This window comes from Kitasatospora sp. NPDC101235 (assembly GCF_044767505.1).
In the GTDB taxonomy this organism is placed as follows: Bacteria; Actinomycetota; Actinomycetes; order Streptomycetales; family Streptomycetaceae; genus Kitasatospora.
Map to the genome: position 1 here is coordinate 1 of NZ_JBIWNZ010000019.1, position 115,343 is coordinate 115,343.

The window sequence follows — 115,343 nt, forward strand, 5'->3', positions numbered from 1 at the left end:
CCGGCCGGAGGACCGAGCCCCCCCCCACAAAAACAACCCCCCCCCGGCCCCCCCCCCCCCCCCCCGCCGCGCGCCCCCCCCCCCCCCCCCCCCCCCCCCCCCCCCCCCCCCCCCCCCCCCGCGGCTCGTCCTCGGTCCGGTCAGCCGTCGCCCCGGTCGCCGTAGCGCCGCTGCCACTCCCGGGCACGGGCGTTGTGCCACTCCACGCCATCCGCCGCCTGCCGCTCGGAGAGGCCGCTCAGCCGGGCGACGACGCTCAACGGCACGGGCTCGTCACACTCGGCGAGGGTCCGGCAGACCTTGGCGGCCCACTGCTCCTCGGGGACGAAGGGGCGGTGGCGGTAGTCCTCGATCAGGGTGGCCAGGTGGTCCACGGAACAGGCAAGGACGACCCGCTTGCCGTCCAGGTCGGGATTGGTGGAGTGAAGGGCGGAGGAGTCCGGCACCAGGGCGCCGAGCAGGTCGACACTGGCGACGGCCCGTCCGCACTGGTCGCACAGGTCGAGCGCTTGCGCGTCGTCGCCGGCAGGATCGCCCGCCGGGGGTTCGATGTCCTCCATGTTTTTTCGCCTACCCCGCGAGGCCGGTGCCAACCGGGGCACCACAGGCCGCTGCCCTGCACCGGGCCACGGCGGCCCCGGTGCGGGGCAGCCGGATTCGGCGGGTCAGCGGCCCGCCCGGCGACCGCGCCGCGGGCCGGCGGAGGCCCGGGACCAGTCCAGGTACTGCTGGCGGACGTACGCACGGGCGTCGTCGTCGGTCGCGGCGGCGACCCCGTCGTGCTCGGTCAGGCGGCCGGCCGAGATGCGCGCCCGCCCCGCATGCCCGGGGCCCGGGTCACCGCCGGCCAGCGCGATCCGGTCGCCGAGCGCGGCGCTGCGCAGCAGGTACTCACGCCGCCGGCGGGGCGGGCTCGTGGCGGTGCTCCTGCAGCCCTCCAGGTACCTCTCCTCCTCCTCGATGCCCGGGGCGTCCGTGTACGCCTGTTCCGCCGTGGGCACCGGGCCGGCCGGCACGCTGCGCACCAGCCGGCGCGGCATCCGCGGCAGCCCGTGGACATGGAGCACGGCGTTGGCGAACTCCGGCCGGTCGACGGGCAGGTCGTGTCGGCCGAACAGGGCGAACAGCTCGGCCAGGGCGCGGGGTTCGACGCCGCGCGGCAGGTCGTCGTCGGTGACGTCGAACTGGCCGAGCCGCGGGCCCCAGAACCGGCCCGGCGGGTCCGCGAGACGCAGCCGCAGGGTCACCCGGCGGACGCTGGTCTCGACCTCCTCGTCGAACTCCATGGCCAGGCCGCGGATCTCCGACCAGGCGTAGCGGCGCGGGACCAGCAGCCGCACCAGAGTGAGGCCGTCCTCCTCCTCCCGCAGCCAGAAGGTGTGCGGCATCCCGACGGCCACCGCGCCCGCGATCAGCGCGCCGATCAGGGTGGCCGTCCCCGGGCTGGTGGCACCGGATCCGCCCAGCGCGATCAACGTCACCACAGCCAGCGCGCAGCCGACCCCGATGTTGCTTCCCCACTGCCGCATGAACGACAGCCGTACCGTCCGCATCCCGCCCCCTGGTGTCCCCTGCGTGTGGCTCCACGCTCCCGGGGAGCGCTCGGCGCGGGCAAGCGCCGACGGGGAGCTGTGACGGCCCCGTGACCAACCTGCCGCACGGCGCCCCGGGAAAGCCCGGCGCTACCGTCCGCGCAGCCGCCGGACGAGGTCGCGGGCGGCCTCCGGCCAGCTCGGGTGGTCGAAGGCGAAGCCCGCGTCGAGCAGGCGGGTCGGGACGACGCGGCGGCTCTTCAGCAGGAGTTCGGTGTCGGAGCGCAGCGCGAAGGCGCCCAGCTCGGCCATCCAGCGGGTGGCGGGCAGGGCCAACGGCATTCCCCAGGCGGTCCGCAGCTCGCACATGAACTCACGCTGGGGCAGCGGGTTCGGGGCGGCGAGGTTGACCGGTCCGGTGAGGTCCTCCCGGGCGATCAGGAACTCGACGGCGCGGGCGAAGTCCCGCTCGTGGATCCAGGAGACGTACTGGGCGCCGCCCGCGACGGGGCCGCCGGCGCCGAGCCGGGCCAGCCAGGAGAGCGCGTCGAGGGAGCCGCCGCGCTCGGGGCCGAGGACGGCGGCGGTGCGCAGCGCGACCCGGCGGGTGTGCGGCGTGTCGGCCTCCGCCTGGGTGCGTTCCCAAGCCTGGGCGACGTCGATGCTGTGCCTCCAGGCGGGCGGGGCATCGGGCTCGCTGCCGCCGATCAGGCCGTCCCGTTCGTCGTTGGGGGCGTCGTGGCGGTGGGCGTAGACGGTGGCGGTGCTCATCTGGAGCCAGGACGCGGGCGGCCGGCGGGCGGCCGCGATGGCCTCGCCGACCACGCGGGTCGAGTGCACCCGCGAGTCCATCATCTCCTGCCGGTTCGCCTCGGTGTAGCGGCAGTTGATGCTGCGCCCGGCGAGGTTGAGCACGGCGTCGGCGCCGTCGACCTCCGCCGCCCAGGCGCCGAGGGTCCGTCCGTCCCAGCCGATCTGCCGGGGCCCGGAGGGCCGGCGGCTCAGGACGACGACCTGGTGTCCGGCGGCGGTCAGGCTCCGGTCGAGCAGCGTCCCGAGCGCACCCGTTCCGCCGGGAATGACGACCTTCATGGGTTCCCCCTCATGCCTCGGTTCCTCGGGCAGCAGCCTAGCCCAGAGTTCTGAACGCGTTCAATTCAGCTGCCCGATCCGCTGCGCCGACGCCCGCCCAGCGGCTCTGACTCCCGGCCGGCAGAAGTGGACCTTGTGCCTGCGCATGCCTGCACCTAAGGTCCCGATGTATCGGTTCGATACATCGGGCCGATAGCTCACGCCGTTCGGGTCAGGTCGACCCCGGTCGGCCACCCGCGTGCCGCGCCCCCTGGGACGGCCCGCCGATCAGAAGGAGCTGCGATGACGGGGACCGACCACAGCACGGAGCGCCACCAGGACCACAGGCGTGGGAGCGCGCCCACCGGGCAGGAGTCGACGCAGGCCGAACGGCGGCTGCACAGCTCGTCGTTCGGCCGGGCCGCGGTCGCCTACGCCGAGCACCGCCCGGACTACGCGCACGCCGCGGTGCGCTGGGCCCTGGAAACCGCGCCCGGCCCGCGGGTGCTCGACCTCGGCGCCGGGACGGGCAAGCTCACCGCCACGCTGATCGCCCTGGGCTACGAGGTCGTCGCGGTCGAGCCGGACCCGGCGATGCTGGCCGAGCTGCGCGGCTCGCTGCCGGCCGTCCGCGCGCTACCGGGCAGCGCCGAGGCGATTCCGCTGCCGGACGGGTCCGTCGACGCCGTGGTGTCCGGCAACGCCATGCACTGGTTCGACATGGACGTCGCGGGGCCGGAGATCGCCAGGGTCCTCGCACCCGGCGGCGTCCTGGCCGGCCTGTGGAACGTCTTCGACGACCGGGTCGACTGGGTGGCCGGGCTCGCCCGGGTCACCGGCCCCGCCGCCATCGGACCGCGCGACGTGCCCGCCGGCTGGCGCACCGAGACGGCACGGATGCACCTCCCCAAGTCGGGCGGGGAGGCCCGGTTCGACTCGGCGGAACAGGCGGAGTTCCCCCACGGGCAGCAGCGGACCGCCGACTCCCTGGTCGCGACCCTCGCGACGAAGGCGGGCATCCTGGTCATGCCGGAACGCCGGCGGGAGACCCTGCTGGACGAGACCCGCGCCTATCTCACCGGCCGACCGGAGACCGGCGGCGGCGAGTTCACCCTCCCGATGCTGACCAGCGTGCTGCGCGCCCGGCGGATCTGAGCGCGCACCCCGGAGCTCTGGATCTCCCGAACGACCTCCTCGGCGGCCTCCTTGCCGGCAACGTCGTTGACCACGACATCGGCGCCGAGCGTGTCAGTCGGTAGACCTCGCCGACAGCCATGGTTCGTGCCATCGCGGATATCCGGCGACGAGCTTGCTCACTCCCGCCGGTCCCCAGGTCCCCTGCCGGTAACGCTCGGGGTCGCCGGGCGTCTCCAGCAGCGGCTGGACGATTCGCCACGTCTCCTCCACCGAGTCCTCCCGGGTGAACAGGCTCGCGTTGCCTTGCATTGCATCACTGAGCAGGCGCTCGTACGGCTCGGGCGCCTCACCGAGCGCGGCCGCGAAGAGGAGGTCAAGGTCCACCAGCTGCGTGTCCTGCTTGCCCGGCTGCTTGACCTGGATGCGGAAGTTCACGCCAGGGGCCGGATCGATCCGCAGGATCCACTGGTCGGGCTCGGGCATGAACCGCTCCGCGAACGCAAGCCGCGGCGGGCGCTTGAACACGATCCGGATCTCGGTCACTCGCTCGGGGAGCGACTTGCCCGCGCGGATGAAGAACGGCACCCCGGACCAGCGCCAGTTCTCGACCTCCAGCCGCAACCCGACGAAGGTCTCGGTGCGCGAGCGTGGCCGCACGCCGGGTACCTGCAGGTACCCCTCGTACTGCCCGCGGACGTAGTGGGCCGGGTCGGCATCGGGGATCGCCCGGAACACATCGACCCGGCGATCCCGGAGCGCGTCCGCACCGCCGGCTGACGGCGGCTCGGACGCCACCAGGGCGAGCAGCTGCAGCAGATGGTTCTGCACGACGTCGCGGAGCGCGCCGACCGGGTCGTAGAAATGGCCGCGGTCCTCGACCCCGAAGTCCTCGGCCATGGTGATCTGTACGCAGGAGATGTGGTCACGGTTCCACACCGGCTCGAACACGGAGTTGGCGAACCGCAGGAACTGGATGTCCATCGCCGGCTCCTTGCCGAGGAAGTGGTCGATCCTCAGCAGCTGATCCTCATCGAGGAGCCGACGCAGCTCGGCGTTGAGGGCGCGCGCCGACGCGAGGTCATGCCCGAATGGTTTCTCCACGACAACCCGGGCATCCTTGGTCAGCCCGACGCCTGCCAGGCCCTCGGCCACCCGGGCGAACAGCGACGGTGGAATCTCCAGATAGAAGACCGGGTGCCGCTTGCCGTTGACCGCCCGGGCGAGGCGGTGGAACGTCTCCGGGTCGGCGTAATCACCCTGCACATAGCTGAGTCGGGCGGCAAACCGGGCCAGGACGCTTTCGTCCAGCGGCTCGCCCGCTGCCTCGATCGCCGCGCGGGCGTGGTCACGCAGCGCGTCGTCCGACCAGCCCTCGCGCGCCACTCCGACGATCGGGCAGGTCAGCAGCTTGCGCCGCTCAAGCCGATAGAGCGAGCGGAACGTCATCTTACGAGCGAGGTTGCCACTGATCCCGAAAATGACCAGCACGTCCGCGGGAACGTTCGACGAGTTCGAAGCCACCTCATCCTCCTTACGGAGCAGGCACGGCAATTGAGTCGGTCATCAGGGTGCTGCCGGCGGCTGGGCGCCGACGCGAGCAGGACCTCGTGTGCGAGCCGCACGAACATCGCCCAGGGCGTGTGCCCCCGCTGACGGCGAACGCGAATCGACCGTGGGCTTGCGCGCAGGCCCGGGCCGGCCGCGCCACGAAGGCCACCTCGGTGCCAGCGACCGCATCGAGGCCGGCGACGACCTCGAGTTCGTGATGCACAGCGGTCAGCCCTTCTTTTCGGCGTGCCCGCCGAACTCGGAGCGCATCGCCGAGAGGATCTTGTCGGTGAACTCCCCGGCCTGCCTGGACTCGAAGCGCTCGTAGAGCGAGGTGGTGATGACCGGTACCGGGACGCCTTCGTCCACCGCGGCGAGGACGGTCCAGCGGCCTTCCCCGGAGTCGGAGACCCGCCCGGCGAACGCGTCGAGGGAGGGCGACTTGGCGAAGGCGTCGGCTATCAGGTCGACCAGCCACGAACCGACGACCGAGCCGCGCCGCCAGACCTCGGCCACCTCGGCGACGTCGATGTCGTACTGGTAGGCCCACGGGTCGCGCAGCGGCGTCGTCTCCGCGTCGACCTCTTGCCGGCTCTTGCCTGCGTTCGCGCGCTTGATGATGGCGAGGCCCTCGGCGATCGCGGCCATCATTCCGTACTCGACCCCGTTGTGGACCATCTTCACGAAGTGCCCGGCGCCGTTCGGCCCGCAGTGCAGGTACCCGAGCGGAGCGGTGCCGTCGGTCCGGGTCCGACTCGGCGTCGGCTCGGCGTTGCCCTCGCCGGGAGCGATCGTCTTGAAGATCGGGTCGAGATGGGCCACGATCTCGTCCTCGCCGCCGATCATCAGGCAGTAGCCGCGCTCCAGCCCCCACACCCCACCACTGGTCCCGCAGTCGACATAGTGCAGCGACTTGTCGGCAAGACGCTTGGCGCGGGTGATGTCGTCGCGGTAGTAGGAATTGCCGCCGTCGATGAGGATGTCGCCGGGCTCCAGCAACGGCTCGAGCTGGTCGAGGATGGAGTCGACGATCGCAGCCGGAAGCATGAGCCATATGGCGCGCGGCTTGTCCAGTTTCGCAACCAGGTCCCGGAGTGACTCTGCGCCAGTCGCACCCTCGCCGGCCAGTTCGGCGACGGCGGCCGCCTTGACGTCGGACACCACGCAATGGTGGCCGTCTCGCATCAGCCGACGCACCAGGTTCGCCCCCATCCGGCCGAGCCCGATCATCCCGAGCTGCATGGGCTGGTCTGTCGTCATGGGGGTGCCTCCTGGTTCTTGAGCGTGCGGTAGTGCCGGATCAGCGCGTTCGTGGACGAGTCGTGGCCGAGCTCAGGCTCGGTCGCGCTCGCGAGCTCCGGGATGCCGACGCGCAGCGCGGTCGATGGCATGGCTCGCTCCTCTGCTGGGTTCGGTCCGGCCGCTCGGCGCCGAGGTCAGGCAACGGCCTTGCTCCGCACGTCGATTCGCTCGCCCGTGTCGAGCATCGAACGGGTGGTGTTGTCCAGCCGGATGCTCTGACCTTGCTCACGGAGCGCCTGGGTTGCGTTCACGTCGGCTCCCTACCGGCGGCCACGCACTCGCGGGCAACCTGGGTGACCTTCTCCGGAGTGAAGCCGAATTTGGTCAGCAGCATCTTGAGCGGCGCCGATGCCCCGAACGTGTGCATGCCGACGACCGCGCCGCCGTCGCCGACGTAGCGGTCCCAGCCGAGAGTCGCCGCCTGCTCGATGGCGACCCGGGCCCTGACCTCGGGCGGGATGACCGAGTCGCGGTATTCCTTGGGCTGGCGGTCGAACAGTTCCCAGCAGGGCATGCTGACCACGCGAGCCGCGAGGCCCTCGGCGGCGAGCTCGTCACGGGCCGCGAGCGCGAGCTGCACCTCCGACCCGGTGGCGAGCAGGATGACGTCGGGCTTGCGGTCCGCCGCGTCGACCAGAACGTAGGCTCCCCTGGCCACCCCGGATGCGGCCCCCATCTCGGAGCGGTCGAGGGTCGGCAGTGCCTGACGGGAAAGGACCAGCACCGCCGGCTCGTGCCTGAGCGCGGCGACGACCCGCCAGGTCTCGACGGCCTCGTTCGCGTCGGCCGGGCGGAACACCAGCAGCCCCGGCATCGCGCGCAGCGACGCGAGCTGCTCGACCGGCTGGTGGGTGGGACCGTCCTCGCCGACCCCGATCGAGTCGTGGGTGAAGATGTGCACGACCGGGATCTCCATCAGCGCTGAAAGCCGGATCGCACCGCGTGCGTAGTCCGAGAAGATCAGGAACCCCGACCAGTACGAGCGCAGCTTGGTCAGCGCCATCCCGTTCGTGATCGCGCCGGCGGCGTGCTCGCGGACCCCGAAGTGGAGGTTGCGCCCCGAGCGGTCATCGGCCTGGAAGTCGCCGGCGCCGGAGAACACGAGGTTGGTCTTGGTCGACGGCGAAAGGTCCGCCGACCCGCCGAGCACCCACGGCACGGCCTGGGCAAGCGCGTTGAGCACCTGGCCGCTGGAGTCACGGCTGGCGATGCCTTTGGGGTCGGCCGGGAAGGTCGGCAGCACCGACTCCCAGCCCTCCGGCAGATCACGTCGCTGGATGCGCCCCAGCTCGTCGGCGAGCTCGGGATAGGCGATTCGGTAGGCCTCGATTCGAGCCTCCCAGCTCGTCCGGGCTTCGCGACCGCGCGCGCCGATTCCTGCGGCGAAGTGCTCATGGACGCCGTCGGGAACGAAGAAGTCCTCGTCTTCCGGCATCCCGAGGAATCGCTTGGTTGACTTGACGCCCTCCACGCCGAACGGCGCGCCGTGCGCCCTCGGGGTGTCCTCGACCGGTGACCCGTAGCCGATGTGGCTGTGCACCACGATGAGCGTCGGGCGCTCGTTCTCGGACTTGAAGGTGTGCAGTGCGCGGGCCACCGCCTTGAGGTCGTTGGCGTCGGCCACGGTGGTGACGTTCCAGCCGTAGCCGACGAACCGGGCCGCCACATCCTCGGTGAACGCGATGTCAGTGTGGCCCTCGATCGTCACCCGGTTGGAGTCGTAGATCCAGCAGAGGTTCGACAGCCGCTGGTGGGCCGCGAGCGAGGCAGCCTCCGAAGAGATCCCCTCCATCATGCAGCCGTCGCCGGCCATCGCGTACACGTCGAAGTCGAAGACGGTGAAGTCCTCGCGGTTGTACCGGGCGGCGAGCCACCGGCCGGCGATCGCCATCCCGACCGAGGTCGCAACGCCCTGGCCGAGCGGGCCGGTCGTGGTCTCCACACCGCTGGTCCACCGGTACTCCGGGTGCCCGGGGCAGTGCGAGCCGAGCTGGCGGAACGTCCTGAGGTCGTCGAGGGTCACGGCGGGTCGGCCGAGGACCTCGTAGTCGGGGTCGACAGCCTGCACGCCGGTGAGGTGGAACAGCGACCAGAGCAACGCGGAGGCATGTCCTTCCGACAGCACGAAGCGGTCGCGGTTGGGCCAGATCGGGTCGGCCGGGTCGAAGCGCAGGAAGCGTTGCCAGAGCGTGTACGCAACCGGGGCGATTCCCATCGGTGTCCCCGGATGGCCGGAGTTGGCCGCCTGGATAGCGTCCATACACAGAGTGCGGATCGTGTTGACGGAAATCGTTTCCAGGTCGTTGTTGCTCAAGGCGAGCCTCCCTGAAGGTACTGCCCCTGCGCCCATATCGAGCGCGGCAGACTAGGGTTGAGCTTTCCCGGAGGCGGGGGCGAAGAGCGCCGCGCCGACAATGCCCGCATCGTTCAACAGTTGCGCCGGCACGATCTCGGTCCTGAGCTCGATGTACGGCAGGAACTTGTCGGCTTTCTTGCTGACGCCGCCGCCGATGACAATCAGGTCGGGCCACAGCAGCCGCTGGACGAGCTCGAGATACTTCTCCAGACGGTGTGCCCACTTCTTCCAGGACAGGTCGTCGTGCTCGCGCACCGACTCCGCGGCCCAGTCCTCGGCATCCTCGTGGTGCAGCGGCAGGTGCCCCAACTCACTGTTGGGCACCAGGAACCCGTCGGAGAAGACGGCGCTGCCGATACCGGTGCCGAGCGTGACCATCACGACGACGCCCTTGCGTCCCTTGCCGGCGCCGAAGCGCATCTCGGCGACCCCGGCCGCGTCGGCGTCGTTCACCACCCTCACGTCCCGGCCGGTCGCTCGTGCGAAGAGCTGGGCCGCGTCCGTCTCCATCCAGGCCGGGTCGATATTGGACGTCGTCTGGACTTTGCCGCCCCGGATGACAGCCGGGAGCGTCAGCCCGACCGGTCCTGGAACGCCGATCTGGGACAGCACCTGCACGACCACGGCTGCGACTGCTTCCGGGGTCGCCGGATGCGGGGTCGGGACCCGGACCCTCTCACCGATGAGGCTGCCGAGCTCGAGGTCGACCGGAGCTCCCTTGATACCGGTCCCACCGATGTCGACCCCCAGTACCTGGGCTGTCTTGTCCGTATTTTCCTGCACCACTGCCCGCTCCCCTCAGGGGCTGGCCCAAAATGTGTTGCGTGAATTCTGGACGTCGGACCCCGTAGGGCTTCGCCATATGATTCAGCCTAAGTGCGTTCAAGGGTGCTGTCGCGTTCGAAGTGGGACGAGATGCCGCTTAACGCCGACAGGAACCACGCCGGGTGAGCGGAAGTACTTCGGCGACCGCTTCAGTCCACAGTCACCAGATCTGCGGCTGTAGTACCAGGCTGTGTCGAAGACCGCGCCGACTCCAGGTCGTGCCGGGGCCGGTGACGGGTACAGAATGGGGCTCGGAACTGTTCGGCCTACCGTGCACGAGGTAGATCATGAACGGGGCGCGGCGTGCAGCTGCGCCTGAACACCATGGTCAAACAGGTCCGTCACGACTGCGTCATCCTGTCCGACGGTGAGGTGATCAAGACCCGACTGGTGGTCTGGGGCGGCGGTGAGAAGGCCGCCGACATCGCCGCCACCGGCTCCCTGCCGACCGGCCGCGGTGGCCGCGTCAACGTGCAAGCCGACCTGACCGTACCCGGCCTGCCACAGGTGTACGCCCATCGACTGGGACCGGAACGACTGACCACCGTGCGCAGCGAATTCGGCGGCCGCGCCGAGAAGAAGCCGGCTGGCTGCATATCGCAACCTCGGTGCCCGGCTTCGACGGCTTCGCGGTCGGCCGGACTCTATGGGAACAACCCCTCCGCGACGTGATCGCAGGCACCATCGGGCGCAGCGAGGCCGTGCACCAGATCGCTGACCGCTACCCGGAGACGGCCAACGGATTGGTCGCCTGATTCCTGAACTCAGCGAACAACCCGGAGGCACCATGGCTCCCCCGCCGATCAGATTGCTTCTCGCCGACGTCGACGGCACGCTGGTGACCCCGGACAAGACCCTTACCAGCCGGGCGATCGCCGCGGTCGCGAAGCTGAAACAGGCCGGGACACTCTTCGCTGTCACCAGCGGCCGTCCGCCGCGCGGCATGTCCATGCTCGTGGAGCCGCTGGAGATCATGACGCCGATCGCGGCGTTCAATGGCGGGCTCCTGGTCCACCCCGACATGTCGTCGGTGATCGAGCAACGGGTCGTACCCGACGATGTGACGCCGGTGGCGATCGACGTGCTCGGCGCTCACGGGATGAGCGTCTGGGTCTACCGAGGCGCGGACTGGTTCGCCTTGGAGCCCCAGGGACCTCACGTGGCCCGTGAATCACGGACGGTCAGGTTCGACCCGACACCAGTCGACAGCTTCGCCTCGGTGTCAGATGGCGTGGCCAAGATCGTGGGGGTCAGCGACGACCACGTCGCCGTCCAGGAGGCAGTGGACGCGATACGCGAACGCTTCGGCGACCACGTTTCGGCGGCCAGATCTCAGCCCTACTACGCCGATATCACCCACCCCGACGCCAACAAGGGTGAGGTGGTCCGCTACCTCTCCGAGACGTACCGGATCCCCACCGAGGAGATCGCGACGATCGGCGACATGCCCAACGACGTGCTCATGTTCGCCCACTCCGGGCTCAGCATCGCCATGGGTAACGCTGACCGCGAGGTCCAGCGGGCCGCTCGCCGGGTCACGACGACCAATCAGGACGAGGGCTTCGCCCACGCGGTGGAGCGGTTCATCCTGCCCTGACCTCGACACCGGACAGAACTCGACAAGGAAGTGTCATGGTGAACTGGTCAGCTGGTCGAGGGCAGCCAGGCCGCAGCCCGAGCTTGAGCAGGCAGGGACTGCCGCCGGCAGGGCTTGGCCGGGGCGACGGGCGGCTCACCACACGGAGGTGGACCAAGTCCGTCCGCACTCCGAAGACCAATGAGATCGGAGCGAAACCCGCACGCGGAGGTGACCCGTCCCGCGTGAAGCTGGGAGGTAGGCCGACAGGTCCGGTGTCAGAGGGTGCGGGACCGGGTGGGCGTCAGATCCGCGACCAGGAGCGTCAGTAGTTCCGCCGGCGCCTCGATGAAGCGGTAGTGGCCTCCCTCCAGGAGTTCGAAAGTCGCTTCGCCGCAGGCCGACCAGCCGGTCATCAGCGACGGCGCGATGCCCGTGTCCTCGGTCCAGCCGATGGCGGTGATCGGGCACGGCAGCCGGACCGGCTCGGCCACGTGATACCGCTTGTTCATGTCGACGTCGTTCCGCAGGACGCCGAGGTAGAGGGCGAGCAGGCTCGGTTCCAGGGTGCCGCCCAGTTCCGCGACGAGCTGGCGCAGTTCGGCGGCCAGCTCGTCGTCGCTCATGCCGAGGAAGCGGCCGTAGGGGCCGTCCTGCGGCGCGACCTCGGCGGAGACGAACACCCGGGTCGGGGCGGGGCAGCCCCTTTGGGCCAGCCGCGCGGCGGTCTCGTACGCCGCCAACGCGGAGCCGCAGTGCCCGAACAGTGCGTAGGGACGGTCCAGGTAGGGGCGCAGCGCTTCGCAGAGGTCGTCGGCCATCGCCTCGTAGGTGGTGTGGGCGGGCTCGCGCATCCGGTTCTCCCGGCCGGGCAGCTGCACGGGGCAGACCTCGACGCCGTCGACCGATGACGGCCACTGGCGGTACATGCTCGCTCCGCACCCGGAGTAGGGCAGGCAGAACAGCCGCGCCGGTGCCACCGGCGACGGCTCGCGGAGGAACCACTTGTTGCGGGTACGGGCCGTCGGAGCGTCCACTGATGACCTTCCGTGTGGGGGCTTCTTCTCGGGTTCGGCTGCGGTGACACCGGCGGCGGTGATAGCGGCCGTGGTGCCGGAGGGCGGCGGCGAGGCGCCGGCTCCTATCGGGTCCGCGCGGTGATCGGCAGGTGCGTGAAGCCCGCGATGATGTTCGAGCGCATGCGCCGCGGCGTCCCGGCGAGTTCGAAGCCGGTGAACCGGCCGAGCAGTTCGGCGAACAGAATCCGCAGGGCCACCCGTGCGACGGTGTGTCCGATGCAGTAGTGCGCGCCGACGCCGAACGCGATGTGCTTGTTGGGCCGCCGTCGGATGTCGAAGGTGTCCGGGTCGGCGAACACGGTCTCGTCGCGGTTGGCCGACCCCAACCACACGACGACCGCGTCCCCCGCGGGGATCGGCACACCCCGGATCTCGACGTCGCGGGTGGCATGGCGCATGAAGTGCTGGGTGGGCGAAGCCCATCGCAGGGCCTCCTCCACGCCACTGCCGAGCAGCTCCGGGTGTGCCGCCCAGTCGTCCAGGACCGCGGTCCCGGCCAGTTCGACCATCGCCGCGATCGGTGGCTGGGCGGTGGTGACGGTCGCACCGAGCAGCAGGCTGTAGCAGTTGGACACGATCTCGCCCGGCGACAGTCGGCGTCCGTCCAGTTCCATGGTGAGCAGCACGCTGATCAGGTCGTCACCCGGTGCGCGCCGACGCGCGGTGACGATGTCCTGGAAGTAGGCGAACAGTTCACGGTGGGCGGTCACGAGGGTGGCCCGCGGGCCGGCGGCGAGCTGGAACTCGGGGTCGTCCGCGGCGATGCAGGCGTGGGCGAGCCGGACCAGCCGCGGCCAGCCCTGTTCCGGTAGCGCCATCATGGTGCCGATCACCGCCATCGGCAGGGTGGCCATGGCGGCGGCGAAGTCGAACGGGCCGCCGTCGGCCAACGGCCGGAGCAGCTCGACGACGACCCGGCGGATGGCCTCCCGGTCGTTCTCCACCGTCTTGATCGACAGCGCCTGCTGCAGCGGGCCACGCAGGCGCGCGTGCCGGGGCGGGTCGGTTGCGGCCATCTGCCGGCCGCCGGCGGGGTCGCCCTTGCCGAGGAGGTTGAGCAGGGTGCCCCGTTCGGAGGTGAACGTGTCGTGGTCGCGGAGTACCCGGTTGGCCTCGGCGTGACCGACGATCGACCAGTAGCCGATGTCGCCGGCCGGCTGCCAGCTCACTGGGGCGTGCCGGCGCAGCCGTCGCCACGCCTCGTGTGCCCCGCCCGAGTGGTAGAGGTCGGGGTCGATCAGATCGACCCCCTGCGGGGCAAGGACCGGGCATCGCGTGGTCGGGGGAACCGCCGTCATCGGGGCTGCTCCTTGCGTGCCCCGTCGGCCGGGCCCCCCGTCGGGCCGTCCGGGCCCGCCGTCCGCATCCGGGCGGTGAGGGCCGTCGCCAGCTCGGCGACGGTCGGCGACAGGTACAGGGTCTGCGCGGGGAGGTCCACGTCGAACTCGCGCTGGGTGGCGACCAGGAGGTCGGTGGCCAGCAGGGAGTGTCCGCCGAGGTCGAAGAAGTCGTCGTCGACGCCGACCGGTTCGACGCCGAGGACGTCGCCCCACAACTCGGCCAGTCGCGTCTGCACCTCGGTGAGGGGCGGGACGAACTCGTTGGTCACGTTGCGCGGTACTCGGGTGGCGGTGGGCAGGGCCCGGCGGTCGATCTTGCCGTTGCGGTTCACCGGCAGCTCGGGACGGACGAGGATCGCCCAGGGAATCAGGTAGTCCGGCAGCCTGTCCCGCAGTTCGTGGCGCAGCCGCCGGCCGAGGTCGGCGGTACCCGCCGGATCGGGTTCCGCGGGCACGACGTAGGCCAGTAGCCGGGTGCCGCCCGCCGGATCGGCCTGCGGCAGCACGACCGCGTGCCGCACCTCGGCGAACCGTTCCAGCTCGACCTCGACGGCGCGCGGTTCGGCGCGGTAGCCCTGGACCTTGACCTGGTCGTCCGCGCGTCCGACGAACTCCAGCGTGCCGTCCGGCAGCCATCGCACGAGGTCGCCGGTCCGGTACATCCGGGCCCCCGGCTCGGTCCCGAACGGATCGGGCAGGAAGCGTTCGGCCGTTGCGGCCGGACGGCCCAGGTAGCCGCGGGCCAGGCCCGCCCCGGCCACGTACAGTTCCCCGCACTCGCCGACGGGCACCGGCCTGAGGTCGCCGTCGAGCACGGCGACCCTGGTGCCGCTGATCGGGCGGCCGATCGGCACGCTCCGCAGCTCCGGGAGGGTGCTGCTGGTCCAGCAGGTCGTGTAGGTGGTGTTCTCGGTCGGTCCGTAGCCGTTGGTGAAGAGCAGCTCCGGGTAGCGGGCCAGCAGGTGCTGGACATGGCCCGGCGAGGCCACGTCGCCCCCGGTGAGGACGTGCCGCACGTCGGCGAACGCCTCCAGGTGGGAGCTCACCATCTGGTGGAAGAGCCCGGTGGTCAGCAGCAGGACCGTCACGCGCTCGGCACGGACGATGCGCGCCACGTGTTCCAGCGTGATGGCGACCGGGGGGAAGAGGACCAGCCGGCAGCCGTTGACGAGGGGGGCCCAGATCTCGAACGTGGACGCGTCGAACGCGACCGGCGCGAGGTGGAAGAAGACGTCCTCGGCGCGGACGTCCATCCAGTCCGCACCCCGGACGAGCCGATCGATCGCCCGGTGGGGCACGCCGACACCCTTGGGCTCGCCGGTGGAGCCCGAGGTGTAGCTGACGTAGGCGAGCCGGTCCGGGTCGCCGGGGCGGGCCGGAACCGCCGGCCCGGTGGCCGGCTCCTGCGTCGGGCGGCCTTCCGTCACCGTGACGACGGTGCCGGGTACCTGCTCCCGCAGGGCCTCGTCGGCGATCACCATGCCCGCGCCGGCGTCCTCGAGCAGCAGCGCGTGGCGGCCGGCCGGGTCGTCCGGTTCGAGTCCGAGGTACGCCCCGCCCGCGATGAGGACGGCGAGCAGGGCCACGATCAGCTCCGGCGACCGCGGCACCAGCACGCCTACGACGTCCTCCTGCGCCAGTCCGGCCGCTCGCAGTCGCCCGGCGAGCCGGTTGGCGCGATCGTTGAGCTGCTGATAGGTCAGGGTCCGTCCGTCGCAGGTGACGGCGGGCGCGTGCGGGGCCCGCTCCGCCTGTTCGGCGACCAGCTCGTGGACGGCCCGTGCGTCGAACGGTGGCCGTCCGCTGCCGACGAACGCCGGGATGTCGGAGGTGAAGACCGTCTTGGTCAACTGCTTCCCGCTTTCCTGTGCTGAAGTGTCCCCGTCGGGGTTGAACGCGCGACCGCGTGGGCCGTCGCCGTCGGCGCCGCTGTAGCCGCGATCGGCGCTGTTCGGTGGGCGGTCGTCGCGGCGGCCGATGCGCAGCATGTGGTGCGCGGTGTCACCGGGTGCGTCCACCGCCTCAGACCGCCGGCACGTGGAAGAAGGTGTCCCGCGAGGCGATGCGGCCCTGCGGCGTCATCCGGAAGAAGTCCGCGAACCGCAGCTCGACCTCGCCGCCGTCGTGCAGCACGCCGCGGAACAGGCCGTGCACCGCCACCTCGTCGTCGGTCGTGACCACGGTGGCCAGGGTGTGCATGCCGGTGCGGATCACCCGCTGGTCGCGGTAGAAGCGTTCCAGTTCGGCATGCCCGACCATGGGTTCGTACCCGGGGCGGTGGTAGCGGGCGTCCGGGGTGAACAGGGCGACCAGCGCGGGCACGTCCCCGGCGTCGACGAGCTGGTAGTACCGGCGGATCTGGGACACCCCCAGCGCCGGGATCGCCGGGTCGGCCGGGGCCGTCAGGGTTGCCGCGGCCACCGGTGTTTCCGGTGGTGCCGGCGTTTCGTCGGGATGGGGGAGGGTGTGGACCATGCCGAGGCGCTTCCTGTGATCGCTGTCAGAGTCGTGTACGTGGTGAGAGATCCGGTACGGCCGCGGCGTCCGGGGCCTCCCTGAGCGCTTCGACCAGGCGCGCCGGCGTGGGTGCCTGGAACAGGGCGCCGAGGGTCAGTTCACGGCCGAACCTCACCCGCACCCGGTTGACCAGCCGGGTCGCGAGCAGGGAATTGCCGCCCAGCGCGAAGAAACCGTCGTCGACGCCCGCCGTGGGCAGGCCGAGTACCTCGGCGAACAGCGCGCACATCGTCTGCTCCGCCGGGGTTCGCGGCCCAGGCCCGGACGGTGCCGGGGCGAGGTCCGGGACGGGCAGCGCGGCCCGGTCGATCTTCCCTCTGGGCGTCAGGGGAAAGGCGTCGAGCGTGACGATCACCGAGGGCACCATGTAGTCCGGCAGCACCGCGGAGGCGTGCTCCCGCACCGACGCCGGGTCGAGCCCCGAGCCCGCGGCCGGGACGACGTAGCCGATCAGACGCCTGCCGGGCGAGGTGTCCGGGCCCGCGACCACGGTCGCCTGGGCGACGGCGGGATGCCCGGCCAGAACCGCCTCGATCTCGCCCAGCTCGATGCGGAAGCCGTGGAGCTTGACCTGCTCGTCCGCGCGGCCGAGGAACTCGAGTTCCCCCTCGGCGTTCCAGCGGACCACGTCGCCCGTGCGGTACATCCGCTCGCCCGGTTCGCCGAACGGGCACGGCACGAACTGACCGGCCGTCCGGCGGGGGTCGTTCAGGTACCCGCGCGCCACGCCCGCACCGGCGACGTACAGCACGCCGGCCACCCCCGGCGGCACCGGCGACAGCGCCTCGTCCAGGACGTACACCCGCCTGTTGTCCATCGGTCGGCCGAGGGGGACGACGTCGGGAACGGCCTCACCGGGGCGGAGCACCCTGCGCGTGGTGAACGTCGTGGCTTCGGTCGGGCCGTACCCGGCGACCACCACGGAGTTCGGACACCGTGCCAGGACGCGCCGTACCGCATCGGCCGGCACGATGTCACCGCCCGTCCACACCTGGCCGACCCGGGCCAGCGTGCCGGGGGACTCCTCGGCGAACACCCGGAACAGCCCGGCCGTCAGCCACAGCGCACCGACCCGGTGATCGACGATGAGCCGGTGGAGGTCCGAGAGCGCCAGCTCGCCGGGCGGGGCCACGACCACCCGGCCCCCGTTGAGCAGCGGCACCCACCACTCGTAGGTCGAGGCGTCGAAGGCGTGCGGAGAGTGTGCGAGTACTCGCGGGCCGTCCTCGCCGCGCCAACAGCGTTGCGCGGTCAGGCTGACGACGTTGCGGTGGCTCAGGGCCACCCCCTTCGGCGTGCCCGTGGACCCCGAGGTGTACAGGACGCACGCCAGGTGATCCGGTCGCAGCGGCACGACGGGGTCGGTGGTCGGCTCGTCGGCGAGGCCGGGGTCGGCGTCGACGACGACACCCGGTGTGCCGTGGGACAGCGCGTGGTCCCGGGTGGCCCGGTGGGTGAGCAGCACCGCCGCCCCGGTGTCGTCCAGGACGCGACGCAGTCGGGCCATCGGGGCCCGGGTGTCCAGCGGCACGTAGGCGCCGCCGGCCTTGCTGATCGCCAGGACCGACACCACCACGTCGGCGGAGCGTTCCATGAGCACGGCCACCGTGCTGTCGCAGCGGACACCCAGGGCGATGAGCCGGTGGGCCAGCCGGTTGGCCCGGGCGTTCAACTCCGCGTAGGACAGGGTGGTTTCCCCGCACACCACGGCGGGCGCATCGGGCGTGCGCCCGACCTCGGCCGCGAAGGCCAGCGGCACCGTCGGGTGCGGCAGCGGATGCGTGGTGCGGTTGCCGGCCACGACGGTCCGGTGCCGTTCCTCGGGGGTGAGGAGGTCAGGCCGCCCGATCGGCCGGTCCGGGTCGGCGGAGGCCACCGCGTTGAGGAACCGTAGGAACCGCTGCTGGTGGGCGGTGAGTTCGGCCTCGGAGTAGAGCGCGGGGTTCGCGTCGACGTCGAGCCGGGGCTCGGTGCCGTCGGAGCGGTCGTAGACGGAGAACGAGAGATCCTCGACCGGCCCGTTGGAGAGGTTGTGCACGGTGGCCCGGACGCCCGCGAAGTCCAGATGGTAGTAGAAGGACATGATGTTGACGACGGGCCCGAACAGGACCCGCTCCGACCGTGCCGGATCCAGCTCCCTGCGCAGGTCCTCGCTGCGGTGGCGCTGGTGCCGGCGCAGGGCGGCGACCTCCTCGGCCACGTGTCGCGCGAGTGCGGACAGACCCTGTTCCGGGTGCACGCGCAGCCGCAGCGGCACCACGTTCGCCACCATGCCGGGGACGGCCGGCACGGAGGAGCCGGTGCGCCCGGTCACCGGCATGCTGAGCACGATGTCCCGTTCGCCGCTGAGGCGGTGGAGGTACGCGGCGACCGATGCGGTGAAGGCGGTGGGCCAGCTCGCACCGGCGGGTCGTGCGGCCCGCCGCAGCGCGGCCAGGGTGGTCGTGTCGAGGGTGCTGGTACGGCGCAGGAAGCCGTCCGAGGCGGCCGCCGAGCGGCTGGCGAGGCTGACGGGATCAGGCCGGCCGGCCAGCCGGGCGGCCCAGAACGCCCGGTCCTGTTCGGGCTGTTCCGACGCGCGGTAGGCAGCGTCGTGCGCCAGCAGGAGGCTCAGCGGCCCGAAGGCCGGTCCTGCCCCGCCCCTGCCCTCGACCAGTCTCGTGTAGGTCTTGGCGACGCGGCGCGCGATGAGCGACATGCTGAAGCCGTCGACCACGATGTGGTGGACGCGCTGGTACCAGAGGAAGCGGTCCGGCGCGATGGTGAACAGGGCCTGGCGGAACAGTGGGTCTCGGGTGAGCCCGACCGGTGTGGACAGGTCGCTGCGCATCCAGTGCTCGGCGGCCCGCAGCGGATCCGGTGTCGACGTGAGGTCGACGTGGTGCATCGACCAGTCGGGCGACGGGGTGACGACCTGCCGGGGGCCCTCGGCACCGTCGGTGAGGCGAACGCGCAGCGACTCGGTCTCGTCCACCACACGCCGCACGGCCGTCTCGAACAGCTCCGCGTCGATCCGCCCGGGGATGTCCACGTACTCGCCGGTGTTGTAGGCGGGGCTGCCGGGGCGCAGGTGGTGGGCGAACCAGATGCCTGACTGCGCCGACGACAGCGGCAGCTCGTGTCCGTCGCTCATCCGAGCTCCTCCAGGATGGCCGACAGCGCGTCGGCGAAGGGCGCGACGTGGGGCGGCGACAGCATGTCGTGGTGGTTGCCGGGTACCTCGACCACGCTCAACGCCTCCCGGGTGCGTTCCCGCCACCGGGCGGGGACCACGACCGGGCCGGCGAGCGCGGGGTGGGCCTCGGCGCTCGTGAACAGGTGGATCGGTGTCCGCAGCCGTGCCGTTGACCGGTAGCGTCGGGCGGCGTCGCCGTTGGTGATGAAGACCCGCACCATGCGGCGCAGTTGTTCGGTGCGCACCCGCAGGGGAAGGCGCTCACGGGCGTGCGCGTCGTGGAGCAGCAGGGAGAGGGCGTCCTGTTCGTCGAGCTCGTGGAGGTCTCCGACGGCTCCGCCGGGCAGCCCGGAGGCGAGCGCGAACCGGGCTGCCCCGTGCGCGTCACGGTCGTCGGACGCACCGGTGGACCCGTGGTCGGACCCGTCCGTGGGTCGACCGGTGACCGCGGGCGCTCCGACGTCGATGATCCCGAGGAATCCCGGGGGGTTCCCCTGCTCCTCCAGCAGGCGGGCCATCTCGAAGGCGACCAGCCCGCCGAAGGACCAGCCGGCCAGCAGGTACGGGCCGTCGGGCAGTACGGACCGCAGCTCCCGCAGGTAACGCTGCGCCTGCTCCTCGACGGTGGCCAGTGGCGGCTCGTCGGTGTTGTAACCGACGGCCTCCAGGCCGTAGACGGGCCGGCCCCCGGCGAGTTCGGCGTGCCGTTCGGTGACCGGCTCGGTGAGGTGTCCGGCCAGGTGGAGGAAGGAGCACACGTCACCGCTCTGCGGATGCACCAGGATCAGCGGCGCCCTGCGGCGGTCTCCTTCGGCCAGCGGAACCACGAGCCGTCGCAGGGCCCGCGACGCGTTGGGCAGTTCCGCGCACAGACCCTCGACGGTGGGATGGCGGAACACCGTGTTCAGCGGCACGGTGACCCCCCACTCCCGCCGGATCGCCTCCACGAGCTCGACCGCCCTGAGGGAATGCCCGCCCAGCGCGAAGAAGTCGTCCCGGACGCCAACCCTCGGGGTGCCCAGCACGCGCTCCCAGATCCTGGTCATCAGGAGTTCCAGCAGGTCCCGCGGCGGTAGCGCACCCGCCTCGTGGCCGTGGCGGGCGGGCGCGGGCAGGGCCCTGCGATCCACCTTGCCGTTCGTGGTCAACGGGATCCGGTCGAGTGCGGTCAGCGTCGTGGGCACCATGAACTCGGGCAGGGTCTCGCGCAGGGAGCGCCGCAGGACCGCCAGGTCACCGGGCCGGTCCTGCCACACCAGGTAGCCGGCCAGTTCGGCGTCCGTCCCGCCGCCCCGCACCGTCACCGCGGCCCTGGCGACGCCGGGCTGCGCGCACAACGCGGCCTCGACCTCGCCCAGCTCGATGCGGTATCCCCGGATCTTCACCTGCTCGTCGGTGCGGCCGAGGAAGACGAGGCTGCCGTCCGGCAGGTACCGCGCCAGGTCGCCGGTCCGGTACAGTCGGCCGCCGTCGGCACCGAACGGATCGGGCACGAAGCGCTCGGCGGTCAGCCCCGGCCGGTTGGCGTACCCGCGGGTGACGCCGACCCCACCGATGTGGATCTCACCTGGTACGCCGACGGGTACCGGGGCGCCGGCCGGGTCGAGCAGGTAGATCCGGAGGTTGCCGATCGGCCGGCCGATCGGCACGGACCCTCCTGGCCGGGCCAGATCCCGTTCGGCGTCCACGCGCCGGGTGACACAGCCGACGGAGGCCTCGGTGGGACCGTAGCCGTTCCACAGCGTGGAGACCCTGTCGAGGAGCCGCCGGGCCAGGGCGGGCTGGAGCGGTTCGCCCACGCAGATCGCCTGGAACCGGCCACCCTGCCATCCGCCGTCCAGCAGCAGGAGCCAGGTGGCCGGTGTGGCCATGAGCGTGGTGACGCCGAACTCGCGCATCATCTCCGTCAGGCGCGGGCCGTCGACCGCGACCTCCGACGGGGCGATCACCACGCTCGCGCCCCAGGCCAGGGGCATGAGCACCTGGGGGACGATGACGTCGAAGGAGATCGAGGCCACCGAGGCGACGACATCGGCCTCGCCGAGGGCCAGCTGTCGGCCGCGGACCACCAGGTAGTTGACCACGCCCTCGTGCGGGACCAGCACGGCCTTGGGGCGGCCGGTCGAACCGGAGGTGTAGATCGAGTACGCCAGGTTGGCGGGCGTCGCGAGCGGTGGCAGCCGGTCCTCGGGCAGGGCCGCGATGAGCCGGGCCTCGGCGTCCATCCGCACCGTCGCGGCGTCGTGCTTCGGCAGCCGGTCGGCCAGGGAGCTCCGGGTGAGCAGCAGTGCCACTTCGGCGTCGGCGAGCATGAACGACATGCGCTGCGCCGGGAGGTCCGGGTCCAGTGGCAGGTAGGCGGCGCCCGACTTGAGGACGGCCAGCAGGGCCACGACCAGGTCCGCCGAGCGCGGCAGGCACACGCCGACCAGGCGTTCGGGACGTGCTCCCCTGGCCCGCAGGTGCCGGGCCAACCGGTTGGCGCGGCAGTCGAGTTCCCGGTAGGTCAGTCGCTCGGCGCCGCAGCGGACCGCCACCGCGTCGGGGGTCAGCCGGGCCCGCTCCTCGACCAGCTCGTGAACACAGAGGTCCCTGGGAAAGGCTTCGCCGGTGGCGTTGGCGGCCACCAGCAGCGCTTCGCGCTCGGCCTCGGTGAGCAGGCCCAGGCGCGAGACGGGACAGTCCGGATCGCCGGCCGCGGCGTCCAGCAGCCGGAGGTAGTGGCCGACCAGACGCTCCACGCTCGCGCGGTCGAACAGATCGGTGTCGAAGGCCACGGTCCCGGTCGTTCCGGTCGACCGGTCGGCTATCACCAGGCTGAGGTCGACCTTGGCCGTGCCGTTGTCGACGTCGATCCGTTCGACCTCCGTCCCCACCAGCCGGAGGGGGGCGGTCGGGTCGGTCAGGCCGGAGAACATCACCTGGAACAGCGGGTTGCGGTCGAGACCGCGGGCCGGCCGCAGTTCCTGCACCAGCCGTTCGAACGGCACGTCCTGGTGCGCGTAGGCGTCCACGGCGGTACGGCGGACCCGATCGAGCAGCTCGGCGAAGCTCGGGTCGCCCGAGAGGTCGGTGCGGATGACCACGGTGTTGATGAACGAGCCCACCAGCTGGTCGAGTTCCGGACGGGTCCGGCCCGCGACCGGCGTGCCGACCGCCACGTCGGACTGCCCGCTGTAGCGGGCGAGCAGGGCCTGGAACGCGGCGAGCAGCGTCATGAACATCGTCGCGCCGTGCCGCCGGCCCAGCAGCCGCAACCGCCCTGCCAGTTCCTCGGGCACCGTGAAGGCGATCCGCTCGCCCCGGCCCGCGCGGACCGGTCCGCGCGGACGGTCGGTGGGCAGGTCCAGCGGCGACAGCCCGGACAGCTGTGCGCTCCAGTAGTCCAGTTGGCGCTGCAGGCGTTCGCCGGAGAGCCAGGCCCGCTGCCAGTGGGCGAAGTCCGCGTACTGGATCCGCAAGGGGGGCAGCTCGTGCTCGCGACCTTCCAGCCGGCTCCGGTACATCGCCGACAGGTCGTCCCACAGCAGCGGCATCGACCAGCCGTCGACCGCGATGTGGTGGACGACCACCACCAGGACGTGTTCGTCCTCGTCGACCCGCAACAGTGATGCGCGCAGCAGCGGGGCGGTGGCCAGGTCGAACGGGCGCAGGATCTCGGAGTGAACGAGATCGAGGACCAGCTGCGTCCGGCGTTCCGCGGGCTCGGTCCGGAGGTCCGTGACGGGCAGGTCGAGCGGCCGGGCCGGCTCGACCGAGGGGGTGGGACGCCCGTCCTGCTCGGAGAAGGCGGTGCGCAGGACTTCGTGGCGCCGCACCAGCTCGGTGAGGCTGTGGCCGAGGGCGGCCACGTCCAGCGGGCCGTGCAGCCGGAAGACCTCGTGGACGTTGTACATCGCGGGGCCGTCGGACAGCCGCTCGATCAGCCACATGCGCTCCTGGGTGAACGACGCCACCTGCGCGCCCTCCGGGCGGGGTGGGACCGCGGCCCCGGGCTCGCCCTCAGCGGCCCTGCTCCGGGCCGCGCGGACGCGTTGATCGAGCAGGGCCCGTGTGGTGGCCGGCGTGGAACCGGTCGGCTGGCCGGGCTCGGGTCGGCTGTGCTCTGCCTTCACGGGTGACGGGCCTTTCCGGCGGGAAGCGATTCCGCTTCGGCGGCGGCGCCGAGGTCCGCCAGCAACGCCGCGTCGATGCCGCCGGCGAGTTCGGCGACGGTCGGGTGGTAGAACAGCAGGGTGACCGGCAGTTCGAGGTCGAGTGCCCGGCCGAGTCGGGACATGACCTTCGATGCGAGGAGCGAATGGCCGCCCAGCTCGAAGAAGTCGCTGTGCACGCCGTCCGGGGTGACACCGAGCACCTCGGCCCAGGTCTCCAGCACGAGCAGCTCCGTCTCGGTCTCGGCCCTGGAGACGGGAGCGCCGACCCGGCCGGCATCGGACTGCGGGGCCGCAGGCTGCCCGGTGGGAGTGGCGGGAGCGATGGGAGCGGGGCGGCTCACGCGGAGGCCGGGAGGGGTCTCCCACGCCGATACCGGCCGTTCGGGCCTGTCGACCAGATGATCGAGCAACGCCCTGAAACCCTCGGAGAGTTCCCGCACCGTGTCGCGGTCGAAGAGGTCGGTGGCGTAGCGGATGACGCCGGCGAAGCTGTCGCCGAGGTCAGTCATGGAGACCTCGATGTCGAACTTCGCCACGACGTTCGGAATCTGATGGTCACTCACCTCGATCCCCGGGAGGCCGGACGGAAGCGCGGGCGGATCCTCCAGCTGGAACATGACGGTGAACAGCGGGTGTTGGCCGAGATCGCGCTCGGGCCGAAGCTCCTGCACCAGCCGTTCGAAGGGGACGTCCTGGTGGGCGTAGGCCTCCACCGCGCACCGCCGTACCCGGGCGAGCACGTCGGTGAAGCCGGGGTCGCCCGACAGGTCGGTGCGCAGGACGAGCGTGTTGACGAAGAAGCCGACCAGCGGCTCCACCTCGATCCGGGTCCGCCCGGAGATCGGCGTCCCCACCGTCACGTCGGCCTGTCCCGTGCAGCGCGCGAGCAGAACCTGGAAGGCGGCCAGCAGCGTCATGAACGGCGTCAGCTCGTGGGCGCGCCCCAGTACGCGTATGCGGTCGGCGAGTTCTGCGGGGATCTCGATCTCGACCTGGTCGCCCCGGCCTGACCACACCGCGGGGCGCGTTCGGTCCGTCGGGAGCACCGACGGACTCAGGTCGGCCAAGCGCTTTCGCCAGTAGGCGAGTTGGTCCAGCAGTGCTGTTCCATCCTGATGGCTCCGTTGCCAGTCGGCGAAATCGGCGTACTGGACGGGCAGGTCCTCCAGGGCGATCGGCCGGCCGTGTACGGCGGCGCCGTACACGGCGGCGCCGTACACGGCGGAGAACTCCTGCCACAGCACCGGCAGCGACCATCCGTCACACGCGATGTGATGGATCACCAGGATCAGCAGATGGTCGTCGGAGGCGGTGCGGATCAGTCGGGCCCGCAGCATCGGAGCGGTCCCGAGGTCGAACGGGGTCGCCAGGTCGGCGGCCACCAGCTCCCGGGCCCGCTGCCAGGCCTGCTCCGCCGAGGTGTCCGTCAGGTCGGTGATCGTCGGCACGAAGGTCTCGACCGGCTCCGTGACGTGGCACGGGCCGTCCTCGGAGTCGACGATCCTGCCGCGCAACACCTCGTGGCGCCGCACGACTTCGGTCAGCGCCCGGACGAGCGCCCCCTCGTCCAGCCGGCCGCGCAGGCGAACCGCGGTCGGAACGTTGTGGTCCGGCCGACCCGGCCGCAGCCGATCGAGGAACCACAGCCGCTGCTGGGCGAAGGACAGCGGGGTCGGAGCGTGCGCGCACTGATCGGGACCAGGCATGACGGATCCACCTTTCACGGCGATCGGGAACGCTTCAGCGCCCCGGAAATCCCCTCGCCTATTCGCTACTTCGCGAACAGTACGGCGGATACTAGGCAGCTCCCGTCTCACTCCGCAAGACTGAGAAGAGGGCTGCAGGCATCAAGACAATATTGACGCCGGCCCACGGGAACCCTTATGTAGATCGAACACGCTCGATGGCTGGCATCGGCACGGCAAGCCGTGGCACCCCCTCTGACGTGCCGCCATGGCGCCGATCGAACACCCCACTTCCGTGGGCGGGCGCCACGTGATAATTCTTCTGTCGCCAGGTTGGCGGCCGGATGAGCCCCTTTCGTGCCGGGCCTTCATTGTTCCGAATGAGATCGGTGAACCCGTTGCATGAACTCATCCGTTGTATATGGACTCACCCCGTTGCGTGAACTCGGAGAAGTCGTGATGCAGCAGCAGAGCCTGGTGGGTTCATTCGTCTCGCACGCCACCAGCCACCCCGGTGATCCGGCGTTGGTATGGCGCGGAGAAGAGACGACCTACCGTGAACTCCACCGGCTGGCGGAGCGGGAGCGCGCACGGATCGCCCGGCTCGCCCCGGGCGAGGACGAGCCGATCGGCATCCTGGCCGCCAAGTCACCCTCGGCGATCGCCCTGGCGCTCGCCTGCCTGATGGAAGGGCGTCGCTTCCTGCTGCTGCCGGCACCCACGCCGGAGGGGAGAACGTCCCACGCGTTGGTCGAGCAGGCCGGAATCCGGCACGTCCTGTCGCCGGAGAGCCCCGAGGCGCCCACGCCCGGGCCGGGCGCCTCGGACCGGCCGGCGCAGCCGAAGGCGCCGCGCCGTACGGAACCCGCCGACGTCTCCTTCATGTTCACCACCTCCGGCTCCACCGGGCGGCCGAAGATCGTGCCACTGGGTACGGGGGCGGTGGACCGCTTCACCACCTGGGCCGGCGAGCGGTTCGGCATCCGTCGGGGAACGACGGTCCTCAACTACGCCCCGCTCACCTTCGATCTGTGCCTGCTGGACGTCTGGACCACGCTCAGGTACGGCGGCCGCGTCGTCCTGGTCGATCCGGCCCGGGCCACCCACCCGGGCCACCTGCTGGACCTCGTGTCCCGCCACGCGGTCCAACTCGTCCAGGCGGTACCGATGTTCTACCAGCTGCTGGTCGAAGCGACCGCGCGGAGCGGCCGGCGGCTCGACACGGTCGAGCACGTCGTCTTCACCGGCGACAGCATGCCCGCCCGCTGCCTGGCCGAACTCCCCCGCCTGTTCACCGGCGCGCGGCTCTACAACGTCTACGGCTGCACCGAGACCAACGACAGCTTCCTGCACGAGGTCGACGGCACCGAGCCGGCGGACGGCCCGGTGCCGATCGGACGCCCGCTGCCCGGAGTCCACGCCGTGATCGTCGGCGACGACGGCGGGCTCGTGACCGGACCGGGAACCGGCGAGCTCCATGTCGCGACGCCCTTCCAGACCGACGGCTACCTGGACCGGGAACAGGACGCGGACAAGTTCGCGACCCACCACCACGAAGGGCGGACGCGGCGCTACTTCCGCAGCGGCGACCTCGTGCGGCGTGACCGGGACGGCCGCATCACCCTGGAAGGCCGGAACGACCACCAGGTCAAGGTCCGCGGCGTGCGGGTCAACACCCATGAGGTCGAGCAGGTGTTGCTCGACCATCCTGACGTCGTCGAGGCGGCCGTGGTGGCCGTGCCCGACCCGGTGGCCGGCCGCCTGCTGCGGAGCGTGGTCCGCCGCGCCCCGGACAGCCGGCTGAACTCGCTGGCGCTGCGCCGGCACTGCGCACAACGGCTTCCGCTCACCGCGGTCCCCTCGACCCTGCTGATCGTGGACGACCCGCTGCCCAGGACGTCCACCGGAAAGATCGACCGCACGCCCATCGAGCGCGCCTGCTCCCCGTCCCAGCCAAACGAAGGAACGGCCACGTGAAACACGCCGCGGTAGTCACGCAGTTCATCATCGAGGAGTTCCTGCCGGACGTCGGCGCGAGCGAGCTGGACTCCGACTACGACCTCGTGGACGGCGGGGTCATCGACAGCCTCGGCCTGCTCAAGACGATCGCCTGGCTTGAGGACCGCTTCGACCTGCGCGTCGAGGAGTTCGACCTCGACCCGGACAGCTTCCGCTCCGTCGGCTCGATCAGCAGGTTCATCGAACGGGCCCAGCAGCACCGGACGGACTCCCACTAGTCATGCACGAGGTGCTGCGAGCGCTGATCGACCGGGACCGCACCGTCGATCAGGAGATGTGGGGGTCCTTCTGGGACCAGCTGCGTGACGGCGCTCTCCGGCCCGGCGAGACGGTGGCGCTGCTGTCCTCGCTGTCCACCCGGATGCCCGGCCGGGACACGCTGGTCGGGATGCTCCGCTCTCTGGACGAGCGACGGCCGGCCGTCGCCGCGCGGCTGGACGACACGACCAACACGGCCAACATCGTCGGCACCGGAGGCGGGCCGGCCACGTTCAACATCTCCACCGCGGCGGCGTTCGTCGCCGCGGCCCTGGGCGTCCGCATCGTCAAGACGGGATCCCGCGCCTATACGAGTACCTGTGGCTCCCACGATCTGCTCGACCGTCTCGGCATCGGGACGACCACCTCGTACGAGCAGACCGACGCCCTGCTGGAACGCTTCGGCATCGCCTTCCCGGGGAACTTCGTCTACCCGCGGGAGGTGGCGCTGCTGGCCCGGAGCATCGTGCCGATGGACCTGCGGATGATCGGCGGATTCATCAACTCCGTCGGCCCCTTCCTGGCCGCGGTGCCGGTCTCCGCTCAGCTCGTCGGCGTCTCGGACCGTTCGCTGTTGCCGACTCTGGGCCATGTCGCCGCCACCGTTGCCGACCGGAGGATCTGGCTGTGCTCCAACGAGCTGGGAATCGACGAGCTCGTCAGCTCCGTCGACAACGTCGTCCTCACCAATGACGGCACCGACGGGATCCGGCTGCGGGCCGAGGCTCCCGGTCCCGGGCCCGGCGCGATCGCCGAACTACGGCCGGCCGGAGGAGGAGCGGACGTGGTCGACCACTTCCTCGGCGTGCTCTCCGGAGACGGGACGGGTCTCGCAACGCGGACCGTCTGTCTGAACGCCGCCGCACTGGCTGTCGCGAGCGGGCTGATCGGCGAGTGGCCGGAGGCGGTCAGGGCGGCCGACGACGCCCTCCGCAGCGGCGCCGCACGCGACCTCGTCGACCGCTTGCGTGCGCAACCGGCGCGCCGCGTGGCGGCTACGGCGCGTGCGCGGTGAGCGGGTTCTTCGCACGCCGGCCACCGGACCAGCCCGGCCTGGCGATGTTCCTCAACGCCGGAGACCCCCCGCTGCCCGTACTGGCCGACGTCATGCGGATGCTCGACGACTGCCGTGTGGACTGCCTGGAGCTGGCGGTGCCCTTTCCCCACTCGGTCACCGACGGGCCTGTCATCCGCCGATCGGCGCAGCGTGCCCTGGCCGACGGCGGCGGACTCGACGAGGTGCTCGGCTTCCTCAGCGGGATCCTGCCCCGGCTGCGCCACCTGAGGGTGGCACTACTGGCCGACTGGAGCCACACGGTCAGAGACCTGACCGTGCCCGGCTTCGTCCGGCGGGTCGCCGACTCGGGCGTCGACGGGCTGCTGGTCCACGGCCTGCCACCGCGGCTGCGGGCCGACTGCCTCGAAGCGGTGCGGGAGGCGGGGCTGCCCATGGTCGCCACCTGCTACGCCGCGTCGGCGGTCGAGGTGAAGGCCGCGGCCGCCGAGTGCGCCACCGCGTACCTGTACCTGGTGGCCCACTACGGCCGCAGCGGCGGCAAGCTCACGGCCGACCACCAGGAGCTGGCCGCCGCGCTGGCCGCACTGCGGAAGACGACCGCCGTACCGATCGCCGTCGGATTCGGCGTCCGCTCCAGGGCGGACATCGACCTGTTGCACGGCCTCGGCGCCGACGCCGCGGTCGTGGGCAGCGCCGGGGTCGCCCGAATCGAGCAGGCCCTCGCCGAAGGGGCCGACGTGGTCGAGGAGTTCCACACCTTCGTGCACACCATTTCGCCGTATTCAGCAAGCCGCTAGGAGGCACACCCGATGATCGTCCGACGCCTTGACGAGGTGACGACCGTGGACTGGGGCAACGGGCTCAGCCGCAGGTTCCTTCTCGAATCCGACGGCCTGGGATACACGATGACGGACACCACCGTCCGTGCCGGCACCAAGTCGAGGCTGGAGTACCGCCGCCACCTGGAGGCCTGCTACTGCATCAAGGGAACGGGTGAGGTCGTGGACGCCACTGGCACGTCCCACCCGATCGAGCCGGGCACGCTGTACGCGCTCGACCGGCACGACGCCCACTTCCTGATCGCCGGCCAGGACGAGGACCTCCGCCTGGTGTGCGTGTTCTCGCCCGCGTTGCGCGGCGACGAACGCCACGACCTGGACTCAGCCGATTTCTCCCAGTACTGACAGGACTGACAGATGATCAGGTGGGACGCCGACCAGATCGCCCTGGGCGAAGGGATCGGCCGGTGGTGCGAGGAGCTCAGCTCGGGCCATCTCGAAGGGGACGCGGAAGGCGCCTTCCCGTGGGACAAGTGGAAACTGATCCGGAGGTCCGGGATCCTCGGCCTGCCGTTCGACGAGCAGTGGGGCGGGCTGGGCCAGGATCTGCTCACCACCATGCACGTGCTCGAACAACTCGGTACCGGGTGCCGTGACGGCGGACTGAACTTCTCGGTCGCCACCCACCTGGTCAGCGTCGGAGTCCCGCTGCAACGGTTCGGCTCGCCGGAGCTCAAGGCGCGCCACCTGCCGGGGATCTGCTCAGGAGAGACGATCGGGGCGCACGCGATCAGTGAGACCGAGAGCGGCTCCGACGCGCTGGCGATGAGGACCACGGCCACCCGCGACAACGACGGCTTCGTGCTGCGGGGCGGCAAGTCCTTCGTCACCAACGGCCCGGTGGCCGACGTGTTCGTGGTCTACGCGCGCACCCACCCGAACGGCGGCCCGCTCGGCATCACCGCCTTCGTCGTGGAGCGGGACACCCCGGGGCTCGTCGTCGGGGCACCCGTCGCCACCATGGGACTGCGGACCGCACCGGTGAGCGAACTGCACTTCGACGACTGCAGGATCCCCGCATCCGCCGTGATCGGCCGGGTCGGATCCGGGTTCCTGGTCCTGGACCACGTGATGAAGTGGGAGATCCTCTGCTCCTTCGTCATCAACACCGGGCAGATGCGGTACCGGCTCGACCGCTGCGTCGAGTACGCCAAGGAACGCGTCCAGTTCGGCAAGCCGATCGGCTCGTACCAGTCGGTCTCCCACAAGATCGTGGAGATGGGGATCGGCTTGGACACCGCGCGGAAATGGCTCTACGACACGGCGGTCCGGCTGGCGGAGGGCGAGAACGTCACGAAGGACATCGCCGTCAGCAAGCTCCTCGCCAGCGAGAGCAACCTCTCCTCCGCACTGGCCGCCGTGCAGATCTTCGGCGGCAGCGGTTACCTGGCCGAGTACGGACTGGAGAAGGACCTGCGCGACGCGGTCGCCGGCCCGATCTACTCGGGCACGTCGGAGATCCAACGCAACCGCATCGCCGTCATGTTGGGGTTGTGACACCTGATGCTGGTCAAGATCTGCGGAGCCGCCTCGGCCGAGGACGTGGCATCGCTCGACAGTGCCGGAGTCGACCTCGTCGGCCTGTGGCACGGTGTTCCAGGGGGTCGCACTAACCTGACACCTCATCAGATGGAGGTGCTCGCGGCCGCGGTACACCGAACGGCACGGCTGCATCCGGTTCTCGTGACCTTCCTCAACGACGCCGCGGTACTGCGCGCGGCGACGGCCGCGGCCCGGGTGCGGTGGGTCCAACTGCACGGCTACCAGCCGCCGGGACTGGTCCGCGCCCTGAAGAGCACCACGGACCTCAACGTGGTCAAGGTGCTGCACCTCGGTACGGACACCCGCGCGGAGCGGTCCCTGATCGCGGCGTACGAGCGGGCGGGAACGGACCTCTTCCTGCTGGACGCGGTGGCCGGGGACGGCCGGATCGGCAGTACCGGGCAGCCGGCGGACTGCGGGGCCGTCATCGAGATCGCGGATCGCCTCTCGCGACCGTTCCTGCTGGCCGGCGGCATTTCGGCCGACAACCGGGAGGACTACCGGGCGGTGGTGGACCACCCCCTGTTCCTGGGCATCGACGTGGACACGGCGGCCAGGGACCTCGACGGACGGCTGAGCACCGACCGGGTCACGGCCGTGCGGCGCGGCTGGCGAGTGACGGACGGCGCCGGGGCGGCCGGATGACGGCCGAGTTCATCGAGGCACTGCTGGACGCCCACCGACCGGTGATCATGGAGCTCAAGCGCCAGGACGCCGCGGGGCACGACCTGTTCGGTGACAGGTCGGCCGCCCGTCTGGTCGCCGACTACCAGGACGTCGGCGCACCCTGCCTGTCCGTGGTGACCGGGCGGTGGTTCGGCGGCACCCGGGACCTGCTGCACGAGGTCGTGGAAGCGACGGACCTGCCCGTGCTGCAGAAGGACTTCATCACCCGCCGGAGCCAACTGCACCAGGCCCGCGAGAGCGGCGCGTCCGCGATCCTGCTCACCGCCGCGCTGCTGCCGCGCGCCACCCTGGGCCATCTGGTCGACCTCGGCCTGCGCCTGGGCCTGACGCCGTTCGTCGAGGTCACCACCGAGGAGGAGATCAGCCGTGTGCCACGCGCCGAGGAGTGCGTGGTCGCGGTGAACAACAAGGACATCGCCACCCGCGAACGCGGCGCGGGCGACCTCGGGCGGAGCTCGTCACTCCTGCCCGCGGTGCTGAGCAGCGGCACCCGGTGCCCGGTGAGTGCCGGGGCCATCCGCTGCCCCGACGACGCCGCCCGCCTGCTCGGGGAGGGCTTCGCCGGTGTGCTCATCGGGACGGGCCTCCTGCGCGCCGCCGGCCTGCCGGAATGGCTGGACGGCCTCGACGCCCGTCTTGGCACCCGCCCCGACGCCGGCCGCTAACCGGCTCCACACGCCCGCCGCCCGGCGGACCCCCCAACCACCGACACCTGGAGGTAACGGCATGACCATCGAAGCACCCGAGCAGTGGAAGGTCGTCGTCAACGACGAGGAGCAGTACTCGATCTGGTCCGCCGACCGCGAGTCGCCGGCAGGCTGGCACGAGGTCGGCGTACGGGGTGCGAAGGACGAATGCCTCGCGCACATCGAACGCGTGTGGACCGACATGCGCCCCCGCAGCCTGCGCCTGCGGTCCGTCCCGGAGGACGGTGCGCGATGAACCGGACGCTCGCACCGCACGGTGCGCACCGGGTGACCGAGCCCATGCTCTCCACCACCCTGAACCTCGCGAGGTGCCAGGCCCGAGGCTGGGTCGTCGTCGACTCCATGGTCGACGGTCTGGCCATGGGCGGCACCAGAATGACCCGGACGGTGACCGAGCAGGAGCTGACCGGGCTCGCCAGGGCGATGACCCACAAGCTGGCGCTGGTCGGCCTGCCCATCGGCGGCGCCAAGGCCGGCATCGCACCCGATCCGGGCGCCACCGTCGAGCGGCAGGCGGTGATGCGGGGGTTCGGCCGCGCCGCGGCCCCGCTGCTGCACGGCGGGGTGTACCTGGGGTGCGACCAGGGCACCACCTACGCCGACCGGCAGCTGGCCTTCGAGGCCGCCGGGTACGACGTCACCCGCCGCCCCGGCACCACCCGCCTCACCGTCGGCTGGGCCGAACTGTGGGACCACATGGCCGACATCACGGGGTTCGGCGTGGCCGTCGCGGTGCTCGGCGCCCTACGCGCCTCCGGTGCGCGGACCCCGCAGCGCATCGCGATCCAGGGCTTCGGCACCGTCGGGCGCGCGGTGGCCGGTCACCTGGCCGCCCACGACCACCGGGTGGTGGCCGTGGCCGACGTCCGGGGCACCATCGAGGACCACCGCGGACTGCCCGTCGCCGAACTCGCCGCGCTCACCAGCAGCGACGGCACGATCGACCGGAGCCGGCTGCCTGCCCGGGTCACGGTCCACGGGCCCGGGCAGGCGTGGCTGCACGTCGACGCCGACGTGCTGGTGCTGGCGGCATCCGCCTCCGCGGTCGACGAGGAGGCGGTGCCGGCGGTCCGGGCCCGTCTGGTGGTCGAGGGCGGAAACCTGAGCTGCACCGCACCGGCCCGCCGGTTGCTGCGCGAGGCCGGCCACACCGTCTTGCCGGACGTGGTCGTCAACGTCGGCGGAGCGGCGGCAACCGGGTGCGTGCTCGCCGGGCTGGCCCCGTCCGACCTGCCGCTTCCGCACCTGTCCGAGTGGCTGCGCGAGTGGGTCGCCGGCAGGATCGCCAGGAACTGCGAGCTGGTGCAGGAGCTGAGCGCCTCGGGCAGTGCCGATCCGGTTGCACAGCTCTTCGGTTCGCGCGGAGCCCCGCCCGGCTCTTACCTCCGGCCGAATTAATCATCTTGACTATGCGTCCATGGTCACAGATCCACCGCGCTTCGGCGCCGCTGACCTCGACGGCGCCCTCATGCGCTGCCCCGGTTCACCTGCCCGCCAAGAGCCGCTGAGCGTGTGTCACCCCAGTTCCCCGCACCCGGTCGAAGCGATCTGACCGGGGCGCCGATCGAGGCGATCCGGTCCGCACCACAGGGGCCGTCGGCCGCTGCCATCACGCAACGCCACCGCGCCGTCGATCCCCGCAATGACCCTCCCCCAGGAGAAAGGTCTGGCTTTGTCGGAGACGCACCACCCCCACGGCACCACCACCGCCCGGGCCGATGCGCGTCCCGCGCGGAAGCCCGGTTCCCCGACGGCCGTCGGCGTCCAGCTCCCGGAGCTGGCGTCAGGACAGCAACGGCTCTGGGTGCTGTCACAGCTGGACGGAGCCAGCGAGGCGTACAACGAGACCATGGCCTTCACCCTGCGCGGCCCGCTGGACCGCACGGTGCTCACCCGTGCGCTCGACGAGCTGGTCTCCCGGCACGAGGTCCTGCGCACCCGGCTGGTCTCCATCGGGGGCGGGGTCCATCAGCTGATCGGTCCGCCCGACTCCGGCTACACCCTCGCGGTGGATGACCTGACCGGGCTCCCGGACGCCGGGGCGCGCGTCACCGCCCTGCAGTGCGCGGAGTCCGACACGCCCTTCGACCTGAGTCGCGGCCCGCTGGCACGTGGCCGTCTGATCGCCCTGGCCGAGCAGCACCACGTGCTGCTGCTGACACTGCATCACGCGGTCTTCGACGGCTGGTCCATGAACGTGATGCTGCGCGAGCTCGGAACGCTGTACACGGCTTTCCGGGACGGCGCGGACTCCCCACTGCCGCCGCTGTCCCTGCAGTACGCCGACTACACCCGCTGGCAGCGGGAGTGGGCGTCCGGGGACGAACCGGCGGCGCAGGCCGCCCACTGGAGGGAAGCCCTTGCCGACGCGCCGTCCCTGCTCGAACTGCCCACCGACCGACCCCGCCCACTGGGACGACCGCGCCGGCGAGGCCGAAACGCCCACCGCTGCCGCCCCGACCGGGTTGGTCGAGCGCTTCCAGGCCCAGGTCCGAGCCCGCCCTGCCAGTCCGGCCCTGGTCTGCGAGGCGGAGCGGCTCGACTACGCCGCGCTCGAACACCGGGTCAACCGGCTGGCGCACGCGCTGATCGCCCGCGGCGTCGGCCCGGACCAGGTGGTCGGTCTGCACTCCGGGCGCTCGACCGAGCTGGTGGTGGGTGTCCTCGGCATCCTCACGGCGGGCGCCGCCTATCTGCCGCTCGACCCGGGGCAGCCGGTCCAGCGGCTGGCCGCGATGGTCGAGGACGCGGTACCGACCGTGGTGCTCAGCGACGCTGACGTCCCGCCCGAGGGCTGGCAGTCCCTGAGGGCGGTCGAGGCCGAGGCGGAGCGCGACGACGCGCCCGGGAACACCGTCGGACCGTCGCAGCTGGCCTATGTCATCTACACCTCGGGCTCCACCGGCCGCCCCAAGGGCGTGGCGGTGACCCACGGCAGCGTCACCAACCTCTTCGACACTTGGCTGGCGCGGTTCGGGGACACCCCCGGCGCGGCGTCCGCCTGGTCGAGCATCGGATTCGACGCCTCGGTGCACGAGTTGCTGATGCCGCTCACCACCGGCGCCGTGCTGCACCTGGTCCCCGACGAACTGCGCGGCGACCCCGCGGAACTGCTGGACTGGATGCGCGAGCACCGCATCGTGCAGGCGTTCCTCCCGCCGTCCTACGTCAAGTGGATCGACGGGGACCCCGAGGCGCGCCTGGACGGACTGACGCTGCGCCAGCTGCTGACCGGGGTGGAGTCCCTCCCGGAGAAGGCGCTACACCGCATCCAGCAGGCGCTGCCCGGCCTGCGCAGCTGCTACGGCTACGGGCCCACCGAGGCCGCCCTCTACAGCACCGCCTACACCGACCCGCAGCCGCTGGACCGGCAGTGCCCGATCGGGCGCCCCCTGGACAACACCCGCCTCTACCTGCTCGACCGACGGCTCCGGCCGGTGCCGACCGGGGTGGCCGGCGAGGTCTACCTCGGCGGGGCGAGCCTGGCCCGGGGCTATCTGCACCGTCCGGACCTGACCGCCGAGCGGTTCGTCGACGACCCCTTCGTGCCCGGCGAACGCCTGTACCGCACCGGCGACCTGGCCCGCTGGCTACCGGACGGCAACGCCCAGTACGTCGGCCGCAGCGACGACCAGGTCAAACTGCGCGGCTTCCGGATCGAGCCGGGGGAGGTCGAGGCAGCGCTGCTGGCCCTCCCCGACGTGCAGGAGGCGGCGGTGTTGGCCGACCGCGACGCCACGGGCGAGCTGCGCCTGGTGGCGGGCCTGGGCCGGGGCGACGCGGAGCCGCGCCGACCGCACGAGTGGCGTGCCGCGCTGGCGCGGCGGCTGCCGGACTACATGATCCCCGCGCTCTTCGTGGAACTGCCGCAGCTGCCGCTCAACCACAGCGGCAAGCTGGACCGCGCCGCGCTGCTGTGCGCGGCCCGCGCCGCGACCCGCGCCCAGGTCAACACAGCGAGCCCTCGGGATCACGTGGAGATGGCACTGCACACCATCTGGCGGCGGGTGCTGATCCATCCCGGCATCGGGATATCCGACAACTTCTTCGATCTGGGCGGTACCTCCATATCCGCCATCAAGGTGGCCCTGGCCGTCCGCGAGGAGTTCGGCGAGACCCTGCCGATCCGCGACATCGTGCAGAACCCGACCATCGAGGCCCTGGCCGAACGCCTTCGGGCGGGGGCGTCGGGAACTCCGGACGGGAACCTGGTCGAGTTCCGCGAGGGGGACGGACAGCAGCGGGTGGTCTGCATCCACCCGGCCGGCGGCACCGCCTTCTGCTACCTGCCACTGGCCGCGGCGCTGCCCGACCACGTCGGCGTCCTCGGCGTGCAGTCGCCCGGGATCAACCCCGGGGAGACGCCGCTGCCCACGGTCGAGGCCATGGCGGAGCAGTACCTGTCCCTGATCGACCCCCGGCCGGACGAGTCGCTGGTGCTGTGCGGGCTCTCCTACGGCGGCCTGGTCGCCCACGAGATGGGGCGCCGGCTGGCCCTGGCCGGGCACACCCGGTTCAGCGTGGTACTGCTCGACACCCACGGAACCGAGGACCTGCTGGAGAGCGAGGAGGTGCCCCGGATGGCCGAGCTGATCGCAGCCGAACTGGCCCGGTTCCCCCTGGACGACGGTGACCGAGGGCTTCGCCCTACAGGTCGCGCGCACACCCGACGCACCGGCCCTAATGTCCGAAGGCCGGTCGGTGAGCTACGCCGTCCTCGACGCCCACGCGGCGGCGCTCGCCGCCGAGCTGCGGGCCGACCACCCGCTGCCGGAAGGGGACGACCGTCCGTGCTGCGTCGCGCTGCACCTGCGGCCGTCGGTCGAGCACGTGGTGGCGCTGCTGGCGCTGGCCCGGCTCAACGTGACCATCGTGCCGCTGGACCCGTCCTATCCGCCGGCCCTGCGCCGGCAGGTGCTGGACCAGGTGGAGCCGCTGTGCGTGCTGCTCCCACCGGGCGGTGACCCGGAGTTCGACGCCGTCGACCCGGGCCGCATCGCGCGCCACCCGGTGGTGCTGTCACCTGCCACCCCTGCGGCCGCACCCACCGCCGCCGGCCCGGCGCACAGCGGCGCCCGGCCGCTCTACACCCTGTTCACCTCGGGCTCCACCGGTGTCCCGAAGGGTGTGCAGGTGTCCGACCGCACCCTGTGCAACCTGCTGCAGTGGCAGGCGGAGTCGGGAGGGCTGGCGGCCACAGCCGCCACCCAGCAGTTCTCCATGCTCTCCTTCGACGTGTCCTTCCAGGAGGTCTTCGGGACGCTGTGCGGCGGCGGCTGCCTGCACCTGGTGCAGCCCGGCTGGCGGCAGGACGCCCCCGCGCTGCTGGAGCAGCTGGAGACGGCCGGCGTGGAGCGCGTCTTCATGCCCTACGTGGCGCTCCAGCTCCTCGCCGAGCACGGAGTCCACCTGGGCCGCTACCCCTCGCGGCTACGGGAGGTGGTCACCGCCGGCGAGCAGCTGGTGTGCACCGAGGCGATCCGCCGCTGGTTCGCGGGCCTGCCGGGCGCACGGCTGTTCAACCACTACGGCCCGACCGAGACGCACGTGGTGAGCAGCCTGTGCCTGGACGGCGATCCGGCCCTGTGGCCGGAGCGTCCTGCCGTCGGCCGACCGGTGGCCAACGCGGTCCTCACGGTGGTGGACGAGGCCGACGAGCCCGTTCCCCCCGGCCGCGCCGGCGCCCTGCTGATCGGCGGCACCATGGCGGCGCGCTGCTACCTGGGAAACACGGCGCTCAACGACGCGCGCTTCGTCGAGCTGCCCGGCGTCGGCCTGTGCTACCGCAGCGGCGACCGGGCCCGTTTCGACCGGCAGGGTCTGCTGCACTTCCTGGGCCGGGACGACGACCAGATCAAGCTGAGCGGACACCGGCTCGAACTGGGACAGGTCGAGGCGGCCCTGCTGCGCCACCCGGACGTCGTCAACGCCGTGGTGGTCCGCGACGGTGAGGAACTGGTGGCCTGCCTGCAGTGCCGTGGGCAGGCGCCCACGGCCCAGGACCTCACCGCGCACCTGGCGCCGATGCTGCCCGGCCACGTCCGGATCGCCCGCTTCCGGCTGGTTGAGGAGCTGCCCAGGACCCCCAGCGGCAAGCTGGACCGCCGGGGCGCTCTGCGCTCTGCCGGGCGGGAACTGCGCCCGCCGACGGCCCGCAGCACAGGCCTGTCGGCGCGCGAAGCCCTGCTGACCGATGCGTTCGAGGCGGTCACCGGTGCGGCCATCGACCCGGGTCGGACCTTCTTCGACGCCGGAGCCTCAAGCCTGGGACTGATGCGCTTCCAGCTCCGCTGCACCGCCGAACTGGGCCTGCGTTTCACCGTCGCCGACCTGTTCGAACACGTCACCGTACGTGCGCTGGCCGACTTCCTGGACCGGTCGGTACCGGCCACGGACGACGACACCCCACGCGCCGCAACCGCCGCCCCCGCCGCTGCGCCGGCCGGTGCGCTGGCCGGTGCGGCCGGGCAGATCGCCGTGGACGAGCCGATCGCGATCGTCGGCATGACGGTACGGCTTCCGGGCGCGTCCGATCTCTCCGCGTTCTGGCAGATGGTCACCACGGGCGGCATCGGCATCGAGCACTTCGACGCCGCCGACGGCCTGGTCGGGGCACGCAGCCAGCTGGACGGCCCACTGACCTTCGACCCGGACCACTTCGGCATCAGCCGGCAGGAGGCCCGGCTCATGGACCCCAGCAACGGCACCTGCTGATGAGCTGTGTCGAGGCACTGGCGCACGCCGGGATCGCCGACCCGTCGGGTCTGCGCGTCGGCCTGGTCGCCGGAGCCGGCGAGAACACCTACTTCCAGTCCATGCTGCGCGAGGCCGATCCCGGACGCCTGCCCGACAGCTTCCAACTGGCCCTGCACCACGACAAGGACTTCCTCGCCACCAAGGCGGCCTACCACCTGGGGCTGACGGGTCCCGCCTTCACCACCCAGGCGGCCTGCGCCAGTTCGCTGGTGGCCGTCCATGTCGCCGCCGGCCTGCTGCGCCAGGGCGATGCCGAGGTGATGCTGGCGGGCGGAGTCCTGGTCGACCCGACCCTGACCGACGGATACCACTACCAGCCGCAGCACATCTTCTCCGTGGACGGTCTCTCTGCCGGCCCTTCAGCGACGACGCGAGCGGCACCATCGGCGCGAGCGGCGTCGGCATGGTGGTGCTGAAGCCGCTACGCCTGGCCCGACGCGACGGCGACACCGTCTATGCCGTGATCACCGGCTCGGCGTTGAACAACGACGGCTCCGACAAGCTCAGTTACAACGCCCCCTCGCTCGCCGGGCAACGCGAGGTCATTCGCGCCGCACTGCGCCGCAGCGGTCGCCGCGGCGCCGACCTCGGCTATGTCGAGGCCCACGGCACCGCCACCCGGCTCGGCGACCCGGTCGAGGTCGGTGCCCTGCGCCAGGCCTTCGACCTGGACCGGTCCGGCCACTGCGCGCTGACCTCGGTCAAGAGCCAGACAGGACACCTGGGCGCGGCGGCCGGAGTCGTCGGGCTGGTGCGGGCCGCACTCGCGGTCCACCACGGCGTCATCCCGCCCAACGTCGGCTTCCACGCCCTCAACCCGCAGCTCGGGGACGACCCTACGCCGTTCTACATACCCACCGATGCCCGGCCCTGGCCCACGGGCCGGGACAGGATCGCGGCGGTGAGCAGCTTCGGGATCGGCGGCACCAACGCCCATGTGGTGCTGGAGGCCGACGGACCGGACCCGGAGACGGCGGGCGAGGCGGGCACGAAGGCGGGCCGAGCGGCACCGGACACCCCCCTGCTTCCCTGCCTGGTGCTCTCCAGCAGCAGCGAAGCGGGCCTGCGCACCGACGCCGCCCGGATCGCCGACTACCTGGAGGCCCGGCCCTCCGCCTATCCGCAGGTGCTGCGCCACCTCCAGGCGGGCCGTCCCGCGCGTCGCCGACGGCTCGCAGCGGTCTGCCCCGACGCGTCCGCCGCCGTGGCCTGGCTGCGCACTGCGGGCCGGATCGCGGAAGCGGTGGAGACCCGTGCCGGGGCGCCGGTTCCGAGCGAAGGTCTCACTGCGGAGGAGTCGGCCGCCGCCTGGCTGTCCGGTGAGCGGATCGGCTGGCCCGCCGGTCCCGCCCAGGCGCCGTGGGACTTCCCGCCGCCCGCCTTCGAGCTGGCGGAGTTCGACTTCCCCCGCGCCGCGGCGGCCGGACCGGACCGGCCCGGCCCGGCCGCCGCCGACGTTCCGCAGCGCCTTCCGGAGGCCGCCTGGCTGCACCAGCCGCACTGGGCACGGCTGCGCCGCGCGGGCACGGCGATCGGCTCGCGCACCTCCCGGCTGCTGGTGCTGCTCACGGACGGACCGGCGCACCCGGACGTGGTCCGCGCCTTCGAAGCCGCCTACGCACGGGTGGTGCGCGTCAGCGCCGCCGAAACGTTCGCCCGGCGGGGCGACGACGTCTACGAGGTCGACCCGGCCGACCCCGCCTCTCTCGGTCGGCTCCTCGACGCACTGGCGGGCACGGGTGCGGGCGACGACGGCATCGACTGGCTGCACGCGCTGCCGCTGGGGATCGGCGGCCCGGTCGGCCGGGACAGCCTGGCCCGGGCCCGCTGGGCCTGTCTGGACACTCCGGCCGCACTGGTGCGGGCCGTGGCCGACGCGGCCGGGTCGCTTCGGCTGAGGCCGTGGTGGCTGTCGTACCGGGCGAGGCCGGTGGACGGCCCGGTGCAGCGGCCGGAGGCGGGCCTGCTGGCCGGTGCCGCCGAGGTGGCACCCCAGGAGGGAGCCGCGGAGGGGTACTGGCTCGACCTCCCCGACGCGCACCCCGCCCACTGGGCCGCACCGCTGGCGGCGCTGCTGGCCGAAGCCGCCACTACGGCGGATGCGGCCGGGCTTCCGCGCCGGCTTGCTCTCCGCAGGGGCCACTGGTGGGCACAGGTCACACTGCCGGTGTCCGCGACCGGCCCCGGCCCCGTCGGGCTGCCCGCCGGAGGCGTGCACCTGATCCTGGGCGGCACCGGCGGGATCGGCCGCAGCGTCGCCGCTTGGCTGCTGGAGAACGGCGGCGCCCGTGTCCTGCTGCTGGCCAGACGTCCTCGGCTGCCGGAGGAGCGGATCCCCTGGGCCGACCGGGTCGAGCTGCTCGAAGCCGATCTCGCCGAGTCGACGCCCGAGGAGATCACGGCCCTGATCGACCGTCGCACCGACCGTCTCGGCGGCGTGGTCCACGCCGTCGGAGCGGCGAGCGGCGGCATGATCGCCCGGCGCGACGCCGAGGCGATGCGGCGTGGATCTGCCGCCAAGCTGCAGGGCGCCCTGCTGGTCGAGCAGGTGATCGAGCGCTACCGGCCCTCGGTGGCGGTCTACTGCTCGTCGATGTCCGCGGAGCTGGGCGGCGTCGGCCAGCTCGACTACGCGGCCGCCAACAGCCTGCTCGACGGCTTCGCCCAGTACCGGTCCGGCGACGCCGAGACCACCGTCCGGCTCGGCGTGAACTGGGACGTGTGGAGCGATACCGGCATGGCGCTGCGCGCGCCGCTGACCGACGCCCGCCACCGGGCCCACCTGTCGGTCGGGCTGACAGTAGCCGAGGGCAAGCGGGTGTTCGCGCGGGCCATGGGACTGCAACTGCCGCAGTTGCTGGTCTCCACCACCGATATCCACGAGTCCCGCGCGTTCTACTCGGCGCCCGGCGCCCAGGCCCTCGTGCCGCCCGTGCCCACCGGGACCGCCGGGACCACCCGGGCCACCGGGGCCGCGCCGGTGTCCGCCGAAGGCACCACGGCGGCCGACGCGGCACGCGGAACCGCGGCCGTCCTGCTCGCCGGCTGGCTGTGCGCCTGGCTGGATCTCGACCACATCGACCCCGACGCCCCGCTCTACGACCTGGGCGTCGACTCGCTGACCCTGCTCGACCTGATCGGCGTGGTGAAACGTCACTTCGACGTCGAGCTGGAACTGTCACGGCTCAGCCACCGGGTCTCGCTCACCGAGATCCTGACCCGGCTGGACGAGGCGGCATCCGCCGGGGCGGTCGGCGCGGAGGACGTGGTCCCGGAGGTCTGGCAACAGGGCACCGGCGGCGACGTGCTCTGCCTGGTGCACCCGGTCGGCGGCGACATCCAGGCCTACCGGTCCCTGGTGTCGGCGCTGGGCCCCCGGCTGACCGTCTGCCTGATCGCCGATCCCGCACTGGGACGGCCCGGGACCGCGGACTGGACCCTGGCCGAGCGGGCACGCCGCTACACCGCCGCCCTGCGGGCGCGCTTCGCGGACGACACCGGGCGGCTGCACCTGGCCGGCTGGTCCTTCGGCGCCTGGGTGGCGATGGGAATGGCCGCGGAGGCGGAGGCGATCGGTCGGCCGGTCCACGGCGTCCACCTGATCGATCCGCCGCCGCCCGGGGCCGGCGCGCTCTTCCAGGGCTACGACGAGGCACAGCTCCAGGCAGTGTTCGCGCATGAGCTGAGCCAGGGCGGGTCCGCGTCGGCCGGTTCCGAGGCGCACGGCTACGCAGAACGTCTGGTCCGGCTCCGGCCACCCGTCCCGGGCGGCGCCGCGGTCACCGGCCTCCGGCCCGCACCAGTCCTCCAGCCGTCCCGCACCAACGCCCCGTCCGACCTCCGCCACCGTTCGACCATCGGAGACCATCCCTCGTGAACCCCTACCAGTCACTACCGGCGCGCTCGTTCTGGCGCTCCGCCGTGGCCGAGCCGGACCCGCTCGCCATCGACGACCTGTGGACGCCCGCGTTCGCGATCGGGCAGGACGACCCGGTCCTCACCGCGGGGTCCTGCTTCGCCGCACACATCGGCCGCGCCCTGCTGGAGCGGGGCATGAACTGGTACGACGCGGAGCCGGCCCCGCCGGGGCTGACCGAGGAGGAGCGCAGGGCGCGCCACTACGGGGTGTTCTCGTTCCGCACCGGAACCGTCTACACCGCCGCCGTGCTACGGCAGTGGCTCTCCTGGGCCTTCGGCCGCACGACCCCGCCCACCGAGGCGTGGCTGGAGGACGGCAGGTACCACGACCCCTGCCGCCCGTCCGTCGAACCCGGCGGCTACGCCTCGGCCGAGGAGATGCTGGCAGCCCGTGGGACGACCCTCGCCGCCATCCGCGACGCCGTCACCGAGGCCGGCTGCCTGGTCTTCACCATGGGTCTGACCGAAGCGTGGCGGGACCGCGCCGACGGCACCGTCTTCCCGTCCTGCCCCGGCACCGCGCGCGGCACCTTCGACCCGGACCGCCACGTCTTCCACCAGTTCACCTTCGAAGAGGTCTACCGCGACCTGGCGGACGCCGTCGCGCTGGCCCGCGAGGCCAATCCGCGGCTGCGGGTCCTGCTGACCGTCTCACCGCATCCGCTGACCGCGACCGCGACCGGCGGCCATGTGCTCACCGCCAACACCTACTCCAAGTCGCTGCTGCGGACGGTGGCCGGGCAGTTGACCCGGGACCTCGACGACGTCGACTACTTCCCCTCGTACGAACTCATCACCGGTCTCCCGTTCTGGAGCAGGTTCTACGCGCCGAACCTGCGTGAAGTGACGCCGGAGGGCGTCGGCTTCGTCATGCGCCACTTCATGACCGCGCTGTCGCGGCCCACGGCCGACCCGCGACCGGTCCGAACCGGCAGGCCGTCGGCGGAGCTGGAGGGAGGGGACATCTGTGACGACGCCGTCCTCGACTACTACCGCCCCCGCTAGGTTCCTGTTGCTGGGCGACTCGCACGCAGGTCCGATCGGACGGGCCGCGAAGGCGGCCCGGATCCCGTTCCAGGGCGGCCCGATCGGTGCCGGGCGCGAGTTCACCGACGACTTCTTCGAGCCGCGCGAGCACGACGTGGTGTTCCGCAAGGCCGAGGCCGACGAGTACTACCGGGGCTTCCTGGCCGAAATGGACGTCGACGGCCTCGGGCGTCTCGCGGTCCCGCTGGTGTCCACCTTCGGCCTCAGCGCGCACTTCGTCGCCACCAGGGAGAACTGGCGCATCTACCGCCAGCGCGACGGCGGTTTCGCCCCGGGCTTCCTGTCCGGTCCGCTGTTCGACGCCATCGTCCGCGCCACCGTCCGCGACGCCCTGGCCTTCTACCGCCACGCACTCGGTCTGGGCCTGCGGGTGCTGGCCGTGATGCCGCCGCAGCGGGTACCGGAGCAGTCCGACGCGGTGGTGTTCATGGCCGCGCAGGAGGTGGTCCGAAGCGCGCTCGACGCGCTCGGCGTCGAGATCGTCGACCTCCGCACCCGCACCACCGGACCGGACGGCTTCCAGCGCCCCGAGTTCTGCGAGGCCGACGACTCCATCCACGGCAACCTGGCCTTCGGTCGGCTGATCCTTGCGGATCTGCTGGCCCGCGGGCTGTGACGACACCGGATCCCCACACCGCAGGAGCACGTCATGGAGCAGTACGAACTGGACGCCGTCAAGGCCGTCACCACCAGGCCCGCCGAGGAGTACCGGACCATCACGGTCGACCCGGTCACCCCGGTGATCGGTGCCGAGATCTCCGGCGTCAACCTCGCGCAGGAACTGTCGGCCGATCAACTGGCCGAGCTGAGGCGGGCGTTCCTCCACCACCACGTCCTCGTCTTCCGCGACCAGGACTTGACGGACGAGGACCACAAGCGCTTCGCCGGGCACTTCGGCGAACTGCGCCCGGTCAACCCGCCCCCGGTCGACGCGGATCCGTACATCCTGGAGATCAGCACCAGCGCCGAGGCGGAGAACGTCGCCGGCAACGGCTGGCACGCCGACGGCACCGCCGACGCCGAACCCTCGCTCGGGTCGATGCTCTACATCACCCGCGTGCCGGAACCGGGCAGCGGAGGCGACACCCTGTTCGCCAACATGCACCTGGCGTACGAGATGCTGTCTCCGACGATGCGCGACCTGCTCGACGGCCTGACCGCGATACACGACGGCCTCGTCGCCTTCCAGGGCTACACCCCGCCCAAGGGGTACGTGATACCCAGGAGCGAGCACCCGCTGGTGGTGCGTCACCCCGAGACCGACCGCAAGATCCTCTACGTCAACAAGGCCTACACCGCGCGCATCCCCCAGCTGTCGGCCGACGAGAGCCGGGCGCTGCTCGACATGCTCTTCGCCCTGCCGGCCCAGCGGCCCATGCTGACCTGCCGCATCCGTTGGAGCCCCGGCACGTTGGTGTTCTGGGACAACCGCTGCGTTCAGCACCACGCCACGTACGACTACTACCCGCACACCCGCTACGGGCGCCGGGTCGCCATCAACGGCGGGCCGCTCAAGGGCTGAGCCGGCTCGGGCTCGGACCCGGGCCCGGGAACCGACTGCGCCGTCGGGCTCGACCGGGTGCCGGGTCGGTCCGGTTCAGGCCGCGCCTGCGCGGGCCAGGCCGGCGGCGAGACCGTCGGCCAGCCGCGCCCAGGTGGCGCGCTCGCCGCGCTCGTCCTGCCGGCCGGCATGGACCCGCACCACCGCGCGGACCCGGGCGGACGGATAGGTCTCGGCATAGGCGGCCGGGTCCGCCGCCGCGTACGCGGCCGCCACGGAGGCCGAGTTGGCCAGGGCGTTCGCGTCGGCATGGGAACGCACGTTGGCTGCGGTGTTGAGCTCCGCATAGGTCTCGCCGTACTGGGCGGCCTCGGCCTCGCCGTAGCCGTTCGCCAGCGCATAGGAGCCGGCGGCGGCAGCGGCCGTGGCGTAGGCCTCGGCGTAGGGGTACGCGTGGCGGAAGAGCTCCCGCATCTCCGGTTCGAGCGCCGTGCGCCACGTGCCCTCGTCGATCCGACCGCCGCTCAGGGCCCGTGCACGCAAGGCCAGTGCGGCCTCGTGCGGCGCGTCGGACCCGCCGCGCCGTGCACTCGCCTCGGTCAGTATCGGGCCGACGGCGGAGCAGTACCAGTCGTGAACCACGCTGAAGGGCACCCTGCCGTTCAATCGCTCCAACTCCTGGTGCACACGGCGCGCCCAGGTCCTCGCCACGTCGGCGTCCATGCCGTCGAACAGCACCTCCGACACCTGCGCCAGCCAGGACGGCATGGCCGGCCCCTCATCTGGTGCCGCCGCCCCGCCGGGGGCCCGTGCAACGGTGCCGAGTGAAGAGTAGAAGGCCGAGAAGGTCTCGGATAAGGTCATCTGTTCTGCTCCTGAGTGGGCTGCCTGCTTGCTTCGGGCCGTGCCGTTTCGAGTCGTACGGCTGCGGTTCACCTCAGCCCTGGGGGCGGGCTGTTCGGCCCCCCCGCCTACCAATGCCGACGATTCGCTGACGGGGGATGGTTCACCAGGCCTCTGGTTCCCTCTCGGAGCGATGGTTCGAACCGCGCGTTCGAAGTGGCAGTCACCCTGTCCGGCGCCTGACACTCCAGCTGTAGATCTTGATCACGCGGCGGGAGGGACTTCAGGTGACCTGCTGCACGAACCACATCCCAGAAGCATCACATCTGTTCCGCACCCCCGCGGCTGTGCCCCCGCCCCCTCCCCCGCCCCCGGACCGGGCACCGATGGGTTGGCGTCCTGGGGGCACGTGGCGGGAGCAACCTTGAGGAACGCCCGCGGCCCGGGCAGGGGGGTGGGCCGGGACGGCCGGGCTCAGCCTCAGACGGAGTGGGTGAGGGTGTGCCAGGCGCCATAGCCGCCAAGGAGGTCGGAGACATCGGTGCGACCGTGGTGGCGCAGCAGGCTGGCGGCGATGGAGGAGCGGTGGCCGCTGGCGCAGTGGACGACCAGGGGGCGGTCGGTGGGGATCTCGTTCAGGCGGCGGGGGAGCTCGGCCAGGGGGATGTGCAGGGATCCCTCGATGAATCCTGTTTCGCGTTCGCCGCAGGTGCGCACGTCCAGGACGGTGGGGGGCTGCTCGCCGGCGAGTGCGGTCCGCAGCTGGTCGGCGGTGAGGCGGCTGGCGGGGGTGACCTCGTCGGCCAGGGCGGGCAAGGCGCTGCTGGGGCTACGCAGGTAGCCGGCGATGCGATCGAAGCCGATGCGGGCGAGGCGGGTGATGACCTCGTCCTCACGGTCCTGCGGCGCGATGATCGCGATGGTGCTGTCAGGGGTGAGGACGGTGCCGGCCTGTTCGGCGAAGCGGCCGTCGATGGGGACGTTGATGGCGCCGCGGATGTGTCCCGCGCCGAAGTCCTGGGGGCTGCGGGCGTCGAGGACGACGGCGCCTGCGGTGCGGACTTCCTTGAAGCCTTCGGGGCACAGGGGGCGGTCGGCATTCGCGCGGTCGAGCAGCGGGTGGTCCTGCCGGTTGAGGGCGGCGTCGTGGCCGAAGTAGGCGGGGGCGGCGGGCTGACCGGCGGCGACGATGCGGACGAAGGCGTCCTCGTCCATGGGCTGGCAGGCGTAGTTGGTCAGGCGCTGTGCGCCGATGGTGGACTGCTTCTCGGTGGAGAGATTCTTGCCGCAGGCGGAGCCGGCGCCGTGAGCAGGGAAGACGCGGACCTCGTCGGGCAGGGCCATGAGCTTGCGGTGGATGCTGTCGTAGAGCATGGCGCCGAGGTCCTCGGCGGTGACGCCGGCGGAGGCGAGCAGGTCAGGGCGGCCGACGTCGCCGATGAACAGGGCGTCGCCGGTGAGCACGCCGTACGGGACTTCGTCGGCCGCGTGCTCGTAGACGAGGATGCTGATCGACTCGGGGGTGTGTCCGGGGGTCTCCATGATCCGGAGGGTGACGTCGCCGAGGGAGATGCGTTCGCCGTCGGTGAGGTGGCGGATGGGGTACTCGGTCTCGGCGCGGTGGCCGTAGCCGATCCAGGCGCCGGTGCGGGCTGCGAGTTCGAGGTGGCCGGCGAGGAAATCGGCGTGGAAGTGGGTGTTGATGACGCCGACGACGGTCAGGCCACGCGCCGTGGCGTCGGCGAGGTACTCGTCGACGTCCCGGCGGGGGTCGACGATCACGGCCTGGCGGGTGGTCTCGTCGGCGATCAGGTAGGACGCCTGGGAGAGGCAGTCAAGGTAGTACTGACTGAAGATCACGGGGTGTCTCCTTTCGTTGGGGTCTGACCAGCTGGCCACGCATTCAAGCATACCCCCGGGGGTATTTATTCCGACGGACGCAACCGCTCGGCGCGTCTCTGTCGAGATACGGCTCCCTGCGATCGGCCACGTGGCCGCCGGCGCCGATGCACGAACCTGCTGGAGACGCTCCTCTCTTGCCCTATCACGCGGCGGCGGTGCGACCGAACTGCCCTCCCCCTCGATATTCGGGCTCCGCGAACTGGGCGAAGTGCACGGGAACCCTCCTGGGCTGCGTCGGGCGCCACAGCGCCACCTTGATACCCCCCTCGGTATATTTGCCAGCATACGGCCTCACCGACCGATACGGGCGGGGGTATGGACGAACGATTTCGATAATACCCCCGGGGGTACTATGGTGGACATCGAGGGGGACGGCCACCGCCACCGAGCCAGGTACGGGCGGAGCCGAGGATGCGCGGTCACGCCACCGCGCCGGGCCACTGGGCCCGTACGGACGCCCGCGGAACCCGCGACACCCCCGTCACTCCGGACCACTGCGGTCCGGCCTGCACCACTGGAGACATCACATGCCTTTGCCGCCGCACGCCCACGGGCCCAACGCCCACGGACACAGCGCCCCCGGGCAGGCCAACCCCGCCGAGGCCCACGAGCTCGCCCGCACCGGCGCCGCCGTCCTGCTCGACGTCCGGGAGGCCGCCGAGTTCACCGCCGGGCACGCCCCCGGCTCGCTGCACCAGCCCCTGATCGGGCTGGCCGCCGGCGTCCCGCTGCCGCCCGAAGCGGCCGGGCGGACCGTGCTGGCGATCTGTCGCTCCGGCAACCGCTCCCAGCGCGCGGCGGAGCTGCTCGCGCAGCGCGGCGTCGAGGTGCTGAACGTGGCCGGGGGCATGAACGCCTGGGCTCTGGCCGGGCTGCCGGTCACCACGCCTGGCGGCGGCGCCGGCCACGTGATATGACCACGCTGCTTCTGGCGCTCGCCGCCGGTGCGGTGGTCGGGCTCGCACTGGGCGGGCTGGGCGGCGGCGGCAGCATGCTCGCCGTCCCCGCGCTGGTCTACCTGCTGGGCTTCAGCCCGGCGCTGGCCACCACCGCCAGCCTGGTGATCGTCGCCGCGACCTCGCTGACCGGGTTGCTCGCCCACGCCCGGGCCGGCCGGGTCCGCTGGCGTACCGGCGCGCTCTTCGCCGCCGCCGGACTGCCCGCCGCCATGGCCGCCGGGGCACTGTCCGCCCATCTGCCGGGCGCGCTGCTGACCGGCGCCTTCGCCGTGCTGGCGGCGCTCGCGGCCTGGCGGATGCTGATGCCACCCAAGGCGCAGGCGCAGGAACGTTCCGCCGCAGGACTCGGCCGCTCCACGGCGGCGGGCGCCGGACTCGGCGCCGTCACCGGGCTGCTCGGCGTCGGCGGCGGCTTCCTCGCCGTACCGGCCCTGGTGTCGGTGCTCGCCTTCACCATGGCCGAGGCGGTCGGCACCAGCCTGCTGGTCATCACCGCCAACTCGCTCGCCGCCCTGCTCCCCCGCCTCGGCGCGACCGGAGCGATCGACTGGGCCGTGGCCGCGCCCTTCACCGGGGCCGCGATCCTCGGCGCCTGGGACGGCAAGCGGCTGGCCGACAAGCTCAGCGGGCGCACCCTCCAGAAGGCCTTCGCCATCGCCCTGCTCGCCGTCGCCGCGCTGATGCTGATCACCACGCTGAGCTGATCACAGCGGCGGGCCGACGCCCCCGATCCCACCCCCACCACCGGTACCACCCTTCCCGAGAGGACCCCACTCCGATGACCACGCCACTGACCGTCGAGCAGCTCCAGCCCCGCCTCGAACAGCTCACCCTCATCGACGTCCGCTCCCCCGGCGAGTACGCCGCGGGCCACATCCCCGGCGCCCTGAACGTCCCGCTGGACCAGCTCGACCGCGCCCTGCCCGCGCTGCGCGAAGCCGCCGGGCACGGCGAGATCGCCGTGGTCTGCGCCGCCGGGCCGCGTGCCGACAACGCCTGCCACCGGCTGGCCGACGCCGGCATCCCGACCCTCACCCTCACCGGCGGCACCAACGCCTGGGCGAACGCCGGCCGACCCCTGGACCAGGTGGCCGGCGCCCGCCGGGTGTGGGCACTGGACCGCCAGGTCCGCCTGGTGGCCGGCTCGCTGGTCCTGGCCGGCGTGCTCCTCGACCTCGCCCTGCCGGGCGCCCGCTGGGTCTCCGCGGCCGTCGGCGGCGGGCTGGCCTTCTCCGCGCTGAGCAACACCTGCGCGATGGGCTCACTGCTCTCCAAGCTCCCGTACAACCGGCCCCGCCCCGGCACGCCGAGCCTGGACCAGACGCTCGCCGCCCTCGGCCGCTGAGCCCCGTCCGGGGCCCCGACCGTCACGGGACCCCGGACCACACCCCCACCGACGTGAAGGCCCTGCCCACCCCCGCCAGGCAGGGCCTTCACCGCTTCTGACGGTCACCTTCCGGAAGTCGTCACGGTACAGCCCGTTGACGCGATCGAGCCAGGGATGTGAAATGTCACCCATCACATGCGATGCGTCACACCGCTGTTGCCGAATTTGAACGTTCAAAACCCATCGGCCACCATCGCCCACCCACCCGACCGGAGGTAGCTCAGCCATGCCGCCCCACCCCCGCGCCTTACCGACCGGTCTCGCCCTCCTGACCGTCCTCGCCGCCCAGGCCCTCGGCGCCGCCCCGGCCCCGGCGGCCGCCGGGACACCGCTCGTCGACGGCGGCAGCTACGTGCTCGGCTCCGCCCTGGACGGCAGCTGCCTCGGCCCCCAGTACGCCCAGCCCGCCCCCGGCACCCCGGTGGTCGGCGCGGCCTGCGGCCGGCTGCTCAGCCAGCGCTGGCAGCTGCGCCGCAGCGGCGGCGACTACCTCCTGGTCAACGCCGCCAGCAACCGCTGCCTCACCCTCGGCGGCCCGGACCACCGACCCGCCACCGCCGACTGCGGCAGCTCCCCCGAGGCCGAGCGCTTCACCCTCTCCCGCGCACCGCAGGGCACCTACACCCTCACCGCGCGCGGCACCGGCGCCTGTCTGACCGCCGACCCGACCCCGGTGAACCACCACTGCGACGCCCGCCCCTCCCACCGCTGGACGCTCACCCGCACCGAGCCGCTGGTCCTCGCCGACCCCGGCTTCGAGCAGGGCTCCGGCAGCTGGACCTTCACCGGCCACACCGGCACCGCCACCAACAACCCGCACGGCGGCAGCCGCCTCGCCTACCTCGACGCCGGCCCCGGCTACGCGGTCAGCCAGCAGGTGACCGCCGTCTCCGCGGGCACCTACGACCTGTCCGCCTGGATCGCGACGGGCGGCGCGGGCGGCACCTTCTCGGTGAGCGTCAACGGCACCGTCGTGCGCTCCCTCCCGCTGCCCGAGCAGCCCGTCTACGCGAAGTACACCCTCCCCCGGGTGCCGGTCGCCCCCGGCGACCGGCTGACCCTCACCATCGGCTCCTCCCCGACGGGCTGGGTCAACGTGGACGACGCCGCCGTCGCCCCGGCCGCCCCCAACGACCCGGTGATCAGCTCCTCCGACCCCGAGGCCGTCGCCCTCTTCGACTGGGCGAAGACCAAGGCCAACAGCTGGGTGCAGCAGGCCGGCGCCACCGGCGTGCTCGACCAGGACGAGAACCACCCCGGCGGCACCGGCACCGGCACCTACGACGCCAGCTACTGGGCCGGTTACCCGTTCCGCTCCGCCTTCTACAGCCGTGACTTCGCCCACCAGCTGGTCGGCGCCCACCTGCTCGGCCTGGACGCCGAGAACAAGACCATGCTGCGCGGCTTCGCCGCCTCCGCCACGGACGTCAACAAGCTCTACCCGGTCTGGGCGCTCAACTTCGACGCCCGCAGCCACCTCGCCATCGACTACCGGAGCCCCGACCGCTTCGTCCGCGAGCTGCCAGCGCCGTTCGAACTCGTCCAGCAGGCCGGCGAGGCCTTCCGCTGGACCGGCGACCGCGACTACGCCGAGGATCCGGGCCTCGGCCGGTACGTCCGCAACACCCTCGGCCCGTTCATCGCCGCCCGCCCCGGCCCGGTCGACAACGGCGGGGTGCCGATCCCGCAGGCCACCAGCCGCAGCATCTTCGCCGGTACCGCCAGCTACGCCGAGAACGCCACCCGCACCTACGCCGAGGCCGGCGACGCGGTCGGCGCCCAGTACCAGGCCTACCTCGCCGCGGCCGCGCTGGCCGAGGCCCGGGGTGACGCCTCGTCCGCCGCCGGCTACCGGAAGGCCGCCGACCGGCTGCGCACGTACGTCAACTCCACCTGGAGCGTGGACGGTTCGCAGCCCGGCGAGGTGGTGCACGGCTACGACACCGCCGGCAAGCCGATCACCGGCTGGGGCTACGAGGCGAGCGTGCTGATGCCCGTCAAGCGGCTGCTCGACCCGGGCCCGCGCCGGGACGGGTACCTGGCCGCCATCGACGCCGCCGACTCCGGCCCGGAACGCTCGGCCAACCTGGAGGCCTACACCTACCTGCCGGACGCGTTCTTCGCCAACCACGACGGCACCACCGCCTGGAAGTGGATGCGGCACATCTACGAGAGCACCGGCGAGCCGCACGTGAGCGGCGCGATGCTGAACGGCGACTACCCCGAGGTCCCGTTCACCCTGCTCGCCCAGACCGTCCAGGGCCTGCTCGGCGTCACCCCGGACGCCGCCGGTCACGCACTCACCACCGTCCCGCAGCTGCCCGCCTCGATGGGCTGGCTCCAGGTCGCGGGCATCCCGGTCGGCGCCGGCACGGTGACCGTCCGCCACGACGGCGCGCAGCGCAGCACCGTCACCAACACCGGTGCCGAGCCGCTGACCTGGGAGGCCCGCTTCCCCGGGCAGCACGCCCGCATCACCGTCGACGGCGAGCAGCGCGAGGCCCGCACCACGACCGTCGACGGCGCGGCCTTCACCACCACCACCGTGACCCTCGCCCCCGGCCGCTCCGCGACCGTGACCGTCACCGACTGACCCCCACACCGCACCACCGCGGCCGGCCGGCCCCACCCGGCCGGCCGCGCTCTCCCCTGGGACTCCCTGACGGACCGCCATTCCCCCCCCACACCCTCAGGAGGGCGCACATGCGCCGAACCCGCCGCCGTGTCGCGGCATCCCTGCTCTCCCTCGCCCTCGCCACCGCCGGCCTCGGAGCCGTCGGCCTCGGCACGGCCGCCCCCGCCGCCGCGCTCGGCAACGGCAACGCCCTGACCCCGCCCATGGGCTGGAACTCCTGGAACTCCCTCGGCACCGAGGTCACCCAGGAGCAGGTCGTCCAGACCATCGACTTCATGGCCGCCAACGGCCTGGTGGCGGCCGGCTACGACACCGTCACCATCGACGACGGCTGGTCACTCTGGCACCGCGACGGCCAGAACACCGACCTCGTCCGCAACGCCGACGGCGGCATGCAGTTGTACGACAACGCCGGGAACCCGGTCAGCGGCACCGACGGGAACGGCGGCGACCCCACCTCCGGCCACCTGATCCCCCGCCCCGACCACTTCCCCGCGCAGACCGTGGACGGGCGCAGCGTCAACGGCATCGAGTACCTGGCCCGCTACGCGCACAGCAAGGGCATGAAGTTCGGTCTGTACGCCACCGACACCTACCTCACCTGCCAGATGCACCCCGGCAGCCTCGGCCACGAGTCCACCGACGCGGCCGACTTCGTCTCCTGGGGCGTCGACTTCGTCAAGTACGACGACTGCCCGTACGGCCCTCAGATCGTCGGCCCGGACGGGCACAACTACTACACCCAGGGCGAGGGCAAGGAGCTGACCCGCTCCATATACGCCCGGGTGCAGACCTTCCAGCACGCCCTGGACGCCGCCTCCGCCGCCCAGGGCAAGCCCAAGGTCACCCTCAGCGTCTCCGCTCAGCCCGCCCACACCGGCGTCCCGTACCTGCTCGCCGCCGACGACCCGGCCCGCACCGACCCGGTGGTCCAGGCCGCCGGGACCGCCCCCTTCAACGCCCCCGGCTACGCGCCCACCGGCGTCTGGTGCGGCCAGGTCGCCAATCTCTGCCGGATCGGCGGCGACCGGGACAGCGAGCTCGACGGGGTGCTCTGGAACGGGCAGTTGCGCACCGCGCTGCAGTACCCGGGCAACGTCCGCCCGGGCAGCTGGAACGACCTCGACATGATGTTCACCGGCTGGCAGGACGTCTACGGCCTGTGGGGCACCACGGACACCTGCGTCTGCCACAAGCCCTTCACCGACGACGAGTCCCGCACCGAGACCTCGATCCTCGCCATGCTCGCCGCGCCGCTGATCTCCGGTGCCGACCTGCGCACCGCCGCGCAGTCCCAGCACAGCGACCGCGGCTACACCTGGTCCACCGGGATCAACGAGGCGAGCCTGGCGGTCCTGAAGAACCGCGAGGTGATCGCCGTCGACCAGGACAGCCTGGCCAAGCCCGCCACCCTGGTCGGCGCCAAGCCTGCCGACGGGCACGCGCCGGTGGTCCTCAAGCGGCAGCTCGCCAACGGCGACACCGCCGTGCTGCTGGTCAACCAGGACCCGTCGGCCGGCCGCACCGTCGCCACCAGCCTCACCGAACTCGGCCTCGGCGGCTCCGGCTACCAGGCCAAGGAGCTGTGGACGGGCGCGAGTTCGACCGTCACCGGACCGCTCGGCGCCTCGCTCCCGGCGCACGGCGCGGCCCTCTACCGGCTCACCCCGAAGTCGACGGGCGGGCCGTCGGGCGTCGTCGACGACGGCAAGTACCACGCGCTGACCAGCGGCGGCCTCGCACTGTCGCTGCTCGGCTCCTGCACCGCGCCGATCGGCTCGATCACCGACCTGGAGGCGCAGCGCCCCGGTGACGCCGCCCAGCAGTGGACCTTCACCACCAACTCCGACGGCACCGTCCGGATCACCGACAACTGCGACACCGACACCCACCGGCACACCGTGCTCTCCGCCGGAAGCTCGGCCGGCTACAGCGCCTACCTGCTCGACCTGTCGCCCGGCAACCCCTGGCAGGAGTGGAAGCTGACGCAGGACCCGGCCGGCGCCGTCACCGTCACCAACGTCGCCACCGGCCTCGTCCTCGACGCGGGCGCCGGCACCGCCGGAACCCCCGTCACCACCCGCCCGGCCGCCGGCCAGAGCTGGACCCTCGGCTCCTGAGGGTCCCTCACTCCCGGGTACCGGCCGTCCGCTGCGCAGAGCGGGCGGCCGGCATCCGGACCAGCACCGCCACGCTCAGGCCGAAGATGAGCACGCCCAGCGGGACGTGGACGGACGGCACGTGCGCGATGCCGAGGACGACCTGCGCCGAGGCCAGCACCAGGAAGCCGGACGCGTACAGGATCGGGCGGGGCGATCCGCCGCCCGGCCGCCAGGCCAGGACGGCGGCGAGCACGTACAGCATCGAGGCCCCGTACATCACCCGCGCACCGACGCCGTGCAGAGTTTCGCCGTAGGAGGTGGAGAGCAGCAGGCCGGCCGAGACCGCCTGCAGGAAGACGGTCGCGGTCTGGAGCGCGACGGAGACGCGCAGGAAGGTACGGGTGCGCTGTTCCACCACCGTTCCCGACGCCGTTCGCGCCGTTGCACCCGCCGTGCTGTGGATGGCCATGTTGCGTACCCCTCTTCTGCCTCGCGGCGGTTGATCGATAGTGTCCCGGTGATCCGACGACACAGGCCGGCGAAGTGTGAGGCGGGGTTGCGTCCCGGGCCGGGGATCGCACTCCGGTGCACTGTCGAGTCGGAGCGGCGAGAGCGGAAGCGGACGAGACGCAGCAGGGAGTGGCCCCGACCATGAGCACCACAGCCGAGCCCGGGCGGGAGCGGTCCGTACCTGACCTGAGCGTGATCGTCGGCGAGCGGCGGCAGCTCGTCAACCTCGCCTACCGGCTGCTCGGTTCGCTGGCCGAGGCCGAGGACGCGGTGCAGGAGGCGTACGCGCGCTGGTACGCACTGTCGCGACCGCAGCAGGAGGCCATCGCCTCGCCCGGCGCCTGGCTGACCACGGTGGTCACCCGGGTCTGCCTGGACCTGCTCGGATCGGCCCGGGCCCGGCGGGAGCGCTACGTGGGCGAGTGGCTCCCCGAGCCGCTGCCCGACCGCAGCGAGTGGATCGGCGGGTCGGCCGGCGGCGGACCCGCCGATCCCGCGGACTGGGTCACGCTGGACGAGTCGGTGGACATGGCCTTCCTGCTCGTCCTGGAGACGATGACCCCGGCCGAACGGGTGGCGTTCGTCCTGCACGACGTCTTCCGCTACCCCTTCCCCGAGGTCGCCGGGATCGTCGGCCGGACCCCGGCTGCCTGCCGGCAGCTGGCCACCTCCGCCCGCCGCCGGGTCAGGGCCGTACAGGCCCCGGCGACGCCGACGGGCGCGCAGGCCGGTCTGGTGCGGCACTTCAAGCAGGCCTGGGAGGCCCGGGACATCGCTGCCCTGGTCGGTCTGCTCGCCCCCGACGCCACGATGACCGCCGACGGCGGCGGCCTGGCCGGCGCCGCCCTGCGCCCGGTGGTGGGCGGCGAGCGGATCGCCCAGTACCTGATCCACCTCGCCGACAGGGCCCCCGGGCTCACGCTCCTCGAACGGACCGTCAACGGCCGCCCCGGCCTGGTCGCCCGGCACGCCGGCGTCAACGCAACGGTGGCGGCGTTCGGCCTGGCGGACGGCCGGGTCACCCACATCTGGGCGGTCCGCAACCCGGAGAAGCTGCGCCCGTGGAGCACGAGTCACCTGGCCGCCGACGCCCCCTAGAGGTCCTCCACCACCTCCACCCCGGGGCACTCGCGCGCCAGGTCGCGGAAGAACCGCTCGCCGTCGATCACTGCCTCCGGCGCGTGCACCCCCGCCGGCCCCACCGTTGCGTCCAAGAGCTGCGCCAGCCCCAACCCCGCCGGGACCCCCGTCGCCTCCGCCATGTCCGCCAGCAGCGCCTCCGCCCCGGTCAGACGGGCGAGGGCCGCGGCGGGGCGGCCGTCGCGCGTGCCGGTGGCGGCGGCGAAGAACGGCGGGAGGGTGCCCGGGCCCCGGAGACGAGGGGCGCGGGCGGCGGCGCGCAGGGTGCGGCGCACGGTGGGGTGGTCGAGGTCGGCGGCGGCGCTCTCGTTGGTCAGCCGTCCGGCGTCGAGCTCGTCGCGCAGCACGTCCAGGTAGGCGGCGGTGGCGACGGACACCACCATGAGGTTGGCCGCGTCGCCGGCGGGCCGCAGGTTGCGGTGCAGGGTGACCGGCTCCGGGTGGCCGACGGTGTAGGCGGTGCCGCGGTGGCCGCCGGGCAGGTCGAGGGTGACCGGGCGCAGCGGGGGCCGCCGGACGAGCCGGCCGCCCTCCACCGCCGCGACCGTCCCGCTGATCTGCTGCATCCAGTGCACGGCGGCAGCCGACACCGCGCCGCTCGGGTCGCGCAGCGAGGTGTCCGCCTCGTGACCGGGCGCAGCGGGGGCCGCCGGACGAGCCGGCCGCCCTCCACCGCCGCGACCGTCCCGCTGATCTGCTGCATCCAGTGCACGGCGGCAGCCGACACCGCGCCGCTCGGGTCGCGCAGCGAGGTGTCCGCCTCCGGGCCGACGTCGACCGGCCAGGCGGTGTGGACGTCGGTCAGGGTGTCGAGGCGGGCGGCGGCCCGGGCGGCGAGCAGGTTGCTGACGCCCGGGCCGGCGCCCATGCCGAGCATCGCGCGCACCCCGGCGGCGCGGGCCTCGTCGTCCAGTTCCAACATCGCGACGGTGGGTTCCCAGTCGTCGCAGATGTCCAGGTAGTGGGTGCCGGTGCGGATCGCGGCGCGCAGCACGTCGAGGCCGTAGCGGTAGTACGGGCCGACGGTGTTGACCACGGCGTCGGCGTCCGCGAGGGCCGCGTGCAGCTCCCGCTCGTCGGTGACGTCGACCCGGGTCGCGCGTACGGGCACCGGTGAGCCGGCGGCCAGTGCGGCGGCGGCGCGGCGGGCGGCGTCGACGTCACGGTCGGCGAGGTCCGTCGCCGTGGACGAAGACCACGAGTCCGTACGGTCCGTGGCCGCCGGTGGGGCGGGCCAGCACGCCCTGGAGCGGCTGCTTGCCGCCGGTGACGGTGACCCGCTCCTCCGTGAGGTCGTACTCGTTCTGGTACACGACCCAGCCGCCCACGCCGGCCATCAGCACGGCCACGGCCAGCAGCGATCCCCAGAGCCGCGGGCGCTTGCCGAACATCTTCATATCGTTCACTCACCAATCGATCGTTCTAAAAACGATCGTAACAAATATGAACACACTAGAGTGATCGTCATGCAGGAGATCCCGACCCGCGTGCTGGTGGACGCGATGGTCCGCACCCGGCTGTTCGACGCCTACGCGGAGGTGGTCACGACGGTCACCGGCTGACCGGTGTCGTCCCGGCACCCGCGGGCTCGGAGCCGGCGGACGGCACCACCGGCTCCGGCAGCGTCCGAAACAGTGCCCAGCTCAGCAGCGGCATCAGCACCAGCGGCAGCAGCGCCGTGCGCAGCGAGGTCGCGTCCGCGAGGCTGCCGATCACCGGGCTCGCCAGGCCGCCGATGCTCACCGTCAGCCCGAGGGTGATCCCACTCGCCGTGCCGATCCGCGACGGCAGGTAGTCCTGCCCCAGCGTCACCTGCAGGGAGAACGGCACGTACAGCCCCGCCGAGGTCAGCGCCACGAACAGGTACAGCACCGGGCCCGGCACCAGCAGCATCCCGGCCACCGCGACCGCCGCCACCAGGTACGACCAGCGGGCCACCGCGACCCGCCCCCAGCGGTCCGCCAGCGCGCCGCCCAGCACCGAGCCCACCGCACCGCCCGCGTACAGCACCACCAGCGCCGCGGTGCCCGCCGCCGGACCGCCACCGAGACGCTGGGTGGCGAACAGCGAGAGGAAGGTGCTCAGGCCGACGAAGGCGATCGAGCGGCAGACCACCGCCAGCGACAGCCGCAGGAACGCGGCCCGGTCGTCGGCGGCGGGCACCGGTGCCTGCGCCGCCCCGGCCGCCCGCCGCTCCAGCTCGCGCAGCACCGGCAGGCAGAGCGCGGCGCCCGCCAGCGCGGGCAGGGCGAGCAACGGGGTCAGCCGCAGTCCGCCCGTCCCGACCACGGCGGCGACCAGCAGCGGGGCGGCCGCGAAGCCCAGGTTGCCGCCCAGCGAGAACCAGGCCATCCCCCGATGCGTGCCCGGCCCGCCCTGCGACCCCGCTGCCCCCTGGACCCGCTGGGCCGCCAGCCGGGCCACCCGGGCCGACTCCGGATGGTAGGCCGCCACCCCGACCCCGGACAGCGCCACGAAGGCCAGCGTCAGCCCGTACGAGCCGCTCACCCCGCTGAGCGCGATGCCCGCACCGCCCAGCAGGGTGCTGACCGGCAGCAGCCAGGGCAGCGGCCGACGGTCGGTGAGCGCCCCGAACAGCGGCTGCGCCACCGAGGAGAGCAGCGAGGCCGCGAGCACCACCCCGGACACGGCGGCGTAGCCGTAGTGGCGCTCGGCCGCGAAGAACGGCACCAGGGCCGCCACCGCACCCTGGTAGACGTCCACACAGGAGTGCCCGACGGAGAGCAGCAGGATCGACCGGCGGTCGGAGTTCTTCGGCATGCCGCCAGCCTCGGGCCTGCACGTGCTGTCGAACTTCCGATAACCTGCCATCCGATGCCGAGAATCCGCCATGATCCCGTCGCCTCGACCGAGGCCCGGCTCCTGCCCTCCGGCGGCGCCATCGACGCGCACCGGCACGACGACCACCAGATCGCCTACGCGGCCCGCGGTGTACTGAGCATCACCACCGACGCCGGCTCCTGGGTCGCCCCCGGCAACCGCGCCCTGTGGATCCCGGCCGGTACCGTCCACGCCCACCAGGCCCACGGCGAACTCGAACTCCACCTGGTCGGCCTGCCCGCCGCCGACAACCCGCTCGGCCTCGGCCGCCCGACCGTCCTCGCCGTCGGCCCGCTGCTGCGCGAACTGATCATCGCCTACACCCGAACCGCGGAGCGGGACAGCCCCGAACGCACCCGGCTGCGCGCCGTCCTGCTCGACCAGCTGCGCGCCTCCCCCCAGCAGCCCCTCCACCTGCCCACCCCCGCCACGCCCCTGCTGCGGTCACTGTGCGCGCTGCTGGAGGCCGACCCGGCCGACGGCCGCACGCTCGCCGAACTCGGCCGCACCGTCGGCGCCAGCGACCGCACCCTCTCCCGGCTGTTCCGCGCCGACCTCGGCATGACCTTCCGCCAGTGGCGCACCCAGCTGCGACTGCACCACGCCCTGGTGCTGCTCGCCGAGGGCCTGCCGGTCACCACCGTGGCGCACCGCTGCGGCTGGGCCTCGGCCAGCGCCTTCATCGACGTGTTCCGCCGCACCTTCGGGCACACCCCGGGCGGGCACACGCCGCGCTGAACGCCGTTGTCCGTGCACCGTGGGAGGCTGGGGGCATGTGCGGCCGCTTCGTCTCCACCACCACGCCCCAGGACCTCGTCTCGCTGCTCGGAGAGCTCCGCTGGGACCCGGCCGAGACCTTCGCGCCGAGCTGGAACGTCGCCCCGACCGACCCGGTCCCGGCCGTCCTGGAGCGCGTCGACCGGGAGACCGGCGAACTGCTGCGCCAACTGCGCCCGCTGCGCTGGGGCCTGGTCCCGTCCTGGTCCAAGGACCCGTCCGGCGGCGCCCGCATGATCAACGCCCGCTCGGAGACCGTCGACACCAAGCCCGCCTTCCGCAAGGCCTTCACCGCCCGCCGCTGCGTGATCCCCGCCGACGGCTACTTCGAGTGGCGCGAGGTCCCCGCCGGCGCCGACCACAAGAAGTACAAGCAGCCGTACTTCCTCAGCACCGGCGGCGTCATGCTGATGGCCGGACTCTACGAGTTCTGGCGCGACCGCACCCGCCCCGAGGACGACCCGCTCGCCTGGCTGGCCACCGCCACCGTCATCACCACGGACGCCACCGACTCCGCCGGCCGCGTCCACGACCGGATGCCCCTCGCCATCGCCCCCGACGACCTCTCCACCTGGCTCTCCCCCGCTCACACCGACCCCGCCGAACTCCACCACCTGCTGCGCCGCCCCGCCGACGGCGCCCTGCGCGTCCGCGCCGTCCCCACTGCCGTCAACAGCGTCCGCAACAACGGCCCCGAACTGCTGGCCACCGCCCCGGACCCACTGGGGCTCGCAGACTGATTCCGAACCATGGAGATCGCATGAACGGCACCCCCGCCGGCATCGTCGAGGCGGCGTTCCGCTGCTACCGGTCGCAGGACCGGGAGGCGGCCCTGCCGCTGTACGCCGAGGACTTCACCTTCACCAGCCCCCAGGACGACCGCATCGGCAAGGCCGCGTTCTTCGAGCGCTGCTTCCCCACCGCCGACCGGTTCACGGAGCAACGGCTGCTGCGGGTGACGCCCGCCGACGAGGAACTCGTCCTCGCCTACTACGAGTACGAGCTGACCACCGGCGACCGTTACCGCAACGTCGAGGCGATCACCGTCCGGGACGGGCTGATCCGGGAGGTGCAGGTCTTCTTCGGCGGTCGGGTGCAGGCGGCTCCGTGATGCCGTCTCCCCACCGGCGGTTCGGCACCCGGCCTCACACCGCCCCCGGCCGGCCCAGTGGGAGCAGGTACTGAACGGGCTCGCCGAGGTCGTCCAGGCCGAGGAGTTCGTGGGCCAGGTCGTCCTGGAGGCCGCCGAGGGGGGTGGTGCCGAGACCGAAGGCCGCGGAGGTCAGCAGGAGGTTCTGGGTGAGGTGGCCTGCTTCCAGGAGGCCGAGGCGCAGGGCGCGCAGGCCGTAGCGGCGGCGCAGGTGGGCCAGGTCGAGGTGGACGGCGAGGACGGCGGGCGCCTGGTCGATGCCGATGGCGTCCGGGTCGTCGGCCGGGCGGGAGAGGTAGGAGGAGAGCGCCTTGAGGTCGTCGAGGGCGGGGGCCGGGCCGATCGGTCGCAGGCTGCGGTGTTCGGGAAGGCACTGGTAGGTGCCGGCGGGCAGGCCGTCCACGGCGAGGGCGAGCACCCGCAGTCGGACGGTGTGCAGGGCGCCCGCGCTGGGGTACGGGCGGTGGCCCGTGCCGGGGTTCGGGGCGTAGGCGGACCAGAGCAGTCCGCCGAGGGCGCCGGCGGTGAGCGGGCCGGTCAGCGGGCCCCGGGTGGAGTGGCGGGTGCGCAGGGCGTCGGCGAGGGTGACGGGCGGCAGCGGGTCGGCGGGCAGCGGGAGGTCGCCGGGGCGGGGGCGCGACACCGGGCGGTGCGGCAGATCGCGCAGGGCGGTGTCCTCGCTGCGGCCGATCTGGAACTTGCTGCGCTCCAGGTACTGGTGGTCCGGGGCGTGGTGGTCGGCGGGGAAGAAGGTGAACGGCTGCCCGGTCTCCAGCAGGGTACGGGCGGCGAGGCGGCAGACCGCCCGCTCCTCGTCGGGGCCGACGCCGAGCCGGTTGAACAGCATGTGCAGCTGGGAGGCCCAGATCCAGGAGAGGCGCTCCGCGGATTCCGGGGCCGCCACGGCCCGCATCCGGGCCGCGGTCTCCGCGACCCGCGCCGCCCACTCCCCCAGCCAGGGCTCGGCCGTACCGGCGTCCAGCGCCGCGCGCAGCGCCCGGGCCCGGTGGGCCAGTGCCTCCCGCTGCCGGGCGAACACCGTGTTGACCCGGACGTGGACGGCGGCCCCGGGCAGCGGCCGGAACTCGGTGACCCACCGCCAGGAGGCGGCGTGGCGGCGCAGCCAGCGGGAGGCGGCGAGTTCGTCGAGGCCGAGGGCGTGTGCGGTGGTGTGGGCGAGGTCGAGCGCGAGCGGCAGCCGGTGCTCGGAGGCCGCGCCGAGGGCGCGCAGGGCGCGGACGGCGGTGCGGGTGGAGTGGGTGAACACCTCCTCGGCGACCGGCAGCAGGGCCGCGCCGCCGTAGCGCTCGGTCTCGGGCTCGTACGGGACCGCCGTGACTTCACCGTGCCCGCCCGCGAACGGGCCGTCGATCGGGGTGCGGCGGGCGGCGAGGCGGGTGAGCCCGGCGGCGAGGGAGTCGGGCGCCGGGCCCGGGCCGCGGTAGCGGATGCGCAGGTGGGGGCCGCCCTCGCCGTAGCGGATGAAGAACCACTCGGTGTCGGCGAGCCCGTCCATCAGCGGGGCGAGGTCCTCGGTGAGGAAGGCGTCGGCCTCGCGGGCGGGCAGCGGCAGCGCGAGGTGCAGGCTGTGCCAGGTGGCGACTGGCAGCGCGTGGGTGGTCATCGCGTGCTCTCCGGAAGGCTAGGGGAACGGGTGCGGGTGGAGCGGGAGTTCGTCGTGGCGCAGCGGCGCCGGGGTGCGGCCGAGGCGGAACGGGACCTCCAGCAGGCGGGGCAGGCCCCGGGTGCGACGGTTGGCGTGGCCGAAGGTCATGGGCAGCGTGCCGGGGACGACGACCTTGGCGCAGTGCAGGCCCAGCCGGTCGCGGATGCCGGGCTCGTCCTGGGTGACCGCCAGGACCTCCAGGCCCTCCCCCGCCAGCCGGGCGATCGTCCGCTCCAGCAGTCCGGTGAGGTCGGTGACCGGTTCGGGGGCGCCGGGCCAGCGCTCGGTCCAGGGCACCGGGGGCGGGCCCGCGAAAAGGAAGTCGAGTCGGGGCTGGGCCTCGGGCAGGGCGTTGAGGCCGACGTGGTCGTCCAGGCTGACGACCAGTTCGGGGCGGTCCAGCATCGGGCGCAGCCGCTGCGGGTCGCGCGGACCGCCCGGGGCGGTGGCGCGGTACGGCGCCTCCTGGACGTTGGTGACCACCTCGGCGACGGCGGAGCGGATCGCCGTCCGGGGGTCGTGGTGGGCTCCGGCGGCCAGGAAGGTACGCGGGGCGTCGGGGCTACCGCCGCGGTGGCGGCAGAGGGCGATCACGGCGGGCACGCCGAGGTCGTTGGTGGCGTCGAGCAGGGTGAGCCGGTAGCCGAGCAGCCGGGCGCGGTCGGCGAGTTCGGCGATCTGCGGGTCCTCGGTGGGGAGGGTGACGCCGGGCAGCGGGGTGCGGGCGTACCAGGCCATCAGGAAGGCGTCGCGCTCGGCGACCTCGAACAGGCCGTAGAGCGCGGCCTCCTGGGGGCTGTTGCCGAGTCCGCAGCCGTTCGAGGACTCGTAGACCACCCGGGGACGGTCGCGTCCGGGCACGTCCCAGTAGGCGACGTGCTCCGGGACGGCGACCGGGCGGCGGTGGGTGAGCGACCAGCCGTGCACCCAGTCGAGTACCAGCTCCGGGGTGTACGGGACGGTGGCCACGGCGGGGTGTCCCGGGTCGGCGTCGTCGGGCAGGCCGAGCCGGACCGGGTCGAGGACGGCCCCCGGGCCCACCTCGCCCGCCAGCTCGGCGTAGGAGGCCCGCAGCACGGTTCGGCGCCCGAGCGGTCGCATGCCCGCGTACCGCTCCACCGCCTCGAACAGCGCGACCCGTTCGCTGGAGCGGAAGTCCGCGGCCCGCCCGTACCCGCCGTCGTCGAGCGCCCGGCCGTCGGTCACCCAGGCGGTGGTGAGGGCGAACGCCGAGTCCTCGGTGCGGAACAGCCGGCGGACCGGGCCGAACCGCTCGTCGTACAGCTCGGCCCGCAACTGCCCTGGTTCCGTACGGCCGTTGGACCCGCGCAGGACGGCCGGGTCGGGCAGCGGGCGAGGGGCGGCGGGGAGCCGGGCGGCCTCGGGCGTGTCGGCGGGCAGCGGGCGGCAGACCTCGCAGCCGCCGACCGGGCGGACCCGGTGGGTGGACCAGGTGGCCCGGCCGCCGTGCACCACGTGGACGGTGGCCGCCTCGGCCGCCGGGGGGACGGCGGGCTCCGCGGCCGGCGGGGCGGCGGCCAGGTCGGCGGCGAGCTCGGTCACCGCCTCGGCGAAGGCCGGGGTGCCGGTGCCCCCGAGTGCCAGGTCCGGGCTCTGCCAGGGCACCCGGCCGCCGGCGGTGGCGAGCCGCTGGTACTCGACGCAGGCGAGGCAGGCCGGTGCGCCGGGGGCGAGCACCGGTCCGACCACGGTCAGCGCGCCGTCCTCGCGCACCGGTACCAGGCGTACGGGGTGTGCCAGGGCGTGCCGGCTGAGCCGGGCGGCCAGGCCGAGGGTCCACTCGGTGAGGTGGACGACGGCGGTGCCGCTGGTGGCGGCCAGCGCCTGGGCCGGGGTGAGGACTGGCAGCTCGCTCATGGACGGCCTTCCTCGGCGACGAAAACGGTGAAGCCGCAGCCGTCCAGGGCGTCGGCGTACAGGCGGGCCTCGGGGGTGGCGGGCTGCCAGCGGGTGGTGCGCAGGCCGGTGAGCCGGACCAGCACGGCGTGCAGGTCCGCTTCCCGGGCGGCGACTTCAGTAAGCCAGCGGTCAGTCCAGCCCGGGTCCGCCCAGGCCGCCGGGGTGCGCCCCGCGGCGGCGAGCGGGGCGGCCGCACCGGAGGGGGCTGCGTGGTGGGCGGCGGCGAGGCCGCCGTCCCGGGCCAGCAGGCGGGTGAGGGCGGCCAGGGCTGCGTGGGCCACCGCGTCGGCGGGGGTGGCCTCGACCGCCCGGACCCCCTCGACCCGCGCCAGGTACACCTGCGCGGAGGACAGTTGACGGACCACCGGATCCGGGGTGCGGCCGAGCCGACGGGCCAGGGCGCCACACCAGTGCCCGGCCTGCGGGTGGTCCCGCCAAGCGGACTCCGGCACCACGCGCTCGCCCCGGACCGGCGTGCCGAGGACGGCCCGGCGCAGGGCCCGGCCGAGGGCGTGGCCCGGGTCGGCCCCGACCACCGGCACGGCTCCCCCGCCCAGCGCCGCCAGATGCAGCTCGGCGGACCGGCACGCGGCGGCCAGCCGGGCGAGGTCCGTCCGCGCCGCCCCGGCCGCCAGCAGACCGGACGGGCTGCCGCAGGAGACCAGGGCCACGGGCACCTGTGGGAGGTCGCCCGGGGAGGGTACGTCCAGCACGCCCAGCCGGGGGTCGCCGAGGGCGTTCACCCGGCGCAGCGCCTCGGCCAGGTCCCCGGGCGGCGCGGCCACGGCCCCGGGGGCCGCCGCCCACGGATGGTGCTGGGCGCGCGGCGGGCGGGCCTCGGCGATCAGGACGGCGGGGCGCCCGGCGAGCAGCCGCGGGTCGTCGGCCGGCTCGCCCGGGTCGGGCAGGCCCGCGACGGCGCAGAGCAGCCGCTGGGCGCCGGCGGCGGCGAGCAGTGCGAGGAGAGCGGCGGGCGGTTCCGTGCCCGGGTCGTGGCCCAACCGGGTGGCGACTGCCGTGGCGTCCGTCCGGGCCCGGGCCGGGTCGGCCGGCTCGGTGACGAAGCCGCCGTCCGCGCCGGACTGCACCGCGACCGCCACCGTGCGGGCCGCCGGGTCGTCCGCCGTGGCCACCACCCGACCGGCCGGCAGTCCGAGCTCGGCGACCACCGCCGGAGCCCTTGTCCCGCCCCGGGCGAGGGCGCGCACCACCGCACGGGCGAGCGGGCCGTCCGGGTCCGCGGCGGCCACCACCGGGTGAGCCGCCGCCAGGGCCGCCGCCGCGCCGCCGGGATCGTCCGCCACCGAGCCCGGCCAGGGCGGCAGGCGGGCCCCGTCCGGGTGGTCCACGAGGAGGCCGTGCTCGCGCAGCCGGGCAGTGACGGTGGCCAGCGCCGCCGCCAGTTTCGGCCCGACGGCGGCGTCGGCGTCCGGCCCGGCGTCCGGTTCCCGCCCGGCGTCGGCGTCCGGCCCGGCGTCCGGTTCCCGCCCGGCGTCGGCGTCCGGCCCGAGCCGGGCGGCGAGCACCTGCCACAGCGCCGGGAGCGACCGGCTGCCCTCCAGGGTGAGGCTGGTGTCGCGGCCGCGCAGGTGCAGCCCCTCGCGCAGCGGTGTCACCGCCACGCCGGGGCGCAGCCGGGGCCGGACGGCTTCCGGGTCGGCCGTCATGCCGCCGCCCCCTCCGTGCGCGTCTTCTCCATGCCCGCCCCCTCCGCGCCAGGCTCCTTTGTGCCCGCCTCCGCCTCGGCGCCGAGGACCGCCTGCCACCGGTGGCCGGTCAGCTCGGGCACGCTGCGCACCAGCAGGTGGGCGGCGAGGTAGCGCTCCACCGGGCGGACGTCGCAGATCGCGAGCAGCCGGTACAGGCCGTTGGTGCCGGCCCGGTTGATCAGGTAGTCCGGGCGCTGCCACATCGTTCCCTCGGGGTCGGCGCGGTGCAGCAGGCGGTGGAACTCGCTGTAGCGGGTGCGCAGTTCGGCGTTCCAGCGCTCGGCGGTGGCCCGGTCTCCGAGGGCCTCCGCGCGCTGCCGGTACTCGGCGTGGCGGCCGCCGAGATCGGCCCCGGCTGCCAGCCGCCGCTCGGCCAGGCTCCAGGCGGTCGCCGACCAGTGCGCCCAGTCCCGCTCCCAGCCGCGCGCGCCGCCGTCGGTGATCCGGCCCACCAGCGCGGTGACCGCCCGGCCGTTGCGCTCCCAGCGGCGCTCGAAGCCGGCCCGCAGGCTGCCGTCCGGGTCCTCGTGGACCAGGAAGTCCTCCAGGTGCGAGAGCACCGAGTAGTGCGCGCCGACCAGGCCGTCCGGGTGCGCGGTGGCGTGCGCCGCCAGCGCCGTCAGCACCAGCTGCACCCGCGCCTGCGGCGTGTCGCCGCGTGCGCCGAGGAAGTGGCAGGCCGAGTCGAGGGCGGGCAGGCCGATCCGCAGCAACTCTTCGCGCAGCTCGGCGGATCCGGCGCCGATCAGTGCCCGCAGGGAGCGTTCGGCGGACCGGTCGACGGGCGCCGCCACGACGGTGTTGTCCGGCGCCAGCGGCTCGTACGGCGGCGCGACCAGCTCCGCCCGTCCGGCGATGGCGGCCTCGGCGAGCAGCTGGTCGTCCGACCGGTCGGCGACGGACGGGTGCGCGGCCGCCCACTCCCGCAGCGCCTCGGCGGCCCGCTGCGCCGCCCCGGCCACCCGCACCTCCGGGCCGCGCAGCCGCAGCCGCAGGTGCGGCCCGTACCGCCAGTGCCGCTCGACGTGGGCGGCCAGCCCCTCGGCGGCCGACTGCCGGGCCAGTGGCAGGACGGCTTCGCGCAGCGCGCGGGCCTTGTCGGACTGGTAGTGGTAGAGGACCACGTCCCAGGCGGTCACGGCCTCCTGGCCGTCGGCCGGGTCACTCATCGGGCGCCTCCTCGGCGATGGCGGTACGGACGGAATCGAAGGCACCGGTGCCCGACGCGCTGCCCCGGCCCGGCCGGTACGTCTCCACCACGAGTTCGACGGCCCGCGTCGGCTCCGTCTGTCCCGCGATGGCCGGGAGGGCCTCCTCCAGCACCACGCCGCGCTGGTGCCGGGTGAGCCACTTGGCCAGGTGGCGCAGGTGCAGCGGGTTGCCGAGGTCGACGGGCTGCGGTTTGGGGGCGCGCAGGCGGGCCACGAAGGCATCGGCGGGCGTGCCCGCGGGGTCGGCGGCGGCCGGTACGGGGTGGAGGAAGAGCTGCTCGGGCAGGCCGAGCCGGGCCCGCCAGCCGGCGACGGCCGCGGCCGGGACCCCGTCGGGGCCCTGGTCCGTGGCGAGTTCGGCCCGCAGGGCGTCGAGCACCCCGGCCGGCAGGTGCCAGCGGCGGCGGGCGAGGACGACGTGCCGGTGGCGCAGGCGCGGGGTGCGCAGCACCTTGCCGCCGGGCGCGACGAGGGTGGTGCGCGGCAGCAGCGGCCGGAAGTCGACGACCCCGTTGGGGTGGTCGGCGAGCAGCGGGCCGAGCCGCCGGGGCAGCATGACCGGCGCGAGGAAGCCCAGGTAGAGGACGTCGAGCAGCTCGCCGCTGCTCCTCAGCCGCAGCCGGAGCTGGTCGCCGACCGGGTCGTGCACGAGGTCGAGGTCGGCCTCGGCGAGGCTGGTCCACCGCCGGTCGGGGCCGATCTCGTCGGCGAGCAGCCGCGGGTGCAGGTTGGCGTTGAAGCCGCCGACCGGCCGGACCTGGGCGGCGCGGGCACCGTCCCCGAGGCCGGACCGGAGCTCCCGGGCGACCTCGGCGGCGGCCTGCGGGTCCAGGCCGTCGAGGAATCGGCTGGTGAAGCGCCCCCAGCCGCCGTAGACGTGGTTGACGCACAACAGGCCGTCCACGGGCTCGCGCTGGACGAACCAGGAGTAGCTGAGCGGCCGGGCCGCGGCCCAGTGGGGCAGCCGGGCGGCCAGGGCGCGGACCTGATCGGCGGGGAGCACGACTTCGCCGTCCATCTCCGGCAGGTGGGCGAACTCCTCGCGCAGTACGGCCAGTTCGTCCGGCAGCGCCGGCTGCGCCCAGGCATCCGCCGCCTCGGCGCCGAAGTCCCAGAGCGCGTCGCACACCCCGCCGACGCCGTAGCGGGCGACGAAGCGGTCCCGGGCCGCCCGGCGCATCAGATGGCCGTGGTCGAACAGCTCGGCCAGAGCGGTCAGTTCGGCGAGCGCCGCACGGTCGGCCGCGCCCGGTGGCAGGTGCGGCGGCACCGGCGCGTGGACGTCCTCGCTGAGGACGCTGAGCGGTGCGGCCTCGTCCGGCACCGGCCGTCCGGCGTCGGCCAGCAGCCGCCGCCAGTCCTCGCCGAGGGCGGCCAGCAGCGCGGGGCGGCGTTCGCCCGGAGTCCTGCCCAACTCACCTGTTGACAAGCGGAGTTGATCGATCCGACGGGCCAGCTCGGCGTCCTCCGGCCACTGTCGCAGCCAGTCGGCCAGGCTCCGGAGCGGCTGCGGGTCCTGCGGGTCGACCGGCTCGGCGGGCACCAGCAGCCGGGCCGTCAGGAGCCGGCCCACGAAGCGGTGCGCGGCCGGGTCGTCGCCCGGGCGTCCGAGGGCCTCGGCGAGCCGGGCGGCGAGCTGCTCCGGCGGGTCCGGGACGGCCGCGAGCGAGGCGAGCAGGGCCAGGTCGGGCCGGGCGGCGAGCTCGACCTCCTCCTCCCGGGTGACCAGGTAGCGCCCGCCCGCGAACAGCACCTCGGCGCGGGCGTAGCGGGCCCGCCCGTCGGCGACCCGGGCGGAGCTGGCCATCCGGTGCGGCAGCGTCCGGCTGCGGCGGGGGTCGTCGAGCAGGGCCTGGACGAGCGCGGCGACCAGCGCCCGGTTCTCCCGGACGACCGCACGCGGCTCGCCCGCCGGCTCGCCCGCCCACCCTTCGCAGGCCCAGCCGACGGCGGTGAACCAGGACAGCGGGCTGGTCTTGGCGGTGGCCCGCAGGGCGTGTCGCAGGACGGCCGCCTCCTCCTTGCGGGCCCGGCCGCGCGGCTCCCCGGTCGCGCCCGCCGTGTTGGCCACCGCGCGCAGCAGGTCGGCGCTGGTGAGCGCGACGGCCCGGGTGAAGGCCGGCTCGCGGCAGATGCCGGCCAGGGCGGCCCGTTCGGCGGTCAGGGCGGGCGGGACGGCGTCGGCGAGCGCGGCCAGCAGCCGCGCCCGCAGCCGTCGCAGCTCCAGCCACTCGGCGAGTCGTGGGACGCGGCGCGGCAGGTCGGTGAGCCGGTCGAGCAGGGCCGCCCGCGGCGGGCGCCCGTTGTGCAGGTCGCGGCGGAGCGGCAGCACGACCCGGCGGTGGAAATCCTCGTCGTGTCCGGCCCGGCTGGCGTAGAGGTCGTCGCAGAGGGCCGGCCGCAGGGCCTCGGCCGCGGCCTCGGCGGCGGCGAGTCCGCCCAGCAGCGCCCGGGCGCCCGCCGAGGCGGCTGACTGGGCGGGCCGGGCGAGAACGGTGGAGCGCACCAGGGCGTGGCGCGCGGTGTACGCGGCCGGGGCCGGCACGGGCGCGGGCGCCAGGACGTCCCGGGGCGGGGCGGCGCGGTCGGGCATGGCGGTTTCCTCCGACGGGGGCCTGGGCGTGCCTTGCGGGACCGGGGCGTGTCTTGCCCCGCGTATGCGGGGAACCCGGCGCGTGCGGGTGGACGCGCCGGGTTCCGTGCTGATCGACAGGGCGGCCCCCGGCCGAGGGTCCGGCGTGCGGCCGGACCCCGGTGGCGGGACGTCAGCCGATCGGCACGTCCGTGACCTGCGGCTGCGCGCAGGAGGACGAGCCCTGGCAGGAGCACGAGCCCCAGGACGCGCCGTTCTCCGGCAGGGCGACGGTGTCGCGCAGCGCGGTGACGGTCAGCTCGCTGAGGTCGAGGTCCTGAAGGTCGAGGCCCTCGGTGGCAGCGGTGCGGGACGTGGTGGTGTCGGACATGGCGAACTCCCTCGGATGGGCAGGCGTTTCCGGTCGGACCGGAAGGGTGTGCCTGCGAAGCGGGTGCTGCGGAATGTGCCGGGTCCCCCGTGGGTGCGCCGCACGCGGGTCGCTCGGACCCGGGCTTCGCGCCGCCCGAGGACGACTCTAGGCAGCGGGCGAGGGCCGGCGGTACGGGCGACCGGCACCTTGGCCGGGAGCCCGTACCCCGTCGGCTCAAGACCCATCGGGCTTGAGTGGCACTCCAGCGGCCCCCCACGGGCCCCGATCCGGCCGCGACCGACACCGGTGCCTCACGCCCTCCGGGCCTTCCGGCCAGCGGCCCGGCGGAGGCGCCGAGCAGGTGCGGGCAGGTGTCGGGGGCGTGCCGGAACGCAACCCGGCCCGTGCGGTCCTCCAGGGCTTCTCGACCGGGGCCGGACCCCGCACCGACCGGCGGAGGCGCCGAGCAGGTGCGGGCAGGTGTCGGGAGCGTGCCGGAACGCAACCCGGCCCGTGCGGTCCTCCAGGGCTTCTCGACCGGGGCCGGACCCCGCACCGACCGGCGGAGGCGCCGCGCCCGGGGTGGCCTCGGCTCAGTGACGGTGGGCGCGAGGTGTCACCGCGCGCCCGGTACGCGAAGCTCACGGCGGAACCGGCGCCGGCGCCGGTTCAGGGCAGCGGCAGCAGCCCCGGGACGGGCCCGCCGCGCCGGGCGAGGCGGCGCAGGAAAGTGGCGACGCCGGGGGTGCCGACCGCCCAGGCCCGGGCCTCCGCGTCCGGCCGGCGGCCGGGCAGCAGCGGCCGGGCCGGCGGGCCGCCGGCCCGGGTGAGGATCAGCGCCGCCTGCTCCTCGGCGGCCGCCCAGTGCCGGGCCTCGCCGGTGGCCACCGCGAGGTCGACCAGAAGGTCCCCGACGCCCGCGAGGCCGCAGCAGCGGAAGACCTGCGCGGTCCTCGGGGCGAGCGTCCGGCAGGTGTCGGCCGCCTCGACGGCCATGGCGAGCAGCGCGTCGTCGCCGTACTGCCGGCCGGCCTGGACCAGCAGGGTGCCGATCCCGGCCAGCCCCCGGCACCAGGAGAGGTAGCGGCGGGTCGCCCCGGGCGCGCAGGCGGCGGCCATGATGCCCGGGAGGTCGGACGCGAGGCCGTCCACGATCCGGCGGGCGGCGAGCCGGGACGCCTCGTCGGGCATCGCGAGCAGGAAGTGGGCGACGCCCGCGCGGCCGTGCGCGAAGCCCTCGGCCAGGGCCGCGGTGCCGGCGTTGGGTTCCTCACCGAGGTCGTCCAGCGGCCGGCCGGCCAGCCGGGCGGCGCAGTCGGCCGCCGCTGCGCGGTGCGCTCCGGCCGCCGGGCCGAGGGCGGCCAGCAACAGGTGCCCGGTGCCGATCCCGGCCGTGCCGGCGATCTGGTCCACGCCGGTCCCTTCGTACCGGCGGTGCTCCGGGGGCTCGGTGCCCAGCGCGGCGGCCGCCTCGGCGAGGAACAGGTCGACGCCCGTACGGCCCTGGTACAGCGAGCCGTCCAGGTGGCCGAGGGCCGGGTGGACGGCCGTCCAGGCGGCGAGTTCGGCGGCGGCGGCCCGGGCGTCCGGGCGGTCCGGGTGCTGGAGCAGTTCCAGGCCGAGGCCGGCCGCGCCGTCGTACAGCGAGAGCAGGGTGCGGGGCCGCTCCGCGCCCGGGCCGGCGGCGACCAGCTCGCGGGCCATCCGGACGCAGGTGGTGACGGTGTGGTCGAGCGCCTGGGCCGGCCGGCCCGTGCCCCTTCGGGCGGGGGCGCCCCGTCGGCCCGGCACGGCCCCCTCCCGCAGCCTCGCCGCGGCGGCGGCGCGCCGGGCGGGGTCGAAGCTCAGCAGGCCCGCGACCAGCTCCGCCGCCGGGTGCCCGGGCTCCGGGAGGGCGGCGCGCAGGCAGGCCAGGGTGCGGTCGCGGTTGGTCGCCGGGTCCGGGTCGATCACCACCGGGTCGAGGCCGGTGAGGGCGTGGTGCAGGGTGGCGCCCAGCGCGTAGTGGTCCTCGGTGGGGTCCTCCCCGGTGGCGCCCGGCAGGCCGTACCCGGCGGTGGCGCCCGGCGGGCGGTCGCCGGCCAGGGCGCTCACGCCGAAGTCGACCAGGGTGGGCAGGCCGTCCCGGTCGAGCACCACGTTCGCGGGCTTGAGGTCGCAGAGCACCACGTCGCGCGCGTGCACCGCGTCCAGCACCCGCAGCAGTCGGCGTGCCAGCGTCCACCAGTCCCGCCCGCCCTCGGCACCGGCGTCGGCACCGTACGGGCCGGAGGTGAGGACCTCGCGGCGCAGGTCGATCCGCCCGCAGCCGGTGCTGACCAGGTACTCGTCGGTGCCGTGCCGGAAGTAGTCGACCAGCGCGGGCACGCCGGGCACCCCGGCCAGCGCGTCGAGCACCCGGTGCTCGTGCCGCAGCCGGCCGCGCGCGTCGGTTCCCGCACCGTCCTCGGCGACGAAGGCCCGGGCCTGCTTGACCACCACCTCGCGTCCGGTGGCGAGTTCAACCGCGCGGTAGACGTGGCCGCTCGGCGCGCGGGTGATGCCGGCGGTGATCCGGTAGCGGCCGGCACCGACCCGGGTGGTCGCCGGGGCGGCGGGGGCGCCGGGTGCCTCGAACGGGTCGCCCGCCCAGGGCGGCCGGCGGTAGCGGGCCTCGGCCAGGCCGGGGAACAGCGAGCCGTCCGGACCGGTCATGCCGGCCTGCGCCTCGTCGTCGGTGACCCGGAACGGCCCGTAGCGGTAGTGCACCGGGGCGTCCGGCCGAACGGGCCGGTCGCTCACCACGGTGGGGCCTTCCCAGCCGGCCAGTGCCTGCGCCAACTCCAGCCCCAGGGCGCGGACTTCCTCCGGCCGGGGGTAGACCGTGACGGCCTTGCCCACGGCGGCCGCGCCGTGCCGGCCGCTGTTGAGCTCCCACAGCGCAACCGCGCTCACCGCGAACTTCACGTCGCAGACCCGGCCGAGCAGGATCGGGAGCGCCGTGTCCAGCAGCGCTTCGAAGCCCTCCGGGCGGGCGGACAGGTGCAGCTTCCAGCCGTGGGCGAGCTCCGGCATCCGGGGGTCCCGGAGGTACCACCACTGGCCGTCGGTGCGCAGCGGGCGGTGCGGGCCGGGTGCCCGGGCCGCCAGTTCCTCGACCCGGCAGCGGAGTTGTTCTCGCAGCGCCTCCGGTCGGAGGGCCTCGGCGGAGCCGGGGTCGGGCGGTGCGCTCATGGTTCCGTCCTTCCCCGGTCCGCCGTGGTCCGCCGTCCGTTCGGATCCGGATGGATCAGGAGTTGAACTCACAGGGGAAGCGGGTCGGGACGTACGTCACCCACGGGTCGGCGAGGCAGGCGGCGGGCGCGAGGTCCGCGTCGAACTCGTCCTCGAAGACGATGGCGTCCTCGTCGATCTCCAGCGGGCCGGCGTCGCGGATGTCGGTCACCAGTGCACTCATGTGGTCCTCCCAGTGATTCGGGTCCTTGGGTCCTACGCGCTGAGCGGGCTCATGCTAGCCAGACCGCCCGACCCGGGACAGGGAGCTGACAGAGCTGCCGGATCGGCTACGACAAAGGGAGGTTCCGTTTGTGGACGCCGGCTCCGCCCACCCTCACCTGGGCGGCACACACCGGATCGACACACCTCGGGCGGGTCAGCCGCGCAGGCGGCGGGCCCGGAGGTACTCGCGGGCCAGCAGGCGCAGCGCGGCGGGCTTGGCCGGGCTCGCCGAGCGGCGCAGCAGGGCGCCGAGGTCGGCACGGGCGGCGGCGCTGGTGAGCTCCTCCACGCCGACGATGCCGCGGACCATCGGCCGGTGGGCGGGCGGCACCCGGTCGATGACGGCCCTGCCCTCGGCGAGGCTGCGGTCGGCCCGGTCGAGCAGGGCGCCGAGCAGGGCCCGGACGGCGAGCAGGTCGCGGGCCTGCTCCAGGTCGGTGCGGGTGACGCCGTGCTCCTTGAGGGCCTGCTCGGGGATGGTCAGCCGACCGTCCGCGAGGTCCTCGGCGAGGTCGTTGACGAAGTCGAGCCGCTGGCTGCCGTCGATGAAGGTGCGGCAGGCAGCGCGGTAGTCGCTCTGGTCGCCGTCCGGGCCGAGCAGGGCGGCGACCACCATGAAGCCGGGCAGCGAGTACCCGTCGACGTAGGCCTGGTGGTCCTCCTCGGTGGCGAACCCGGTGAAGTCCAGGTCGGTTCCGGCCGCGGCGAGGAATTCCAGCACCCGGTCCCGCAGGACGGGGTGGGCGTCGACGCTGTGCAGCAGGGGACGCAGCTCGGGGTCGTCGGTACGGCCGGCGGCGAGGCTGTCGGCGACCTGCTGCTGCCAGCGGGCGGACGCCGCCCGGCGTTCGGCGAGCGGGCCGCTGTCGAGCAGGGTGTCGGTGCGGTGCATGAAGGCGGCGGCCGCGATCACGTGCGGGACCATCCGGGCGGGCAGCAGCAGTTCGGTGGCGAGCGCGGCCTCCCGCCGGTACCGGGCCATCTGCTGCCGCTGCCGGCCGTAGTCGGCCCGCAGGCCGGCCTCCCGCACGCCGGCCGCGTCCAGCGCCCGCTCCCACCTGCCCACTCGGTCCACCCCATCGTTCGTTCGACCGGGACCGAGCGTAGCCGGTGGGAGCGGGAGGTCCTATTTCTGGCCCGGGCCGCCGCGCCGCGCCTCAGCGCTGGCGGATGGCGGAGAAGCCGCAGGCCGGGGTGCAGAGGGTGACGATGCCGCTGTAGCGGTAGGTGGTGCGGCCCCGGGTGACGCTGTGCATGGTGTACTTCTCCCGCAGGTTGAGCTCCCGGCAGCGCGGGCAGGCGGCACTGACCGGCTTGCCCCAGGGGCGGTTCGGGTTGAGCTTGGCGATCGAGACGACCATCAGGACGGCGGCCACGCCCGCGCCGCCGAAGCCGACCGCCCGCCACACCCCGTTCGAGGACTCCCGACGGTCGATCATCTCGTCGTAGGAGTAGGTGCCCCCGCCGCCGCGGCTGGACCAGATCCGGCACTCGCTGTGCCGGGTCATGGTCTTGCCGTCGCAGGTCGGCGGGGTGTCCGGGTCCGACTTGCCGACCACGAGCGCGAGGAAGAAGCCGAGCGCGATCAACAGGCCGAACACGACCACGGCGACGGTCCGGCTTCGGCCGGTGTGCAGCCGCTTGCGCTCGTTGTACGCCGTGTCGATCACAGCCTGGGCCATGTTGCCCCCGTCGACCGCCACTGCTCTTCTCCCGTTCGTCCGCGCCGTTCGCCCGGCCCGCGCTCGGGCCCGGCGTCCCCCTCATCCGGGGGCGAGAAGAACCCACCATCAACGATGCGCGCTTGTACGGGACTTGGGAAGAGCTTGACCGTTCAGTTGTCCGCCGTGACCGAAGCGAGGTAGGCGGCCGCCTTGGCCGGGTCGAAGTACCACTCCTCCAGGTCCGCCGGATCGTCGAAGGCGTTGGCGAACCGGTGGGCCACGGCGGGCAGTGCACCCCCGGCGGCGAGGAGTTCGAGGACGTGCGGGGGCGGTGGGCCGAGCAGTGCGTTGCTCCAGGCGGTGGCGGGGGTGGCGGTCCGCCAGAACCCGTCGAAGGCCGCCTGCTGGAAGTCGCGGTCGAAGGGCTTGTCACCGTGGGCGAGGATCGCTTCCAGGTAGCCGGCGGCGCACTTGGCGGCGTTGTTGGAGCCCTGACCGGCGATCGGGTCGTTGAGGACGACCACGTCCGCGACGCCCAGCACCGTGCCACCGCCGGGCAGTTCGCCGATCGGGCGGCGCACCCCCGGGGTGAAGCGCCCGGCCAGTGTCGCACCGGCGTCGGTGAGTTCGATGCCGGACCGGGTGCGTTCGTACTCCCAGGGAGTGAATGTCTTCATCAACTCCAGTGTCACCCGCAGGTGTTCGGCCGGATCGCGGATCCCGTCGAAGGCGTCCGCCGGACCGCCGGGCCGGGCCTCCCAGACCAGGGCGTCGCAGGGCCCGGCCTCGGTCAGCGCCGGCACCAGGAAGAGCTCGCCGACGCCCGGCACCAGGTTGCAGCGGACCGCCGGGAAGTCGTGCTCGGGGCGCGGCCCGAGCCCGTGCACATAGCTGGCGGCCAGTGCGCGCTGCGGCCGCTCGTACGGGGAGCGCTCGTGGTCGCGCTCGAACAGCGAGGCCAGCGCGCCCTTTCCGGAGGCGACCAGCACCAGGTCGTACGAGCCGGCCAGGTTCTGCAGGTCGGTCGCGGTCACCTGGCGCAGCTCGACCCGGCCGCCGCGCTCCGCGAACAGCTCCAGCCACGTGGACATCTTCAGCCGCTGGTCGACGGACTGCGCGTAGGCGCCCAGCCGCCCGACCCAGTCGATCGCCCGCTCCGACTCCGGCCCGGCGACCGACACTCCGAGGCCCTCGATCCGGGGCGCCCGGTCGGCCCACAGGTCCAGGCCGAGGGCGCGCTCGGTGCGCAGCGCGGAGTCGAACATGCACTGGCTGGACAGCACCCGCCCGCCGCGCACCTCCTCCGGGCCGCGGTCGGTCAGCACCGTCACGTCGTATCCGTGGGCCTGCAGTCCCAGGGCCAGTTGGAGTCCGGCCTGCCCGGCGCCGACGATCAGAATTCTGCGCATCGCCCCTGCTCTCCTGGTGATACGTCCCGGACGGCGACCAGGACGGCCCGGCCGCCACCGGTCTGCTTACCAGTCATCGGGGCGCCCGTCCACGGGCCGTGCCGGTGCCCGCCGCCCCGGTTACGGCCCCCAGACCCGCCCGCCGGTCGCCCGACGCACTGCGGCGGTAGGGCACCTGTCGGCCCTGCTCGCCGCGCACGCTCCGGCCCGTCACCCTCCGGCGGTGCGCAGGACCCGGGCGCGGCGCAGGGACGGGTGCCTCACCCCGCGACCAGCCGCCGGCCGTTGACCTCCTCCGGACGGATCCGCACCCAGCGCTGCCGCGCCCCGCCCGCCCAGGGGGTCGCACCGGGCAGGCCCGCCAGGCGGTCGAGCTCGGCCGGGTCGTCCACGTAGTGGGCCGGGCCGAGGGCGAGCACGCTCCAGCCGCGCCCGAGGTACTCGTCGATGTGGTCGACCTGGAAGGAGACCGCGGCCCCCTCCTCCGGGGCGGCGGCGTCGTGCTCGCCGGTGCGGTAGGCGAAGGAGCCCTGGTCCACCACGTAGTTGACCGGCAGCACCACCGGCCCCGGCTCGACCGGCAGGCCGATCCGTCCGATGCCGTGGCTGCCGACCAGCTGCCAGCACTCCGGCTCGGTGAGGTCGAGCAGCCGGGGGCGCGGGCCGGCGCCGCCCTGGCCGGGCGGGGCGTCGGCGCGGCCGGACAGCAGCTCGGCGCGGGTGGTGTCGAGGGCGGCGGCGATCCGGACGAACCCCGCCGGGTCGAAGGCGGGCCCGGCGTCCAGCAGGCACCGCAGGTAGCGGGGGGCCATCGCGGCCCGCGTGGCCAGCGCCTCCTCGCTGAGGCCCAGCTGCTCGCGCCGCTCGGCGATCCGGCGGGCCACGACGGCGGGGTCGGGGGTGTCGTCCACGGTGGTGACTCCTCGGCTTGCCGGGGGCCGTCGGGCCGCGTCCGGGCGTTGACCAGGCCGGATCCATACAAGCGCCCGGCCTGCGGCAAGTCGAGCAACAGCACGGTCCCGTGCGTGTCGGTCCGCGACGGCAACCACCCGGATTTCCGACTCCGTACGCACCGTCCGCGGACCCGGACCCCGACCTTGATCGCCCGGTACCCGGCTGCGATCATCGGCCTGACGTGGAATCAGGTCTGCGTCCGCAACGGGGAGGAGTGCCATCCGTGATCGTCGTGACGGGTGCCACCGGTACGGTCGGGTCCAAGGTGGTCGTGGGGCTGCGGGAGCGCGGCGAAACAGTGCGCGCGCTGGTGCGCGACACCGGTGCGCCGGCGCCGGCGGAGTGGGACACCGGGGTCGAGCGGGTGGCCGCCGACTTCACCGACCCGGGCTCGCTGGAGGCGGCCCTCGCCGGGGCCGACACCGTCTACCTGCTGGTCGCCGTGCACCCCGAGATGGCCACGCACGAGCGGAACGTGATCGACGCCGCCGTCCGCACCGGCCGCCGCCCGCGGATCGTGCTGCACGCGGCCGCCGGCATCGAGCAGCGCCCGGAGGGCGTGCGCTTCATCGGCGCGCACATCAGCGGCCTGGACCACCTGAAGGCCTCCGGCCTGCCGTGGACGGTGATCGCGCCGAACGGCTTCCATCAGAACTTCCTCGGCACCGCCCCGACCGTCAAGGCCGGCTCGCTGGCCCTGCCGGGCGGCGACGGCGCAGTGTCGTACGTCGACGCCCGGGATGTCGCCGCGGCCGCCGTGGCGGTGCTGGCCACCGACGGCCACGAGGGCGCGGTCTACACCCTGACCGGCCCGGCCGCGCTCACCCACGCGGAACTGGCCGAGCAGCTGGCCTCCGTCGCGGGCCGCCCGGTCGTCCACACCGCGCTCACGCCGGAGCAGGCCCTGGACGGCCTGCTCGCCATGGGCTGGGAGGCCTGGCGGGCCGAGGGCATGGTCGAACTGTACGGGCTGTACGCGGCCGGGCTCGCCTCCGCGGTGACCTCGGACGTGGAGAAGCTGACCGGCCGCCGCCCGCGCCCCTTCGCCGAGTTCGCCGCCGAGCACGCGGACGCCTTCCGCGCCTGACGGCGGCCCAGCGCCCGCTCAGGCGGATCTCGCCCCCCGGTCCCGGCGGCGGCCCGCGCGTACATCAGCGCCGGCGTCGCGTTCTGCGCGACGCCGAAGCCCGCGCCGAACACCGCGGCCCCGGCCACCACCGCGACCGCACAACGCTGTCCGTCCCGCGCCCCGGGCGCACACCGGCCTGCGCGGCTGCGCCGCGACGGGGAAGGTCGGAATCGCGGTCGTCGCCGTGGTGCTCCTGCTCTGGCGGCCCCGGACCCATAGATCATCCCTATGACCTCATAGATCATCACCGCCTACCTCCCAGGTCATTCGTAGGGTTTGGTACAAAGATTCAGACCATCTTTGGCCGCGCCCGACCGGAGGACTCCAACCGTCATGCCCCGCCCGATCCGAGTCGCGATCGTCGGAGCCGGCCCTGCCGGCATCTACGCCGCCGATGCCCTGCTGAAGTCCGACGCCGCCCAGACGCCCGGTGTATCGATCGACCTGTTCGAACGGATGCCCGCCCCGTTCGGCCTGATCCGCTACGGGGTCGCGCCGGACCACCCTCGCATCAAGGGCATCGTCACGGCCCTGCACCAGGTGCTCGACAAGCCCCAGGTCCGACTGTTCGGCAACGTCGACTACCCGACCGACCTCGCCCTGGACGACCTGCACCGCTTCTACGACGCCGTGGTCTTCTCCACCGGCGCGATGGCCGACCGCGCCCTGGACATACCCGGCATCCACCTCGACGGTTCCTACGGCGCGGCCGACTTCGTCTCCTGGTACGACGGCCACCCGGACGTGCCCCGGACCTGGCCGCTGGAGGCCGAGAAGGTCGCCGTGCTCGGCGTCGGCAACGTCGCCCTGGACGTCGCCCGGGTCCTCGCCAAGACCGCCGACGAGCTGCTGCCCACCGAGATCCCGCCGAACGTGTACGAGGGCCTCAAGCGCAACCGGGCCGTCGAGGTGCACGTCTTCGGCCGTCGCGGCCCCGCCCAGGCCAAGTTCAGCCCGATGGAACTGCGCGAGCTGGACCACTCCCCCACCATCGAGGTGATCGTCGCCCCCGAGGACATCGAGTACGACGAGGGCTCGATCGCCGAGCGCCGCGCGGTGAAGCACGTCGACCTGGTCGCCTCGACGCTGGAGAACTGGGCGATCCGCGACGTCGGCGACCGCCCGCACCGGGTGTACCTGCACTTCTTCGAGTCCCCGGTGGAGGTGCTCGGCGAGGACGGCCGGGTGGTCGGCCTGCGCACCGAGCGCACCGAGCTGGACGGCACCGGCAACGTGCGCGGCACCGGCAGCTTCACCGACTGGGACGTGCAGTCGGTCTACCGCGCGGTCGGCTACTACTCCGACGAGCTGTCGAAGCTCCCCTTCGACCCGACCTCGGGCACCGTCCCGCACCAGGCCGGGCGGGTGCTGGACGGCGACGGCTCGCACCGCACCGCCACGTACGTCACCGGCTGGATCAAGCGCGGCCCGGTCGGTCTGATCGGCCACACCAAGGGCGACGCCAACGAGACCGTCGCCTGCCTGCTGGACGACCACGCGGCCGACCGCCTGCCCGGCGCCGTCGAGCCGGACCCGGCGGCCATCGAGGAGCACCTGCGCGCGCAGGGCGTCCGCTTCACCACCTGGGCGGGCTGGCAACTGCTGGACGCCCACGAGCGCGCGCTCGGCGAGGCCGAGCAGCGTGAGCGGGTCAAGGTCGTCGAGCGCGAGGACATGCTCCGCCACAGCGGGGCCTGAGACGCGCAGGGCCTGAGACGCAGCAGGGCCCGAGTCACAACAGGCCCCGAGCGCGGGGCGCCGCCGCCGAATCCCGCGGGAATTCCCTCCGGAACACACCCGCGGGATTCCGGCTGGTCACCACCGGGAAATCCGCGGGCCGCTGCCGGACGCCCTGCCGCTCCCCCGGGGTTGCCCCGTCAGGGGCGGACGATCGGCAGCAGTACCTCGTCCACGATCTCCGCCGGATCGAGGTGCACCACGTCCCCGCCGCACATCTTGATCCGGTACAGCATCAGCGCCGGCACCAGGTCGGTGACCAACGGGGTGACCGCCCCGGGGCGGACCTCGCCGCGCATGATGCCGCGGTCCAGCACCTCGGCGATCAGCGCCGTCGTCGGCTCGACCACCCGTTCCAGCACGATCTCCACGAAGGCGTGCGCCCGCTGGTGGTCGAGCTCGCTCATGATGGCCCGCACGGCGGCGCCCAGCTCGCTGAACATCGCGGCACGCAGCCTGGTGACCACCTCCAGCAGGTCCCCGCGCAGACTGCCGGTGTCGGGGGCCGGGCCGGACGGCGGCAGGCTGGCCCGCAGCGCGTCCTTGACCAGTTCCTCCTTGGAGGACCAGCGGCGGTAGAGCGCGGCCTTGCCGGTCTGCGCGGCGGCGGCGACCCCCTCCATGGTCAGCCGGGCGTAGCCGTCGGTGGTGAGCTGCTGGAGGACCGCCTCGTAGATGGCGCTCTCCAGCGCCTCGCCGCGCCGCCGCAGCGGGGCGCCCGTCACCGGCCCGTGCCCGGCATCCGTCTCAGCGGTCATGGTTGCGCACCTTCTTCGTCGCCTTTCCTCGATCCCCTCGTTCCACGCATTCGCCCGGGGTTCTCCGGGAAAGCCCGGGCCGGCCGCGCGAATGGTGAAGCGTTTCCTCTGTCACGGAAATCAGCTGGGTCCCACTGACGATGTTAGTGAACGAACCCGTTCCCGACGCCATCCCGAGCCACGGCAGCGTCGGGCCGGCGGCCGGGGGCGTCAGACCGGCGGGTTGGGGCGGGTCAGGCCGCGGTCGTAGGCGAAGATCACGGCCTGGACGCGATCCCGGGCACCGATCTTCCCCAGCACCCGGCTGACGTGCGTCTTGACGGTCGACTCCGCCAGCACCAGGCGCTGGGCGATCTCGCTGTTGGTCCAGCCGTGGGCGATGGCGACCAGGATCTCCCGCTCACGGTCGGTCAGGGCGTCCAGCCGCGGGTCGGCGGCGGGCGCGCTGCCGGGCGGGCGCACCGGAAGGCGGTGGGCGTAGGCGTCGAGCAGCCGCCGGGTGATGGCGGGGGCGACCACGGCATCGCCCACGGAGACCGCGCGGATGCCGGCCAGCAGCTCCTCCGGACGGGCGTCCTTGAGCAGGAAGCCGCTGGCGCCGGCGCGCAGCGCGGCGTGCGCGTACTCGTCGAGGTCGAAGGTGGTCAGCACCAGGATGCGGGAGCGTCCGCCCGTGGCGACGATCCGGCGGGTGGCCTCGATGCCGTCCATGCCGGGCATCCGGATGTCCATCAGGACGACGTCGGGCCGCAGGTCGGCGGCCAGCCGGACGGCCTCGCCGCCGTGGGCTGCCTCGCCGACGACCTCGGTGTCGGGCTGGCTCTCCAGCAGCATGCGGAAGCCGTAGCGCTGCAAGGGCTGGTCGTCCACGATGAGGACGGTGGTCACGTCGGGCCGCCTGTCGGGTCGAGGGTGAGGTCCGGGCCGGGGGTGAGGTCGAGGCCTGGAGTGAGGTCCGGGTCTGGGGTGAGGTGCAGCACGGCCTCCACGGTCCATCCCGCACCGGGGCCGGGGCCCGCCGTGACCGTCCCCCCGTACAGGGCCGCGCGTTCGCGTATCCCGGCGAGTCCGTGGCCGTGGCCGTGGCCCTGGGTGCGCCCGTGCCAGCGGGAGCCGCCGGGTAGGCCGGTGTCCTCGACGCGCACCCGCAGCCGGTCGGGGCCGACGGTCACGGTCACGTGGGCGCGGGTCTCGGGGCCGGCGTGCTTGAGGGCGTTGGTGAGCGCCTCCTGGACGATGCGGTAGGCCATCAGCTGGACGCCGCGGTCCGGCCGGTCCAGGGCGCCGGCGGCCGTGTAGACGACCTGTGGACCGGCGGCGCGGATCCGGGCGCACAGCCCGTCGAGGTCGGCGATACCGGGCTGCGGGGTGAACTCGGCGGACTGGTCGCCCTGGTCGCGCAGCACGCCGAGCATCCGCCGCAGTTCACCGAGCGCCTGCCGACTGGTGTCGCCGATCAGCAGCAGTGCCTCCCGGCCGCGCTCGGGGGCGGCCTGCGCCGCGTACGCGCCGCCGTCGGCCAGGGTGACGATGACGGACAGGTTGTGGCCGATGATGTCGTGCATCTCCCGGGCCACCCGGGTACGTTCGGTGGCGGCCGCGAGCCTGCTGCGCTGGTCGCGCTCGATCTCCAGCCGGGCGGCGCGTTCGCGCAGCCCGGCGAGCTGGGCGCGCCGGACGCGCACGGCGATGCCCAGTGCCACGGCCGCCGTCGCGGCGCTGAACAGGAAGAACAGCGCGTCCCCGACCGGCAGCCCACCACCGGAGACGGCCACGGCGACCACGGCGACGGCCACCGCCATGGCCGCGCAGGACCACGCCAGGTGTCGCAGCCGGCCGTGCAACGCGAGGCTGTAGAGGGCGACCAGCAGCGCGGCATCGGCGCGCAGACCGACGTCCAGCGACCACTGCAGGACGAACACCGCCATGATCGCGGCGAAGGCCGCCGTGGGCCGACGGCGGCGCCACAGCAGCGGCAGCACCAGGCCGGCCTGCAGGGCCACCGTCTGCGGCAGCGGCAGGCGGGCGAGCACGAACCGGTGCTCGCGCGGGCCGCCCTCGACGTGGCCGGGGACCAGGTCGGGCAGGCAGAACACCAGGAAGACGGCGGCCACCACCGCGGCGTCGAGCACCCAGGGGTGGTCGCGGTCCGCCTGGCGCAGCCGCTGGCCGAGCCGGGCCAGGCGGGCGAACAGGGGGTGGCCGGACAGGGTCTCGGCGGGCGGCGTGCCGACGGAGGGTGTACCGGCGCGGGGTGCGCCGGCGGCCGCGAACGGGCTCGTCGCGGTGGTGTGCTCGCTCACCGGTGGCGCCTCCCTGTCGGCCGGGCTGTCGTGGTCGCGCGTTGCGGCGCCGGTTGTTCCCGGCGCCGCGACGGATGTCCTCCCCATCGAGTCTCTCAGGCGTCGGTGCGCACCAGCCGCACGGCCGCCGCGCCGAGGGCGAGGACCGTCCAGCCGAGGAAGACCGCCAGGCCGACCGTCGGCGAGAGCGTGGTCGAGTCGTGGTGCAGGGCGAACATCGCCTCCCCCGCGTGGCTGGGCAGATAGGGGCTGAGGTGGCTCTGCCAGGAGCTGGGAAGCAGCGCGGTCAGCCCGGGGATCAGCATCAGCGTGGCCACCAGGACCGCGATGCCGCCGGCCACCGAGCGCAGCAGCGCGCCGAGCGCCACGCCGATCACGCCGACCATGGCCAGGTAGAGCCCGGCGCCCAGCAGGCCGCGCACCACCCCGGCGTCGGACAGGGTCATCGCCACGCGGGTGCCGGAGAGGACCCCGCTGTCGGCCACGAAGACCGCGAACACTCCGACGGTGCCGAGGACCAGCGCGATCAGCCAGTACACGGCGGCCTTGGACCAGAGCACCGGCAGCCGGCGCGGCACGGCGGCCAGGGTGGAGCGGATCATGCCCGTCGAGTACTCCCCGGCGGCGACCAGCACACCGAGGACGCCGAGCGCCAGCTGGGCGAAGTTGGTGCCGAACAGGGACAGGCTCAGTGTGCTCGCGCCCGCGAAGTCCCGGTCCATCGGGCGGCCCGAGGTCATCCGCGACTTGAACTGGTAGGCGGCGATCAGGCCGAAGGCGACCAGGAAGAACAGGGCCAGGCCGAGGGTGATCCAGCTGGAGCGCAGCGACCAGAACTTCGCCCACTCGGAGCGCAGCACCCGGGCCGCGGTCACCTTGTACACGGGACGCGCGGGCCGCGGATCGGCGGAAGCGGACGTCGGGCTCGGTGCGATGGCGCTCATGCCGCGCTCCTCGAGGTCTCGGTGCCGACGGTGCCGGCGGGCGCCGTGGCGGTGGTGCCGTGGTACTCGACGGCGTCGCGGGTCAGCTCCATGAACGCCTCCTCCAGGGAGACCGTCCGGGGGGTGAGCTCGAAGAGGGCGATGCCCTGCTCGGCGGCGGTCAGGCCGATCTCACGGGCCGTGCGCCCGGTGACCAGCAGTTCCTCCGAGCCCGCCCGGCCGGTGATCTCGACACCGGGGCCGGCCAGCGCGGTGCGCAGCCGGGGCGGGTCGGCACTGACCACCTTGACCACGTCGCCGCCGGCCCGGTGGACCAGCTCCTGCACGGTGGTGTCGGCCAGCAGCCGGCCCCGCCCGACGATGATCAGGTGGTCGGCGACCAGGGCCATCTCGCTCATCAGGTGCGAGGACACGAAGACCGTGCGGCCCTCGGCGGCGAGCGAGGTGAGCAGGTTGCGGATCCACCGGACGCCCTCGGGGTCGAGGCCGTTCACCGGCTCGTCCAGCATCACCGTGGCCGGGTCTCCCAGCAGGGCCGAGGCGATGCCGAGCCGCTGGCCCATGCCGAGCGAGAACGCCCCGGCCCGCTTGCGGGCCACCGAGGACAGCCCGGTCAGCTCGATGACCTCCTCGACCCGGCGGCGCGGGATGCCGTGGGTGTGGGCCTGGGCCATCAGGTGGTTGAAGGCCGAGCGGCCCGGGTGGATCGACTTCGCCTCCAGCAGCGCGCCGACCTCCTGGAGCGGCGCCGCGTGCTCGGCGTACCGGCGGCCGTTCACCCGCACCGAACCGCTGGTGGGCGCGTCCAGCCCGACGATCATCCGCATCGTGGTGGACTTGCCCGCGCCGTTCGGCCCGAGGAAGCCCGTCACCGTCCCCGGCCGGACCGTGAAGTCCAGCCCGTCCACGGCGGTCTTCTCCCCGTACCGCTTCGTCAGCCGGTGCGCCTCGATCATCGCTCACCTCTGTGCTCCGGGGCCGGTCCGTCCCGGCCACCCTCGCCCTCCACGCTACGTGCGGGATCGGCTCCGATCCGTGGTACCGGGGGCCGATCATCGGCGCGCCCGTAGTACCCCGGTACCACCCCGGCACCCACCACGGCTGGTCGACCCGCCGGCCGACACCACGCCGCCGGCACCATGCCGCGGTCCGCTCCGGGAGGCGGCGGGCACGGCGCCCGTCGATACTGGGGCCGCCCGGACTCTTACGGAGGAACCATGGACTACGGTCTCGGTGTACGGCTCGACCGGCCGTTCGCGCAGGCGGTGGAGGCGGTCACCGCCGCACTCAGGGAACAGGGCTTCGGTGTCCTGACCACCATCGACGTCCGGGCGACCCTGCGCGAGAAGATCGGTGTGGAGGTCGAGGACTACCTGATCCTCGGCGCCTGCAGCCCCGCCCTCGCCCACCGCGCGCTCCAGGCCGACCGCCGTATCGGGCTGCTGCTGCCCTGCAACGTGGTGGTCCGGGCGGACGGCGACGCCACGGTGGTGGAGGCCGTCGACCCGCAGACGATGGTCACCCTGGCAGGGCCCGGCGGCGGGCTGGGCGAGGTCGCGGACGAGGCCGCGCAGCGGCTGAACGCCGCTCTGGACGCGCTGCGCGCATGAGGAGCAGACCATGACCGGACCCGTCGTCGTCGGATTCGACGGCTCGCCCGAGAGCCTCGCCGCCACCGAGTGGGCCGCCCGCGAGGCGCGGCGCCGTGCCTGCCCGCTCGACCTCCTGCAGGCCTGGCCGTGGCCGCACCGGGACGTGGTCGGCAGCGAGGAGACCTACCGGAACGCGATGGACCGACTGGCGCGCCGGGCGGAGGAGTTGCGCGCGCTGGCCGGTGACGGGCCGGTCACCTCGGCGATCGTCCCGACCGATCCGGCCGAGGCGCTGCACGCGGCCGCGAACTCGGCCTCGCTGCTCGTCCTGGGCTCACGCGGCCTGGGCGCGGTGCGCGGCTTCCTGGTCGGCTCGGTGAGCCAGGAGGTGCTGCGCCGGGCCGGCTGCCCGGTGGTGCTGGTCCGGGCGGAGCCGGTCGAGTCCGAGGGCCCGGTGCTGGTGGGCCTCGATCTGGCCCATCCGACGGACGACGTGCTGGCCTTCGCCTTCGACGCGGCCTCCCGGCGCCGGACGCCGCTTCGGGTGGTGCACGTCTGGTCGCCACCGGTCACCAACGAGTACATGGCGCTCCAGGCCACCGGCGGGCTGAAGGGCGAGCTCTCCGTGGTCGAGCGGACCCTCTTCGCCGAACGGCTGGACCCCTGGCGGGAGCGCCACCCCGAGGTGCCGGTGACCGCCGACCTGGTCCAGGGCAGCCCCTCCGCCGCCCTGGTGGACGCGGCATCCGAGGCCCGGCTGCTCGTGGTCGGCCGCCGCATCCGCCGCACCCTGCTCGGCGTCCACCTCGGCCCGGTCGCGCACGCCGCGATCCACCACGTGCGCTGCCCGGTCGCCCTCGTCCCGCACGCCTGACCGGGGCGGAGCCCCAGCGCGCTCGCCGCCGGCCGCTACCCGGGGCCGTCGGCGGGCACGTGCGCGGCGTAGAGCCGTCGGAGCAGGCCGTTGAGGTGCTCGCGTTCGGCCGCGGTCAGGGCGTCGAGGAACCGGTCCTGTTCGGCGGCGGCCGCGGCGGCGATCGTCCCGACCAGGGTGCTCCCCCGGTCGGTCAGGTTGACGACGCGGCGGCGGCGGTCGGTGTCGTGCGGACGGCGTTCGAGCAGTTGCCGGTCCGCCAACTGGTCGAGGACCGGGACGAGGTTGCGGGCGTCCACGGCGACGAGTTCGGCCAGCCGCCGCTGGACCACCGGGCCGTGCCGGTCGAGGGCGACGAGCACGGCGTACTGGCTCTGGGTCAGCCGGTGCTCGCCGAGGAAGCCCGCCCAGGAGCGCGCCGTGAGGGAGCCCAGCCGCGCCAGCAGGAAGCCGGTGCCGCGTTCGAAGGCCGGTCGGTCCGGTGCGCCCGGTCGGTCGTTGTCGCCGCTCATGGGGCCAGCCTAGTCAATAGACATGTCACATGTCGTTTGATAGACATGAATCATGTCTATTGAGCTGCGCCACTCGACCGTGGCGATCGGTGACCTCTCGCTCCACGTGGTGGAGTCCGGCCCCACCGGGGGCCGCCCCTACCTGTTCCTGCACGGCTGGCCGGAGTCCTGGCGGACCTGGCTGGGCGTGATGGCGGCCGCCGGCGACGAGGCACGGACCATCGCCGTCGACCTGCCCGGGACCGGCGGTTCCACCGGGGCGGTCGAGGGCGGGTCGAAGCGCCGACTGGCCGAGGTGGTCCACGCGCTGGTCCGGGAGCTCGGCCTCACCGGCACCACCCTGGTCGGCCACGACGCCGGCGGGATGGCTGCCTACGCCTACCTGCGCCGGTTCACCGGCGTCGACCGCGTCGCCGTGCTGAACACCGTGATCCCCGGCGTCGACCCGTGGAACGAGGTCCTGCACAACCCGTACATCTGGCACTTCGGCCTGCACGCGGTCCCCGACCTGCCCGAGACCCTCGTCCAGGGCCGGCAGGCGGCGTACTTCGACTACTTCTACGACGTCCTGTCCGCCGACCCCCGCCGGATCACCGCCGAGTCCCGCGCGGCCCACGCCGCCGCCTACGAGAGCCCCGCCGCGCTCACCGCGGGATTCGACCTGTACCGCGCCTTCCCCCAGGACGCCCGGGACAACGCCGAGGCCGCCGGCGACCCCGTCGACACACCGCTGCTGTACGTCCGGGGCGACCGCGAGGGCGGCGACATCGAGGCCTACGCCCGGGGTTTGCGCGCCGCGGGCGTCCGCAACCTCACCACCGCGGTGATCGCCGACGCCGGGCACTTCGCCCAGGAGGAACAGCCCGCCGCCGTCTGGGCCGTCCTGCGCGACTTCGCCGCGGCACCGGCGGACCAGGTGCGGTGACCCGCGATCAAGGAACACCGCTCCCCGCACCCGCCTCGTCGATCACGGCGGGCCGCAGGCCGGCGCCGCGCGACATGCCGTCCGGTCACGAAAGAGGGCCCGGCCGGGCTCCGACGGCCGGGGGACGGAAGTCCCGGGGCCGCCGGCAGCCTGGCCGGGCCGACTGCTCAGCGGGTGCCGCGCCGGCGGGCGATGCGGGTGAGCACCGAGCCGGACACGAGCGCGGCGGCGGCGGCGACGGCGCCGACCGCGGCGACGGCCTGACCGTGGGAACCGGTCGCCGCGAGCTCGGCCGGGGCCGCGGCGTCACCGATGGTGTCCGCGGCCTCGCGGATCTGGCGGAACACCACGTCGGGGTGGGAGATCATCGACACGTGCGAGGAGTCGATCTCGACGGTGCGCGACCTGGCGCGCTTGGCCCCGAAGCGCTCCAGGTCGGGGGCGAGGGCCCTGTCCTGCCGGGAGACGACGGCCCAGGACGGGATGTCGCGCCAGGCGGCGGCGGTGGCCTTCTCCGCGAACCCGGCCTCGGCGACCGGGCGCTGCTCGGCGGCCATCAGCCGGGTCCGGGACTCGGGCAGGTCCGCGGCGAAGACGGAGCGGAACTTCTCGGCCTTGATGTACAGGTCGGTCCCGCTGCCGCCGCGGCCCGTGTAGGGAACGGCGTTGAGCGCGGCGGCGAGGTCGCTGCCCGTGAACTTCGCCGACAGCTCGGCCGGCGATTCGCCCACGTCGGGCATGAGCGCCGACACGTAGACAAGAGCCTTCACGTTCGGGTTCCCGGCGGCGGCCTGACTGATGACGGCTCCGCCGTAGGAGTGGCCGGCCAGCACGATCGGGCCACTGATGCTCTTGAGCACACTGGCCACGTTGGCGGCGTCGTTGGCCAGGCCACGCAGCTCGTTGGGCGGGGCGACGACCTGGAACCCGTCGTCCAGGAGACGTTCGACGACGTCGCTCCAGCCGGAGGCGTCGGCGAACGCGCCGTGGACCAGGACCACCGTCGGCTTCACCCTGCCGCCCGGCCTTTCACCGGTTTCGGCGGCCAGCGCGGGTGACACCGTGGCGGCGACCAGACAGGTCGCGAACGCCACCGTGGCGGCGGAGGGGATCGAGTGGCGGGACAGCGATATGCCCATGGTTCCTGCCCTTTCAAGGAGGTAAAGGGGCTGAAACCACCCTGCTCACGCCTCCGCCCGGACGGCATATCACGCTAAGCATCCGAGTGAATACGCACCGCCGTTCGAGCCCCTGTGTGCCGGCACCCGGTTTGGCGGCGGACCGGGCCCGGCCCGACGACGGCCGGACGGCGCTCGAAGCGGCCTCCGCTCCGGCCACCGGCAGGGCGCCGCCTCGGAGCCGTCGGCCCCCTCGGGAGCCGACGGCTCCGGGCTCGGCCGGGTCGCGCCGTATCACGTCCGGCTGACGACCGTTAGCATGACGGGTATGGCGCCGGTCATTGGCGCCAGTTCGCACGGATTCCACCGCGGTTTCGAGGAGTTGACGATGAGTCGCGCTTTCTCTCTGTTCCGGACGACCGATCCCGTCCCCGAGGAGGAGCGACGCACCATCCTCGCCGCGCCGGGGTTCGGCAAGTTCTTCACCGACCACATGGCCTCGGCCACCTGGACGCCCGCCGAGGGCTGGCACGACCGCAAGGTCTCCGCGCTGGTGCCGTACTCGCTGCACCCGAGCGCCGCCGTGCTGCACTACGCCCAGGAGATCTTCGAGGGGCTGAAGGCCTACCGCCACGCCGACGGCAGCGTCTGGCTGTTCCGCCCGGAGTTCAACGCCCGCCGCTTCGTCCGCTCCGCGGAGCGGCTCGCCCTGCCGGTGCTGCCGGAGGAGGACTTCCTCACCAGCGTCGAGGAGCTGGTGCGCGCGGACGAGGCGTGGGTGCCGGGCTCCGCCGACGAGAAGAGCCTCTACCTTCGGCCGTTCATGTTCGCCTCGGAGGCCTTCCTCGGCGTCCGGCCCGCGGAGCGGATCACCTACTCGGTCATCGCCGGCCCGGCCGGCCCGTACTTCGCCGGCGGCGTCACCGGCATCACGCTCTGGGTCAGCAGCAACTACACCCGCGCCGGGCGGGGCGGCACCGGCGCCGCCAAGTGCGGCGGCAACTACGCCTCCAGCCTGGCCGCGCAGATCGAGTCCCGGAAGAACGGCTGCGACCAGGTGCTGTTCCTGGACGACACCGGCGGCGAGGGCGACCTGGAGGAGTCCGGCACGATGAACCTGTGCCTGGTCACCTCGGCCGGCGAGCTGGTCACCCCCGCGCTCGGCAACATCCTCGACGGGGTGACCCGGGACTCGATCCTGGCCCTGGCAGGCGAGTTCGGGCTGACCCCGGTGCAGCGTTCGATCACCCTCTCCGAGCTGCGGACCGGTGCCGCCGACGGCACGATCACCGAGGTGTTCGCCGCCGGGACCGCCGCGGTGATCACCCCGATCGTCGGGTTCAAGGGCGAGGGCTACGAGTTCACCATCGGCAACGGCGCGCCCGGCAAGCAGACCCTCGCGATCCGCGAGCACATGCTGGACATCCAGTACGGGCGCGCCGAGGACGTCCACGGCTGGATGCGCCGGGTGCTCTGACACCCCGGGGGCGGCCCGGCCGGGCCGCCCTCCCGCCGGCGCCGGTCAGCCCCGCTCGGGCACGACCACCTCACGCTTGAGGATCTTTCCGGTCGGTCCCTTGGGCAGCGCGTCGACCGTCCAGACCAGCCGCGGGTACTTGTGCGGGGCCACCCGCTCCCGGACGAAGCCGCGGATCTCCTCCACGGTCGCCGACGCGCCCTCGCGCAGGACCACGGCTGCGGCCACCTCCTGGCCGTGGGTGGGGTGGAGGACGCCGATCACCGTGGCCTCGGCCACCGCAGGGTGCTCGTACAGCACGTCCTCCACCTCCCTCGGGTAGACGTTGAACCCGCCGCGGATGATGACGTCCTTGCGGCGGTCGACGATCCGGAAGTCGCCCCGCTCGTCGCGGGTGCCGAGGTCCCCGGTGTGCAGCCAGCCGTCCCGGACGGTCTGCGCGGTGGTGTCCGGCCGGCGCCAGTAGCCCTTCATCACGTTGTGGCCCCGGATCACCACCTCGCCGACCGTGCCGTCCGGCACCTCCTTGCCGGACTCGTCGACGATCCGCATCCGCACCCCCTCGATCGGGATGCCGATGGTGCCCGCGGTCCGCTCCCGGTCGCTCCGGTTGGCACAGGCCAGCGGCGAGGACTCGGACAGCCCGTAGCCCTCCAGCACCACGCAGCCGAAGTCGGCCTCGAAGCCGCGCAGCACCTCCGGCGGCATCGGCGCGCCCCCGCACAGGCACACCCGCAGCGAGGAGACGTCGTGCCCGGCGCGCTGCGGGTGGGTCAGCATCAGGGTGTACATGGTCGGGACGCCGAGGAAGACGCTCACCCGGTCGCGCCGGATCACCGAGAGCGCGGCCGACGGGTCGAAGCGCGGCACGAGGGTCAGGCACGCCCCGACGGCCACCGCGCAGTTCAGGCCGATCACCTGGCCGAAGGAGTGGAACAGCGGCAGCCCGCCGAAGATCACGTCTCCCTCGACCAGCCCCAGCACCTGGACGCCGGCCCGGATGTTGCACACGATGTTGCGGTGGGTCAGCTCGGCGCCCTTGGGGGCCCCGGTGGTGCCGGAGGTGTAGAGGATGACCGCGGTGTCCTCTCCCCCGCGTCCCCCGGTCGCCGGCAGGCCGGCCGGGTGTTGCGCGAGCGTCGCGGCGAGGGCGGCCGGCTCGACGGCGACCAGCCGGGTGCCGGTGCGCTGCGCACCCTCGACCGCCTGCTCGGCACCCGCGTGCCAGGCGAGCAGCAGGGCGGCTCCGGCGTCGGCGAGGCAGTGCTCGATCTCCCGGGCCTTCAGCAGCGGGTTCATCGGTACGACCACCGCCCCGGCGCGCAGGATGCCGTAGTACAGCACCGCGAAGTCCGGCACGTTGGGCAGCAGCACGGCCACCCGGTCGCCGGGCGCGACGCCGAGCGCGGCCAGCCAGTGCGCGGCCCGGGAGCTGCGCGCGTCCAGGTCGGCGAAGCTCAGCACCTCCTGGTCGAGTCGCAGGACGGGGTGCTCCGGACGGCGCGCGGCGGTCGCGGTGAGCAGGTCGGGAATGCCGTGCGGCAGGTCCGGAAGGTCGTGCGGCTGGCCGGAGCTTCTGCCGGACGGGGCGGGGACGGCGGACATGCGGGCGCTCCTCGGGGCGGTGGGGCTCGGTTCGGATCCTCATACGGTCGGGCGGACACCGCCATGCGGAGCAACGCTCTCCCCGGCCCCTGCGGCCGTGGCGAGCATCCAGGGGGCGATCCGCTCCACCAGCCCGCGGTTGTGCCGGATCCAGCGGAAGTGGTCCAGCGCACGGCCGTCCGCCTGCTCGGCGGTGTAGCTCCAGCGCTCCACCCGGGCCGAGCGCAGTTTGGCGCACAGGTGGTCGACGGCCCGCGGCGGCGCGAGCTCGTCGCCCTGCACGTCCACCGCCAGCACCGGCAGGTCGACCCGGGCCAGCGCCCGTTCGTAGTCGGTGGCCGCGCCGCGCACCCGGTAGCGGCCGGTGCGCATCTGCCGCGCCCAGTCCCGCATCAGCCGGGCCGACTCGCGGCCGCCGAAGCCGAACCGCTCGCCCGGCCAGTGGCCGACCGCCGCCGAGGCGACGATCGAGAACTGACTCAGTGCCAGCCGCTTCAGGCCCGCCCGGACGCCGAAGGTCCGGTACCACGCCGATCCGCTGGCCACCAGCACCGCGCCGGCGAGCCGGGGCCGGAAGACGCCGCAGTGCACCAGGCCGAGCTGCCCGCCCAGGCTGTGCCCGAGCAGGAGGCGCGGCGCACCCGGGAACGCCCCGGCCACCGCGTCGAGCACCGCCCCGAAGTCGTGCTCCACCAGCTCGCGGAAGCCGAAGGCGACACCGCGCCGCGGCACCGGGCGGCTCTCGCCGTGGCCGCGCAGGTCGCAGGTGGCCACGCTGAGCCCGGCCGCGTGCAGCGCGCGGACCAGCGGGGTGTAGTGCCGGGCGGCCGTCCCCATCGCCGGCAGGACGATCACCACCGGGGCGGCCGGTTCCGGCCGGGCCAGCGCCCGGACGGTGAGCCGGGCCCCGTCCGACGCGGCGATCTCGGCGATCACGGGGAACCGGGGGGCCTTCACGTCCGTGCCGCCCCGTCGGCGTCGGCACCGGCGCCCGGCCGCCAGCCGATCAGCCCGGCGCCCCAGGTGATGCCCGCGCCGAACGCGGCGAGGCCGAGCAGCTTCGGGCCGTCCAACAGGCCCTCCTCGCGGGCGTGGGTCAGGCCCAGCGGGATCGAGGCCGCCGAGGTGTTGGCGACCCGGTGGACGTTGAGGTAGAGCCGCTCCGGGGGCAGCCCCACCTCCTTGCCGACCGCGCGCACGATCCGGGCGTTGGCCTGGTGGGCGACGAACAGGTCGAGGTCCTCGCAGGTCAGGCCGCGCCGGGCGAGCACCTCCCGGGTGGCGGCGGACATCTTCTCCACTGCGTGGTCGAACACCTCCCGGCCGTCCATCCGCAGCTTGCGGTCCTCCCGGTCGGCGTAGAGCAGCGGGATCTGCTCGCCGTCGCTGCCGAGCGAGAAGCACGGGTCGGGCGCGCCGGGCACGTCGGCGACCACGGCGGCGCCGGCGCCGTCGGCCAGCAGCACCGCGGTGCCGCGGTCCTCGTGGTCGGTGATCCGGGTCAGCGCGTCGGCGCCACAGACCAGCACCACCTCGGCCCGGCCGGTCTCGATCAGTGCGGCGGCGTGGTCCAGGCCGTAGACGAAGCCGGCGCAGGCCGCGTGCAGGTCGAAGGCCGTGGCCTGCGGCATGCCGAGCCGGGCGGCGACCTCCACCGACACCCCGGGGGTGACCCGGTCCGGGGTGATGGTGGCGACCACGACGTGCCGGATGCTCCCGGCGGCGCGCCCGGAGCTGCGCAGCGCCTGCTCGGCGGCGGCCACCGCGAGGTCGGCGAGCCGGCCCTCCGGCGCGAGGAAGCGGCGTTCCTCGATGCCGGTCCGCTTGACGATCCACTCCGGGGAGGCGCCGATCCGCTCGAAGTGCGTGTTGGGGACGACGCGTTCGGGCAGTGCGGCGCCCACGCCGACGATGGCGGCCGTCATGCCGCGCCTCCTTCGGCGAAGGCCGGGCCGGTGCCCATCCGGACGGCGTGCATCCCGCCGTCCGCGTGCAGGATCTCCCCGCTGACGGTCGCGGCGAGGTCGGAGAGCAGGAACAGCACCGGCCCGACCACCACGGCGGGGTCGGTGCGGTCCCAGCCGAGCGGGGCCTCGGCCTGCCAGCGGTCGGCGATCCGGTCGAAGGTGCTGATCGCCTGCCCGGCGACGGTCTCCACCGGGCCGGCCGCCACCAGGTTGACCCGGATGCCGGACGGGCCGAGGTACATCGCCAGGTACCGGCAGACCGCGCCGAGGGCCGCCTTGCTCACCCCCATCCAGTCGTAGCCGGCCCAGGCGCCGGTGGCGTCGAAGTCCAGCCCGACGACGCTGCCGCGCCGCCCGTCCGCGCTGAGCAGCGGGGCGAGTGCGGTGGCCAGCGAGTGCAGTGAGACGGCGGCGGTGCGCAGCGCGAGGCCGGCGGCCTCCGGCGGGGTGGTGAGGAAGTTGCCGCTCAGCGCCGTCTGCTGGGCGGCCGCGACGGCGTGCAGCACGCCGTCGACCCCGCCCCAGCGCTGCTCCAGTTCCTTGACCAGCCGGGCGAAGTCCTCGGGCCTGGTGACGTCCAGCTCCAGCACGTCGGTCGGGCGGGGCAGGACGCTCGCCGCCTTCTCGGTGATCCGCCGGGCCCGGCCGAAGCCGGTGAGCAGGACCTCCGCGCCCGCCTCCTGGAGCGCCCTGGCGGTGTGCCAGGCGATGGAGTCCTCGTTGAGCACCCCGGTGATCAGATAGCGGCGTCCGTCGAAGCCGAGCATCACTCCTGGCCTTTCGTCGTACCGAGGGCGTCGGCCGCCGCCAGCACCAGGGCCGCGTTGTGCCCGCCGAACCCGAAGGAGGTGGAGAGCCCGACCCGGCGGCCGCCGGGCAGGGCGGGGGCGGCGAGCGGGGTGGCGCGGCGGATCAGGTTCAGCGGGCCGAGCTTCTCGTCCGGCTCGCGCAGCCCGACGGTGGGCGGGGCGGTGGCGTGGCGCAGCGCCTGCAGGGTGGCGACGGCCTCCACCGCGCCGGCCGCGCCGAAGAGGTGGCCGGTGCAGGACTTGGTGGAGGACAGCGGGACGGCTTCCACGGCCGGTCCGAGTGCCAGCCGCAGCGCCTCGCACTCCGACTGGTCGTTGAGGACGGTCCCGGTGCCGTGCGCGTTGAGGTAGCCGAGCTGGCCGGGGGTGACGCCGGCCGCGTCGAGCGCCAGGGTGACGGCGCGGGCCGCGGGCTCGCCGGTCGGGTCCGGGGCCGTGAGGTGGTGGGCGTCGCAGGTGGCGCCGTAGCCGAGCACCTCGCCGAGCACGGTGGCGCCCCGGGCGGCCGCGCCGGCCTCGGTCTCCAGCACCAGGATCCCGGCGCCCTCGCCGATCAGCAGGCCGTCCCGGTCGCGGTCGAAGGGCACCGACCGGCCGCTCTCGGACAGCGCCCCGGCGGTCCGGAAGGCAGCCCGTACCAGGTCGGAGGTGGACGCCTCGGCGCCGCCGACCACCACCGCGTCGGCCGCGCCGGCCGCGAGCAGCAGCAGGGCGGTGCCGATCGCCTGGGTCGCGCTGCTGCACGCCGAGGCCAGGCAGAGCGCCTCGCCCCGGAAGCCGTGGCGCTGGGCGATCTGCGAGGCCGCGGCGTTGGCCATCATGGCGGGCACCATGAGCGGGGAGACGAACTCCCCGCCCTGCTGCCGGAGCACCTCGGCCTGGCTCTCGAAGCTCGCCGTCCCGCCGAGTGCGCAGCCCACCACGCAGGCGATCCGCTCGGCGGGGTAGGGCGGCGGGCCGTCCGTCCATCCCGCCTGGGCCAGGGCCTCGGCGGCGGCGACGAGCGCGAGCTGGGTGAAGCGGTCGGTGCGGCGGATCTGCTGGCGCGACAGGTGGTCGGAGGGCCGGAAGTCCCGGCACAGTCCGAGCCCGTCGGCGAGCCCGCTCTCGCCGGCGACGGCGCGCCGGTGCAGCTCGTCGGCGCCCACGCCCAGCGGGGTGACCGCGCCCAGGCCCGTGACGACGGCCCGGGGCCTCACTCCAGACCGGCCTTCTTGCGGCACAGGGCGAGCACCTCGCCGACGGTGTACAGCTGGTCGAAGTCCTTCGGCTTCACCGGGATGCCCAGCTGCTTGCGGATGGACTGGCTGAGCTCGACCATGTCGAGCGAGTCGATCTCCAGCTCGTCCAGGGCGGCGGCGTCGACGATGTCCTCGCGTTCGACGCCGAGGTCGACCAGGGCGTCGACGACGAACGTCTCGATGGCGGTGCGGTCCAGTGTGTCGGGCATGACTCTCCTCGTCCGCGCGGGGCGGCGGTGGCGGTGCGGGGTGGACGTACGGGCGGTGGGCGGCGGCGGGCTCAGGCCGCGGTGCCGGCCTTGGTGGCGTGGTAGGGGGCCCAGTGCCACTGCCGCCAGTAGCTCTCGGCGATGTCCAGCCACTGCTCCAGCCGGGCGGCGTCGTCCAGGAAGCGGTTCGCGCTGACCACCAGCCAGCTGTAGACGGCCTGGCTGTCCCGGCAGCCGCCGCAGTCGCCGGAGGTGCAGCAGAACTGGAGCGACTCGTAATCGGCGCCCCAGACGTTGAAGCCGGGGATGACCGGGTTGCCGTTGGCGACCCGTTCCTCGTGCTCGGGGGCGTCGACGCTGAGGCTGGGGCAGACGTCGTAGCCGAACCGGCCGCCCCAGTGCGTCCGGCCGGTCACCAGGGTCCGGATGAAGTACGGGTGGCTCACCACCGCCTGCGGGTACAGCTCCTTGACCCGCTGCGCCTCGTCCAGCACCCGCTGCTCGTTGGCGATCTTCAGTGGGGTCTCGGTGCCGTGCTCGCTGTAGAAGTTGAAGGTGACGATGTTGCCGTTCTCGGCGATCTTCCGCACGGTGGGCTCGATGTGCTCGACGCCGGCCTCGGAGAGCGCGTAGATGAACAGCACCCGCTGGTCGTCGCGGTAGTGCGAGAGCGCGGTGTCGAACAGGCCGGTGAACTTCGAGCCGTTGACCCGGATCGCGCGCAGGTCGTCGTCGAGCGGGCCGCCGCCGAAGATGCTGACCGCGATGGCGATCTTCTCGAAGCCCTGCTTGGGCATCGGGCGCAGGCCGTTGGTGGAGATGGTGATGTACGGCAGCTGTTCGACGAAGGCCTCGACCCGACGCGGGACCAGGGTGGGCTCGCCGCCGATCAGGGTGGCCTGGTTGACGCCGTCGTCGGCCAGCTTGCGGGCGAACGCCCGGATGCGGTCCAGGTCCGACAGTTCCTTGACGGCCGTGTCGAAGCCGCCCTCGAAGTACCAGCAGCCCTTGCAGCGGATGTTGCAGGCGTTGGTGAGGTGGACCTCGCAGGAGCGGACCTCGCGCCCCAACCGGCGCAGCCGGTGCAGCCGTTCGGCCAGGTCGGGCCGGTCGGCGATGAGTTCGGCGGTGCGCGCCTTCGCCTCGCGTCGGCTCAGCGGGCGCTGTTCGATGGTGACGGGTGTGGCCATGGCGGTGGGCTCCTCGGGGGTCGCGGGATCGGCGTGCTGCTGCTCCTGCTACTCCGGGAGGCGCAGACCCAGGTTCTTGATGCGCGGGGTGACCTTCTCGCGCCACAGGTCGCAGGCCTGGCCGTTGGTGGTCTGCCGCAGGCCGAAGCGGACGGCCAGCTTGGCGCGCTCGGAGCGCGGGCTGCCGAAGATCCGGACGAAGGTCGGCCAGAGCCGGTCCAGGGCCTGCTGGAGCTGTTCGCGGCCGTCGTCGGTGGCGGCGAGGTTGCGGCACACCCGGGCGCCGTGGGCGATGTGCACCTTCTCGTCGAGGATGATCGTGCGCACCGCGTCCGCCCAGGGCCGGTAGCTGCTCTGCGCGAACTCGGAGATCATCACCATCGCGGTCTCCTCCCCGATGTAGGAGAAGATCCCGCGCTCGGCCCAGGTGGTGCAGTTGTGGAACTCCTGGGCGCGGAAGAGGTTCCGCTCGGCCAGCGTCTGCGACTCCATGTAGGTGGTGTCCACGCCGATCTCCGCGAGGACCCGCTTGCCGATCTTGTAGTGGTCGTACTCCTCGGCGGCGCGCTCGGCGCAGACCTGCCGCTCCTCCGCGTCAGGGGCCAGCGGCAGGAAGACCTGCACGTAGTCGTCTCCGCCGGAGAGCTCTCCTTCGGTGTTGACCACCATGCCGCGGATCGCGATCTCCCGGTACTCCTCCGGCATCGCCAGGAACTCGTCGGGAGTGCGGACCACCACCGCCTCGTCGTCCAGAATGGAAATCCCCATGGCACAACACCCCGTTTCTGAATGGAGTCTGAAGCAGGACACGGTCGGGTGTGAGCGGCCGGGGGCCCGCTTCCACCGAGGCCCTCCATGACGACCACAAGGAAAAGACGCCGCCCCCCAGCGGCCGGCGGAGCTCCGCACCGGCTCCGCTGAACTTCCTCGGAGCGTAGGTGCTGCATTTTGGGCCGAACAAGGTCCCTTACGAATCGTGCCGAGCCGATTCGGCCACCCGGCACCACCGGAGCGACCGGCTCCGGCCATGTGGACACCGGCACGACATGCGCAATTCCCTTTCCTGTAACGGATCTTGACGGATGACCACGGCAAACGAAGCTGGCCGGAAGCAGGCCTGGACCACTCCCGGCGTACCGCCGGGCCGACGGTTACGCTGAGCCCCATGACCACCGACTCGAACACGGCGGTCGCCACCGTCGACGTCCTCCTGGGCCCCGGTCAGCTCAATGACCTGATCGCCGGCCAGTTCCCCGACTACGCCGCCTGCCGGGTGACCGAGGTGGACGGCCGCACCCTGACCATGGCGGTGGACGGCGACCGGCTGCGCACCCGACCGGGCGGCACCGTCTCGGGGCCGGAGCAGGCCGGCCTGTGCGACCTGGCCGCGTTCCTCCTGATCAACGCCCGGCTCGGGCCCACCCTGATGGCGCTGACCAGCTCGCTGCAGATCAGCTTCCTCAACCGGCCCCGGCCCGGGGCGCTGCGCGTGCACGCCCGGACGGCCAAGTTCGGGCGTCGGCTGTGCGTGGTGCTGGCCGAGCTGCTGGACGCCGACGACGTCCTGGTCGCCAGCGCCACGCTGACCTACGCGATCCCGTCGGCCCGCCCCGAGACGGCCTGACGGCTTCCCCCTTCCCGCCACACGCCGGTTCGCCCTGCCGCCGCCCCGGCCCCGGCGGCCGGACGAATCCGACATCACGAATACGGGGTGGGGTATATTGGCCAGGTGGCCCCGCCCCTGGGGGCCTCGAGAACGGAGAACGACATGTGCCGACGAGTCGCCTGCCGCACCTGCGGGAAGCCGACCTTTGCCGGGTGCGGGATGCACGTGGAGCAGGTCCTGGCCGGGGTGCCCAAGTCCGCCCGGTGCGACTGCGCCGAGCAGGGTCGCACGGCCAGGGGCTGGCTCGGCAGGCTGTTCGGACGCCGCTGACCCCTCCGGCCACGCGCCGCCAACTGGCCAGGGTGGCGCGAAAGATGACAGCAAGTCGGCCGAACACGCGATCTTTCGGACAGGAAACGATCTCGGCATTGATCTCCCACCCGTTGACCCCTAGGTTGCAGCGCAATGTCACACTGAGCCGCCATACGGCATGCCCGGGGGGAACACGGTGCCGGACACCGCACTGGAAGCGCCGCGCCAGTCCGCGAGCAAGCTGCCCCGGGTCTTCTACCGGCTGGCCGCAGGCGATGCCCTGTCCACGTACGGGAGCCAGCTCGACCTGGTCGCACTGAGCCTGTTCGCGTACGAGGCCGCCGGGAACGCGCTCGGCACCGCCGGGTACCTGGTGCTGCGGCTGGCCGGCGGCCTCGGCGGCGGGCTGGTCGCCGGGCGGCTGGTGGCCCGGCTGGAGCGCAGGCGGCTGATGACGGGCTGCGCCCTGGCCCAGGCGCTGGCGCTGGTCGCGGTCGCCCTCGCCCCGGTGTCGGCGCGCATTCCGGTGCTCTACCCGCTCGCACTGATCCTCGGCGGCGCGGCCGCGGTGTGCGCGGTCGCCCTGCGGACCAGCATTCCCGAGATGGTCGGCGCCGAGCGCCGGGCCCGTGCCAACAGCCTGATGGCGAGCTGCCGTTCGACCGCGATGGTGCTCGGTTTCGCGTCCGCCGGCGTGGTGGTGGCCTGGGCCGGGTTCCGCGCCGCGCTGCTCATCGACGCGGCCAGCTTCGTGCTGTTCGCGGCGCTGGTGCTCCGACTGCCGCTGCCCACCCGGTCCGCACAGGCGGCCGAGCCCGCGGCCCGGCCGGACGAGCCCGCGGCGGAACCGAAGCAGCGCGGGCCCCGGTGGCAGGCACTGGTCGTCCTGCGGGCCGCTCCGGTGGTGGGCGCCATGGCGGGGATCCGGCTGCTGGACGCCTTCGGCTCGGCCGCCCACAACATCAGCCTGCCGGTCTTCGCCAACCAGTCCTCCCCCGGCAACCCGGCCGCGCTGCTCGGCACCTTCTGGGCCACCTGGGCGATCGGCAACCTCTGCGCCCAGCAACTGGTCTCCCGGTTCATGCTGCGGCGGGGAATCGAGCCCGGCGAGCGCGCCTTCGCGCTGGGCACCTGCCTGATGTCCGGCTGCTTCATCCTGGTCTTCACCGGTCTCCCGACCCCGCTCTTCCTGCTGGTCGCGATCGGCGCCGGCCTCGGCGACGGCTTCACCGAGATCTCCTACACCACCCGGATCCAGGCCCTCGCCGACGAGCGGCGCGGCCAGGCCTTCGGCATCCTCGCCTCCGCCGAGAACGTCGGCATGGGCACCGGGATGCTGCTGAGCGGCTCGCTGCTGGCACTGCTCAGCCCGCTGACCGTGGTCGGCGTCTCGCACGCCGTCCCGATCGTGCTGGCGCTCGGCTTCCTGGTGCTGGTCTCCCGCACCCGCCGCCGCTGAACGATCCGCCCCACCCTTCAGCACGCCCCGGCGCCCGCCGCACCGTCCGCGCCGCCGACCTCCGCTCCCCCTCCCTGCCCCGGGGCGGCCCACACCCGCGCCCCGGCACCGAATCCGAGAGGTGCCGAACGTCATGAGCCCCACCGGTCCCGACCACGGCCGGCTGCGCGCCCTGGAAGCCCGGCTGCTACTGCGCCCCGAGATCGCCGACTGCGTGCTGCTGCCCGTCGAGCACGAGAACGGCCGCCCCGGTCTGCTCGCCTACCTGGTGCCCGCCGTCGACGACGATCCCGAGGCCCTGCGCCGCCGGGCCGCCGCCGCACTGCTGGACGCCGACCCGAGCGCCGAAGTGCATCTCCTGGACGGCATCGTCCGCACCCCCGAAGGCGAACCCGACGCCGCCGCCCTGGCCGCGGCGCTCACCCGGCCGCCCGCCGGGCCCGGCCCCGCCCTGCGCCACCTGCGCGAACTCACCGACCGCTGGCGGCCGTTCGGCGAGGCCTCGGCGACGGCCGGCACCGCCACGGCGGAGCCGGCGGCCGTACCCGAGGGCCCCGGGACGGAGGCCGTCGGCGCCCCGCTGCCCGACGCCGCGCCGGACGCGCCCCGGACACTGCCCGAGGCGCTGCTGCGCGCCGCCGAGCTGTACCCCGACCGGGGGCTGCACCTGGTGCGGGCGGGCGGCGAGGCAACCAGGCTGACGTACCGCCACCTCCTCTCCCGGTCCCGCGAGATCCTCGGCACGCTGGCCTCCGCCGGGCTGCGGGCCGGAGACCGGGTGATCCTCCAGGTCCCGGACCCGGAGTTCTACTTCCCCACGCTGTGGGCCTGTCTGCTGGGCGGGGTGCAGCCGGTGACGGTGGCCCGCCCGCCGGACTACCACGAGCACAACCCCGTCCTGGAGAAGCTCTGGCACGCCTGGCAGACCCTGGAGGAGCCGCCGGTGCTCGCCTGCGGGCCTGCGGTGGCGGGCCTGGAGCGGCTCGGGGAGCTGTACCCGGCGCCGGGCCTGCGGGTGATCGCCGTCGACCGGCCCGCCGGGGGCGACCGGCCCGCCGCCCCCGAGCACGCCCCCGCCCCGGGCGACGTCGCGATCCTCCAGCTGTCCTCCGGCAGCACCGGGCGGTCCAAGGCGGTGCAGATCACCCACCGCGGCATCCTGGAGTACGTGGCCGGCGCGGTCGCCCACGGCTGCGACCCGGCCGACACCACGGTCAACTGGCTGCCCCTGGACCACGTCGCCGGACTGCTGATGTTCCACCTGCGCGACGTGGTGCTGGCCGCCGACCAGGTGCAGGTGCCCACCGAACTCGTGCTCGCCGACCCGCTGGTCTGGCTGGACGCGCTGGAGCGCTACCGGGCGGCGCACTCCTGGTCGCCCAACTTCGGCTACCGGCTGGTCGCCGAAGCCGTCCGGGCGGCAGGCCCCGGCCGCCACTGGGACCTGTCCGCGGTCAAGTCACTGATCAACGCCGGGGAGCAGTGCACCGAGGCGGTGCTGGACGAGTTCCTGGCCGCCACCGCCCCGTTCGGCGTCCGCCCGGAGCACCTGCTGCTGGCCTGGGGCATGGCAGAGACCTGTACGGCGATCGCCTACAAGCGCTACCACGAGGACGGCGCCCGCCGACTGGTGCGCACCGACTCGCTGACCGGCCGGCTGGAGCCCGCCGACCCGGCCTCGGCGGAGCGCGGCACCGCCTTCCTCAGCATGGGACGGCCCGCGACCGGCACCCGGATGCGGGTGGCCGACGACGCCGGACGGGCGCTGCCCGAGCTCCGGGTCGGACGGCTCCAGGTCCACTCCGGCCGGGTGACGCCGGGGTACCTGAACAACCCGCCGGCCAACCGGGAGGCCTTCGTCGGCGACGGCTGGTTCGACACCGGGGACCTGGCCTTCCTGGCCGACGGCGAGGTGGTGCTCACCGGCCGCCGCAAGGAGATCATCATCGTCAACGGCGTGCACTACTTCTGCCACGAGCTGGAGGACGTGGTGGCCTCCGTGGCGGGGGTGCGCTCCGGGCACGTCGCGGCCTTCGGGGTGCCGGACGAACGCACCGGCACCGAGCAGCTGGTGATCGCCTACGTCCCGAACGACCCGGACGCCCCCGCGCCGCCCGTCGCCGCGGAGGTGCGGCAGCTGCTGGCGGCCCGCCGGCAGCCGGCCCCCGCCCTGGTGCTGCCGGTACCGGCGGCCGAGTTCCCGCGCACCACCAGCGGCAAGATCCAGCGCACCGCGCTGCGCCGCCGTCTGCTGGACGGCGAACTCGACGACCACATCGTGGCGTTGGACCTGGCCGAGGCCAACTCCCGGACGCTGCCGGACTGCGTGCGGCAGCTCGGCTGGGAGCCCCGCCCGGTTCCGGGGGCCCCGGCGGCTCCATCGGATGACGAAACGATCCTGCTGCTCGGCCCGTCCGGCCCCGGCACCCTGACCGAAGCGCTGGCAGCCGCCCTGCCGAACTCCCTGGTGGTGGACCGGCCGCCGACCACCGACCCCGAGGACTGGCTGCGGGCCCTCGGGGACCAGGCCGCCGACCGGCTGGTCTACCTGTGGGGTGCGACGGCCGACGAATCGGCGCAGCCGCCGGACGAGGCGCTGCTCGCCCTGCTGCGGGCGCTCCCGGCGCGGGCGCCGGTCCGCGAGCTGGTCTCGGTCAGCGCCGGGCTGCACGCCGTACTCCCCGGTGAACTCCCCCGGCCGCGGGCCGCGTTGACCGCCGCGCTGACCGCCGGGGCGCGGGCCGAGCAGCTGGTTCCGGCCGCCCGGCACCTCGACCTGCCGGGCGACGCACCGGCCGCGGAACAGGCGGCCGCACTGCTCGCCCTGCTGGCCGATCCCCGGCCGGAGCCCGAATCCGCCTGGCGCTCCGGCCGCCCCTGGGTCCCCCGGCTGAGACCGGCGGAGACCGCCCCCGGGCCCGCCGGGGCGGGCTGCTCGCTGCTCACCCCCGGCGCCCGCTACCTGGTCACCGGCGGCCTCGGCGGGATCGCCGCCGAGCTGCTGCCCGGGCTGCTGCGCGAGTACGGCTCCCGGCTGCTGATCGTCGGCCGGAGCGACCTGGACGCCCCGACCGCCGAGGCGGCCGAGCGCCGCTCCGCGCTGCGCCGACTGGCCGCCCAGGGCGGTCAGGTCACCTACCGCCAAGCTGATGTGACGGACCGTCAGCACATGGCGGAGGTACTCGCCGAGGCCGAGCGGGAGTGGCAGGCGCCGCTGGACGGCGTGCTCCACCTGGCCGGCGGCTACCGGCTCGCGCTGCTGTCCGACACCGACAGCGAGGGCTGGCGCGAGGCCGTCCGGACCAAGACCGAGGGCACCGACCACCTCATCGAGCTGGTCCGGCAGCGGCCCGGCGCGCAGTTCGTCGCCTTCTCCTCGATGATCGGCCTCCAGGAGGCCGTCGGCTCCACCGGATACGCCGCCGCCAACCGCTACCTGGAGAGCACCGTCGAACGGCTGCGCCGGGAGACCGGCACCCCGGCCTGGACGATCTCCTGGGGCCTGTGGAGCGGCATCGGCATGAACCGCGACACCGACAACGAGCAGGCCGCCGCCGCACGGGGCATCGCCGTACTGAGCGCCGCACACGGCCGCCGGCTGTCCTCCCTGCTGCTCGCCGGCGCCCCGGGCCACCGGTACGCCGGTCCGGACCCGAGCTCCCCCGCCGCCCGACCCCGTCTGCTCGCCACCACGCCCCGCCCGGTGGCCGCCGCCGCGCCGGCGCCGTCCACCGTGGCACCGGGAACCCGGTCCGCCGACCGGTCCGTCCCCGTCGCCGAGCACGCCGCACCGTCCGGCCTGCGCCGGCTGGTCCTGGACGCCTTCGAGTCGGTCCTCGACACCCCGCTGGACCCGGGCCGTCCGCTGGCCGAACTCGGCATCGGCTCCCTCCAGTTGATGCGGGTACACGGTGCGCTCAGCACCGCGCTGCCCACGCCCCCCGCGCCCACCGAGCTGTTCCGCCACCCCACCGTGGACGCCCTGATCGCGCACCTGGCCACCGAGCCGGCCACCGGCCCGCTCGTGCCCACCGCCGCCACCACCGCCTCGACGACCGGGCCCGGCGACGACCGCCGGGTGGCGATCGTCGGCCTGGCGCTGCGCCTCCCGGGCGCCGACACCCCCGAGCAGTACTGGCGGAACATCGTCGAGGGCGTCCGCAGCACCACCCGGTTCACCGAGGAGGAGCTGGCGGCGGCCGGACTGCGCCCGGAGGAGTACCGCCACCCCGACTTCGTCCCGGTCACCGGGGCGCTCACCGACATCGACCACTTCGACGCCGAGGCGTTCGGCATCAGCGGCGCCGAGGCGGCGCTGATGGACCCGCAGCAGCGCCTGCTGCTGGAGATCTGCCGACAGGCCCTGGAGGACGGCGGGTACGGCGCTCCGGACCCGGAGCGCCGGGTCGGGGTCTTCGCCGGCACCGGGATGACCCTGTACGCGCTGCGTAACTACTACCAGCACACCCTGGCCGCCACCGCCGACCCGGCCGAGCCGGTGGCCGCCCTGCAGACGGCGATCGGTAACCAGGCGGACTTCGCCGCCACCCGGGTCGCCTACCGGCTGGGCCTCACCGGTCCGGCGATCGGCGTGCAGACGGCCTGCTCCACCTCGCTGGTCGCGGTGCACCTGGCCGTGCAGTCGCTGCTGGCGGACGACTGCGAGCTGGCCCTGGCCGGGGCTGCCGCCCTGCACATCCCCCAGGCCGCCGGCTACCGCTACCAGGAGGGGTCGATCCTCTCCCCCGACGGCGCCTGCCGGGCCTTCGACGCCCGGGCCGGCGGCACGGTCGGCGGCAACGGCGTCGCCGCCGTGCTGCTCAAGCGCCTGGACCGGGCACTGGCGGACGGCGACACCGTGCACGGGGTGATCCTCGGCTCGGCCGTCAACAACGACGGCGGGCGGAAGGTCGGCTACACCGCGGTCAGCGTGGACGGGCAGGCGGCGGTGGTCGGCCGGGCGCTGGACCTGGCGGGCGTGCCGGCCGAGAGCATCGGTTACATCGAGGCCCACGGCACCGGCACCCCGATCGGCGACCCGATCGAGTTCCAGGCACTGGCCCAGGCGTTCCGCGCCCGGACCGAGGCCACCGGCTTCTGCTCGCTCGGCTCGGTGAAGCCCAACATCGGCCACCTGGACACCTGCGCCGGGATGGCGGGCCTGATCAAGGCGCTGCTGGTGCTGCGGCACGGCACCATCCCGCCGCTGGTGAACTTCACCAGCCCCAACCCCGCGCTGGAGCTGGCCGACAGCCCGTTCCGACTCGCCGCCGAGCGCCGGGAGTGGCCGGACGGCCCCGCCCCACGCCGGGCCGGGGTCAGCGCACTGGGCGTCGGCGGCACCAACGCCCACCTGGTGCTGGAACAGGCCCCGGCCGCCGCCGCGGTGCCCGCACCGCGGCCGGCCCCGACCGTACTGCCGCTGTCGGCCCGCACCGCACAGGGCCTGACCGAGCTGGCAGGCCTGCTCCGCGACCGGCTGGACGCCGAACCCGCCCTCGCGCCCGGCGACCTGCCGCTCACCCTCGGCGCCGGCCGACGCGCGCTGCGCCACCGGCTGGCCGTCACCGGCCCCGACCCCGCCGCACTGCGCAAGGGCCTGGACGCCTTCCTGGCGGGCCGGCCCGGCGCCGGCGCGGCCCACCGCGAGACCGGGCGCGGCGAGATCCGGCCGGTGCTGCTCTTCACCGGCCAGGGCGCCCAGTACCGGGGCATGGCCGCCGAGCTCCACCGCGCCTTCCCGGTCTTCCGCGCCGTCCTGGACGAGTGCGACCGCCTGCACCGCGAGGCCTGGGGGGAACCCCTGCTGCCGCTGCTGCTCGACGCCGTACCGCAGGGCACGGAGGACGGCTGGACCACCGAGGCGGCGCAGCCCGCGCTGTTCGCCCTCCAGGCGGCCTACCTGCGGCTCTGGCAGGAGCTCGGTGTCCGGCCGGCCGCGGTCGCCGGGCACAGCGCCGGGGAGTACGCGGCCTTCCACGCGGCCGGCGCGCTCGACCTGGCCGACGGGATGTTCCTGACCGCGCTGCGCGGCCGGCTGATGCACCGGCTGACCGAACCGGGCGCCATGACGGTGGTCTCGGCCGGCCGGGACCGGCTGGCCGGGCTCGGCGACTGGCTGCCCGGGGTGGACCTGGCCGTGGTCAACGGCAAGGGCCAGTGCGTGCTGGCCGGCCCGCAGCGCGAGATCGCCGCCGCCGAGGCCGTGCTGACCGCCGACGGGGTGTCCACCGAACGGCTGGCCACCGACCGGGCGTTCCACTCCCGCCTGCTCGACCCGATGCTCGCCCCCTTCCGCGACCAGCTGGCCCGGCTGCGCCTGCGGCCGCTGGCCGTACCGCTGGTCAGCAACCTCGGCGGCGAGGTGCTGGCCCCCGGGACCGTCCCGACGCCCGAGTACTTCGTCCGGCAGACCCGGGAGACCGCCCGGTTCGACCAGGTCCTCGCCGCGCTGGACGGGCAGGACCACGAGCTGTTCCTGGAGATCGGCCCGCACCCGACGCTGACCGGCATGGGCCGCCGGGAGCTGCCGCAGCGCCACTTCGTCGCCGGCGGTCGGCGCGGCGCCCCGCCGGAGCAGCAGTTCGACGCCGCCGCGGCCGCGCTGTGGTCGCACGGCGTCCCGCTCGACTGGGCCCGCTTCGCCGCCGCCCGGGACTGGCCGGACGGACCGGCCCGCCGCGTCCCGCTGCCCACCACCGTCTTCCAGCGCCGCCGCCACTGGTTCACCGCCCCTGCCCGGCCCACCACCGAGGACCCCGCCATGCACCAGGACCCACCCCAGCAGACCGCGCCGGCCGTGGCGTCGGCCGCCGTACCGATGCCGAGCCCCGAGGATCTCGCCGAGCAGGCCGTACTGCGGCAGGTCGTCGAGCAGACGGCCCGCCAGCTCGGTTACGACGAGGCCTCGGTCGGCACGGACGAGCCCTTCTTCGACCTGGGCGCCGACTCGCTCTCGATGATCAACATGATCCGGGACCTGGAGCGCGAGTTCCGGGTGCGGGTGTCGATGCGCGAGCTGTTCGAGGCGGCGGACACCCCGGCCCGGCTGGCCGGGCTGATCGCCTCCCGGCTGGAGCCGGCGGTGCTGGCCACGCTGCTGCCGGCCGCCGAGCCGGAGCCGGTGGCGGTGGCGGAACCCGAGCCCGCGCCCGCCCAGGCGACGGCTCCGGTTCCCGTCCCGACCGCCCCGATCGTCCAGGCCACCCCGGCCACCCCGGCCGCCCCGGCCGTCCAGGCGCCGGCCCCGGCGCCCCAGCCCGCGCTCGCCGCGCCCACCGCCCCGCAGGCCCCCGTCGCGCTTCCCGCGGTGACCGACGGCACCGGCCTGATCGAGCGCCAGCTCGCGCTGCTCGGCCAGTTCTCCGACCTGATGCGTGACCAGCTCGGCGTGCTGGCCGGCGGCGCGCCCGCACTCCCCCCGGCCACCGCCCCCGCCGCCTTGACCTTGACCCCGACCGCCGTGCCGGCCACCGCCCCGGTCCCGACACCCACCGCCGTCCCCGCGCCCGCCGCCGAGGCCCCCGCCGCTCCGCAGGCCCCGGCCGCCCCCCAGGTGCACGGCCCCCGGGTGACGGTCTCCCGCGAGTCCGGCATGGCCTCCGGCGGCCTGACCGAGCAGCAGCGCGCCCACGTGGACGAGCTGGTCGCCCGCTTCACCGCCCGCACCACCGCTTCCAAGGCGATCACCCGCCGCCACCGCCGCACCCTGGCGGACAGCCGCGCCGTGGTCGGCTTCCGCTCCGGCACCAAGGAGATGCTCTACCCGCTCGCCGCCCGCCGGGCCAACGGGTCCCGGCTGGAGGACGTCGACGGCAACCCGTACGTCGACATCACCATGGGCTTCGGCGTCCTGCTCTTCGGCCACGACCCGGAGTTCGTCTCCGAGGCCGTCCGCGAGCACCTGTCCTCGGGGCTGCGGCTGGGCCCGCGTGGCCCGGAGACCGGCGAGGCCGCCGAGCTGCTGGCCGAGCTGACCGGCACCGAGCGGGTCGCCTTCGCCAACTCCGGCACCGAGGCGAACGCCGGGGCGATCCGGCTGGCCCGCGCGTACACCGGCCGGGACAAGATCGTCATGTTCGAGGGTTCGTACCACGGCCACTTCGACCACACCCTGGGCCGGACGCTGGGCCACGGCGCCGGCCGGGAGACCGTCCCGGTGTCCATCGGCATCCCGGGCAGCGCGGTCGCGGACCTGCTGGTGCTGCGGTACGGCGACCCGGAGAGCCTCAAGGTCATCGAGGAGCACGGCGACCGGATCGCCGCCGTCCTGGTCGAGCCGGTGCAGAGCCGCCACCCGGGCCGCCAGCCCGTCGACTTCGTCCGCTCGCTGCGCGACCTGACCGCCCGGCTCGGCATCGTGCTGGTCTTCGACCAGATGCTCACCGGCTTCCGGCCCCACCTGCGCGGCGCCGAGGGCTTCTGGGGCGTCACCCCGGACGTGTCCACCTACGGCAAGGTGCTGGGCGGCGGCTACCCGATCGGCGCGATCGCCGGGCGGGCGGACATCCTGGACGGCATCGACGGCGGGCACTGGGACTACGGGGACGACAGCTACCCGCCCAAGGACACCACCTTCTTCGGCGGCACCTACATCCAGCACCCGCTGGCGATGACCGCCGCGGGCGCGGTGCTGCGCCACCTGAAGGCGGCCGGCCCCGGCCTCCAGGAGCGGCTGAACGCCCGCACCGACGAGCTGGCCGCGACCCTGAACGGCTTCTTCGAGGAGGAGGAGTTCCCGCTGCGCCTGGCCCACTTCGGCTCGCTCTTCCGGTTCGAGCCCCGGGCCGACATGGAGCTGCTCTTCCCGCACCTGCTGACCCGCGGGGTCTACGTGTGGGAGTGGCGCAACTTCTTCCTCTCCACCGCCCACACCGACGGCGACCTGGAGTTCGTGATCGACGCGGTCCGCGAGTCGCTGCGCGACCTGCGGCGCGGCGGCTTCTTCCCGGCCTCGCCCGGCGTCCGGCTGCCCGCCCCGCGGCCGGCCGCCGAACTCCCGGTGCCCGCCGAGACCGTGGGCCGCGCGCCCGCCCCGGCCGTCGCGTACCAGCCGGTCAGCGACCCGCAGCGGCCGGTGGACTTCAGCCTCTACTTCTTCGGCGACTACCCGCTGGACTCCCCGGAGGACGAGAAGTACCGCATCGTCCTGGAGAGCGCCCGCTTCGCCGACCGGCACGACTTCCACTCCGTCTGGCTGCCCGAGCGCCATTTCCACTCCTTCGGCGGCATCTTCCCCAACCCCTCGGTGCTGGCCGCCGCCCTGGCCCGGGAGACCACCCGGATCCGGCTGAACGCGGGCTGCGCCGTCCTGCCGCTGCACCACCCGGTGCGGGTCGCCGAGGAGTGGTCGGTGGTCGACAACCTCTCCGGCGGCCGGGTCGGCCTGGGCTGCGCCAGCGGCTGGCACCCCAACGACTTCCTGTTCTTCCCCGAGCGTTACGGCAGCCACAAGGAGCTGATGCACCGGCAGATCGACACCGTCCGGGCGCTGTGGCGCGGCGAGCCGTACCAGGGCCGCAACGGCAACGGTGAGCCGATCGAGGTGACCCTGCACCCGCGCCCCCTGCAGGACCTGCCGCCCATGTTCACCGCGATCGTCGGCAACCCGGACAGCTTCCGCGAGGCGGCCCGGCACGACCTCGGCGTCATCACCAACCTGATGACCCAGGACGTCGCGCAGCTGGCCGAGAACATCGCGGTCTACCGGCGCGCCCGGGCCGAGCACGGGCTCGACCCGGAGGCCGGCCGGGTGGTCGTGCTGGTCCACACCTACCTGGGCACCGACCCGGCCACCGCGCGCGAGCAGGCCTACCGGCCGTTCTGCCACTACCTGCGGTCCTCGCTCTCGCTGTTCGGGCAGATGGCCAACAGCCTGGGCCTGACCCTGGACTACGAGAACGCCCGCGAGGAGGACCTGGAGTACGTGCTGGAGCGCGCGTACGAGCGGTACTGCGCCTCCCGCGCGCTGATCGGCACGCCGGAGAGCGTCCAGGGGGTGCTGTCCGAGCTGCGGGCGGCCGGCGCGGACGAGATCGCCGCCTTCGTGGACTTCGGGCTCTCCCCCGACCTGGTGGCGGCCGGCCTGCCGCAGCTCGACGCCCTGCGCCGGGACACCCTGCGCGGCGCCCCGCTGTCGTACGCCCAGCAGCGGATGTGGTTCCTGCACCGGATGCTGCCCGACGGCGGGCAGTACAACGAGGTCAAGGCGATCGCCCTGGACGGCCCGCTCGACCCGCAGGCCCTGGACACCGCGCTGCGCCGGCTGGTCGAACGCCACGTCGCGCTGCGCTCCGTCTTCCGGGAGCAGGACGGCGAACCGTTCCAGCAGGTGCTGGCACCGCCCGCCGGCCCGGTGCTGCAGCGGATGGCGTCCGACGGGACCGGGCAGGACGAGGTGACCCGGCTGGTCGCCGCCGAGGGTGCGCACCGCTTCGACCTGGCCGAGGGCCCGCTGTTCCGTGCCCTGCTGCTGGAGCAGGCGGCCGACCGGCACGTCCTGGTCCTGTCGATGCACCACATCGTGATCGACACCCTGTCGACCGTGGTGATCACCCGGGAGCTGGGCGAGCTGTACCTGGCCGCACAGGAGGACCGCGCCGCCCGGCTGCCGGTGCTCACCATCGGTCCGGCCGCCGAGGCCGCCCGGGAGCGGGCCCGGGTGGCCGCCGGCGAGTACGACGAGAGCCTCGCCCACTGGCGCAAGGTGTTCGGCGGCGGCGACCTGCCGGTGCTGGCCCTGCCCACCGACCGGCCGCGACCGGCCGTACCGGACGGCCTCGGCCGCGCCTTCGTCCACCACCTTCCCGCCGAACTCTCCGACAGCCTGCGGGAGTTGGCCCGGTCTCGGCGCTCGACCCTGTTCATGGTGCTGCTGACCGGCTTCGCCGGCGTCCTGCAGCGGTACGCCGGCCAGGACGAGATCGTGCTGGGCACCCCGGTGGCCAACCGGGCCGAGGGCACCGAGGACCTGGTCGGGTTCTTCGTCAACACCCTGGCACTGCGCCTGGACCTCTCCGGCGATCCGGCCTTCGCCGAGGCGCTGGGCCGGGTCCGCTCCACCGCGCTGGACGCCTACGAGCACCAGCAGCTGCCCTTCGAGGTGCTGGTGCAGGAGCTGAACCCGCAGCGCGACACCAGCCGCAACCCGCTGTTCCAGGTCATGGTCGAGTTCGAGAACCACATGGTCTTCGAACTGGACCTGCCCGGCGTGACGGCCCGTCCGCTGGACCACGTGGCGGACCGCTCCGCCTTCGACCTCACCCTCTTCCTGACCAGCCTGCCCGACGGCATCCGCTGCCACGTGGAGTACGCCGAGACCCTGTTCGACCGGGCCACCGTCGACCGGCTGCTCGGCGCCTTCGAGCGGCTGCTCGCCGCCGCGGTCGCCGACCCGGAGCGCCCGCTCGCCGAGCTCACCGCCGTACCCGCGGCCGAGGCCGACGCGGCCCTGGAGTGCGGGCCCGAAGCCGCCCGGGACCCCGAGCACCCGCTGGCCACCATCGCCGCCACCGCGGCCGAGCGGGCCGGGCAGACCGCGGTCGTCGCCTCCGACGGCACCGAGACGGACTACCGGACGCTCATGGCCCGGGCGGAGGACCTGGCCGGCCGGCTGCTGGCGGCCGGCGTCCACGAGGGCAGCCGGGTGGGCGTGCTGCTGCCCCGCTCGGTGGACCTGGTGGCCGCGCTGCTGGCCATCCTGCGCCTGGGCGCCGTCCACGTGCCGGTCGACGTGCTGCAGGGCCCCGAGCGCTGCCGCCTGATCGTCGAGGACAGCGCGCCGCTCGTCCTGCTCACCACCACGGACGACGCCCCGGCGCAGCTCGGCCTGAGCGTGCCGACGGTGCTCACCGGCACCGCCCCGGCCGACACCGTTCCCGCCGAGCTGCCCCCGCTGCCCGCCCCCTCGGCGCAGGCACCGGCGTACCTGCTGTACACCTCCGGCTCCACCGGCCGCCCCAAGGGCGTGCTGATGCACTCCCTCGCCCTGGCCCACTTCGTGGCCTGGAACGTCGCCGACCACCCAGCGGCCCGTACGCTCCAGTACGCCTCCTGCGGGTTCGACGTCAGCGTCCAGGAGATCCTGACCACGCTGGCCGGCGGCGGCACCCTGCTGCTGATCGAAGAGGAGACCCGCTACGACGTGACGGCGCTGGCCGCCGTGGTCCGGGCCACCCGGGCCGAGCGGGTCCACCTGCCGTACACGCCGCTGGCGGCCCTGACCGACGCGCTCGGCGAGGAGCCGGTGCCGCACCTGCGGGAGCTGATCTCGGGCGGCGAGCAGGTGCTGCTCACCCCCACGCTGCGGGCCTTCCTGCGCCGCAACCCCGGCTGTCGGCTGGTCAACCACTACGGCCCGACCGAGACCCACGGCATGACGGCCTGCGTGATCGATCCGGACGGTCCGGAGCACGCACCGATCGGCCGTCCGACCCCGGGCAGCCGGGTCGTGCTGCTGGACGCCTCCGGACGCCGGGTGCCGCCCGGCGCGGTCGGCGAGATCCACGCCCTCGGCGTCCAGGTCGGCATCGGCTACGTCGGCCTTGAGCAGGAGAGCGCCGCCCGCTTCACCGACACCCCCGACGGCCGCAGCTACCGCACCGGCGACCTCGGCCGGTGGCGGCCGGACGGCCTGCTGGAGTACCTCGGCCGGGCCGACCGCCAGGTCAAGGTGCGCGGCTACCGGGTCGAGCCGGGCGAGATCGAGACCGTGCTGCGGGGTGTGCCCGGCGTCCACGCCGCCGCCGTGACGGCGCGTCGCACCGCGGCGGGCACCGTACTCGC

Annotated in this window: 84 protein-coding genes and 4 pseudogenes (1 of these 88 running past the window's edge); 39 read left to right on the forward strand and 49 right to left on the reverse strand. The window is 73.7% G+C overall.

The annotated features are described in order from the left end of the window. Positions 1–140 precede the first annotated feature (140 nt). The 3 genes from ACIRRH_RS27750 to ACIRRH_RS27760 form a co-directional block, all read right to left on the reverse strand. A complete protein-coding gene (locus ACIRRH_RS27750) occupies positions 141–560 on the reverse strand; it encodes a hypothetical protein (protein ID WP_403072767.1) in 420 nt (139 codons plus the stop codon). 105 nt (positions 561–665) lie between these two features. Next, positions 666–1,529 (reverse strand): hypothetical protein, encoded by an 864-nt coding sequence (locus ACIRRH_RS27755; protein ID WP_403072770.1) that lies wholly within the window; start codon positions 1,527–1,529, stop codon positions 666–668. Between the two features lie 153 nt (positions 1,530–1,682). Beyond that, a complete protein-coding gene (locus ACIRRH_RS27760; protein ID WP_403072773.1) occupies positions 1,683–2,624 on the reverse strand; it encodes a TIGR01777 family oxidoreductase in 942 nt (313 codons plus the stop codon). 282 nt (positions 2,625–2,906) lie between these two features. Between ACIRRH_RS27760 and ACIRRH_RS27765 the strand changes: the two genes are divergently transcribed. Further along, on the forward strand, positions 2,907–3,758 hold the full coding sequence (locus tag ACIRRH_RS27765; RefSeq protein ID WP_403072775.1) for a class I SAM-dependent methyltransferase: 852 nt from the start codon (positions 2,907–2,909) through the stop codon (positions 3,756–3,758). A 93-nt stretch (positions 3,759–3,851) separates the two neighbouring features. Here the strand turns inward: ACIRRH_RS27765 and zwf are convergent, their stop codons facing one another. The 5 genes from zwf to ppgK all read right to left on the reverse strand — a co-directional run bounded on the left by zwf (position 3,852) and on the right by ppgK (position 9,732). Next, the gene (zwf, locus tag ACIRRH_RS27770; protein WP_403072778.1) at positions 3,852–5,261 is read right to left on the reverse strand and encodes a glucose-6-phosphate dehydrogenase; all 1,410 of its coding nucleotides are present in this window, start codon (positions 5,259–5,261) and stop codon (positions 3,852–3,854) included. A 255-nt stretch (positions 5,262–5,516) separates the two neighbouring features. Beyond that, complete coding sequence (gene gnd, locus ACIRRH_RS27775) at positions 5,517–6,548, reverse strand: phosphogluconate dehydrogenase (NAD(+)-dependent, decarboxylating) (protein ID WP_403072780.1); 1,032 nt, start codon at positions 6,546–6,548, stop codon at positions 5,517–5,519. Beyond that, positions 6,545–6,679, reverse strand: a complete 135-nt coding sequence (locus tag ACIRRH_RS27780) for a hypothetical protein (RefSeq protein WP_403072783.1) — start codon at positions 6,677–6,679, stop codon at positions 6,545–6,547. Before ACIRRH_RS27780 ends, gnd begins: the two co-directional genes overlap by 4 nt. A 158-nt stretch (positions 6,680–6,837) precedes the next feature. After that, positions 6,838–8,940 carry a transketolase gene (gene tkt, locus ACIRRH_RS27785; RefSeq protein WP_403072786.1) on the reverse strand — a complete coding sequence of 701 codons (2,103 nt, stop codon included), beginning with the start codon at positions 8,938–8,940 and terminating at the stop codon, positions 6,838–6,840. 15 nt (positions 8,941–8,955) lie between these two features. Next, a complete protein-coding gene (gene ppgK, locus ACIRRH_RS27790; protein WP_403072788.1) occupies positions 8,956–9,732 on the reverse strand; it encodes a polyphosphate--glucose phosphotransferase in 777 nt (258 codons plus the stop codon). Positions 9,733–10,074: 342 nt separating this feature from the next. Here ppgK and ACIRRH_RS27795 point away from each other — a divergent pair, with 342 nt between their 5' ends. Beyond that, positions 10,075–10,443 carry a hypothetical protein gene (locus ACIRRH_RS27795; RefSeq protein WP_403072791.1) on the forward strand — a complete coding sequence of 123 codons (369 nt, stop codon included), beginning with the start codon at positions 10,075–10,077 and terminating at the stop codon, positions 10,441–10,443. A gap of 115 nt (positions 10,444–10,558) precedes the next feature. After that, on the forward strand, positions 10,559–11,368 hold the full coding sequence (locus ACIRRH_RS27800) for a Cof-type HAD-IIB family hydrolase (RefSeq protein ID WP_403072793.1): 810 nt from the start codon (positions 10,559–10,561) through the stop codon (positions 11,366–11,368). Between the two features lie 257 nt (positions 11,369–11,625). Here the strand turns inward: ACIRRH_RS27800 and ACIRRH_RS27805 are convergent, their stop codons facing one another. From ACIRRH_RS27805 to ACIRRH_RS27835, 7 genes are all read right to left on the reverse strand, one after another. Continuing rightward, positions 11,626–12,384: a thioesterase II family protein gene (locus tag ACIRRH_RS27805; protein WP_403072796.1), complete on the reverse strand. Its 759-nt coding sequence runs from the start codon at positions 12,382–12,384 to the stop codon at positions 11,626–11,628. 104 nt (positions 12,385–12,488) lie between these two features. After that, entirely contained in the window at positions 12,489–13,724 is a 1,236-nt protein-coding gene (locus tag ACIRRH_RS27810) for a cytochrome P450 (protein WP_403072798.1), read from the reverse strand. After that, positions 13,721–15,784, reverse strand: a complete 2,064-nt coding sequence (locus ACIRRH_RS27815) for an amino acid adenylation domain-containing protein (protein ID WP_403072801.1) — start codon at positions 15,782–15,784, stop codon at positions 13,721–13,723. Before ACIRRH_RS27815 ends, ACIRRH_RS27810 begins: the two co-directional genes overlap by 4 nt. A gap of 4 nt (positions 15,785–15,788) precedes the next feature. After that, a complete protein-coding gene (locus ACIRRH_RS27820) occupies positions 15,789–16,187 on the reverse strand; it encodes a nuclear transport factor 2 family protein (protein ID WP_403072804.1) in 399 nt (132 codons plus the stop codon). 79 nt (positions 16,188–16,266) lie between these two features. Beyond that, positions 16,267–19,416, reverse strand: coding sequence for an amino acid adenylation domain-containing protein (locus ACIRRH_RS27825; RefSeq protein WP_403072807.1), 3,150 nt, complete (start codon positions 19,414–19,416; stop codon positions 16,267–16,269). Further along, the gene (locus tag ACIRRH_RS27830) at positions 19,413–23,414 is read right to left on the reverse strand and encodes an amino acid adenylation domain-containing protein (RefSeq protein WP_403072809.1); all 4,002 of its coding nucleotides are present in this window, start codon (positions 23,412–23,414) and stop codon (positions 19,413–19,415) included. Before ACIRRH_RS27830 ends, ACIRRH_RS27825 begins: the two co-directional genes overlap by 4 nt. A 155-nt stretch (positions 23,415–23,569) precedes the next feature. After that, the gene (locus ACIRRH_RS27835; protein ID WP_403072812.1) at positions 23,570–25,321 is read right to left on the reverse strand and encodes a condensation domain-containing protein; all 1,752 of its coding nucleotides are present in this window, start codon (positions 25,319–25,321) and stop codon (positions 23,570–23,572) included. Between the two features lie 438 nt (positions 25,322–25,759). Here ACIRRH_RS27835 and ACIRRH_RS27840 point away from each other — a divergent pair, with 438 nt between their 5' ends. From ACIRRH_RS27840 to ACIRRH_RS27920, 17 genes and pseudogenes are all read left to right on the forward strand, one after another. Further along, complete coding sequence (locus ACIRRH_RS27840) at positions 25,760–27,277, forward strand: AMP-binding protein (RefSeq protein ID WP_403072815.1); 1,518 nt, start codon at positions 25,760–25,762, stop codon at positions 27,275–27,277. Further along, complete coding sequence (locus tag ACIRRH_RS27845) at positions 27,274–27,537, forward strand: acyl carrier protein (RefSeq protein WP_403072817.1); 264 nt, start codon at positions 27,274–27,276, stop codon at positions 27,535–27,537. Before ACIRRH_RS27840 ends, ACIRRH_RS27845 begins: the two co-directional genes overlap by 4 nt. A 2-nt stretch (positions 27,538–27,539) precedes the next feature. Further along, positions 27,540–28,592 carry an anthranilate phosphoribosyltransferase gene (locus ACIRRH_RS27850; RefSeq protein WP_403072820.1) on the forward strand — a complete coding sequence of 351 codons (1,053 nt, stop codon included), beginning with the start codon at positions 27,540–27,542 and terminating at the stop codon, positions 28,590–28,592. Continuing rightward, a complete protein-coding gene (gene trpA, locus ACIRRH_RS27855; RefSeq protein ID WP_403072823.1) occupies positions 28,589–29,392 on the forward strand; it encodes a tryptophan synthase subunit alpha in 804 nt (267 codons plus the stop codon). Before ACIRRH_RS27850 ends, trpA begins: the two co-directional genes overlap by 4 nt. Before the next feature lie 12 nt (positions 29,393–29,404). After that, positions 29,405–29,779 carry an ectoine synthase gene (locus ACIRRH_RS27860; protein WP_403072826.1) on the forward strand — a complete coding sequence of 125 codons (375 nt, stop codon included), beginning with the start codon at positions 29,405–29,407 and terminating at the stop codon, positions 29,777–29,779. Positions 29,780–29,791: 12 nt separating this feature from the next. Continuing rightward, entirely contained in the window at positions 29,792–30,931 is a 1,140-nt protein-coding gene (locus ACIRRH_RS27865) for an acyl-CoA dehydrogenase family protein (RefSeq protein ID WP_403072829.1), read from the forward strand. 6 nt (positions 30,932–30,937) lie between these two features. Continuing rightward, positions 30,938–31,621, forward strand: a complete 684-nt coding sequence (locus tag ACIRRH_RS27870) for an N-(5'-phosphoribosyl)anthranilate isomerase (protein WP_403072831.1) — start codon at positions 30,938–30,940, stop codon at positions 31,619–31,621. After that, positions 31,618–32,328, forward strand: a complete 711-nt coding sequence (locus ACIRRH_RS27875; protein ID WP_403072834.1) for an indole-3-glycerol-phosphate synthase — start codon at positions 31,618–31,620, stop codon at positions 32,326–32,328. Before ACIRRH_RS27870 ends, ACIRRH_RS27875 begins: the two co-directional genes overlap by 4 nt. A gap of 61 nt (positions 32,329–32,389) precedes the next feature. Beyond that, the gene (locus ACIRRH_RS27880) at positions 32,390–32,605 is read left to right on the forward strand and encodes an MbtH family protein (protein WP_403072837.1); all 216 of its coding nucleotides are present in this window, start codon (positions 32,390–32,392) and stop codon (positions 32,603–32,605) included. Continuing rightward, complete coding sequence (locus tag ACIRRH_RS27885) at positions 32,602–33,768, forward strand: Glu/Leu/Phe/Val dehydrogenase dimerization domain-containing protein (protein WP_403072840.1); 1,167 nt, start codon at positions 32,602–32,604, stop codon at positions 33,766–33,768. The genes ACIRRH_RS27880 and ACIRRH_RS27885 overlap by 4 nt, the downstream gene beginning before the upstream one ends. Before the next feature lie 244 nt (positions 33,769–34,012). Beyond that, a pseudogene (locus ACIRRH_RS27890) lies at positions 34,013–34,729 on the forward strand (condensation domain-containing protein); the annotation flags it as partial. Between the two features lie 106 nt (positions 34,730–34,835). Continuing rightward, positions 34,836–36,860: pseudogene (locus tag ACIRRH_RS27895) on the forward strand (amino acid adenylation domain-containing protein); the annotation flags it as partial. 193 nt (positions 36,861–37,053) lie between these two features. Then, positions 37,054–39,542 (forward strand): annotated as a pseudogene (locus tag ACIRRH_RS27900) (AMP-binding protein). Next, a complete protein-coding gene (locus ACIRRH_RS27905) occupies positions 39,530–43,003 on the forward strand; it encodes an SDR family NAD(P)-dependent oxidoreductase (protein ID WP_403072843.1) in 3,474 nt (1,157 codons plus the stop codon). The pseudogene ACIRRH_RS27900 and the gene ACIRRH_RS27905 overlap by 13 nt, the downstream one beginning before the upstream one ends. After that, the gene (locus ACIRRH_RS27910) at positions 43,000–44,049 is read left to right on the forward strand and encodes a GSCFA domain-containing protein (RefSeq protein ID WP_403072846.1); all 1,050 of its coding nucleotides are present in this window, start codon (positions 43,000–43,002) and stop codon (positions 44,047–44,049) included. The genes ACIRRH_RS27905 and ACIRRH_RS27910 overlap by 4 nt, the downstream gene beginning before the upstream one ends. Continuing rightward, entirely contained in the window at positions 44,012–44,707 is a 696-nt protein-coding gene (locus tag ACIRRH_RS27915; protein WP_403072848.1) for a hypothetical protein, read from the forward strand. Before ACIRRH_RS27910 ends, ACIRRH_RS27915 begins: the two co-directional genes overlap by 38 nt. 33 nt (positions 44,708–44,740) lie before the next feature. Then, positions 44,741–45,613 (forward strand): TauD/TfdA dioxygenase family protein, encoded by an 873-nt coding sequence (locus tag ACIRRH_RS27920; protein WP_403072851.1) that lies wholly within the window; start codon positions 44,741–44,743, stop codon positions 45,611–45,613. 75 nt (positions 45,614–45,688) lie between these two features. On the opposite strand, the gene ACIRRH_RS27925 is transcribed toward ACIRRH_RS27920, so the two are convergent. After that, a complete protein-coding gene (locus ACIRRH_RS27925; protein ID WP_403072854.1) occupies positions 45,689–46,456 on the reverse strand; it encodes a SpcZ in 768 nt (255 codons plus the stop codon). A 459-nt stretch (positions 46,457–46,915) separates the two neighbouring features. Further along, on the reverse strand, positions 46,916–48,295 hold the full coding sequence (locus ACIRRH_RS27930) for a rhodanese-like domain-containing protein (protein WP_403072857.1): 1,380 nt from the start codon (positions 48,293–48,295) through the stop codon (positions 46,916–46,918). A gap of 569 nt (positions 48,296–48,864) precedes the next feature. Between ACIRRH_RS27930 and ACIRRH_RS27935 the strand changes: the two genes are divergently transcribed. The 5 genes from ACIRRH_RS27935 (at position 48,865) to ACIRRH_RS27955 (ending at position 55,438) form a co-directional block, all read left to right on the forward strand. Further along, positions 48,865–49,254 carry a rhodanese-like domain-containing protein gene (locus ACIRRH_RS27935; protein WP_403072859.1) on the forward strand — a complete coding sequence of 130 codons (390 nt, stop codon included), beginning with the start codon at positions 48,865–48,867 and terminating at the stop codon, positions 49,252–49,254. Further along, complete coding sequence (locus ACIRRH_RS27940; protein WP_403072862.1) at positions 49,251–50,000, forward strand: sulfite exporter TauE/SafE family protein; 750 nt, start codon at positions 49,251–49,253, stop codon at positions 49,998–50,000. The genes ACIRRH_RS27935 and ACIRRH_RS27940 overlap by 4 nt, the downstream gene beginning before the upstream one ends. A 74-nt stretch (positions 50,001–50,074) precedes the next feature. Then, positions 50,075–50,641 (forward strand): rhodanese-like domain-containing protein, encoded by a 567-nt coding sequence (locus tag ACIRRH_RS27945; RefSeq protein ID WP_403072865.1) that lies wholly within the window; start codon positions 50,075–50,077, stop codon positions 50,639–50,641. A 268-nt stretch (positions 50,642–50,909) separates the two neighbouring features. Beyond that, positions 50,910–53,276 (forward strand): RICIN domain-containing protein, encoded by a 2,367-nt coding sequence (locus ACIRRH_RS27950; RefSeq protein ID WP_403072868.1) that lies wholly within the window; start codon positions 50,910–50,912, stop codon positions 53,274–53,276. Positions 53,277–53,386: 110 nt separating this feature from the next. After that, positions 53,387–55,438, forward strand: a complete 2,052-nt coding sequence (locus tag ACIRRH_RS27955; protein WP_403072871.1) for an alpha-galactosidase — start codon at positions 53,387–53,389, stop codon at positions 55,436–55,438. 7 nt (positions 55,439–55,445) lie between these two features. On the opposite strand, the gene ACIRRH_RS27960 is transcribed toward ACIRRH_RS27955, so the two are convergent. Continuing rightward, positions 55,446–55,889 carry a hypothetical protein gene (locus tag ACIRRH_RS27960; RefSeq protein WP_403072874.1) on the reverse strand — a complete coding sequence of 148 codons (444 nt, stop codon included), beginning with the start codon at positions 55,887–55,889 and terminating at the stop codon, positions 55,446–55,448. A 182-nt stretch (positions 55,890–56,071) separates the two neighbouring features. On the opposite strand from ACIRRH_RS27960, the gene sigJ reads away from it, so the two are divergent. Then, a complete protein-coding gene (gene sigJ, locus ACIRRH_RS27965) occupies positions 56,072–57,028 on the forward strand; it encodes an RNA polymerase sigma factor SigJ (RefSeq protein WP_403072877.1) in 957 nt (318 codons plus the stop codon). Here the strand turns inward: sigJ and ACIRRH_RS27970 are convergent. The 4 genes and pseudogenes from ACIRRH_RS27970 to ACIRRH_RS27985 all read right to left on the reverse strand — a co-directional run bounded on the left by ACIRRH_RS27970 (position 57,025) and on the right by ACIRRH_RS27985 (position 59,851). After that, the gene (locus tag ACIRRH_RS27970; RefSeq protein ID WP_403072880.1) at positions 57,025–57,636 is read right to left on the reverse strand and encodes a hypothetical protein; all 612 of its coding nucleotides are present in this window, start codon (positions 57,634–57,636) and stop codon (positions 57,025–57,027) included. The two genes, sigJ and ACIRRH_RS27970, sit on opposite strands and share 4 nt — an antisense overlap. Positions 57,637–58,004: 368 nt before the next feature. Further along, positions 58,005–58,199 (reverse strand): annotated as a pseudogene (locus ACIRRH_RS27975) (saccharopine dehydrogenase NADP-binding domain-containing protein); the annotation flags it as partial. A gap of 31 nt (positions 58,200–58,230) precedes the next feature. Next, the gene (locus tag ACIRRH_RS27980; protein ID WP_403072883.1) at positions 58,231–58,476 is read right to left on the reverse strand and encodes a hypothetical protein; all 246 of its coding nucleotides are present in this window, start codon (positions 58,474–58,476) and stop codon (positions 58,231–58,233) included. A 145-nt stretch (positions 58,477–58,621) separates the two neighbouring features. Then, positions 58,622–59,851: an MFS transporter gene (locus tag ACIRRH_RS27985; RefSeq protein ID WP_403072886.1), complete on the reverse strand. Its 1,230-nt coding sequence runs from the start codon at positions 59,849–59,851 to the stop codon at positions 58,622–58,624. A 54-nt stretch (positions 59,852–59,905) separates the two neighbouring features. Here ACIRRH_RS27985 and ACIRRH_RS27990 point away from each other — a divergent pair, with 54 nt between their 5' ends. Genes ACIRRH_RS27990 through ACIRRH_RS28000 form a run of 3 tightly spaced genes read left to right on the forward strand, consistent with a single transcriptional unit; the run spans position 59,906 to position 61,799 of the window. After that, positions 59,906–60,649: an AraC family transcriptional regulator gene (locus ACIRRH_RS27990; RefSeq protein ID WP_403072889.1), complete on the forward strand. Its 744-nt coding sequence runs from the start codon at positions 59,906–59,908 to the stop codon at positions 60,647–60,649. 35 nt (positions 60,650–60,684) lie between these two features. After that, positions 60,685–61,428, forward strand: coding sequence for an SOS response-associated peptidase (locus tag ACIRRH_RS27995; RefSeq protein WP_403072892.1), 744 nt, complete (start codon positions 60,685–60,687; stop codon positions 61,426–61,428). A gap of 20 nt (positions 61,429–61,448) precedes the next feature. Next, the gene (locus ACIRRH_RS28000; RefSeq protein WP_403072895.1) at positions 61,449–61,799 is read left to right on the forward strand and encodes a nuclear transport factor 2 family protein; all 351 of its coding nucleotides are present in this window, start codon (positions 61,449–61,451) and stop codon (positions 61,797–61,799) included. Between the two features lie 34 nt (positions 61,800–61,833). Here ACIRRH_RS28000 and ACIRRH_RS28005 read toward each other — a convergent pair whose 3' ends face one another. From ACIRRH_RS28005 to ACIRRH_RS28060, 12 genes are all read right to left on the reverse strand, one after another. After that, on the reverse strand, positions 61,834–63,462 hold the full coding sequence (locus ACIRRH_RS28005; RefSeq protein WP_403072898.1) for a thiopeptide-type bacteriocin biosynthesis protein: 1,629 nt from the start codon (positions 63,460–63,462) through the stop codon (positions 61,834–61,836). An 18-nt stretch (positions 63,463–63,480) separates the two neighbouring features. Beyond that, complete coding sequence (locus tag ACIRRH_RS28010; protein ID WP_403072901.1) at positions 63,481–65,382, reverse strand: TOMM precursor leader peptide-binding protein; 1,902 nt, start codon at positions 65,380–65,382, stop codon at positions 63,481–63,483. Continuing rightward, on the reverse strand, positions 65,379–67,091 hold the full coding sequence (locus tag ACIRRH_RS28015; RefSeq protein ID WP_403072904.1) for a hypothetical protein: 1,713 nt from the start codon (positions 67,089–67,091) through the stop codon (positions 65,379–65,381). The genes ACIRRH_RS28010 and ACIRRH_RS28015 overlap by 4 nt, the downstream gene beginning before the upstream one ends. Continuing rightward, positions 67,088–68,302, reverse strand: a complete 1,215-nt coding sequence (locus ACIRRH_RS28020; protein WP_403072907.1) for a hypothetical protein — start codon at positions 68,300–68,302, stop codon at positions 67,088–67,090. Before ACIRRH_RS28020 ends, ACIRRH_RS28015 begins: the two co-directional genes overlap by 4 nt. Next, positions 68,295–70,937 (reverse strand): lantibiotic dehydratase, encoded by a 2,643-nt coding sequence (locus ACIRRH_RS28025; RefSeq protein ID WP_403072910.1) that lies wholly within the window; start codon positions 70,935–70,937, stop codon positions 68,295–68,297. Before ACIRRH_RS28025 ends, ACIRRH_RS28020 begins: the two co-directional genes overlap by 8 nt. A gap of 172 nt (positions 70,938–71,109) precedes the next feature. After that, entirely contained in the window at positions 71,110–71,307 is a 198-nt protein-coding gene (locus ACIRRH_RS28030) for a thiazolylpeptide-type bacteriocin (RefSeq protein ID WP_403072913.1), read from the reverse strand. A gap of 651 nt (positions 71,308–71,958) precedes the next feature. Further along, positions 71,959–74,502 (reverse strand): class IV lanthionine synthetase LanL, encoded by a 2,544-nt coding sequence (gene lanL, locus ACIRRH_RS28035; RefSeq protein ID WP_403072915.1) that lies wholly within the window; start codon positions 74,500–74,502, stop codon positions 71,959–71,961. 55 nt (positions 74,503–74,557) lie between these two features. Then, positions 74,558–74,725 (reverse strand): SflA family class IV lanthipeptide, encoded by a 168-nt coding sequence (locus tag ACIRRH_RS28040; protein WP_224284346.1) that lies wholly within the window; start codon positions 74,723–74,725, stop codon positions 74,558–74,560. A gap of 195 nt (positions 74,726–74,920) precedes the next feature. Next, positions 74,921–75,832, reverse strand: a complete 912-nt coding sequence (locus tag ACIRRH_RS28045) for a phytoene/squalene synthase family protein (protein ID WP_403072918.1) — start codon at positions 75,830–75,832, stop codon at positions 74,921–74,923. Positions 75,833–75,923: 91 nt separating this feature from the next. After that, positions 75,924–76,469, reverse strand: coding sequence for a hypothetical protein (locus ACIRRH_RS28050; RefSeq protein ID WP_224284348.1), 546 nt, complete (start codon positions 76,467–76,469; stop codon positions 75,924–75,926). 131 nt (positions 76,470–76,600) lie between these two features. Further along, the gene (locus ACIRRH_RS28055; RefSeq protein WP_403072921.1) at positions 76,601–77,839 is read right to left on the reverse strand and encodes a styrene monooxygenase/indole monooxygenase family protein; all 1,239 of its coding nucleotides are present in this window, start codon (positions 77,837–77,839) and stop codon (positions 76,601–76,603) included. A gap of 260 nt (positions 77,840–78,099) precedes the next feature. Further along, the gene (locus ACIRRH_RS28060; RefSeq protein ID WP_403072924.1) at positions 78,100–78,750 is read right to left on the reverse strand and encodes a helix-turn-helix domain-containing protein; all 651 of its coding nucleotides are present in this window, start codon (positions 78,748–78,750) and stop codon (positions 78,100–78,102) included. Between the two features lie 266 nt (positions 78,751–79,016). Here ACIRRH_RS28060 and ACIRRH_RS28065 point away from each other — a divergent pair, with 266 nt between their 5' ends. Both ACIRRH_RS28065 and ACIRRH_RS28070 read left to right on the forward strand, forming a co-directional pair. Then, a complete protein-coding gene (locus ACIRRH_RS28065; RefSeq protein ID WP_403072926.1) occupies positions 79,017–79,880 on the forward strand; it encodes an NAD(P)H-binding protein in 864 nt (287 codons plus the stop codon). A 375-nt stretch (positions 79,881–80,255) separates the two neighbouring features. Beyond that, entirely contained in the window at positions 80,256–81,620 is a 1,365-nt protein-coding gene (locus ACIRRH_RS28070) for an FAD-dependent oxidoreductase (RefSeq protein WP_403072929.1), read from the forward strand. 179 nt (positions 81,621–81,799) lie between these two features. Here the strand turns inward: ACIRRH_RS28070 and ACIRRH_RS28075 are convergent, their stop codons facing one another. From ACIRRH_RS28075 to ACIRRH_RS28095, 5 genes are all read right to left on the reverse strand, one after another. After that, positions 81,800–82,417 carry a TetR-like C-terminal domain-containing protein gene (locus ACIRRH_RS28075; RefSeq protein ID WP_403072932.1) on the reverse strand — a complete coding sequence of 206 codons (618 nt, stop codon included), beginning with the start codon at positions 82,415–82,417 and terminating at the stop codon, positions 81,800–81,802. 210 nt (positions 82,418–82,627) lie between these two features. Beyond that, complete coding sequence (locus ACIRRH_RS28080; RefSeq protein WP_224282630.1) at positions 82,628–83,305, reverse strand: response regulator transcription factor; 678 nt, start codon at positions 83,303–83,305, stop codon at positions 82,628–82,630. Beyond that, complete coding sequence (locus tag ACIRRH_RS28085) at positions 83,302–84,720, reverse strand: sensor histidine kinase (RefSeq protein WP_403072934.1); 1,419 nt, start codon at positions 84,718–84,720, stop codon at positions 83,302–83,304. Before ACIRRH_RS28085 ends, ACIRRH_RS28080 begins: the two co-directional genes overlap by 4 nt. A 95-nt stretch (positions 84,721–84,815) precedes the next feature. Continuing rightward, positions 84,816–85,664 carry an ABC transporter permease gene (locus ACIRRH_RS28090; protein ID WP_403072937.1) on the reverse strand — a complete coding sequence of 283 codons (849 nt, stop codon included), beginning with the start codon at positions 85,662–85,664 and terminating at the stop codon, positions 84,816–84,818. Continuing rightward, positions 85,661–86,620, reverse strand: coding sequence for an ATP-binding cassette domain-containing protein (locus ACIRRH_RS28095; RefSeq protein WP_403072940.1), 960 nt, complete (start codon positions 86,618–86,620; stop codon positions 85,661–85,663). The genes ACIRRH_RS28090 and ACIRRH_RS28095 overlap by 4 nt, the downstream gene beginning before the upstream one ends. A 261-nt stretch (positions 86,621–86,881) precedes the next feature. Between ACIRRH_RS28095 and ACIRRH_RS28100 the strand changes: the two genes are divergently transcribed. Then, positions 86,882–87,274 carry a DUF302 domain-containing protein gene (locus ACIRRH_RS28100; protein ID WP_403072943.1) on the forward strand — a complete coding sequence of 131 codons (393 nt, stop codon included), beginning with the start codon at positions 86,882–86,884 and terminating at the stop codon, positions 87,272–87,274. 10 nt (positions 87,275–87,284) lie between these two features. Further along, positions 87,285–88,130 carry a universal stress protein gene (locus tag ACIRRH_RS28105; protein ID WP_403072946.1) on the forward strand — a complete coding sequence of 282 codons (846 nt, stop codon included), beginning with the start codon at positions 87,285–87,287 and terminating at the stop codon, positions 88,128–88,130. Positions 88,131–88,165: 35 nt separating this feature from the next. Here ACIRRH_RS28105 and ACIRRH_RS28110 read toward each other — a convergent pair whose 3' ends face one another. Further along, positions 88,166–88,642, reverse strand: coding sequence for a MarR family winged helix-turn-helix transcriptional regulator (locus tag ACIRRH_RS28110; RefSeq protein ID WP_403072949.1), 477 nt, complete (start codon positions 88,640–88,642; stop codon positions 88,166–88,168). Between the two features lie 52 nt (positions 88,643–88,694). Between ACIRRH_RS28110 and ACIRRH_RS28115 the strand changes: the two genes are divergently transcribed. Further along, positions 88,695–89,567 carry an alpha/beta fold hydrolase gene (locus ACIRRH_RS28115; RefSeq protein ID WP_403072952.1) on the forward strand — a complete coding sequence of 291 codons (873 nt, stop codon included), beginning with the start codon at positions 88,695–88,697 and terminating at the stop codon, positions 89,565–89,567. Between the two features lie 167 nt (positions 89,568–89,734). On the opposite strand, the gene ACIRRH_RS28120 is transcribed toward ACIRRH_RS28115, so the two are convergent. After that, complete coding sequence (locus ACIRRH_RS28120) at positions 89,735–90,706, reverse strand: alpha/beta fold hydrolase (RefSeq protein WP_403072955.1); 972 nt, start codon at positions 90,704–90,706, stop codon at positions 89,735–89,737. A 367-nt stretch (positions 90,707–91,073) separates the two neighbouring features. On the opposite strand from ACIRRH_RS28120, the gene ACIRRH_RS28125 reads away from it, so the two are divergent. Next, complete coding sequence (locus ACIRRH_RS28125) at positions 91,074–92,162, forward strand: branched-chain amino acid aminotransferase (protein WP_403072958.1); 1,089 nt, start codon at positions 91,074–91,076, stop codon at positions 92,160–92,162. Positions 92,163–92,207: 45 nt separating this feature from the next. Here the strand turns inward: ACIRRH_RS28125 and ACIRRH_RS28130 are convergent, their stop codons facing one another. From ACIRRH_RS28130 to ACIRRH_RS28165, 8 genes are all read right to left on the reverse strand, one after another. Beyond that, positions 92,208–93,767 (reverse strand): long-chain fatty acid--CoA ligase, encoded by a 1,560-nt coding sequence (locus ACIRRH_RS28130; protein ID WP_403072961.1) that lies wholly within the window; start codon positions 93,765–93,767, stop codon positions 92,208–92,210. Between the two features lie 39 nt (positions 93,768–93,806). Further along, positions 93,807–94,724 carry an alpha/beta fold hydrolase gene (locus ACIRRH_RS28135; RefSeq protein WP_403072964.1) on the reverse strand — a complete coding sequence of 306 codons (918 nt, stop codon included), beginning with the start codon at positions 94,722–94,724 and terminating at the stop codon, positions 93,807–93,809. Beyond that, complete coding sequence (locus tag ACIRRH_RS28140) at positions 94,721–95,692, reverse strand: beta-ketoacyl-ACP synthase 3 (protein WP_403072967.1); 972 nt, start codon at positions 95,690–95,692, stop codon at positions 94,721–94,723. The genes ACIRRH_RS28135 and ACIRRH_RS28140 overlap by 4 nt, the downstream gene beginning before the upstream one ends. After that, on the reverse strand, positions 95,689–96,501 hold the full coding sequence (gene fabI / locus ACIRRH_RS28145) for an enoyl-ACP reductase FabI (RefSeq protein ID WP_403072969.1): 813 nt from the start codon (positions 96,499–96,501) through the stop codon (positions 95,689–95,691). Before fabI ends, ACIRRH_RS28140 begins: the two co-directional genes overlap by 4 nt. After that, on the reverse strand, positions 96,501–97,742 hold the full coding sequence (locus ACIRRH_RS28150) for a beta-ketoacyl-[acyl-carrier-protein] synthase family protein (RefSeq protein ID WP_403072972.1): 1,242 nt from the start codon (positions 97,740–97,742) through the stop codon (positions 96,501–96,503). The genes fabI and ACIRRH_RS28150 overlap by 1 nt, the downstream gene beginning before the upstream one ends. Beyond that, positions 97,739–97,993: an acyl carrier protein gene (locus tag ACIRRH_RS28155; RefSeq protein WP_403072975.1), complete on the reverse strand. Its 255-nt coding sequence runs from the start codon at positions 97,991–97,993 to the stop codon at positions 97,739–97,741. Before ACIRRH_RS28155 ends, ACIRRH_RS28150 begins: the two co-directional genes overlap by 4 nt. A gap of 71 nt (positions 97,994–98,064) precedes the next feature. After that, a complete protein-coding gene (locus tag ACIRRH_RS28160) occupies positions 98,065–99,183 on the reverse strand; it encodes a radical SAM protein (RefSeq protein WP_403072978.1) in 1,119 nt (372 codons plus the stop codon). Between the two features lie 48 nt (positions 99,184–99,231). After that, a complete protein-coding gene (locus ACIRRH_RS28165) occupies positions 99,232–99,951 on the reverse strand; it encodes a Phenylacetic acid catabolic protein (protein ID WP_224281369.1) in 720 nt (239 codons plus the stop codon). Positions 99,952–100,348: 397 nt separating this feature from the next. On the opposite strand from ACIRRH_RS28165, the gene ACIRRH_RS28170 reads away from it, so the two are divergent. From ACIRRH_RS28170 to ACIRRH_RS28185, 4 genes are all read left to right on the forward strand, one after another. Then, positions 100,349–100,807 (forward strand): PaaI family thioesterase, encoded by a 459-nt coding sequence (locus tag ACIRRH_RS28170; protein ID WP_403072981.1) that lies wholly within the window; start codon positions 100,349–100,351, stop codon positions 100,805–100,807. Positions 100,808–100,951: 144 nt separating this feature from the next. Continuing rightward, positions 100,952–101,119, forward strand: a complete 168-nt coding sequence (locus ACIRRH_RS28175; protein ID WP_403072984.1) for a hypothetical protein — start codon at positions 100,952–100,954, stop codon at positions 101,117–101,119. Positions 101,120–101,297: 178 nt separating this feature from the next. Further along, entirely contained in the window at positions 101,298–102,560 is a 1,263-nt protein-coding gene (locus tag ACIRRH_RS28180) for an MFS transporter (protein ID WP_403072987.1), read from the forward strand. 133 nt (positions 102,561–102,693) lie between these two features. Further along, positions 102,694–115,343, forward strand: partial view of a MupA/Atu3671 family FMN-dependent luciferase-like monooxygenase gene (locus ACIRRH_RS28185; protein ID WP_403072990.1) — the 5' portion only. The gene runs 451 nt beyond the window's last position; only the first 12,650 of its 13,101 coding nucleotides appear in the window; its start codon is at positions 102,694–102,696; its stop codon lies off the right edge, out of view.

What these genes read in the sequence shown, in the direction of transcription:
- ACIRRH_RS27750 (WP_403072767.1), bottom strand. Translation starts at nt 560, where the DNA reads ATGGAGGACATCGAACCCCCGGCGGGCGATCCTGCCGGCGACGACGCG.
- ACIRRH_RS27755 (WP_403072770.1), bottom strand. Translation starts at nt 1,529, where the DNA reads ATGCGGCAGTGGGGAAGCAACATCGGGGTCGGCTGCGCGCTGGCTGTG.
- ACIRRH_RS27760 (WP_403072773.1), bottom strand. Translation starts at nt 2,624, where the DNA reads ATGAAGGTCGTCATTCCCGGCGGAACGGGTGCGCTCGGGACGCTGCTC.
- ACIRRH_RS27765 (WP_403072775.1), top strand. Translation starts at nt 2,907, where the DNA reads ATGACGGGGACCGACCACAGCACGGAGCGCCACCAGGACCACAGGCGT.
- gnd (WP_403072780.1), bottom strand. Translation starts at nt 6,548, where the DNA reads ATGACGACAGACCAGCCCATGCAGCTCGGGATGATCGGGCTCGGCCGG.
- ACIRRH_RS27780 (WP_403072783.1), bottom strand. Translation starts at nt 6,679, where the DNA reads ATGCCATCGACCGCGCTGCGCGTCGGCATCCCGGAGCTCGCGAGCGCG.
- tkt (WP_403072786.1), bottom strand. Translation starts at nt 8,940, where the DNA reads ATGGGCGCAGGGGCAGTACCTTCAGGGAGGCTCGCCTTGAGCAACAAC.
- ACIRRH_RS27800 (WP_403072793.1), top strand. Translation starts at nt 10,559, where the DNA reads ATGGCTCCCCCGCCGATCAGATTGCTTCTCGCCGACGTCGACGGCACG.
- ACIRRH_RS27810 (WP_403072798.1), bottom strand. Translation starts at nt 13,724, where the DNA reads ATGACGGCGGTTCCCCCGACCACGCGATGCCCGGTCCTTGCCCCGCAG.
- ACIRRH_RS27825 (WP_403072807.1), bottom strand. Translation starts at nt 19,416, where the DNA reads ATGAGCGACGGACACGAGCTGCCGCTGTCGTCGGCGCAGTCAGGCATC.
- ACIRRH_RS27835 (WP_403072812.1), bottom strand. Translation starts at nt 25,321, where the DNA reads ATGCCTGGTCCCGATCAGTGCGCGCACGCTCCGACCCCGCTGTCCTTC.
- ACIRRH_RS27840 (WP_403072815.1), top strand. Translation starts at nt 25,760, where the DNA reads ATGCAGCAGCAGAGCCTGGTGGGTTCATTCGTCTCGCACGCCACCAGC.
- ACIRRH_RS27850 (WP_403072820.1), top strand. Translation starts at nt 27,540, where the DNA reads ATGCACGAGGTGCTGCGAGCGCTGATCGACCGGGACCGCACCGTCGAT.
- ACIRRH_RS27860 (WP_403072826.1), top strand. Translation starts at nt 29,405, where the DNA reads ATGATCGTCCGACGCCTTGACGAGGTGACGACCGTGGACTGGGGCAAC.
- ACIRRH_RS27865 (WP_403072829.1), top strand. Translation starts at nt 29,792, where the DNA reads ATGATCAGGTGGGACGCCGACCAGATCGCCCTGGGCGAAGGGATCGGC.
- ACIRRH_RS27870 (WP_403072831.1), top strand. Translation starts at nt 30,938, where the DNA reads ATGCTGGTCAAGATCTGCGGAGCCGCCTCGGCCGAGGACGTGGCATCG.
- ACIRRH_RS27875 (WP_403072834.1), top strand. Translation starts at nt 31,618, where the DNA reads ATGACGGCCGAGTTCATCGAGGCACTGCTGGACGCCCACCGACCGGTG.
- ACIRRH_RS27880 (WP_403072837.1), top strand. Translation starts at nt 32,390, where the DNA reads ATGACCATCGAAGCACCCGAGCAGTGGAAGGTCGTCGTCAACGACGAG.
- ACIRRH_RS27885 (WP_403072840.1), top strand. Translation starts at nt 32,602, where the DNA reads ATGAACCGGACGCTCGCACCGCACGGTGCGCACCGGGTGACCGAGCCC.
- ACIRRH_RS27905 (WP_403072843.1), top strand. Translation starts at nt 39,530, where the DNA reads ATGGTGGTGCTGAAGCCGCTACGCCTGGCCCGACGCGACGGCGACACC.
- ACIRRH_RS27920 (WP_403072851.1), top strand. Translation starts at nt 44,741, where the DNA reads ATGGAGCAGTACGAACTGGACGCCGTCAAGGCCGTCACCACCAGGCCC.
- ACIRRH_RS27925 (WP_403072854.1), bottom strand. Translation starts at nt 46,456, where the DNA reads ATGACCTTATCCGAGACCTTCTCGGCCTTCTACTCTTCACTCGGCACC.
- ACIRRH_RS27935 (WP_403072859.1), top strand. Translation starts at nt 48,865, where the DNA reads ATGCCTTTGCCGCCGCACGCCCACGGGCCCAACGCCCACGGACACAGC.
- ACIRRH_RS27940 (WP_403072862.1), top strand. Translation starts at nt 49,251, where the DNA reads ATGACCACGCTGCTTCTGGCGCTCGCCGCCGGTGCGGTGGTCGGGCTC.
- ACIRRH_RS27945 (WP_403072865.1), top strand. Translation starts at nt 50,075, where the DNA reads ATGACCACGCCACTGACCGTCGAGCAGCTCCAGCCCCGCCTCGAACAG.
- ACIRRH_RS27950 (WP_403072868.1), top strand. Translation starts at nt 50,910, where the DNA reads ATGCCGCCCCACCCCCGCGCCTTACCGACCGGTCTCGCCCTCCTGACC.
- ACIRRH_RS27955 (WP_403072871.1), top strand. Translation starts at nt 53,387, where the DNA reads ATGCGCCGAACCCGCCGCCGTGTCGCGGCATCCCTGCTCTCCCTCGCC.
- ACIRRH_RS27960 (WP_403072874.1), bottom strand. Translation starts at nt 55,889, where the DNA reads ATGGCCATCCACAGCACGGCGGGTGCAACGGCGCGAACGGCGTCGGGA.
- sigJ (WP_403072877.1), top strand. Translation starts at nt 56,072, where the DNA reads ATGAGCACCACAGCCGAGCCCGGGCGGGAGCGGTCCGTACCTGACCTG.
- ACIRRH_RS27970 (WP_403072880.1), bottom strand. Translation starts at nt 57,636, where the DNA reads ATGCAGCAGATCAGCGGGACGGTCGCGGCGGTGGAGGGCGGCCGGCTC.
- ACIRRH_RS27985 (WP_403072886.1), bottom strand. Translation starts at nt 59,851, where the DNA reads ATGCCGAAGAACTCCGACCGCCGGTCGATCCTGCTGCTCTCCGTCGGG.
- ACIRRH_RS27990 (WP_403072889.1), top strand. Translation starts at nt 59,906, where the DNA reads ATGCCGAGAATCCGCCATGATCCCGTCGCCTCGACCGAGGCCCGGCTC.
- ACIRRH_RS27995 (WP_403072892.1), top strand. Translation starts at nt 60,685, where the DNA reads ATGTGCGGCCGCTTCGTCTCCACCACCACGCCCCAGGACCTCGTCTCG.
- ACIRRH_RS28000 (WP_403072895.1), top strand. Translation starts at nt 61,449, where the DNA reads ATGAACGGCACCCCCGCCGGCATCGTCGAGGCGGCGTTCCGCTGCTAC.
- ACIRRH_RS28005 (WP_403072898.1), bottom strand. Translation starts at nt 63,462, where the DNA reads ATGACCACCCACGCGCTGCCAGTCGCCACCTGGCACAGCCTGCACCTC.
- ACIRRH_RS28010 (WP_403072901.1), bottom strand. Translation starts at nt 65,382, where the DNA reads ATGAGCGAGCTGCCAGTCCTCACCCCGGCCCAGGCGCTGGCCGCCACC.
- ACIRRH_RS28015 (WP_403072904.1), bottom strand. Translation starts at nt 67,091, where the DNA reads ATGACGGCCGACCCGGAAGCCGTCCGGCCCCGGCTGCGCCCCGGCGTG.
- ACIRRH_RS28020 (WP_403072907.1), bottom strand. Translation starts at nt 68,302, where the DNA reads ATGAGTGACCCGGCCGACGGCCAGGAGGCCGTGACCGCCTGGGACGTG.
- ACIRRH_RS28025 (WP_403072910.1), bottom strand. Translation starts at nt 70,937, where the DNA reads ATGCCCGACCGCGCCGCCCCGCCCCGGGACGTCCTGGCGCCCGCGCCC.
- ACIRRH_RS28030 (WP_403072913.1), bottom strand. Translation starts at nt 71,307, where the DNA reads ATGTCCGACACCACCACGTCCCGCACCGCTGCCACCGAGGGCCTCGAC.
- lanL (WP_403072915.1), bottom strand. Translation starts at nt 74,502, where the DNA reads ATGAGCGCACCGCCCGACCCCGGCTCCGCCGAGGCCCTCCGACCGGAG.
- ACIRRH_RS28040 (WP_224284346.1), bottom strand. Translation starts at nt 74,725, where the DNA reads ATGAGTGCACTGGTGACCGACATCCGCGACGCCGGCCCGCTGGAGATC.
- ACIRRH_RS28055 (WP_403072921.1), bottom strand. Translation starts at nt 77,839, where the DNA reads ATGCGCAGAATTCTGATCGTCGGCGCCGGGCAGGCCGGACTCCAACTG.
- ACIRRH_RS28070 (WP_403072929.1), top strand. Translation starts at nt 80,256, where the DNA reads ATGCCCCGCCCGATCCGAGTCGCGATCGTCGGAGCCGGCCCTGCCGGC.
- ACIRRH_RS28075 (WP_403072932.1), bottom strand. Translation starts at nt 82,417, where the DNA reads ATGACCGCTGAGACGGATGCCGGGCACGGGCCGGTGACGGGCGCCCCG.
- ACIRRH_RS28090 (WP_403072937.1), bottom strand. Translation starts at nt 85,664, where the DNA reads ATGAGCGCCATCGCACCGAGCCCGACGTCCGCTTCCGCCGATCCGCGG.
- ACIRRH_RS28095 (WP_403072940.1), bottom strand. Translation starts at nt 86,620, where the DNA reads ATGATCGAGGCGCACCGGCTGACGAAGCGGTACGGGGAGAAGACCGCC.
- ACIRRH_RS28100 (WP_403072943.1), top strand. Translation starts at nt 86,882, where the DNA reads ATGGACTACGGTCTCGGTGTACGGCTCGACCGGCCGTTCGCGCAGGCG.
- ACIRRH_RS28105 (WP_403072946.1), top strand. Translation starts at nt 87,285, where the DNA reads ATGACCGGACCCGTCGTCGTCGGATTCGACGGCTCGCCCGAGAGCCTC.
- ACIRRH_RS28110 (WP_403072949.1), bottom strand. Translation starts at nt 88,642, where the DNA reads ATGAGCGGCGACAACGACCGACCGGGCGCACCGGACCGACCGGCCTTC.
- ACIRRH_RS28115 (WP_403072952.1), top strand. Translation starts at nt 88,695, where the DNA reads ATGTCTATTGAGCTGCGCCACTCGACCGTGGCGATCGGTGACCTCTCG.
- ACIRRH_RS28120 (WP_403072955.1), bottom strand. Translation starts at nt 90,706, where the DNA reads ATGGGCATATCGCTGTCCCGCCACTCGATCCCCTCCGCCGCCACGGTG.
- ACIRRH_RS28125 (WP_403072958.1), top strand. Translation starts at nt 91,074, where the DNA reads ATGAGTCGCGCTTTCTCTCTGTTCCGGACGACCGATCCCGTCCCCGAG.
- ACIRRH_RS28130 (WP_403072961.1), bottom strand. Translation starts at nt 93,767, where the DNA reads ATGTCCGCCGTCCCCGCCCCGTCCGGCAGAAGCTCCGGCCAGCCGCAC.
- ACIRRH_RS28140 (WP_403072967.1), bottom strand. Translation starts at nt 95,692, where the DNA reads ATGACGGCCGCCATCGTCGGCGTGGGCGCCGCACTGCCCGAACGCGTC.
- fabI (WP_403072969.1), bottom strand. Translation starts at nt 96,501, where the DNA reads ATGCTCGGCTTCGACGGACGCCGCTATCTGATCACCGGGGTGCTCAAC.
- ACIRRH_RS28155 (WP_403072975.1), bottom strand. Translation starts at nt 97,993, where the DNA reads ATGCCCGACACACTGGACCGCACCGCCATCGAGACGTTCGTCGTCGAC.
- ACIRRH_RS28160 (WP_403072978.1), bottom strand. Translation starts at nt 99,183, where the DNA reads ATGGCCACACCCGTCACCATCGAACAGCGCCCGCTGAGCCGACGCGAG.
- ACIRRH_RS28165 (WP_224281369.1), bottom strand. Translation starts at nt 99,951, where the DNA reads ATGGGGATTTCCATTCTGGACGACGAGGCGGTGGTGGTCCGCACTCCC.
- ACIRRH_RS28170 (WP_403072981.1), top strand. Translation starts at nt 100,349, where the DNA reads ATGACCACCGACTCGAACACGGCGGTCGCCACCGTCGACGTCCTCCTG.
- ACIRRH_RS28175 (WP_403072984.1), top strand. Translation starts at nt 100,952, where the DNA reads ATGTGCCGACGAGTCGCCTGCCGCACCTGCGGGAAGCCGACCTTTGCC.